At 68.4% G+C, this 114,544-nt stretch carries 104 protein-coding genes (1 of these 104 cut by a window edge); 64 read left to right on the forward strand and 40 right to left on the reverse strand.

What is annotated here, in order from left to right; translation table 11 throughout:
• Window positions 1-58 precede the first annotated feature (58 nt).
• Entirely contained in the window at window positions 59-547 is a 489-nt protein-coding gene (locus ACFOYW_RS06125) for a hypothetical protein (RefSeq protein ID WP_449267383.1), read from the forward strand.
• Window positions 442-1,365, forward strand: a complete 924-nt coding sequence (locus tag ACFOYW_RS06130) for a C-terminal binding protein (RefSeq protein WP_390228137.1) — start codon at window positions 442-444, stop codon at window positions 1,363-1,365. The genes ACFOYW_RS06125 and ACFOYW_RS06130 overlap by 106 nt, the downstream gene beginning before the upstream one ends.
• A 1,293-nt stretch (window positions 1,366-2,658) precedes the next feature.
• Here the strand turns inward: ACFOYW_RS06130 and ACFOYW_RS06135 are convergent.
• The 5 genes from ACFOYW_RS06135 to ACFOYW_RS06155 form a co-directional block, all read right to left on the reverse strand.
• Window positions 2,659-2,922: a DUF3892 domain-containing protein gene (locus ACFOYW_RS06135; protein WP_390227907.1), complete on the reverse strand. Its 264-nt coding sequence runs from the start codon at window positions 2,920-2,922 to the stop codon at window positions 2,659-2,661.
• Between the two features lie 52 nt (window positions 2,923-2,974).
• Window positions 2,975-3,514 carry a PASTA domain-containing protein gene (locus ACFOYW_RS06140; RefSeq protein WP_390227908.1) on the reverse strand — a complete coding sequence of 180 codons (540 nt, stop codon included), beginning with the start codon at window positions 3,512-3,514 and terminating at the stop codon, window positions 2,975-2,977.
• Complete coding sequence (locus ACFOYW_RS06145) at window positions 3,511-3,765, reverse strand: PASTA domain-containing protein (RefSeq protein ID WP_390227909.1); 255 nt, start codon at window positions 3,763-3,765, stop codon at window positions 3,511-3,513. The genes ACFOYW_RS06140 and ACFOYW_RS06145 overlap by 4 nt, the downstream gene beginning before the upstream one ends.
• Window positions 3,766-4,162: 397 nt before the next feature.
• Window positions 4,163-4,798: an NADPH-dependent F420 reductase gene (locus tag ACFOYW_RS06150; protein WP_390227910.1), complete on the reverse strand. Its 636-nt coding sequence runs from the start codon at window positions 4,796-4,798 to the stop codon at window positions 4,163-4,165.
• 49 nt (window positions 4,799-4,847) lie between these two features.
• Window positions 4,848-5,687: an inositol monophosphatase family protein gene (locus ACFOYW_RS06155; protein ID WP_390227911.1), complete on the reverse strand. Its 840-nt coding sequence runs from the start codon at window positions 5,685-5,687 to the stop codon at window positions 4,848-4,850.
• Between the two features lie 121 nt (window positions 5,688-5,808).
• On the opposite strand from ACFOYW_RS06155, the gene ACFOYW_RS06160 reads away from it, so the two are divergent.
• Entirely contained in the window at window positions 5,809-6,705 is an 897-nt protein-coding gene (locus ACFOYW_RS06160; RefSeq protein WP_390227913.1) for a LysR family transcriptional regulator, read from the forward strand.
• 476 nt (window positions 6,706-7,181) lie between these two features.
• Here the strand turns inward: ACFOYW_RS06160 and ACFOYW_RS06165 are convergent, their stop codons facing one another.
• From ACFOYW_RS06165 to ACFOYW_RS06190, 6 genes are all read right to left on the reverse strand, one after another.
• Window positions 7,182-7,808 (reverse strand): cation transporter, encoded by a 627-nt coding sequence (locus tag ACFOYW_RS06165; RefSeq protein ID WP_390227914.1) that lies wholly within the window; start codon window positions 7,806-7,808, stop codon window positions 7,182-7,184.
• A complete protein-coding gene (gene cmtR / locus ACFOYW_RS06170; RefSeq protein WP_390227915.1) occupies window positions 7,805-8,158 on the reverse strand; it encodes a Cd(II)/Pb(II)-sensing metalloregulatory transcriptional regulator CmtR in 354 nt (117 codons plus the stop codon). Before cmtR ends, ACFOYW_RS06165 begins: the two co-directional genes overlap by 4 nt.
• Window positions 8,159-8,209: 51 nt before the next feature.
• Complete coding sequence (gene istB, locus ACFOYW_RS06175; RefSeq protein WP_390228138.1) at window positions 8,210-8,938, reverse strand: IS21-like element helper ATPase IstB; 729 nt, start codon at window positions 8,936-8,938, stop codon at window positions 8,210-8,212.
• A gap of 81 nt (window positions 8,939-9,019) precedes the next feature.
• Window positions 9,020-9,262, reverse strand: coding sequence for a hypothetical protein (locus ACFOYW_RS06180; RefSeq protein WP_390228139.1), 243 nt, complete (start codon window positions 9,260-9,262; stop codon window positions 9,020-9,022).
• Entirely contained in the window at window positions 9,262-10,101 is an 840-nt protein-coding gene (locus ACFOYW_RS06185) for an IS21 family transposase (protein WP_390227916.1), read from the reverse strand. The genes ACFOYW_RS06180 and ACFOYW_RS06185 overlap by 1 nt, the downstream gene beginning before the upstream one ends.
• A gap of 386 nt (window positions 10,102-10,487) precedes the next feature.
• Window positions 10,488-11,519 (reverse strand): ROK family protein, encoded by a 1,032-nt coding sequence (locus ACFOYW_RS06190; protein ID WP_390227917.1) that lies wholly within the window; start codon window positions 11,517-11,519, stop codon window positions 10,488-10,490.
• 343 nt (window positions 11,520-11,862) lie between these two features.
• Here ACFOYW_RS06190 and ACFOYW_RS06195 point away from each other — a divergent pair, with 343 nt between their 5' ends.
• From ACFOYW_RS06195 to ACFOYW_RS06215, 5 genes are all read left to right on the forward strand, one after another.
• Window positions 11,863-14,082, forward strand: a complete 2,220-nt coding sequence (locus ACFOYW_RS06195; RefSeq protein WP_390228140.1) for an alpha-galactosidase — start codon at window positions 11,863-11,865, stop codon at window positions 14,080-14,082.
• A 14-nt stretch (window positions 14,083-14,096) separates the two neighbouring features.
• A complete protein-coding gene (locus ACFOYW_RS06200; protein WP_390227918.1) occupies window positions 14,097-15,056 on the forward strand; it encodes a carbohydrate ABC transporter permease in 960 nt (319 codons plus the stop codon).
• Between the two features lie 11 nt (window positions 15,057-15,067).
• On the forward strand, window positions 15,068-16,003 hold the full coding sequence (locus ACFOYW_RS06205; protein ID WP_390227919.1) for a carbohydrate ABC transporter permease: 936 nt from the start codon (window positions 15,068-15,070) through the stop codon (window positions 16,001-16,003).
• A 94-nt stretch (window positions 16,004-16,097) separates the two neighbouring features.
• A complete protein-coding gene (locus tag ACFOYW_RS06210) occupies window positions 16,098-17,450 on the forward strand; it encodes an extracellular solute-binding protein (RefSeq protein WP_390227920.1) in 1,353 nt (450 codons plus the stop codon).
• A gap of 85 nt (window positions 17,451-17,535) precedes the next feature.
• Window positions 17,536-18,525 (forward strand): aldo/keto reductase, encoded by a 990-nt coding sequence (locus ACFOYW_RS06215; RefSeq protein ID WP_390227921.1) that lies wholly within the window; start codon window positions 17,536-17,538, stop codon window positions 18,523-18,525.
• Between the two features lie 382 nt (window positions 18,526-18,907).
• Here the strand turns inward: ACFOYW_RS06215 and ACFOYW_RS06220 are convergent, their stop codons facing one another.
• Entirely contained in the window at window positions 18,908-19,375 is a 468-nt protein-coding gene (locus ACFOYW_RS06220; protein ID WP_390227923.1) for a hypothetical protein, read from the reverse strand.
• A gap of 694 nt (window positions 19,376-20,069) precedes the next feature.
• Here ACFOYW_RS06220 and ACFOYW_RS06225 point away from each other — a divergent pair.
• Both ACFOYW_RS06225 and ACFOYW_RS06230 read left to right on the forward strand, forming a co-directional pair.
• Window positions 20,070-21,422, forward strand: a complete 1,353-nt coding sequence (locus tag ACFOYW_RS06225; RefSeq protein ID WP_390227924.1) for an RNA-binding domain-containing protein — start codon at window positions 20,070-20,072, stop codon at window positions 21,420-21,422.
• A 35-nt stretch (window positions 21,423-21,457) separates the two neighbouring features.
• A complete protein-coding gene (locus ACFOYW_RS06230) occupies window positions 21,458-23,041 on the forward strand; it encodes an SIR2 family protein (protein WP_390227925.1) in 1,584 nt (527 codons plus the stop codon).
• Window positions 23,042-23,280: 239 nt separating this feature from the next.
• Here the strand turns inward: ACFOYW_RS06230 and ACFOYW_RS06235 are convergent, their stop codons facing one another.
• The 7 genes from ACFOYW_RS06235 to ACFOYW_RS06265 form a co-directional block, all read right to left on the reverse strand.
• On the reverse strand, window positions 23,281-23,691 hold the full coding sequence (locus ACFOYW_RS06235; protein ID WP_390227926.1) for a helix-turn-helix domain-containing protein: 411 nt from the start codon (window positions 23,689-23,691) through the stop codon (window positions 23,281-23,283).
• Window positions 23,692-24,192: 501 nt separating this feature from the next.
• Complete coding sequence (locus ACFOYW_RS06240) at window positions 24,193-24,750, reverse strand: hypothetical protein (RefSeq protein ID WP_390227927.1); 558 nt, start codon at window positions 24,748-24,750, stop codon at window positions 24,193-24,195.
• Between the two features lie 78 nt (window positions 24,751-24,828).
• On the reverse strand, window positions 24,829-25,329 hold the full coding sequence (locus ACFOYW_RS06245; RefSeq protein ID WP_390227928.1) for a hypothetical protein: 501 nt from the start codon (window positions 25,327-25,329) through the stop codon (window positions 24,829-24,831).
• A complete protein-coding gene (locus ACFOYW_RS06250) occupies window positions 25,322-25,570 on the reverse strand; it encodes a hypothetical protein (RefSeq protein ID WP_390227929.1) in 249 nt (82 codons plus the stop codon). Before ACFOYW_RS06250 ends, ACFOYW_RS06245 begins: the two co-directional genes overlap by 8 nt.
• 104 nt (window positions 25,571-25,674) lie before the next feature.
• Complete coding sequence (locus tag ACFOYW_RS06255; protein ID WP_390227931.1) at window positions 25,675-26,496, reverse strand: cyclase family protein; 822 nt, start codon at window positions 26,494-26,496, stop codon at window positions 25,675-25,677.
• 20 nt (window positions 26,497-26,516) lie between these two features.
• On the reverse strand, window positions 26,517-27,359 hold the full coding sequence (locus ACFOYW_RS06260; protein ID WP_390227932.1) for an NAD-dependent epimerase/dehydratase family protein: 843 nt from the start codon (window positions 27,357-27,359) through the stop codon (window positions 26,517-26,519).
• A gap of 95 nt (window positions 27,360-27,454) precedes the next feature.
• Window positions 27,455-28,123 (reverse strand): FadR/GntR family transcriptional regulator, encoded by a 669-nt coding sequence (locus ACFOYW_RS06265; RefSeq protein ID WP_390228142.1) that lies wholly within the window; start codon window positions 28,121-28,123, stop codon window positions 27,455-27,457.
• A gap of 183 nt (window positions 28,124-28,306) precedes the next feature.
• Between ACFOYW_RS06265 and ACFOYW_RS06270 the strand changes: the two genes are divergently transcribed.
• From ACFOYW_RS06270 to ACFOYW_RS06300, 7 genes are all read left to right on the forward strand, one after another.
• Window positions 28,307-29,794 (forward strand): 2-isopropylmalate synthase, encoded by a 1,488-nt coding sequence (locus ACFOYW_RS06270; RefSeq protein WP_390227933.1) that lies wholly within the window; start codon window positions 28,307-28,309, stop codon window positions 29,792-29,794.
• Entirely contained in the window at window positions 29,791-29,925 is a 135-nt protein-coding gene (locus ACFOYW_RS06275) for a hypothetical protein (RefSeq protein WP_390227935.1), read from the forward strand. Before ACFOYW_RS06270 ends, ACFOYW_RS06275 begins: the two co-directional genes overlap by 4 nt.
• Entirely contained in the window at window positions 29,922-30,293 is a 372-nt protein-coding gene (locus ACFOYW_RS06280; RefSeq protein WP_390227936.1) for a DsrE family protein, read from the forward strand. Before ACFOYW_RS06275 ends, ACFOYW_RS06280 begins: the two co-directional genes overlap by 4 nt.
• A 167-nt stretch (window positions 30,294-30,460) precedes the next feature.
• Window positions 30,461-31,342: a TolB family protein gene (locus ACFOYW_RS06285; RefSeq protein WP_390227937.1), complete on the forward strand. Its 882-nt coding sequence runs from the start codon at window positions 30,461-30,463 to the stop codon at window positions 31,340-31,342.
• Between the two features lie 104 nt (window positions 31,343-31,446).
• The gene (locus ACFOYW_RS06290) at window positions 31,447-32,226 is read left to right on the forward strand and encodes a GntR family transcriptional regulator (protein ID WP_390227938.1); all 780 of its coding nucleotides are present in this window, start codon (window positions 31,447-31,449) and stop codon (window positions 32,224-32,226) included.
• Window positions 32,227-32,443: 217 nt separating this feature from the next.
• Complete coding sequence (locus tag ACFOYW_RS06295; RefSeq protein ID WP_390227940.1) at window positions 32,444-34,639, forward strand: alkaline phosphatase family protein; 2,196 nt, start codon at window positions 32,444-32,446, stop codon at window positions 34,637-34,639.
• A 70-nt stretch (window positions 34,640-34,709) separates the two neighbouring features.
• Window positions 34,710-40,520, forward strand: coding sequence for an InlB B-repeat-containing protein (locus ACFOYW_RS06300; protein WP_390227941.1), 5,811 nt, complete (start codon window positions 34,710-34,712; stop codon window positions 40,518-40,520).
• A gap of 12 nt (window positions 40,521-40,532) precedes the next feature.
• Here the strand turns inward: ACFOYW_RS06300 and ACFOYW_RS06305 are convergent, their stop codons facing one another.
• The 3 genes from ACFOYW_RS06305 to ACFOYW_RS06315 form a co-directional block, all read right to left on the reverse strand.
• Window positions 40,533-41,153 carry a GDSL-type esterase/lipase family protein gene (locus ACFOYW_RS06305; RefSeq protein WP_390227942.1) on the reverse strand — a complete coding sequence of 207 codons (621 nt, stop codon included), beginning with the start codon at window positions 41,151-41,153 and terminating at the stop codon, window positions 40,533-40,535.
• Window positions 41,154-41,157: 4 nt separating this feature from the next.
• Complete coding sequence (locus ACFOYW_RS06310; RefSeq protein WP_390227943.1) at window positions 41,158-42,444, reverse strand: MFS transporter; 1,287 nt, start codon at window positions 42,442-42,444, stop codon at window positions 41,158-41,160.
• A gap of 119 nt (window positions 42,445-42,563) precedes the next feature.
• Window positions 42,564-43,991, reverse strand: a complete 1,428-nt coding sequence (locus ACFOYW_RS06315; protein WP_390227944.1) for a TetR family transcriptional regulator — start codon at window positions 43,989-43,991, stop codon at window positions 42,564-42,566.
• A gap of 174 nt (window positions 43,992-44,165) precedes the next feature.
• Here ACFOYW_RS06315 and ACFOYW_RS06320 point away from each other — a divergent pair, with 174 nt between their 5' ends.
• Genes ACFOYW_RS06320 through ACFOYW_RS06335 form a run of 4 tightly spaced genes read left to right on the forward strand, consistent with a single transcriptional unit; the run spans window position 44,166 to window position 49,523 of the window.
• Window positions 44,166-46,610, forward strand: coding sequence for a beta-glucosidase family protein (locus ACFOYW_RS06320; RefSeq protein ID WP_390227945.1), 2,445 nt, complete (start codon window positions 44,166-44,168; stop codon window positions 46,608-46,610).
• 16 nt (window positions 46,611-46,626) lie between these two features.
• Window positions 46,627-47,427 (forward strand): SGNH/GDSL hydrolase family protein, encoded by an 801-nt coding sequence (locus tag ACFOYW_RS06325; protein WP_390227946.1) that lies wholly within the window; start codon window positions 46,627-46,629, stop codon window positions 47,425-47,427.
• Window positions 47,424-48,557 carry a serine hydrolase domain-containing protein gene (locus ACFOYW_RS06330; RefSeq protein ID WP_390227947.1) on the forward strand — a complete coding sequence of 378 codons (1,134 nt, stop codon included), beginning with the start codon at window positions 47,424-47,426 and terminating at the stop codon, window positions 48,555-48,557. Before ACFOYW_RS06325 ends, ACFOYW_RS06330 begins: the two co-directional genes overlap by 4 nt.
• Window positions 48,558-48,596: 39 nt before the next feature.
• Entirely contained in the window at window positions 48,597-49,523 is a 927-nt protein-coding gene (locus ACFOYW_RS06335) for an alpha/beta hydrolase (protein WP_390227948.1), read from the forward strand.
• A gap of 36 nt (window positions 49,524-49,559) precedes the next feature.
• Here ACFOYW_RS06335 and ACFOYW_RS06340 read toward each other — a convergent pair whose 3' ends face one another.
• Window positions 49,560-51,128: a cell wall-binding repeat-containing protein gene (locus tag ACFOYW_RS06340; protein ID WP_390227949.1), complete on the reverse strand. Its 1,569-nt coding sequence runs from the start codon at window positions 51,126-51,128 to the stop codon at window positions 49,560-49,562.
• A 138-nt stretch (window positions 51,129-51,266) separates the two neighbouring features.
• On the reverse strand, window positions 51,267-52,868 hold the full coding sequence (locus ACFOYW_RS06345) for an MFS transporter (protein ID WP_390227950.1): 1,602 nt from the start codon (window positions 52,866-52,868) through the stop codon (window positions 51,267-51,269).
• Here ACFOYW_RS06345 and ACFOYW_RS06350 point away from each other — a divergent pair.
• Entirely contained in the window at window positions 52,867-53,070 is a 204-nt protein-coding gene (locus tag ACFOYW_RS06350) for an Ltp family lipoprotein (RefSeq protein ID WP_390227952.1), read from the forward strand. The two genes, ACFOYW_RS06345 and ACFOYW_RS06350, sit on opposite strands and share 2 nt — an antisense overlap.
• A 10-nt stretch (window positions 53,071-53,080) precedes the next feature.
• On the opposite strand, the gene ACFOYW_RS06355 is transcribed toward ACFOYW_RS06350, so the two are convergent.
• Complete coding sequence (locus tag ACFOYW_RS06355) at window positions 53,081-53,407, reverse strand: antibiotic biosynthesis monooxygenase family protein (RefSeq protein ID WP_390227953.1); 327 nt, start codon at window positions 53,405-53,407, stop codon at window positions 53,081-53,083.
• 89 nt (window positions 53,408-53,496) lie between these two features.
• Here ACFOYW_RS06355 and ACFOYW_RS06360 point away from each other — a divergent pair, with 89 nt between their 5' ends.
• Both ACFOYW_RS06360 and ACFOYW_RS06365 read left to right on the forward strand, forming a co-directional pair.
• Window positions 53,497-54,735, forward strand: a complete 1,239-nt coding sequence (locus ACFOYW_RS06360) for an MFS transporter (RefSeq protein ID WP_390227954.1) — start codon at window positions 53,497-53,499, stop codon at window positions 54,733-54,735.
• A gap of 76 nt (window positions 54,736-54,811) precedes the next feature.
• Window positions 54,812-55,045 carry a hypothetical protein gene (locus tag ACFOYW_RS06365; RefSeq protein WP_390227955.1) on the forward strand — a complete coding sequence of 78 codons (234 nt, stop codon included), beginning with the start codon at window positions 54,812-54,814 and terminating at the stop codon, window positions 55,043-55,045.
• Window positions 55,046-55,057: 12 nt separating this feature from the next.
• Here ACFOYW_RS06365 and ACFOYW_RS06370 read toward each other — a convergent pair whose 3' ends face one another.
• The gene (locus ACFOYW_RS06370; RefSeq protein ID WP_390227956.1) at window positions 55,058-56,611 is read right to left on the reverse strand and encodes an alpha-amylase family glycosyl hydrolase; all 1,554 of its coding nucleotides are present in this window, start codon (window positions 56,609-56,611) and stop codon (window positions 55,058-55,060) included.
• A gap of 18 nt (window positions 56,612-56,629) precedes the next feature.
• Entirely contained in the window at window positions 56,630-57,421 is a 792-nt protein-coding gene (locus ACFOYW_RS06375; RefSeq protein WP_390227957.1) for a sigma-70 family RNA polymerase sigma factor, read from the reverse strand.
• Window positions 57,422-57,499: 78 nt separating this feature from the next.
• Between ACFOYW_RS06375 and ACFOYW_RS06380 the strand changes: the two genes are divergently transcribed.
• Entirely contained in the window at window positions 57,500-58,396 is an 897-nt protein-coding gene (locus tag ACFOYW_RS06380) for an SDR family oxidoreductase (RefSeq protein WP_390227959.1), read from the forward strand.
• 96 nt (window positions 58,397-58,492) lie between these two features.
• On the opposite strand, the gene ACFOYW_RS06385 is transcribed toward ACFOYW_RS06380, so the two are convergent.
• Both ACFOYW_RS06385 and ACFOYW_RS06390 read right to left on the reverse strand, forming a co-directional pair.
• Window positions 58,493-58,879, reverse strand: coding sequence for a ChaB family protein (locus tag ACFOYW_RS06385; protein ID WP_390227960.1), 387 nt, complete (start codon window positions 58,877-58,879; stop codon window positions 58,493-58,495).
• A 36-nt stretch (window positions 58,880-58,915) separates the two neighbouring features.
• Entirely contained in the window at window positions 58,916-59,869 is a 954-nt protein-coding gene (locus ACFOYW_RS06390) for a DNA topoisomerase IB (RefSeq protein ID WP_390227961.1), read from the reverse strand.
• Window positions 59,870-59,955: 86 nt separating this feature from the next.
• On the opposite strand from ACFOYW_RS06390, the gene ACFOYW_RS06395 reads away from it, so the two are divergent.
• Genes ACFOYW_RS06395 through ACFOYW_RS06410 form a run of 4 tightly spaced genes read left to right on the forward strand, consistent with a single transcriptional unit; the run spans window position 59,956 to window position 66,878 of the window.
• Window positions 59,956-60,873, forward strand: a complete 918-nt coding sequence (locus tag ACFOYW_RS06395; protein WP_390227962.1) for a Rieske 2Fe-2S domain-containing protein — start codon at window positions 59,956-59,958, stop codon at window positions 60,871-60,873.
• 47 nt (window positions 60,874-60,920) lie between these two features.
• A complete protein-coding gene (locus ACFOYW_RS06400) occupies window positions 60,921-62,762 on the forward strand; it encodes a thiamine pyrophosphate-requiring protein (RefSeq protein ID WP_390227963.1) in 1,842 nt (613 codons plus the stop codon).
• Entirely contained in the window at window positions 62,759-65,779 is a 3,021-nt protein-coding gene (locus ACFOYW_RS06405; RefSeq protein WP_390227964.1) for an FAD-binding and (Fe-S)-binding domain-containing protein, read from the forward strand. The genes ACFOYW_RS06400 and ACFOYW_RS06405 overlap by 4 nt, the downstream gene beginning before the upstream one ends.
• Window positions 65,780-65,783: 4 nt before the next feature.
• Window positions 65,784-66,878, forward strand: coding sequence for an enolase C-terminal domain-like protein (locus tag ACFOYW_RS06410; protein ID WP_390227965.1), 1,095 nt, complete (start codon window positions 65,784-65,786; stop codon window positions 66,876-66,878).
• Window positions 66,879-67,013: 135 nt separating this feature from the next.
• Here ACFOYW_RS06410 and ACFOYW_RS06415 read toward each other — a convergent pair whose 3' ends face one another.
• Complete coding sequence (locus ACFOYW_RS06415; RefSeq protein WP_390227966.1) at window positions 67,014-67,709, reverse strand: response regulator; 696 nt, start codon at window positions 67,707-67,709, stop codon at window positions 67,014-67,016.
• A 2-nt stretch (window positions 67,710-67,711) separates the two neighbouring features.
• Window positions 67,712-69,148, reverse strand: coding sequence for a sensor histidine kinase (locus tag ACFOYW_RS06420; RefSeq protein ID WP_390227967.1), 1,437 nt, complete (start codon window positions 69,146-69,148; stop codon window positions 67,712-67,714).
• Window positions 69,149-69,224: 76 nt separating this feature from the next.
• On the opposite strand from ACFOYW_RS06420, the gene ACFOYW_RS06425 reads away from it, so the two are divergent.
• Window positions 69,225-69,893: a DedA family protein gene (locus ACFOYW_RS06425; protein WP_390227968.1), complete on the forward strand. Its 669-nt coding sequence runs from the start codon at window positions 69,225-69,227 to the stop codon at window positions 69,891-69,893.
• A 20-nt stretch (window positions 69,894-69,913) separates the two neighbouring features.
• On the opposite strand, the gene ACFOYW_RS06430 is transcribed toward ACFOYW_RS06425, so the two are convergent.
• On the reverse strand, window positions 69,914-70,567 hold the full coding sequence (locus tag ACFOYW_RS06430; protein ID WP_390227969.1) for a PadR family transcriptional regulator: 654 nt from the start codon (window positions 70,565-70,567) through the stop codon (window positions 69,914-69,916).
• Between the two features lie 95 nt (window positions 70,568-70,662).
• Here ACFOYW_RS06430 and ACFOYW_RS06435 point away from each other — a divergent pair, with 95 nt between their 5' ends.
• Both ACFOYW_RS06435 and ACFOYW_RS06440 read left to right on the forward strand, forming a co-directional pair.
• A complete protein-coding gene (locus ACFOYW_RS06435) occupies window positions 70,663-71,487 on the forward strand; it encodes an SDR family NAD(P)-dependent oxidoreductase (RefSeq protein WP_390227970.1) in 825 nt (274 codons plus the stop codon).
• 1 nt (window position 71,488) lies between these two features.
• Window positions 71,489-71,905, forward strand: a complete 417-nt coding sequence (locus ACFOYW_RS06440) for a TIGR03668 family PPOX class F420-dependent oxidoreductase (RefSeq protein WP_390227971.1) — start codon at window positions 71,489-71,491, stop codon at window positions 71,903-71,905.
• Here the strand turns inward: ACFOYW_RS06440 and ACFOYW_RS06445 are convergent.
• On the reverse strand, window positions 71,902-72,543 hold the full coding sequence (locus ACFOYW_RS06445) for a hypothetical protein (protein WP_390227973.1): 642 nt from the start codon (window positions 72,541-72,543) through the stop codon (window positions 71,902-71,904). The genes ACFOYW_RS06440 and ACFOYW_RS06445 overlap by 4 nt on opposite strands.
• Before the next feature lie 127 nt (window positions 72,544-72,670).
• Between ACFOYW_RS06445 and argS the strand changes: the two genes are divergently transcribed.
• From argS to prfA, 9 genes are all read left to right on the forward strand, one after another.
• Window positions 72,671-74,359 carry an arginine--tRNA ligase gene (argS, locus tag ACFOYW_RS06450; protein WP_390227974.1) on the forward strand — a complete coding sequence of 563 codons (1,689 nt, stop codon included), beginning with the start codon at window positions 72,671-72,673 and terminating at the stop codon, window positions 74,357-74,359.
• A 9-nt stretch (window positions 74,360-74,368) separates the two neighbouring features.
• Complete coding sequence (locus ACFOYW_RS06455; protein WP_390227976.1) at window positions 74,369-75,130, forward strand: LmeA family phospholipid-binding protein; 762 nt, start codon at window positions 74,369-74,371, stop codon at window positions 75,128-75,130.
• Window positions 75,127-75,396, forward strand: coding sequence for a hypothetical protein (locus ACFOYW_RS06460; RefSeq protein WP_390227977.1), 270 nt, complete (start codon window positions 75,127-75,129; stop codon window positions 75,394-75,396). Before ACFOYW_RS06455 ends, ACFOYW_RS06460 begins: the two co-directional genes overlap by 4 nt.
• Window positions 75,397-75,464: 68 nt before the next feature.
• A complete protein-coding gene (gene lysA / locus ACFOYW_RS06465) occupies window positions 75,465-76,880 on the forward strand; it encodes a diaminopimelate decarboxylase (RefSeq protein ID WP_390227978.1) in 1,416 nt (471 codons plus the stop codon).
• Window positions 76,877-78,331, forward strand: a complete 1,455-nt coding sequence (locus ACFOYW_RS06470; protein WP_390227979.1) for a homoserine dehydrogenase — start codon at window positions 76,877-76,879, stop codon at window positions 78,329-78,331. The genes lysA and ACFOYW_RS06470 overlap by 4 nt, the downstream gene beginning before the upstream one ends.
• Before the next feature lie 5 nt (window positions 78,332-78,336).
• Window positions 78,337-79,431 (forward strand): threonine synthase, encoded by a 1,095-nt coding sequence (thrC, locus tag ACFOYW_RS06475; RefSeq protein WP_390227980.1) that lies wholly within the window; start codon window positions 78,337-78,339, stop codon window positions 79,429-79,431.
• A gap of 71 nt (window positions 79,432-79,502) precedes the next feature.
• A complete protein-coding gene (gene thrB, locus ACFOYW_RS06480; RefSeq protein WP_390227981.1) occupies window positions 79,503-80,432 on the forward strand; it encodes a homoserine kinase in 930 nt (309 codons plus the stop codon).
• A gap of 256 nt (window positions 80,433-80,688) precedes the next feature.
• Window positions 80,689-82,842 (forward strand): transcription termination factor Rho, encoded by a 2,154-nt coding sequence (gene rho / locus ACFOYW_RS06485; RefSeq protein ID WP_390227982.1) that lies wholly within the window; start codon window positions 80,689-80,691, stop codon window positions 82,840-82,842.
• A complete protein-coding gene (prfA, locus tag ACFOYW_RS06490) occupies window positions 82,842-83,915 on the forward strand; it encodes a peptide chain release factor 1 (protein WP_390227983.1) in 1,074 nt (357 codons plus the stop codon). Before rho ends, prfA begins: the two co-directional genes overlap by 1 nt.
• 130 nt (window positions 83,916-84,045) lie before the next feature.
• On the opposite strand, the gene cysE is transcribed toward prfA, so the two are convergent.
• Together cysE and cysK are read right to left on the reverse strand one after the other, a co-directional pair.
• Window positions 84,046-84,585 carry a serine O-acetyltransferase gene (gene cysE, locus ACFOYW_RS06495; protein WP_390227984.1) on the reverse strand — a complete coding sequence of 180 codons (540 nt, stop codon included), beginning with the start codon at window positions 84,583-84,585 and terminating at the stop codon, window positions 84,046-84,048.
• 1 nt (window position 84,586) lies between these two features.
• A complete protein-coding gene (gene cysK / locus ACFOYW_RS06500; RefSeq protein ID WP_390227985.1) occupies window positions 84,587-85,531 on the reverse strand; it encodes a cysteine synthase A in 945 nt (314 codons plus the stop codon).
• Window positions 85,532-85,558: 27 nt separating this feature from the next.
• Here cysK and prmC point away from each other — a divergent pair, with 27 nt between their 5' ends.
• The 13 genes from prmC (at window position 85,559) to ACFOYW_RS06565 (ending at window position 96,888) form a co-directional block, all read left to right on the forward strand.
• Window positions 85,559-86,437 (forward strand): peptide chain release factor N(5)-glutamine methyltransferase, encoded by an 879-nt coding sequence (gene prmC / locus ACFOYW_RS06505; RefSeq protein WP_390227986.1) that lies wholly within the window; start codon window positions 85,559-85,561, stop codon window positions 86,435-86,437.
• A 69-nt stretch (window positions 86,438-86,506) separates the two neighbouring features.
• Window positions 86,507-87,331, forward strand: coding sequence for an L-threonylcarbamoyladenylate synthase (locus tag ACFOYW_RS06510; protein WP_390227987.1), 825 nt, complete (start codon window positions 86,507-86,509; stop codon window positions 87,329-87,331).
• A 6-nt stretch (window positions 87,332-87,337) separates the two neighbouring features.
• On the forward strand, window positions 87,338-88,552 hold the full coding sequence (locus ACFOYW_RS06515; RefSeq protein WP_390227988.1) for an MraY family glycosyltransferase: 1,215 nt from the start codon (window positions 87,338-87,340) through the stop codon (window positions 88,550-88,552).
• Window positions 88,552-89,010, forward strand: a complete 459-nt coding sequence (locus ACFOYW_RS06520) for a hypothetical protein (protein ID WP_390227989.1) — start codon at window positions 88,552-88,554, stop codon at window positions 89,008-89,010. Before ACFOYW_RS06515 ends, ACFOYW_RS06520 begins: the two co-directional genes overlap by 1 nt.
• A 202-nt stretch (window positions 89,011-89,212) precedes the next feature.
• Window positions 89,213-90,010, forward strand: a complete 798-nt coding sequence (gene atpB, locus ACFOYW_RS06525; protein WP_390227990.1) for a F0F1 ATP synthase subunit A — start codon at window positions 89,213-89,215, stop codon at window positions 90,008-90,010.
• A gap of 46 nt (window positions 90,011-90,056) precedes the next feature.
• Window positions 90,057-90,278, forward strand: a complete 222-nt coding sequence (gene atpE, locus ACFOYW_RS06530) for an ATP synthase F0 subunit C (protein ID WP_390227991.1) — start codon at window positions 90,057-90,059, stop codon at window positions 90,276-90,278.
• A gap of 31 nt (window positions 90,279-90,309) precedes the next feature.
• Window positions 90,310-90,861, forward strand: coding sequence for a F0F1 ATP synthase subunit B (locus ACFOYW_RS06535; RefSeq protein ID WP_390227993.1), 552 nt, complete (start codon window positions 90,310-90,312; stop codon window positions 90,859-90,861).
• A complete protein-coding gene (locus ACFOYW_RS06540) occupies window positions 90,861-91,655 on the forward strand; it encodes a F0F1 ATP synthase subunit delta (RefSeq protein WP_390227994.1) in 795 nt (264 codons plus the stop codon). Before ACFOYW_RS06535 ends, ACFOYW_RS06540 begins: the two co-directional genes overlap by 1 nt.
• Window positions 91,656-91,707: 52 nt before the next feature.
• The gene (atpA, locus tag ACFOYW_RS06545; protein WP_390227995.1) at window positions 91,708-93,342 is read left to right on the forward strand and encodes a F0F1 ATP synthase subunit alpha; all 1,635 of its coding nucleotides are present in this window, start codon (window positions 91,708-91,710) and stop codon (window positions 93,340-93,342) included.
• 2 nt (window positions 93,343-93,344) lie between these two features.
• Complete coding sequence (locus tag ACFOYW_RS06550) at window positions 93,345-94,247, forward strand: F0F1 ATP synthase subunit gamma (protein WP_390227996.1); 903 nt, start codon at window positions 93,345-93,347, stop codon at window positions 94,245-94,247.
• 34 nt (window positions 94,248-94,281) lie between these two features.
• The gene (gene atpD, locus ACFOYW_RS06555) at window positions 94,282-95,751 is read left to right on the forward strand and encodes a F0F1 ATP synthase subunit beta (RefSeq protein WP_390227997.1); all 1,470 of its coding nucleotides are present in this window, start codon (window positions 94,282-94,284) and stop codon (window positions 95,749-95,751) included.
• Between the two features lie 3 nt (window positions 95,752-95,754).
• Window positions 95,755-96,018 carry a F0F1 ATP synthase subunit epsilon gene (locus ACFOYW_RS06560; RefSeq protein WP_390227999.1) on the forward strand — a complete coding sequence of 88 codons (264 nt, stop codon included), beginning with the start codon at window positions 95,755-95,757 and terminating at the stop codon, window positions 96,016-96,018.
• Between the two features lie 108 nt (window positions 96,019-96,126).
• Window positions 96,127-96,888 (forward strand): YaaA family protein, encoded by a 762-nt coding sequence (locus tag ACFOYW_RS06565; protein WP_390228000.1) that lies wholly within the window; start codon window positions 96,127-96,129, stop codon window positions 96,886-96,888.
• A 212-nt stretch (window positions 96,889-97,100) separates the two neighbouring features.
• Here ACFOYW_RS06565 and ACFOYW_RS06570 read toward each other — a convergent pair whose 3' ends face one another.
• Entirely contained in the window at window positions 97,101-97,682 is a 582-nt protein-coding gene (locus ACFOYW_RS06570; RefSeq protein WP_390228001.1) for a DNA-3-methyladenine glycosylase I, read from the reverse strand.
• A 58-nt stretch (window positions 97,683-97,740) separates the two neighbouring features.
• Window positions 97,741-98,241 carry a methylated-DNA--[protein]-cysteine S-methyltransferase gene (locus ACFOYW_RS06575; protein WP_390228002.1) on the reverse strand — a complete coding sequence of 167 codons (501 nt, stop codon included), beginning with the start codon at window positions 98,239-98,241 and terminating at the stop codon, window positions 97,741-97,743.
• A gap of 131 nt (window positions 98,242-98,372) precedes the next feature.
• On the opposite strand from ACFOYW_RS06575, the gene ACFOYW_RS06580 reads away from it, so the two are divergent.
• The 9 genes from ACFOYW_RS06580 (at window position 98,373) to ACFOYW_RS06620 (ending at window position 110,818) form a co-directional block, all read left to right on the forward strand.
• On the forward strand, window positions 98,373-99,464 hold the full coding sequence (locus tag ACFOYW_RS06580) for a dipeptidase (protein WP_390228003.1): 1,092 nt from the start codon (window positions 98,373-98,375) through the stop codon (window positions 99,462-99,464).
• 10 nt (window positions 99,465-99,474) lie between these two features.
• A complete protein-coding gene (locus ACFOYW_RS06585; protein ID WP_390228004.1) occupies window positions 99,475-100,446 on the forward strand; it encodes an aldo/keto reductase in 972 nt (323 codons plus the stop codon).
• An 81-nt stretch (window positions 100,447-100,527) separates the two neighbouring features.
• Entirely contained in the window at window positions 100,528-102,258 is a 1,731-nt protein-coding gene (locus ACFOYW_RS06590) for an ABC transporter ATP-binding protein (RefSeq protein WP_390228005.1), read from the forward strand.
• Window positions 102,255-104,297, forward strand: a complete 2,043-nt coding sequence (locus ACFOYW_RS06595) for an ABC transporter ATP-binding protein (RefSeq protein ID WP_390228006.1) — start codon at window positions 102,255-102,257, stop codon at window positions 104,295-104,297. The genes ACFOYW_RS06590 and ACFOYW_RS06595 overlap by 4 nt, the downstream gene beginning before the upstream one ends.
• A 116-nt stretch (window positions 104,298-104,413) precedes the next feature.
• Complete coding sequence (locus ACFOYW_RS06600; protein WP_390228007.1) at window positions 104,414-105,505, forward strand: DUF4192 family protein; 1,092 nt, start codon at window positions 104,414-104,416, stop codon at window positions 105,503-105,505.
• A 61-nt stretch (window positions 105,506-105,566) separates the two neighbouring features.
• Window positions 105,567-106,331, forward strand: a complete 765-nt coding sequence (locus ACFOYW_RS06605) for an HAD-IIB family hydrolase (protein WP_390228009.1) — start codon at window positions 105,567-105,569, stop codon at window positions 106,329-106,331.
• Window positions 106,332-106,378: 47 nt separating this feature from the next.
• Complete coding sequence (locus tag ACFOYW_RS06610) at window positions 106,379-107,233, forward strand: PP2C family protein-serine/threonine phosphatase (protein ID WP_390228010.1); 855 nt, start codon at window positions 106,379-106,381, stop codon at window positions 107,231-107,233.
• Window positions 107,234-107,289: 56 nt separating this feature from the next.
• Entirely contained in the window at window positions 107,290-107,883 is a 594-nt protein-coding gene (locus ACFOYW_RS06615) for a hypothetical protein (RefSeq protein WP_390228012.1), read from the forward strand.
• 94 nt (window positions 107,884-107,977) lie between these two features.
• The gene (locus ACFOYW_RS06620; protein ID WP_390228014.1) at window positions 107,978-110,818 is read left to right on the forward strand and encodes an FtsK/SpoIIIE domain-containing protein; all 2,841 of its coding nucleotides are present in this window, start codon (window positions 107,978-107,980) and stop codon (window positions 110,816-110,818) included.
• A gap of 52 nt (window positions 110,819-110,870) precedes the next feature.
• Here the strand turns inward: ACFOYW_RS06620 and ACFOYW_RS06625 are convergent, their stop codons facing one another.
• From ACFOYW_RS06625 to ACFOYW_RS06635, 3 genes are all read right to left on the reverse strand, one after another.
• The gene (locus ACFOYW_RS06625) at window positions 110,871-111,935 is read right to left on the reverse strand and encodes an asparaginase (RefSeq protein ID WP_390228015.1); all 1,065 of its coding nucleotides are present in this window, start codon (window positions 111,933-111,935) and stop codon (window positions 110,871-110,873) included.
• Window positions 111,936-111,992: 57 nt separating this feature from the next.
• Window positions 111,993-112,814 carry a lysophospholipid acyltransferase family protein gene (locus ACFOYW_RS06630; protein ID WP_390228016.1) on the reverse strand — a complete coding sequence of 274 codons (822 nt, stop codon included), beginning with the start codon at window positions 112,812-112,814 and terminating at the stop codon, window positions 111,993-111,995.
• A gap of 93 nt (window positions 112,815-112,907) precedes the next feature.
• Window positions 112,908-113,825 (reverse strand): hypothetical protein, encoded by a 918-nt coding sequence (locus ACFOYW_RS06635; RefSeq protein ID WP_390228017.1) that lies wholly within the window; start codon window positions 113,823-113,825, stop codon window positions 112,908-112,910.
• A gap of 129 nt (window positions 113,826-113,954) precedes the next feature.
• Between ACFOYW_RS06635 and ACFOYW_RS06640 the strand changes: the two genes are divergently transcribed.
• On the forward strand, window positions 113,955-114,544 hold the 5' portion of the coding sequence (locus tag ACFOYW_RS06640) for an FKBP-type peptidyl-prolyl cis-trans isomerase (protein WP_390228018.1). 481 nt of this gene lie beyond the right edge of the window; only the first 590 of its 1,071 coding nucleotides appear in the window; the start codon lies at window positions 113,955-113,957; its stop codon lies beyond the right edge, outside the window.

The raw sequence follows: 114,544 nt of genomic DNA on the forward strand, positions 1-114,544 counted from the left end.
ATCGTGCGCGATCGGGCCGTTCCTGCGGCTGTTCGACGAGCGGTTCACGCTCGAGGCGCTGCGAGCGGTCGAGGTGGAGCTGACGATCACCGGCGACGACGGCTTCGAACTGCACGAGGTGAGCGCGGTCGCTCAGATGAGTCGCACTTTCGAGGAGTTGGTCGAGCACGCGATCGGCGCGCACCATCGGTACCCCGACGGGTTCGTGCTGTTCACCGGCACGATGTTCGCGCCGACGCAGGATCGGGACGAGCCGGGCGGCGGCTTCACGCATCATCGAGGGGACCGGGTGACCATTGCGACGCCGAAGCTCGGGTCGCTCGTCAACGAGGTCACCACCGCGGAGGACGCGGAGGACTGGGATTTCGGCATCCGTGCCCTGATGTCNGCTGGGAGAGGACGATGGCTGACATTGTCGTTACGGATCAGGCTTTCGGCGGCGTGGATCGAGAGCGTGACGTCGCCGCGAGGTACGGATGCGACTTCGCCGAGTTTGACGCGCGCAGCGAAGAGGACGCAGTACGCGCCGTTACGGGCGCGCGCGTAGCGTTCGTCAACTTCGCTCCGATGACACGACGCGTGCTCATGAGCATGGCGCCGGGCGGACTCGTGATTCGCTACGGCATCGGCGTGGACAACGTCGACCTTGCGGCGGCGCGAGAGCTCGGCGTCTCCGTGTGCAACGTTCCGGACTACGGCGCCGACACCGTCGCCGAGCACGCGGTTACGCTTCTGCTTTCTCTTCTGCGCCGCGTTTTCCTCTATACGGACCGAATCCGCTCGGAGGGATGGATCGCGCCCGCCGATGCGGGCACCATCCGAGGGTTCGCGACGACCACCGTCGGACTCATAGGAACCGGCCGCATCGGCCGAGCGGTTGCGGCTCGGCTCGTACCCTTCGGGTTCCGCATTGTCGCTTTCGATCCGTTTGTGGAAAGAGCGCAGCTTGAAGCAATCGGTATCGCTCCAGTTCGCCTGGACCAACTACTGAGCGAATCACACGCGGTGTCGCTGCATGCGCCGCTGACCGTGGCCAATCACCACCTATTGAATGCCGAGCGGCTCGCCATGATGAGTGCCGACGCAGTCGTGGTGAATACATCGCGCGGCGGGCTCATCGACGAGAGCGCGCTGGAGACGGCCCTGGTCGAGGGGCGCCTGGCGGGAGCGGCGCTCGACGTATTCGAACGCGAGCCCCTCCCTGAAACATCCGCGCTGCGTGCGCTCCCGAACGTGCTGCTGACGCCACACGCTGCCTTCTATTCCGAGAGCTCGCTTGCAAACCTGCAAAGGCTGGCGGCGGAAGAGGCCGACCGCTATCTCATGGGACAACCTCTTCGCTGCCCTGTCACCCGCCTTGAATAACGATCGACAGTCGACGACTGAATGCCGCTTCAGTGGACAGAGCACCAACGCGGGCTCGGGCCGCGCATCCAGGCGACTCGAGCTGGGCTCGGGCTCCTCAAGGGGCGCGTCCTCCGGGGGCGGGTGCGAGCCTGCGGAGAGGGATAGGTGGCCGGAGTCGGCGCACCCGGCGATGCGGCGGTCGACGCAGCGGTGCGGTGAGTGGCGTTCAGCAGGTCGCCGCTTCTGGTAGCTCTCGAGATAGCCCTCGCCAGCGCATCCGTAGAAGGTGCCCTCGCGGCGGGTGAGCTCGATGTGGAAACGGACGACACCGGCGGTCCAGATTGCGACCGGAAACTCCGGGAAGTCCTTACCCCAGCCTGATCCGCGCGGAGAGAGCGGACGACAGCCGCCTCATCGAATGGGAGACGCCGAGAGTACCGGCTGCGACGAGCTGGTTCGACTGCACCACCGGTCCGTACTTTGTGAGGTAGGTGCTCTGCGCGGAGGGCATAAGCCATTCATTGCTGGGGACGCCGGCGTCTTTGAGGACGCGGGCAAGGACCGGGAAGCCGCTGACTTTGGTTGGATCTGCATGGCGTGAGCCAAGGCGGCCTCCAGGCTTTCGGTTGCGGCGAGTAGGCGGCCTTGTCCTGGTGGCTCTAACACGGGCCGGAGATGTGTTCTCAGTCGTTGACTGGTCGCGAAGCGCCCATCCTGCTCTATTTCGGCGGCACGGGCCCGCTCTGCCCGGGCGCGAGCTTCACGAGGTCGGCGACGAGGTCGCTGTCGCCGACCCACGCGTTGGTCAGTGACCCGTTGTCCGCCCCCTCGCATCCTGACAGGCCGATCTGGACTTGGATTGCGACCTTGTGATCCCAGATGAACGCGTCGGCGTACTTCTCTTGATCGCCAGGGCAGCTGAGTGGGCGCCTGCGGCCACGGGTAAACAGCCGCGTTGGTCTCGCGGGCGAGAATGCTTGCCGGCGCCGCGTCCAGCCGCCGCGAGGCGAGCAGATCGCCTGGCTCGACGCTCGTCATCAGAGCCCCTGTCGGCACGAACGGCACCAGCTTCGAACGGTCGCCCGCAATAAATGTGGGGCTGGGAATCACCGGCACATGGGACGGACACGGCTGCGCAAAACCGGGTGTCACGTGCACGACCGCTCGTGCCGGCGAGTTGGTTTCCCCGGTCGTCGACGTCGCCGGGCTCCCGTTGCTGCAACCAGCAAGCAGGAGCGCGACCAACGTGGCACCCGAGGCCACGGGGCCGAGGCGGAAAGGGCGATGCGGACGTACTTGCATACTTGCCCGCTATAGGCCCTGCAGGTCGAGAAGGTTGTTGCGACTGGTGTTGTCACGGTCGGTGCGTAGGTATTTGCCGTTGGGGCCGTCGATGACGCGGATCTCGGTGCGGCCGTCGCGCCAGGGTACGTAGTAGGTGTGCGCGCCGGTCTCGATGTCGCGCACCGCGTCAGCCTTGGCGCGCGGTGACCACGCGTCTGTGAAGTTGCCGATTTCGGTGATGTCGCCGCCGCTATGGTTCTTGCCGGTGCGGGTAACGGGGCGATCGCTCATCTTGTGGTTCTCCTGCTCGGGTTCTTGGGTTGCTTTCGGTAACCGGGGCGCATCAGGGCGTCCTGTCTGGTGTCGGGATGTGTGTCGGGCTGGCCGACGCCTGCGCTGTCGGTGTGCTGGTGGGAGTGGCCGATGCGTTCGAGGCGGCGTTCGGCGCGGCGGGGCTGGCGTACTGCGCGGCGGTCACGGTGATCACGGTCGCGAGCTGTGTCCGCTGTCCGGGCAGTGGGCTGACGGAGAGGACGTACCCGGTGGCGTAGAGCGTGCTGGGTGCCGGGACGGTGTGTACCGTAAATCCACCGTTGTTGAGGGTCTTCACGACGGTGGCGGAATCCTCGCCGACGAGGCCGGCGGGAATCTTCTGCCAACCAGACGCGGCGGCCACGTCGACGTAGCTCCCGGCGATCACGGATGCTTCGGCTGCCGGCTTCTGGTTGATGATCGTGCCGGGCTGCTGCGGGCCGTCTTGCGTGGTGGGGGCGCCGAGCTTGAGGCCGGCTGCGGTGAGCCGCTGTCGTGCCTGGACGAGCGTGGCCCCGGCAAGCGGCGGCACGACGGCGTGCTCGGGCCCGGCGGAGACGAGCACCGTCACGGCGCGTCCCGCGCGGTTGCTGCCGGGGCTGTGCCGATCACCTTCCCGTCGGGCACCGCGGGCGATGGGCTCTGCGTGTCGGCGGCGACGTCGAGGCCGGCGCGAGCGCGGATGTCGGCAGCTGCAACAGGTGTCAGCCCGTGCGTGTCCGGGACCGCCACGAGCGCAGTCGCCGTCGCTGGCGTCGGGCGATGCACTGCGAAACTCAGCGGACCGCCTGCGGCGACGAGCGCGGCAGCCAGAAGGAGCACGGCCGTGCGCTGCCGGTGCCGAGCCCGGTGCCGCCTGAACAGCTGCAGCTCCGAACTTCGCGCACGAGTTACCACCCCGAGCCCGGCTGGGTTTGGCGCGCCACGGCGGCGGGCGCCGGCCGGTCGCAGCGCAATGCCGTGCGCGGTAGCCATCTGCTCCCAGGCTGGCATCGCGGCCACCATGCCTCGCGATGCCGACAAGGTGAGAACGGCGACGGCGTTGACGAATCCGCCCGGAAGCTCGGCCTCGCAGTCGGCCGATCAGGGCACAGGCATCCGGGGCTCGTGGCGGCGGTCAGACCTTTTCGCGTGAGGCATTCATCCGACAGCGTGGGTCGTCTCACGGCGTCCCCACCGCCGCGGAACTGAAGTTCTTCGATTTGGCCGATGTCTCTAGTCAGGCGGCGATCGTGATCGCAAAGGGGGCGAAGCCGCGGATCTTGAGCACGTCGGCGACGAAGAGGATCATCGCCTCGGGGCCGCGGGCGGTGCGGATGTCGCCGAGGTCGAGGATCGATTCGGTGGTCCAGCCGAGGTCGCCGAGCAGGCCGATGACGGTCTCTTTGGCGTCGGCGTGATTGCCGGAGACGAACACCGTCGCGGGCGTGCTCAGGCTGTCCGGGTTGGCCATGACGGTGAACAACATGGTGTTCAGGGTCTTGACGACCTTGGTGGCGGGTAGGGCCTCCTGGAGCGTTTCGGCCAGGCTCGAGTTCGGATAGCTCAGCGTGCCAGGTAGCCCGCTCTCGCCGCGCTCGACGGCGTTGGTGACGTCGATGAGGATCTTTCCGGACAGTTCAGGACGCAGCTCGGAGAGCCACTCGAGAGAGGTCTCTCCCGGGGTCGCGTTGATCACGATCTCGGCGGCAGCGGCGGCCGCGGGGATGGTGGTGTGCACGTTCGGCGCGGTGAGCCACTCGAGGATGGGCTCCTTCCTACGGGTGCCGACGGTGATCTGGTGGCCGGAGGCGGCGAGTTTGGTGGCGAGCTGGGAGGCGACGCGGCCGGCGCCGAGGATAGCGATATGGGACACGGTGGCTGCTTTCAAGGAGTCGCAGGATGGAATGAAGGGTGAATACGGTTCACGCGGTGGGGCTGAGGACTGAGACAGCCTCGTCGTGCAGAGCCGGTGCGGTGGCCAGGAAGTCGCTGCTCTCGAGGGTCCAGGGCTGTCCGTGGATGTCGGTGATGACGCCGCCGGCCTCGCCAACGAGCAACGCTCCAGAGACCAGACCGGAGCGGACGGCGCTGTGCTGCCAGAACAAATCCATCCGTCCAGCGGCGACCTGGACCAGCTGCAAGGTCGCGGGCACGGAGACTCGCAACACGAGCGCAGCGGTCAGCATCGCCTCGGTCGACCGACCGATCTTCACAAACGTCTCGGCGGTCTCTCGTGGTGAGGCCTGGCCCGTGCCTGCCAGTGCCGCGTCCAGGCGGGTCTTCGTCGACGGGGTGATCGGCTGCCCGTTCAGGAAGGCGCCGCCGCCGAGAACTGCGGTGTAGCTGTCTCCACTCAGCGGCAGGTGGACGGCGGTGAGGACCGGCACGTTGTCGCGCACGAGGGTCGCGGTCACGCCCCACTCGGGCATGCCGTGGATGTGGTTGATGTTGCCCTCGACTGGGTCGGTGACCCACCATTCGCCGGCGTCCAGGGTGCCGCTGTCGAGTTCGTCCTCGGCCCAGCCGGCCTTTGGGTGCAGCGCCTCCAAGGCCGGGCGCATGACCGACAGCGATGCGGTGTCGTTGTCCGAGATGGCGCGGAGGACGTCGCCGCGCTCGCGGAATTCCGGCTTCGTCTCGAACCGGGCGACGAGGACGTTGCCCGCCTCGATGAGCGCCGCGACGACGCCTGGAATCAGAGCCTGGTCGTGCGCGAGACGCGGGTTAGCACCGCTGAAAAAGGTAGCGGCGGGAGCGGTCATGATGTTTCCTTTTACCGGATTCTGGCGGCTGATGTCTGCCGGTAAGACCAGTGAACGGTCAACGCGCAATAACGTCAAATGAATGATTTGCAGTCATAGTATTACCCGTGTGCAATTAGACATGAATCTGCTCGCGGCCCTCGATGTGCTCCTCGAAGAAGGCAGCGTTGGGGGCGCCGCCGGCCGTCTGCATCTGTCGCAGCCCGCGATGAGCCGCGCGCTTTCGCGCATCAGAAAGGCGACGGGGGATGAGGTCCTTGTGCGGTCTGGGCGCACCATGGTCCCCACTCCATATGCGGTGGCCGTGCGCGATGAGGTGCATCAGCTCGCCGAACAAGTGCGTGCCGTGTTGTCTCCTGCGCGCGAGCTACGGCTGGCGGAGCTCGATGTCACCTTCACGCTGCAATGCCATGACGCCATCACCGCCGCGCTCTCTCCGCGGCTCCTGCGCCGTGTGCGCTCGGAGGCACCTGGAGTCCGACTGCGGTTCCTTGCCGAAGCCAGCATCGACGATAGCGGCTTGCGTACTGGGCGCACCGACCTTGAGATCGGTTCCGGCGCCACAACAACCGCTGACATCGAATCGCACATCATCAGCAGCGGCCGCTTGATCGTCGCCATGCGAGCTGATCACCGCCTGACGCGCGCCGCCTTGACCGCAAAGCGCTACGCCGGGGTTGAGCATGTCACGGTCTCCCGTCGCGGCCGCTTCTCGGACCCCATCGATGACGCCCTTGCAGAGCTCGGACTCACGAGAACGGTCGTGGCGACTGCGCCCACCAGCACTGCCGCTCTCCGTATCGTCCAAGGTGGTGATTGTGTCGCCGCCGTTCCGGAGGGGATTTGTCAGCCGGACATCGATGCCTTCGGCCTCGTCGCGACCCCGTTGCCGCTTGATATCCCCGGTGTGCCGATGGTCATGAGCTGGCACATCCGCAACGGGGGAGACACGGCTCACCGCTGGCTACGCCGAATTGTCCGCGACGAGCTTGGAATTAGCTCCGGAATCATTCGCTAGCCGCGGAGAGCTCGGGACCTTTTTCCATAGAGCGATACGGACGAGCGGGTAAGTCGGGTGCCCAGCCGGTGGCGATCGACTCTCGGAGGTCGTCGGTGGTGAGGTCTACGAGCCGCTTTGAGGCGCGTATTCGTTCAGCTGTTCCGCTGCCTGGGGGTTAGGAAAGCGCCTGCACGTGTGGGCGGCCGTCCCGTACGTCATCGGCGACCTGCACGGCGATCGCTATGCGGTAGGGGAGCGCGCCGGTCCTCACACGTCAGATGCCCAAATAGCACGACCAGACCGTTCAGCACGTCCGTTCCTGGAGCATTGTGGAACGGATCGGTGAGCTTAGGGCAAACCGCATCGTTGTTGGAAGCCGCTGCCCCGAGAGGTGGCGAGTAGCCGCGTTCGTTAGGACTGCACCTCGGAGACTCGATGAGGCGGGCGCGGTGTCAATGCCGAGTGAAAACTGACGCCGGTGTGGGCTGGGGATCTCAGTCCTCGTCCTCGACGAGTTCGCCTTGCCAGGCTTCGCGGCCTTCGCGGAGGGCGAAGGCGGCGATGACGAATCCGGCGATGGGGTCGACCCAGGCCAGGCCCCAGATGCTGAAGGCGATCAGGGCGATGAGGGTGGAGATCGACAGAAGTGTGCATACACGGGTCTCGGCGGCGTCGGCGAGGATCAGCCGGTTGCCGAGTCGGCGCCCGATGCGCATCTTCACGGCGGCCAGTGCTGGCATGACGATGATCGACAGGATCAGGACGATGATGGAGCCGGTCGAGGTTTCTGGCCGCTCGCCGACGCTCAGGTCATGGATGCCGACGATGACGGCATAGGCCGCCAGGGCGTAGAAGGTCAGGGCGACGATGCGCAAGGTGCGCTTCTCGGCTCGTTCGTTCGGCTGCCCGCCGCGCAGCCGGGCCGCCAGCCGCAGCCCGACGAGGATCGCGGCCGGAGACTCGATGCCGGAATCGAACCCGAACCCGATCACCGAGACAAGACCGGCGAGGACCCCGAAGAGGATCGAGGCGATGCCCTCGGCCATGTTGTACGCGACGGTGAACTGCGCCGGGCCGAGCGCCCGGCGGGTGGGAACCGTCTCCTCTTCCGCGATGGTCACGCGGCCGGCCCCTCGCAGCACACCGGGAGATCCAGCTCATCCTCGTGCCCCTCGCCGTCATCCACAGCCAGCTCCACGCCCAGCAGAGTGCGCAGCGCCGCGGCCAAGTCGGAGTCCGCAAGCTCGTACCGGGTGGAGCGGCCCTCGGGTACGGCCACCACGATGCCGCAGCCCCGCAGGCAGCCCAGGTGGTTGGACACGTTAGATCGCGTCAGGCCGAGATCCTCGGCCAGCTGCCTGGGATACCCGGGACCGTCAAGCAGCTCGAGCACGATGCGAGAGCGGGTGCGGTCGGCCATCGCGCGGCCGAGACGGTGCATGGTGTCAAGACGATCCGCAATGGTCAGCATGCACTGACCATACAGCGGGCTGCTGACGTAACGGAGGGGAGTGACGGCGCCCTACTCGGCGGCGCGGTTGTCCTTCGCGAGCAGTTCCCGGCGGGCGAGGGTTCGGTAAGAGTCTCCGGTGAGGGTGAGGACTCCGGCGTGGTGCACGAGCCGGTCGATCATCGCGGCGGCCAGGACGTCATCGGAGAACGTCTCGCCCCACCTGCCGAAGGGGAGGTTCGAGGTGACCATCATCGAGCCCTGTTCGTAGCGGCCGGCGACGAGCTGGAAGAACTGGTTCTCTGCGTCCTGATCGAAGGGGATATAGCCGACCTCGTCGATAATGATGAGCTCGTAGCGATGGATCTTCTTCAGTTCCGCGTCCAGCTGTCCGGCATGGTGGGCGGCGGTGAGGCGGCTGATCCAGTTGTTCGCGGTATCGAACAGCACGGAGTAGCCGGCTTGGGCGGCTTTCACGCCGAGGCCGTTCGCGAGGCACGTTTTGCCGATGCCGGGAGGGCGGAGGAGGAGCACATTCTTCGCCTTGGGCGCGAAGGTGCCGGTAGCCAGATGGGCGAGCACGTCGCGGCGCGGCGACGGGAGGTGCTCGAGGTTGAAGTCCTCGAGGGTCTTCAGGGCCGCGACGTGCGCGGTCCTGATCCGCGTGGTCGTGCCCGCGCTCTCGCGCTCTGCGAGCTGGCGCTGCAGGACGGCGGCAACGGTGCTACTCCTCGTGGGACCAGTTCTCGCCTCTGGCGTGCTCGGCGAGGTCTTTCCACACCCGCCCGATGGTGGGCATATGCAGCACCCGGGTCACGTAGGCTAGCTGGGAAGCGAGCCCATCAGCGGGTTTCGTCTTCGTCGCGGTGGCCGTGGTCCTGGTCAGGCTCCTTCTTGCTCGTGGGTGTGGAAGGTGACGCTGAACAGGGCGGCGTAGTCGTTCACGGCACGCAACTGTACCGGGTGCCCATCGGCGTGATGCCGGAATGAAGCGAGGTGCTTCTGCTGCTGGAAGAATCGGTGCAGCCCGCGCGCCGTCGCGACATGGAACGGGTCCGCGATCGTCTGAGGGGCCACCCACGACCGGGCGTGCTCGCCGATGACCTCCCCGTCGCAGCGCAGCATCACCTCGGTGGGCGAGGCGGTCGCACCGACGAAGCGGCCGATGAATCCGGGTCGGCCGAGTAGTTGTTCCCGTCGATGCGCAAGTAGTGGGCCCCGGCCAGACGGATGCGGTGCGTGATCCCGATCGGCGGTGCGATCGGCGGCAACCGGATCATCGCCTGGCGGTCCTGCTCGAACAGCTCGCGGGGCTTCGCGCCGAGGGACCGCACCCGGCGGCTGTTGGCCCGCGGCAGCCAAGCCGCAAGCTGGGCGTTGAAGTCCTCCGGCGAGGCGAACACACGCCCCGGGAGCAACGAGGTCTCGAGGTACTGGTTCGCGCGCTCGGCGACGCTGTTTAACTCCGGGTCCCGCGCCGGCTCGAGCTTCAAACTCGTGCCCAGCGCCCCGGTGCATGCAGCCGCCGCCGTCGTGGGTCTGCCCGTGCCGCTGGTCGCGGCCTCCCGATCCCCCACGAGCGTGCGCGAGACGCGCCCGTTCGCATCGATCAGCTGCCACATCCCGGAGGCAAGATCCCCGTCCTGCCGGGACGGCAACGTCACCGCGTTGATCACCCGGGAATACGCCAGCACCATCAGGAACACAGGCAGGGTGCGCCCTTGCCCGGCACAGACCGGGATCTTCACCGCCGGGAACCGCAGGTCGCACTGGATCGTCTGACCCGGCTGGAAGACGAGCCGGTCGGGCGGATCGACGCCCCGGTATCCCTGGCGCAACTCTGCGACCTCCGTGCGCAGAATCGAGCCCGAATGCGTCCATCCGATCCGCTCGGCGATCAGCCAGGCCGGCAGCCACGGGTATGCGGCAAGCAATGCCTGGAGCTGCGGCTCAGCTTCATCCACGAGCCTCGGCCGTGGTAGCCGCTCGAACTTCAGCGGTGCGGACGACCGCAACGCCACCCGCACCGTGTTCCTCGAGAGCCCGAGACAGCGAGCGATCTTCTTGATCGGAAGACGCTCAGAACCATGCAACCGACGGATCTACGCCCAGTCCCCGCCCGGATCACTCTCCAAGAAACACCAAAAGGGGGTCAGATTACCCTCGGCACCTGGGGGCCAGTTGTCGCGAAGCAGCGACACGCGTCATCCGCGGTCGCGCGTCGAGCTCCTATGCCTAGGCTTGAATGCATTAAACGGCGTGACCGGCTCGCCTGCCTCAGGCGGGATGGATCTGATGTCGATTTCGCGCCGGGGCGCCTGGCGAGGCACGAGGGATCTTTGCCCCAGAGTCATTGACTATGACCAGCCGAGAGTTGGGCTGTTCCTATCATCTTGGGGCCCGTCTCAGTGAGCATCGAGCGGATCGCTAGCGCTGCGGCTGACCGAGCCCACTCGTCGAAGTCGAACGGCTGTACTTCCAGATCGATGTAGGCCGGGTCGTCCTCATAGACGCGGGCGATCCCTTCTCGTACTTGACGCGTGGCGATGTTGTACAGGGGAAGCCCCTCACCGGTGACTAGGATCTTCTGGGGGTCGTTCATATTCGCGACGGTTCCGATGATCACGCCAAGTGCCGTGCCTGCGTCGGCAACGACGCGTACGGCGGCGGGCTCGCCGGCATGAGCGCGCTCGAGCGCCGTGCGGTATCCGTCGCGCGTATCGGGGAGGCCCAAGGCGCCGACGATGGATTCGTTGACGAGGTAGCTAGCGGCGCAGCCTCGGTGCCCGAGTCCGCATAACGGTCCGCCCGCGTCGACGGGCAGGTGGCTGACGCGGCCGGGAATGCCATGGGCCCCTTCGACGAGTCGCCCGTTGGATATGACGCCGCATCCGATTCCTGCTCCCACGGTGAGCAGGACCATGGAGTCGAGGCCTGGTCTGCTTCCGAAGAGGTGCTCGGCTGAGGTAAGGGCTTGAACGTCATTGTCGGCGAAAGAGGGAAGTCCGGTAGCTGCCGTCACGAGTTCGGTGAGTGGCACCGCATTCCACCCGAGAAAAGCCGACTCCATGACGGTCAGCGGGGCTGGCACCTTGCGAATCACGCCCGCCAGCGACAGGCCGATGGCGGTAAGGGCAGGCAGTTCGGCGGAGAACTCGGCGGCCACAGCGGCGATCTGCGACACGACGTCGTCGACATCGTGCGAGCGAAGAGGAACCTCTTTCGTTTTGACGACGTCTGCACGCAGATCAGTACCAGAGGCGTATAGCGCGTCTCCGGTGAGCTTGACGCCGAGGAAGTGATGGCCTCCGCTGGCGATGCGCAGCATTTCGGATGGGCGCCCCATGTTTGAGCGACGCTCTGTCGTGCCCTCGACCAGCATCCTGGCCTCCATGAGGGTCCGCGTGATCCGGGTGAGGCTCGGGCGCGAAAGGCCAAGCTCAGCCGCGATCTCAGCACGCGAGATCGCCCCACCGACGAGAACGGACAGAAGGACGTTCCGCTCAGCAGGTGACAGCTCAGGCCATTCCTCAGAGGCTGTGAAGGGGGCGCGCGCCGTTGTTGTCACGAGCAGGAGATTACACGAGCGAGTGGCCGCAAAAGTTGATTCACGAAACTATTACCACTCATCGGGCGGCCGATGGGCGGCTGAGCACAGCGACTTCATCGTGTTCATCTGCACTTGACAGCGGACTAGATTTCATGGCAAAACTATCAACGTGACGATGACGTTAAATCGCTTCTCCTCCGAATCTGCCGGAGAGGCCTCCCCGTCGTTCGCTTATCTGGATGCGAACGGAACAGCGCTGCTGTTGGATCTGCGCACGGACCGGATTCCGAGCGTGGTTCATTGGGGCCGGAGCCTGGGCGCGAACGTCGATCTTCGCTTGATGGAAGAGATCGCCACGGCCGCGCTCCCGCCGCTGGTCACCAACAGCCTTGACCACCCGGAGCCAGTGGGGATCGTTCCAGAGCACGCGCGTGGCTGGGCGGGGGAACCCGGCCTGGTTGGTCATCGCCACGGGGGGACTGGCTTTGCGCCGCTGTTCTCGGTATCCGACGTTGAGTGCGATATCGAGCCCGGCCGCGGCGGCGAGGTGCGGCTCGGTGCCGTCGACGCGGAAACTCAGCTGAGGATCGAGCTGGTCGTGCGGATGTCTCCGTCCGGCGTTGTTCGAGTCACTGCGTCGCTGCGCAATGAGGGAGATGCCGACTACACGCTCGACGCGCTGCGTTTGACGCTGCCGGTTCCGTCGACGGCGCTGGAGCTCCTCGACTTCAGCGGCCGTCACCTGCGCGAGCGCGCGCCGCAGCGCCACCCGTTCGTCATCGGCACCCACGCACGTGCCGGGCGGCGCGGTCGAACCGGTGCCGATGCCTCCCTGCTGCTTATTGCTGGACAGCCAAGATTTGGTTTCGAGACCGGTGAAGTGTGGGGCGTCCATACCGCCTGGAGCGGGAATCACCTGAGCTTCGCCGAACGCGACAGCGCCGGGATCAGCGTGCTCGGCGGTGGAGAGATCCTTGGCCCGGGAGAGATCACGCTGGCCCCCGGCGCGGCGTACACGGCGCCGCAACTGGTCGCTTCGTATGGGAACGGGCTGAACGAGCTCTCCGCGCGCATCCACGATGAGCTGCGCGCCAGGCCGAGCCACCCGCGCTCACCACGCCCTGTCGCCCTCAACACCTGGGAGGCGGTCTATTTTGATCACCGGCTGGACAAACTAATCGAGCTTGCCGACCGGGCGGCTGCCATCGGCATTGAGCGATACATCCTTGACGACGGCTGGTTCGAGGGCCGCCGCGACGACTCTGCTGGCCTCGGCGACTGGTACGTCGACGAGCGTGTCTGGCCCCGGGGTCTGCACCCGTTGGTCGACCACGTCCGTGACCTCAACATGCAGTTCGGGCTCTGGTTCGAGCCGGAGATGATCAGCATCAACTCCAAGCTGGCACGTTCCCATCCCGAATGGATCATGGCCGCCGGCAAGCGGCTCCCTCCCGAAGGGCGCCATCAGCAGGTCCTCGATCTGGGGAACCCGGACGCCTTCGCCTACATCTTCGAGCGTATGAGCTCGCTGATCGAGGAGTACCAGATCGACTACATCAAATGGGACCACAACCGCGATCTGGTCGATGCCGGCCACCGCACGCAGGGCACTCCTGCTGTCCACGATCAGACGCTCGCGGTGTATCGGCTGATCGACGAGCTCAAAGCCCATCATCCGGGCCTGGAGATCGAGTCATGTTCCTCCGGGGGCGCCCGCGCCGACCTAGGGATCCTCGAGCGCACCGAGCGGATCTGGGGCAGCGACTCGATCGACGCGCTCGAGCGGCAGAGCATCCAGCGTTGGACCGGGTTGCTGCTGCCGCCGGAGATGATCGGCTCCCACATCGGCGCACCGAGCGCGCACACCTCCGGCCGCCGCCACGATCTCTCCTTCCGCGCGGGCACGGCACTGTTCGGCCACTTGGGCGTCGAATGGGACATCACCACAGCGACTCCGCAGGATCTGGAGGAGCTAGGCGAGTGGGTGGCGTTCTACAAGGCGAACCGCAACCTGCTCCACACCGGCCGTGTCGTGCGCGGCGACCATCCGGATCCCTCCCATTGGCTGCACGGGGTGGTCGCGGCCGACGGCTCGCACGCGTTGTACGCCTTTGTCGCCTTGCGTACGGGCGACTTCGCGCCGCCGGGAGCAGTCCGCCTGCCGGGACTGGACCCGGAAGCCGCCTACCGGGTGACGCCCGTGAATCTGGGCGAAGCAGGTGCCCGCCACGGATTCACGGCGAATCCGGCCTGGTACCGCACCGGCATCACGATGACCGGCAATGCCCTCGCCGTCGTCGGCGTTCAAGCGGGTGAGTTGTCCCCGGAGCACCTGCAACTATTCACGGCCACTCAGGTCGAGGACCCCACCACCGCTCCTACGCAGGCGCAGTAACGGAAGGTACGTCGATGACGACGAACATTGCTCCACCCACGGCCGGTCTGGTCCGGACCGAAGACGCGAGCCTGAAATCCGCAGGCAACGCCTCTCGAGGAAAGCGCCCCCGCAGTGACTGGCGCTGGGCCCTGCTGTTCATCTTCCCCAGCGCCGTCGGTTTCATCGCCTTCTACGCGTGGCCCCTGATCCGCGGCATCTACCTGAGTTTCACGTCGTACAACATCCTTCAACCACCACAATGGATCGGCCTCCAGAACTACAAGGACCTCGCCAGCGACGGCACCTTCTGGAACTCGCTGCTGGTCACCATCGAGTACGTCGTGGTCAACATCGGCACGCAGACGATCCTCGCGCTCGTCATCGCCGTGATCATGGAGCGTCTGACGCGCTCCTTGTTCATCCGCATCGCGCTGGTGTTCCCGTGGCTCGTGCCGAACGTCGCGATCGGCATCCTCAGCCTGTTCATGCTCGACCGCACCGTCGGCATCGTCAACCACGCCCTCACCACCGTGCACTTGCCGCCGCAGGATTTCTACCAGGATCCCCACTGGGCGATTATCACCGTCGCGCTCGTGAACACCTGGCGCAATGTCGGCTACACCGCCCTGCTGCTCTTCGCCGGCATTCAGCTCATCCCTAGGGGCCTCTACGAGGCCGCATCCCTGGATGGGGCCTCTGAGTGGGCGCTGTTCCGGCGCATCACGATGCCGCTGCTGCGCCCGATCCTCGCGCTCGTTCTCACCGTCTCGATGATCGGGTCGTTCCAGATCTTCGACACCGTCTCGGTCGTCTATACCCAACAGCCAATCCCGGCCGCGTACGTCCTTTACTACTACGTCTATCAAGCAGCGTTCAGCGAGGGACGGATGGGCTACGCGTCAGCGATCGCCGTCGTCCTGCTGATAATCACCGCTGTTCTGACCTTCGTACAGCTACGGCTGCTGCGGGCGTCCGAATCCGATCTCGCCTAGGAGCCACCGCCATGAGTACCGCATTGCGCTCACCGCTGCCCGCCGCGGGCGCCAGTAAGAAGCCTCGGGCCCGCCCCGGCCGCATCGTCGCGTGGATCTTCCTCGGTGTCATTCTCTTCGTGTCCATCTTCCCGTTCTGGTGGATGGTGAAGGAGGCCCTCACCCACAACTCGGCGATCTTCACCGACTTCGGGCTATGGCCCAAACACCCGACGCTGATCAACTTCATCCGCATCCTGGGGCTCGCCACTCCGGCGCAGAACCATGCGGAAGCACCCGGCAGCCTGCAGACGCTGAATCTCGTGCCCGACTTCATCCACTCGGTGATCTTCACGGTGATCGTGGCCGTGTGCCAGGTGGTCTTCAACTCCATGTCGGCCTATGCCTTCTCCCGGCTGAAATGGCGCGGCCGCAACCTCGTCTTCGGTATCTTCCTGGCTGGCCTGCTAATGCCTCCGATCTTCGCGATCCTGCCGAACTTCGTCACGGTCAAGGAATTCGGCTGGATCAACACCTGGCCGGGGCTCCTGGCCCCGTACCTGCTGATGCAGCCGTTCGCGATCTTCTTCCTGCGACAGTTCTTCCTGAGCATCCCGACCGAGGTCGAGGAGGCCGCCGAGCTGGATGGCCTGTCCAAATGGGGGATCTACTGGCGCGTGACGGTGCCGCTCAGCATCGCCCCGATCAGCACGCTGCTGATCATCCAAGCCGTCGGCGCCTGGAACGAATACCTGTGGCCGCTGCTGGTGGGGACTAACGGGAACACGACAGTCCTCACCGCCGCCCTCGGCAACCTCGTGCAGAACTCCAGCAGCTCCGCCGCGGCCCCCGACTGGTCGGGATTCATGGCCGCTGCGACCCTCACGGTCATCCCGCTCGTGGTCTTCATGGCCCTGTTTGGCAAGCGCTTGGTGAACAACCTGTCGCTGTCCAGCGCCGGCAAGTGACCTTCACGCTTCCGGGCGCCTGTCGACCGGAATCCCTCGCCCGTCGCGGTGCGCCGGACGATCCCCACCCCAACGAAGAGGCGGAATCAATCCCATGAAACGAAACACAGCATTGCTGGTCGCGGCCACCGCCGTGACAGCAGCACTCGCCCTGACTGGATGCACCGGCGGCGGCTCGGGCACGAGCTCCAGCGGCGGCAGCAAGAACCTCACCGCGGTCCTGTGGGACCCGACCCAGCTGCCCGTCTACGAGAAATGCGCCGCTGAGTTCAAGGACAAGACCGGCATTTCGGTGAAGTACACCCAGGTGTCCTGGAACAACTACTGGCAGAAGCTCACCACCGAGCTTTCGGCCGGCACTGCGCCGGACATCTTCACCGACCATGTCAACTACTTCGCGCAGTACGAGCAGACCGGCCAGTTGGCCGACCTGACCCCGTACTTCAAGAAGGACGGCTACAAGGTCGATGACAGCGTGGCCTCCAATAAGCTGTGGAATGTCGATGGCAAGCAATACGCCGTTTCGCAGGACCAGGATGTCGAGGGCCTGCTCTACAACACCGCCGACATCCCGTCTGACACCTCAGCGGCGAGCCTGTCGCAGCTGACCTGGAACCCCACCGACGGCGGCACGTTCCAGAAGATGATCGAGCACCTCACCGTCGACGACAACGGCGTGCGTGGCGACCAGCCCGGCTTCGACAAGAACCACGTCAAGACCTACGGCTTCTCCGTCGAAGGCGCGGACGCCACCGGCCAGACCTCCTGGTCCCCGTTCATCCTCAGCACCGGCTGGTACTACACCAACAAGAATCCCTTCGGCACCAAGGCCAACTACGACGACCCGGTAGTGGCGCAGACCTGGGACTGGTTGCAGAAGATGTTCGCCGACGGCTACATTCTCCCTGTCTCCCGCGTCAGCTCGCTGGGCGAGCAGCCGGTCCTCGACCAGAACCTCGCGGCGATCATGATGCAGGGCTCGTGGGAGGCCGCCCAGCGCGTCCCCAGCTACGACAAGGCGCAGAAGTTCGCCTGGGCGCAGCTTCCCAGCGGCCCGGTCGGTCACCCGGTGAGCATCACGAACTCCATCGGCCCGTCGGTGACCGCCAGCAGCAAGAACAAGGCCAACGCCGCGAAGTACGTCGAGTTCGTCACCTCCTCGGACTGCGCGAACATCGTCGCGAAGTCCGGTGTGGAGATCCCCGTCGATCCGACCGCTGCGAAGACCGCGCTGGCAACCCTCCAGTCGCAGGGCGTGGACACGACCCACTGGCAGCAGATGTTCGACAACCCCAGCTGGCTGAAGCTCTTCCCCATCACGAAGAACGCCAGCCAGATCACCGCCATCGGCAACGCCACCTTCGCGAACACCCTCGCCACCGGTCAAGGCAACCCGAAGACCGTGCTGAAGCAGTTCAACGACAAAGTCAACGCACTGATCAAGTAGTAACGGATGCCGTTCTGGAGGCGGGGCTTGTGCCGCCCCGCCTCCAGCCACATCCCCGCAACGCAGACACCAACGGAGAGACCACATGACCTTTGAAGCGCGCGACGACCGGTACGACACCATGCACTACCGGCGAGCCGGGGCGAGCGGACTGCAACTCCCCGCGCTGTCGCTGGGGCTATGGCAGAACTTCGGAACGTCCCGCCCGTTCGACGTCCAGCGCGCGATTGTCCTACGCGCCTTCGACCTTGGCATCACCCATTTCGATCTCGCCAACAACTACGGGCCGCCTCCGGGGTCCGCCGAAGAGAGCTTCGGACGCATCCTCGCTACCGACCTGCGCTCTTACCGGGACGAGATCATCATCTCCACGAAGGCCGGCTACACCATGTGGCCCGGCCCCTACGGCGACTGGGGATCCCGCAAGTACCTCACTGCCTCGCTCGACCAGAGCCTGCGCCGGCTCGGCACCGACTACGTCGATGTCTTTTACCATCACCGCCCGGACCCCTCGTCTCCGATCGGGGAGACCGCCGGGGCCCTCGTCTCAGCCATAGCCCGCGGCAAATCGCTCTACACTGGCATCTCCAACTACGACCCCGAACAGACCCGCGCCGCGCACGCCGCCCTCGCGAGCCTCGGGGCACCTCCGGTGCTGCACCAGCCGTCCTACTCGATGCTCAACCGGACCATCGAGCACGGCCTGTCCGAGGTGCTGGAAGAGCTGCGGATCGGCGGCATCGTCTTCTCACCTCTCGCACAAGGCCTGCTCACCGACCGCTACCTGAGCGGCAGCGCCCCGCAGGGATCCCGCGCGACTTCCAGCCCCTTCCTGCACGAAACGGACATCGACGAGGACTACCTCCGCCGCGCACGCGCGCTCAACGACCTCGCCGCCGCCCGCGGCCAGACTCTCGCCCAGCTCGCGCTGGCCTGGGCACTGCGCCGGCCGGTCATCACCTCGGCGATCATCGGCGCCAGCTCCGTCTCCCAGCTCGAGCAGAACGTCGCCGCCCTGACCGCAGCGCCCCTCACCACGAACGAGCTGACGACAATCGACATCCTCCTCGAATAAGCCATGCCGACATGGCCGCCCGGATCGGCCTCATCGGGACCGGGTGGCGTGCGTCGGTATTCGCGTAGGTCACGGGTGCATTGCCGGAACGATTCGAGGTCATCGAAGGGCTGGGACCCCAGCTCAACAAAAGCATCCGGATTCCGGTTCGGCGTATGCGCCGACATCGATATAGCGCGCTCCCTCGCTGCAGGCCCGTTCGATTTCGTCGTTCTGTGCGTGTCCCACTGCCGCCACACCAGCATTGGTGGGAAAGTTCGTTCCCACACGATTCCCTCTCTTCATGAAGACTCCCTTGCCGCGGTCTTGGCTCTCTGGCCGCGCTCTTCACCGAGCTGCCAGCTGACGCACCGTCCAAAGATTGATCCACTGGCGCCAGCCGCTACCCGCCGAAAGGCAGGCGAAAACGCTCGCGACCGAGGGCGTCTTCGTCGCGGACAGCTCGCGACATTAGAGCCGAATGTCGCTGCCCTGAACTCACCAAATGCTGCTTCGGCGGCAGAGAAGCGAAGGTGCCGCGTGACCCGGCCGCCCTTCGTACCTGAGCACCTCGACGGTTCGGCGTCCAGACGCTGGACGCCGTATACGCCCACAGGCTATCGAGTGAATAATTCAGCGGGAGCGGGACATCGAGTTCCTTGGCGAAAAACACGGACGGGAACTTCAGGATCTCGTTCGCCCGACGCAGCTCGGCGTTCTCCTTCTTCAGCCGCTTGATCTCCTCGGCCGCGTCGGGCGTGACCCCGGCCCGCTGGCCGCCATCGATCTCTTCCTGCCGTTGCCACAGCGTTTCCGGATGAGTCCGGGTGCTCCGGCCGCGCCTCCGCGAGCATCCGCAACGCACGCTCACGCATCCCCGGCTAGTACTTTCTATTCATCGAATCCGTCCTTGCTTCAAGAACGGAACGAAACCCAGGCCGAATCAGTCGTGCGGCCCGACTGTTAGCGCCGGGTTCTTCTGTCAGACATGGACCGAGCACACGCTCGGCAGGCGTCACCAGGTACGAGAAGGCGCGGTTGAAGCTGTTTCGAACGAAACGGCTCGCCGGCGGGTCGAAATTCGGCACCCCCGGACGTTATCGCTGATGTCCGATGCGCGGGCGGCTGCCTCCGGGGGACAACCGTCGCCGTCCACGCAGGAGGCGAGTAGAGCCTTCGATCCAGCAATCACAGAGTCGGCAACTCGCTCTACACAAGTCGCTCTATACAAGGTCGAGAACGACGTAGTAGGCGCGCTCAACCCGCCCGTAGTCGACCAATCATCGGTGCGACCACACAGAGGCACGTCGGTTCTTCAATCGCCGTGGTCAACCTCGGCCGCGTTGTCGAAGATGTCGCCCTGCGCGACAGGCAACACCGCGGCCCGGGCTATTCGAGCGCCGGTCGAGCTTGGGCACAGCGTGAACGAACGTGATGGCTTGGGAGTGCGAAGTCCTGCCAGCACCGCTCGAGCCGAGCCCGTCAAATTCGCTCTGTGGGCTGCACAGTCCGCCGAACCGCGTCCGAACTTACCGATGTCGGACGCGGGTGGCACGATTCGTGGCGTGGCTCTTAACATCGACCCCGCTAAGGCGCTTCGTACCCCACGGCAGCGTGAGGAGTTGGTGCGTGCAGTGCTCGCAGCGAATCCGAAGGAGGAGTCTCGACACGTCGAGTGGAAGACGGATCTCGGGGAACTCACCACGACGCACGCCAGCTTCGTCGCGGCTCGCGCGATCCTGGGCATGGCAAACAGGTCACTCAGTGTCGCGCGCACGGCATTCGAAGGCGGCGGCTACTTGGTTCTCGGAGCGGAACCCGAGAACCTCACTGGTCAGGTCATGCCTGATCCAGCCAACTTGGTTCCCGCTATAGAGCGCTACGTCGGTCGGACCGTTGAGTGGGACCCGCACCGCGTCACGGTCGATGGCACGGACGTGGTCGTGATATCCGTCGAACCGCCGCGGGCGGGGGATCGCATCCGTACCTTACAGAGGGCGTATCAGGGTAGCGATGGCAAACAGGTCGAGGACGGCACGGTCTTCGTCCGATACCCGGGACGAACCGATCGAGCGCGCAAGGAAGACATTGAAGCCCTGCAAGACCGTCTGGTTCTGGGCACTGCCGCGCCCGAGATCGAGCTTGACGTTTCTTGGGCAAGCGGAGAGCCACGCGCATTCTGCGTGGATACCGGCCCTGAGGCGATCGAGCAGTGGACCGCCAGTACGGGGCACGAACTTAAAGCCAGTGTCCCGACGGTTTCCGCCTACAACTTCGGCAACACGGGCGTCACGAGAGGCGCCGTCGACAAATACAAGGCCAAGATCGCGGAGTACCTCGAAGACACGCCACAACACCTTCCCGCAATTGTTCGCCGGTGGCTCGTTCAGGGCGCGCTCGAAGGAGCGAGCTGGGCATGGGTGTTGTCGGCGCGCAATCCGACTGAAGCCTCGATTGCAGGGATCTCGATTCGGATCAAGTTGCCCGTGGGTCTCGAGGCATATTCGCTGCCGCCGCAAGCGCCCACGATCAAGAGGCCCGAATTCGAACCCGACTCACTGATCTCGAGCATGATGTTGGCTGGTGTGCCGTACCAGCTCCCACACGACAACAGCGTCGATGTTCTCGCGTCGCTAAACTCCGATGTCTCGGTCGAGCAACGCACGGATGGGTGGGAGATTCTGTATGAACGCGGCAGGCTCCACGCGGGGCGCCTGACGGAGTTCGAGCCGGTGGTGTTCGTCACTGCAGAGCCGGAAGGCACCGAATTTGAGCTCGAGATCGACGTTGCGGCTTCGAGCGCGACCGGCCACAAGCAAGAAAGGGTCACAGTGACGGCTGTAGGCGGTGCAATTTCGCCTCTCCTGGTCGTGCCCGCTCGCCAACGCACGGTGGGCGAGGGCCGCGTCGACCAGTGAGGACGGCAATCGCGCTTACAGACATGCGAGGAGGCATGCTGGGGCATGTGAATCCTCGTCGCGTTGCTGTCCTGCTGGGGGCTGGTGCATCCGCCGATGCCGGCATTCCTCTCACTAGTGAATTGGCGGAGAAGGTCGTCGGGGCTGCAAACGCGGAGGCGGGTGTCGCTCAGCCGTGGGTTCGCGCGCTCAACTTTGTCTACGGGGCGATGGTCGGGTATCAAGCGGAGGCTGGTGGAAACCCTCTCGGTGCCGTCAATATTGAGCGGCTGATCTCCGCTGTCCGATTGCTGCAGGCGCGGGACACCCATGAGGCCGCTCCCTTCGTTGCGGCATGGAAAGACGGGGCGTTCGCGTTCGGGTCCACCCCTTACGACGCACTAATCGATCGGCGGGTTACCGCGGCGATTAGCAACTCTCATCTGCGCGTCGGCAACCACGCATTGATTGAGGCCATCAGCGCAGTCGCACGGCGCGCCGTGCACCCGGACTCAGCGCCGATTTTTAGACAAGTCGAGCGGCACGTGTTGCAAGGAATCCGCACAGCACTATGCGCACCCAGCCGTGTGGATTACCTCGAACCCTTGCTTCAGCTCGCGCGCGAACAGGACGGCGGACTGGATGTCGTCACTCTCAACTACGACCTCCTCGTTGAGACGCTTGCGGCCGACGCCGACGACGTGTCGGTCGATACGGGGATCGCGCGCTGGCGTCCGGGACAGCGACTTACGTTCGACCCCGCTCCAGGCAAGGTCAATCTCCTGAAATTGCACGGCAGCCTCAGCTGGGCAAACGACCATTCCGAAAGTTCAGAATGGAGCGTCAACGCCCCGGTCATCCGCGAAGTACCTGATGGCGTGCAATCGGACGGGAGTGGCTCCTCATCGCGGGAACAGAAACTGCCGTGGATCGTGGTGGGCGACAGAGAGAAACTATCCACCGACGGCCCGACTCTCGCCCTTCTCCGCGCTGCAGAGGACGTACTGGATCGCGCAAGTCATCTGGTGATCGTGGGCTATTCATTCGGGGATAGGCACATCAATTCGATGATTCGTGACTGGATGCTTGCGTCTGAATCGCGCACGATGACCGTGCTGGATCTGTATTGGCCAGATCGCAAGGGCGTCCCCGATGCGCGATCAGAGTTTCTCGAGCAATACCTCGAGCGCGTCGGCGGACGCCAACAGAAGCGCACTCCGAGGATATTGCCCTTGCGGGGCACCGCTCGTGACCGCCTGGCCGCTGCCCTATCAGCGGTTCCTGAGCCAGACCCCGAGCCGTATGTCGATGTGCAGATGACGGGACGCTGGCCAGACATCATTCTCAAATTAACCAACCTTGGACCAGAACTCGAGATGGTGACAGTGAACGGCGCGTTGCCGGGGGCGAGGCGCAGCGGCAATCTCAGCATCTACACGAGCGCCGAGGAGCGCACGGCAGACACGCAGCCCAAAGCGCTGGCGTCGGGCGCACGCCTCAGTGGGCTCGTTCCCGGCGAGCCGCGATACGTATATCCGTGGTTTCCAAGGGGCGAGCGAGAAGTGATGTTCAACATTGGAGGTCACTCGCTCACGGGAGATCGGTTGTGGACCTTCAGCTTTCAGGTCGAAGGGGCCTGAGTCGGCTCGGCTTCCAGCTCCGCCTCGCCCGCTGCGCTGGCATATCGCAACCATCAGCCGCCCCGGCGTCTGTCTATTTTCTGTCCATGCGGCCCGCAGAGCCATGCGCTCCGACGCGTTGTCCGCACACTTGAGCACAGCCGCAACGCGTGCATCTGCGAAGCTCTCGGATCCGCGATGCTCGCAATGAGAGTGACCAGGTTCGGGCTTTTGAATCGGTGGCGTCCAGGCGGCTGGCCTTAGTCGACTTCTGCCGAGGACGAGGCAACCGCCCTTCTGATCGTTATCAAGCTGACGCCGTAGCGTGATGCGAGCTGGGCGACGGTAGCGCCGTCTGCCCGTCTTCGCGCGATCTCGGCCTTGTCGTCCGCCGTGAAGCGTGCCGTTCTACTCGGTCCGACGCTTACGCCATTTCGCCGCAGGATGTCACGAACCGTGTTTCGCCGCAGACGGTGTCTCCGCGCGAGTTCGTAGGTCGACACGCCGCCAGCGGCGTACTCGGAGACGATCTTCGCGATGAGCTCAGCGTTGATCGTGTGCCTGTTGAGGTGCAGGCGCTCACGCGCTGGTTCCGCCGCATTCGCGAGCAGTCTGTCGAGGAGGGCGATGAGTTCTGCCGTCTGTCTCGCCTTTTTGCAGTAGCTTCTCATCAGCCCGACCACTTTGAGTTCCTACGTCTTACCGCGGTCCTCTTCGTCGTGACGCGCCAGCCCGTTGCACGATGTCCTTGGCGGCACTGTGCGAGATGCCGAACGCCTGGGCCAGCTCAAGCGCGACTTCGCCGGCTTCGTATCGCCGGACAAGCTCTGCTCGCTCGCTCGCTGTGAGATGGACGCGCTGGCGAGAGGAGGGCTCGCTGGATCCTTGTCGTGAGGCGGCACCCCGCACCTTCGCGAGTACGTTCGTAAGCGTCCACTCACGGGTGGAACGTTTTGAATAAGCGCCCAGTAGGTGCACCAAACCTTCAGGTAACGGCGCGTATTCGCATCGCGTTTCTACGTGAGTGAGTGCCAGCCTGTTTTTGCTTCGGCTACCTGAAGCGACGTGCGCAGGTACAGCTAGCCCCGCCGCCCCGGTTCAGGGCGTTGGGCACTGTTCTTGAACCCAGCCTGTCCAGGCCGGCGTCTATGTTCCTGATGATTCCGCGATCCTCACACGTCGCGGGGCGTCGGGCTGCCCTGTCCCGCCCTAGTCGCCCTAGTAAGCGGGCGCTCGTCGGTGGAAAGTTGTGAATAGGCGTCCTGGCGGGCGTGCGATCTACGTGCGAAGCACCAAGCAGCCGCAACCGCCGGGACGACGAGAACGAACGCGACCGGAACGGAGCTCCAGATCGCGGCCGCAGGCATCAACCCGACGAGCCCGGCCAGCACGATTGCCCAGGTTCCCCGCCAAAGTGTCCACCGGATGGTGCTGCTCATAACGACGATGACGGCGGCCGCAGCGACCGCCGCGAACAGGATCAACGAAAGCCCAAGCGACCACCCGATCACCATGTGACCTGCGGGATAGTGCGGGGCGGTGGAGTTCTCTTCGGCGGGAAAGACGATCGCATCGTGGGCCGCGACCCATTTCGAGAAACCGAATCCCGCCAGCGTGGCCGCGCCGGCGAAGATGAGTGCCGCCGCAGCCGGCATGATCACGGAGACCCTGGCGGAGACTCCGTGTCGAGCAGCCGGTGCGGTCTGAGTCGGACTTTCTGCAGTAGTCATTGCTGCGCCTCCTGGGCGTCGATCTGAAAACGTCACGTCACCTCGCCGCCGCGGTCCGTAGCGCGCGATCCGTTGCGCCTATCGACGTCGTCGGTTCGCGCTGACGTGTCTGCGTACGAATTCGTGCGGCCCGAGAATGAGGCGCCCATTCCATGGGCTCAGCGGAGTCAGATCGGTGTCATCGCTGATGATCAGGAGCGCATCCACCGCTGCAGCGAGGTTGAGGATCTGGTTGTCCTCGAAGTCGCCGATGCCGCGGTCGCGATTCGTCGCAGGCTCGACGACTGCGCCGCCGGTTTCGGAGATCACCTCAAGCAGGTCATTGATGTGACCGTTGATGAGGTCTGCGGAGAGTCCCGCGTCCCGCAGGATGCGAGTTGCATTGTGAATGATGTGCGGGGAGGCGAAGAGTGCGTAATCGCGCGGCCCGTCGTAGAACATGATCGACACGCAGTCGGCCGATGCGTTGCGCGTCGAAGGTCGAAGTTCCTGAATCCGGGGCCAGGAACTCTCCGGGCCGACGAGGTTGTCGACGTAGATGTGGATGTCGAAGACAAGGTTGGTCTTCGGCTCAGGCATTCGCCAACGCACTCCTGACGAGGTCGCGGACTTCCTCTTCGCTCAAGGTGCGGCCGAGTTGGCGACGTGCTTCTGCGCGCCTCGCCTGCATCTTCTCCTCACGCATCCGCGCGCGGTACTCCGCTACAGCGATCCGTAGGAACTCCGAGCGATTCCCATGACCGTAGAAGTCGGCGACCTCCTGCAGATCATCGGCTTCATCGGGGAGAACGGAGAACCCAATGGTCCTGGCCTCACGCATCAGGATTCCTTTCGTTGCTTACCAGTATGCGACCACCCCGCCGCGCCAGCAACTCCGCTGGCAGAGTCGCACCGCCCCGTGTACGTGGGCCCGTGTTCCTCAACTCATGGCCCTGGCACCTTCGCGAACGCGCGGACGGGGACGGCTCCGAGCTGCGCGACCTTCACAGGAGCAGCGGTGAAGGTGGCGCCACTCGCCGGGAGGTTGCCGAGGCCGGTGAGGTTCACCACGATGTGGATGCTGGAAGCCAGGAAAGCCGTGCGCGCCGGGCGCTCACCGTCCGCACCGGCGGTGGTGTCATCGATGCCGATGGAGTCGATTCCGACCAGCCGGACGCCTTGCTCGACGAGGTAGGCCGCCCCGTCCACACGGAGGAACGGCGTGCCCTGCTGGGACGAGCTGGTCCCGAAGCGCCTGCCCCAGCCGGTGTGCAGCAGCACGGCCTTGCCGCGCACGTCCCGGTCGTAGAACACCGAGGCGGGGATACCTCTTTCGATCGCGTCGGCGACGTGAAAGACCTCGGTGGGGACGTCGACGACGCTCTCGAGATCGACGGAGGACTGGCCCGCGCCTCCCGCGTAGCGGTCGACGCCGTTGTCGAAGTGGGTGCCGGTGTTGCCCGGCGACGTGACGAGGCCCTCATGGACCGCGCGGCTGAGATCAACGAGGCGGTAGCCGGCAGCTGTTGGCGGTTGCACCGCCGCCGCGATGCCGCGACTGCCCTTGTGCGGTTCGGCGACGATCTCGAGCCGGTCAAACCGGACCTCACCGACCAGCGCGAGCCCGAGGTGCTGCACCAGCAGGCGGCCAACCTCTGCTTCGGAAGCATCCTGGCTTGGGAGGTCTAGTCGGAACCCTTCCGCGGTGAGACCGCCGCCGTTGACGAAGGAGATCTGGACGTCGAAGACGGCGCGGTACTCGGTCATACCGGACCGGAACTGTCCCCTCACAGTTGCCGGAACCCCTCGCGCCAGCTCGGCCGGGTCAACGCGAGCCCGCGGGCTTGCGCTCGGGCATTGCTCACGGGGCGGCCGATGTCGCCGCTCGGGCTGAAAGTCGGTGCGGGCGCGCCGACGGCCCCGGCGAACACCGGGCCCCATTCGGTTCCGGGGGCGGGCTCATCGTCGACGATGTTCCACGCTCCGGCGGCCCAGTCGAGCGCGAGGAGGATGGCGCGAGCCGCATCGTCGACGTGGATAAACGACGTGACCGTCTCGGTCGCTGGCAGCAGCCCGGCGCGTGCGGCCTTGGCGCGTTGGCCGTCTGCGGCGTACCAGGTCCCGGCGCCGTAGAGCTGACCGAATCTCAGCACCACGCCGCCCTCCATCTCGCGGACGGCGTCTTCCAAAGCGGCAACGCCGCGAACGGTCGTGAGCCGGGGCTCCTCGGCGTCGAGGTCGAGCGGCTCGTCCTCATCTGCCGCCGTGTCGCCGGGCGCGTACACCCAGGAGATGCTCTCCGCAATCATCCGGGTGACACCAGCTGCGCTCACTGCGTCGACGAGATTGCGCGTCCCGGCAGTGCGCAGCAGAGCATTACTGGCCGAGTCGCCGGCGGCCAGGTCGGTCAGAAGGTCCACGACCACATCCGGCCGCGCCTCGGCGACAGCGCCGGCGAGCTGGTCGCGGTTCAGCGCGTCGGCGACGACGGGCGTTGCGCCAAGCTCTCGAATGATCGCGGCACCGCGGGTCGAGCGCGTCATCCCGACCACCTCATGCCCGGCGGCCACGGCCAGCGGCACGAAGGCCCGCCCGAGCACACCGGATGCTCCCGCGACGGTGATCCTCATACGCACGTCCTCTTTCTGTCGTCCTGGTCCGGGCTCGGGAGTACCTGGCCCAGAGATAGGGGTCAACGGATGCTCGATACTGCGCCCGCCGTCGCTCAGAGCAGCTTGGTCATGAGCGCGAGCAGATGCTCGCGGGTCAGGGCGGCGGCGGTGGCGGCATCGTGCGCGCTGATCGCGTCGATGATGCGCACATGGGTGAGGTGGTCGGCCTCCGTGCCGTAGTTGCCTCCGATTCGGAGCAGTTCGATCATTGCCTGCCTGCTGCGCGGGGTGAACCCGTCGAAGAGCTCGATGAGTATGGGGTTGTGCGCTGCCGTCACGATGCTGCGATGCAGCGCCGTGTCCGTATCGACGTGCTCCTCGATCTCTGCTCGGTGCGCAGCACGGGTCTCGAGGGCGCGCCGCATCGTCCGCAACTCGGCCGGTGTGCGCCGCTCGGCGGCGAGAGCGGATGCCTCGACCTCGATCGCGATGCGTGCCTCGATGACCGCGGTGATGCCGGCGCGGCGCAGGACCTGGTCCCAGTCCTCGGCCTGTTCGAGTGCGGTGACGAAAACTCCGGCGCCCTGGCGGCTGGCGAGCACGCCGCGCCCGGCCAACTGCCGGATGGCTTCCCGGATCGTCGAACGCCCGACGCCGAGCTGGGGGGCCAGAGTCGTCTCGCCCGGCAGCTTCTGCCCGAGCCCCCACTCGCCGCCGCGGATCCGGTCGAGCAGCGCCTCGGCGGCCTGCTCGGCCAGGGGCTCTCGGCGCACCTGCATCATGAAATCATTTTCCCTCATCGCCAACAACTCTACTTGTCTGAGGAGTTGTGTTAGCGTGAACCTGTGCTTGACGGACTTCTTCTCCTTCGCTGCCACGGCGGGGCCTAGCCAGACCGGCTCCCCGACGTGGAGCCGCTGCACGCGCCGGTCGATCACTCCCACGATCGAAAGAGAAGTACGACCATGACCAATAGCGCCTTCCCGAGCCTCTCCACCCCCGCCGGGCCGATTCCCGCGGATGCGCCTCAATGGAACCGGCAGCGGCGCTCCCAGATGCCCTCCCACCGCTACCGCGACGTGTACTCGCGTGTAGACGTCCCGCTCACCAGTCGGGAGTGGCCGACCAAGCGCCTCACTGCGGCGCCGCTGTGGGTGCCCGTGGACCTCCGCGACGGCAACCAGGCCCTTGCAGAACCGATGGATCCGGCGCGCAAGCTCCGCTTCTTCGAGCTGCTGATCGCGATGGGCTACAAAGAGATCGAGATCGGCTACCCGTCGGCGTCGCAGACCGATTACGACTTCGTCCGCGTCATCGCAGAGGGGGAGATCGTCCCAGCGGACGTCGCCGTCGTCGTCTTCACCCCGGCACGTCGAGACCTGATCGAGCGCACCGTGGAATCCATCCGCGGCATCCGCAACGAGGTCGTAATACACATGTACACCGCCACCGCCCCGATCTGGCGCGAGATGGTGCTCGGCAAGGGGCGCGAGGAACTGCGCGAACTGGTCCTCGCGGGCGCACGCGACGTGCTCGAACTCGCAGGACACCTGCCGAACGTGCGGTTCGAGTTCAGTCCCGAGGTCTTCAACCTCACCGAGCCGGATTACGTCGTCGAGATCTGCGACGCCGTGACCGAACTGTGGGATGCCACACCACAGCGTCCCGTCATCCTCAACCTGCCCGCAACCGTCGAGATCGCTACGCCCAACGTCTACGCCGACCAGATCGAGTACATGCACACCCGTCTCGCCCGGCGGGACTCCGTGATCCTCTCGGTGCACCCGCACAACGATCGGGGCACCGGCATCGCTCGCGCCGAGCTCGCCGTGCTCGCAGGCGCGCAGCGGGTCGAGGGCTGCATCTTCGGCAACGGCGAGCGCACCGGCAACGTGGATATCGCGACCCTGGCGTTGAACCTGCATGCCCAGGGGGTTGACCCGATGATCGACTTCTCCGACATCGACGAGATCCGCCGCACCGTCGAATACTGCAACCGGATCGAGGTGCACCCGCGGCATCCGTATGTTGGCGACCTCGTTCACACCGCGTTCAGCGGCACCCACCAGGACGCCATCAAGAAGGGCTTCGCCGAGCACCGCGCCCGAGCCGCAGCCGAAGGCCGGCCGGAGCGGCACATCGAGTGGCGGGTGCCGTATCTGCCCATCGACCCGGCCGATCTCGGGCGCAGCTATGACGCCGTGATCCGTGTCAACTCGCAGTCCGGGAAGGGCGGGATCGCCTATCTGCTCGAGTCGGAGTACGGCATCGAGCTGCCTCGCCGGATGCAGATCGACTTCTCGCGGCGGGTCCAGGAGCATACCGACAGCACCGGCGTGGAGATCGACGCGGCCGGGCTGCTCGCCCTGTTCGAGCGCAGCTACCCGTCTTCGGGGCTCGGTGCCACCGAGGCGACCGACGATCCGTCCTTGCCCGAACGCAGCGCATCGTGATCGATGAGGCGCTGGCGGACTACGAGACGACCTGGGCCGCCGCAGGCACCCTGCGCACCGTTTTGCTGTTGAGCTTCGACCAGCTGAGGACGCTCACGAGTGGAACACCTGTCACGGTGGCCGCAGCATGAGCACGGACCGCATCACCAGGAAGACCATCGCGCATCTCTTCCACGACGACCCCGACTCGCTGTTGATCGGCAGTCGGCTGCCCGCCCGGATCAACGAGATCGCGGCCGATAACGGCATCGAGGTCGAGGTGTTCGTCTTCGGCCCTGCGCAGCGTCGCCTCACGCAAGCCGAGACCGAGGCCGACAAGGTGTTCAACACCCGGATCGACGAACTGGTCGCCTCCGGCATCCGGGTCGGCGCATGCATCAACACCGCCCGCGCCGACGGCTCTGAGCAGACGCTGACCCAGCGGGGCCTGAGACTCGCCGTCGCGCGCGACGAGTTCATCCGGTTCACACTCGAGAACGCCACTGTCATCACTTTCTAGAACCGGCACCGACCACCCCGGAGCCCTGGCCCCGATCGACATCTCAGCCGTCGCCGCGCTCTAGCAGAAGGCCGAGGAGCTGGTCGGCTGCGCGCCCGCCCATCACCGGCAGGATGAGAGTTGGCGAGTTGCCGGCGCGGACACTACGAGACAACGGAGATTCTGAAATGGCGCGATCCTTCCAGCACGCGGGGCAGCGGGCCCGGTTGCATGTCATCGATGTGAAGAGCGGCGAATCCCGCGTGGTGTTCGAGTCGAGCGAGGTGCTGTTCGAGGCGCCGAACTGGACGGCGGACGGGTGGCTCGTCGTCAACGGTGACGGTCGACTGTTCCGCATCCCCGCCGCGGGCGGTGCCGAGCTGGAGGAGATTCCGCTGGGCGACATCCCCGAGCTGAACAACGACCACGTGCTCGCGCCCAACGACACGTCCGTGTTCGTCTCCGCGCAGGACGGTCACATCTACGAGGCCGCGCTCGATGGTTCGGAGCAGCGGCGGGTCACAGAAGTCGAGCGGCCCCTCTACAAGCACTACCTGCACGGCGTCACGCCGGACGGGCAGACGCTCGTTTTCACCGGCATCACGCGGGTCGCCCAAGAGAACGGCGAGATGATCATCACGCTGATTCCCGCGGCCGGCGGCGAAGAGGTTCAACTCACGCCCGACGACCACGCGGACGACGGCCCCGAGTTCACGCGAGACGGGGCACGGATTCTGTTCAACTCGGAGCGCGGCTCGAGCGAGGCCGGGCACGCGCAGCTGTTCAGCATGAATACGGATGGCTCGGACATCCGTCAGCTCACGACGGATGAGCGGGTGAACTGGTTCCCGCACCAGTCGCCCGATGGCAGCGAGATCGCGTATGTGAGCTTCCCGTCGGGCACGCTCGGCCACCCGGCCGATGTGGATGATGTACAGATCCGGGTGCTTGCGGCAGACGGCTCGATTCGCGAGCTTGCGCGGCTGTTCGGCGGTCAGGGCACGATGAACGTCCCGAGCTGGTCGCCGGACGGCACCGAGATCGCGTACGTGGACTACCCGCTGTCCTGACGGGCGAGCGACGGAGCGCCCGTCCCCTTTACCGGCGATTCATCCGTCAGCTGTAGCGTTCCCGCCGTGTGGCGGCCTGACTCGACGAATCCTTCGGAACCGGGGTGACCGCGCCGTCGCCGGACGAGCCGTCGGGCAATGACGACACCGAGGCGCGCAGGGCGCCCGAGAGCTATCGCGACGTGGCGGCCGACCTCCGGCGCCGCATCGATCAGGGGGAGTTCCCGATCGGCAGCCGCCTGCCGAGCGAGGTCACGCTGGCGGCGGAGTACGGGGTGTCGCGTCGCCGGGTGCGTGACGCAATGGCAGGGCTCGCCCGGCAGGGCTATGCGATCCCGCGGCCGCGCGGAGGGTGGGTCGTGCAGGGCCGTCACCAGACCCAGGGCTTCGACCACATGCAGTCGTTCGCGCAGTGGGCCGAGGGCGGCGGCCGCGTTCCGGGCGGCCTGGTCACTGCGCGCGAGCGGCGCCCCGCGACTGCGCAGGAGGCCCGGGTGCTGGCCATCAGGCTGGGGGAGCCGCTGCTGCGATTCACGCGGGTGCGGACGCTCGAGGGTCGGGTCGTGATGATCGAGCGGTCGACGTGGGCGACGTGGGTGTCGCACGTGATCGACGAGATGCCCGACGACATCGTCTCGACGACGGCAGCGCTGGCGGATGCCGGGATCCGCGTCACCTCGGGCAACCACCGCATCGAGGCGGTCGCCGCGTCGAAGGAGGACGCCGAACTGCTGGGCGTGCGCCGGTCGAGCCCGCTGCTGCAGGTGAGCAGGCTGACGACGACCCGCGAGGGGCGCGTCGTCGAGCTGGGCGTCGACCGGTACCGGGCCGAGGCGATCGCGTTCGAGGTCATGGCCGGCGACGCGATCCGCACGCTCATCTGACTGCTCGGCGCGCTTGTTGCCGGCCCGGGGCGGCCGGGCATCGCCGCGTTGGGGATGCCTCGTGCGGCACCGGTTCCGGCCCAATGTGCACGTTCGGCCGTCCAACATCGGCGTTGGAACGACGTTCAGCCGTTTCGAGCCACCCAGTTCACTTTCCGTTTGCCCTCTGCCAGTGATCTGACTCTCGGCCCAGCAACACCAGACCGAAGGAGCCTCGATGTCAAGCGAGCCCACCGAGTTCACGCCCGATCCGTATGAGCGCAAGCAGACGGTCCCCGACGAGATCCTGCGGTCAGGCCTGTCGCGTCGCGGCATGCTCAAGGCGATGGGCCTCATCGGCGGCGCGGCTGTGGCGATCGGCGGCGGCGCCGCGGCATGGGCGGCCGGCTCCGGCTCGGCCCCCGCGCCCGTCGGCGCCAAGGACGCCAATTACGTGCTGCCCGAGGGATTCAAGGGCGACATCTCGGACCTCAAGCACGTCGTGGTCCTGGTGCAGGAGAACCGCGCCTTCGACCACTACTACGGCTCACTGCCCGGCGTGCGTGGCTTCAGCGACAAGCAGGCCCTGAAGTTCCCGAACGGCACCAACGTGTTCTCGCAGCCGAGCGGCAGCTCGACCTACACCCCGACCCGCGTGACGACGGTCGCGGGCACCACCACCGGTCTCGACCACTCCTATTCCGGCGGCCTTGCCGCGTGGAACTCGGGCAAGTACAACAACTGGGTCGCCGCCAAGGGGTCGGCCACGATGAACTACGTCACCGGCGAGGAACTGCCCTGGCAGTACTCCCTCGCGAGCGCGTACACGATCTGCGACAACTGGCACTGCTCGATCATGGGGCCGACGACCCCGAACCGCCTGTACCACTGGACGGGCACGTCGAACGGCGTGACCGACAACGGCGGCGAGTCCAACGGCAACCGCACCTGGCAGACCTATCCGGAGGCGCTGCAGGCGGCGGGCGTGTCGTGGCGCATCTACGTCGACAACTCGAACAACGGCAGCAGCTGGGTCGGCGACTACACCGACAACCCCATCCGCGGATTCTCGACCTTCACCACCTCGGGCACGTCGTCCGCTGACACGGCCAACCGCGCCGATCCGGTCAAGAACGCGCCGGGCACGGGCCTCGTCTGGCGGGCCGGCTCGGCGCCGTACGCGACGACCTACGAGCCCGGAACGACGACCGCGACGCCCAACAACGACAGCGACGACAACCTGACCTCAGTGCTGCAGGACTTCATCGCCGCGTGCCAGCCCGAGGCCGAATACCCGCTGCCGCAAGTCTCATGGATCGTCGCCCCCTACGGGTGGTGCGAGCACCCCTCGGCCAACCCCGAGCACGGCGCGCACTTCAGCAACAAGGTCATCGAGACGCTGCAGAGCAACGAGGACCTGTGGAAGAGCACCCTGCTCATCATGACCTTCGACGAGAATGACGGGTACTTCGACCACGTCCTGCCGCCGTACCCCGAGGCCGGGACGGCGGGCGAGTACTCCGGCAGCACTCCGATCGGGTATGGGGCGCGTGTGCCGGGCATCCTGGTGTCGCCGTGGACCCGCGGTGGCTGGGTCAACAGCGAGACGTTCGACCACACGTCCATCATCCGGTTCCTCGAGACGTGGACCGCCTCGCTCGGCACCCCCGCGACGAGCACGGTCATCACCGACTGGCGCCGCGCCATCAGCGGCGACCTGACCAGCGCGATCGACTTCGCGCACCCCGTGGTCGACACACCCTCCTTGCCCGACACCGAGGCCCTCGTGCAGATCGCCCGCGCGGGCGGCACGATCAGCACCCAGGTGCCTGCGGCCGACAAGTGGGACGGCGGCACCTTCAGCCACCGACCACTGTCGTTCCACCCGCACGGCACGTTCTCCGAAGACCGCGTCAACGGCAAGGTGACCGCCGCGCTCAGCCTGGTCGGCGGCCCGACGGGCAAGGCCGTGAGCCTCCAGGCGTTCCCGGACAAGTACCTGCCGTTCGCGAACTCCCCGCACACGGTCTCGGCCGCGAACCCCTACGACTACGTGTGGGACGCGACGCAGACCGACGGCCAGTACGCCTTCTCGGTCTACGGGCCCGACGGATTCGTGCGGTCCCACGCGGGCACGCTGTTGCCGGCGGGGCAGAACAACGCCGGAGTGCCGCGTGTCGATGTCGACCTCGTCGCGGGCAGCACGCCGACGGTCGAGATCGCCCTGCACAACGACGGCCTGCAGCAGGTCGAGTACACGCTCACCGCGAATGACTACGTCGGCGGCACTCAGACGATCTGGGTCGCCCCGGGTCAGACGAAGACCGTGACGTGGCCGACTTCCGAGGGCTATTACGACGTCGCGCTCGCCGCGGACACCGGCACGGGCTGGAAGCACCGCTACGCCGGCCGCGTCGCTCAGCTCACCGCCTGACGACCCGAGCCCTGACTCCCACCCCCACCCCCTTTTTCGCGCCTCTCGACCCCCTCACCTGGAGAAGCCCATGGCCGTGCAGCCCCCCTCGATCCGCCGCGCACGCCGCCTCAGCGGCCCCAGCCGTCCGCTTCGGCGCGGCGTGCTCGCCTTCGTCGTCTCCGCAGCCCTGCTGGCGACGGGTCTCGTCGTAGGGCTCGGTCAGCCGGCGTCCGCCGATCCGACGTTCGCGCAGCAGGATGCGATCACACCGGTCGTCTCGTACAACTTCGACAGCGACTCGGGGTCGTCCGTGACCGACTCGTCGGGGTCGGGCAACAACGGCACCTGGGCGGGCACGCCTTCGTATGTCGCGGGCGTCTCCGGCCGTGCGATCTCGGTGAGCGCCGGCGCGAACTACGTGAAGCTGCCGCTGGTGACGGGCCAGACGGATGCCTCGTCGAGCTTCTCGTACGAGTTCTGGCTCGACGAGCTCTCGAGCACGTCGGATTCGCCGGTCTTCTCCAACCAGAACTTCGTGCACTGCTATGACCCGGGCGCGACGCTGTACAACACGTCGAGCTCGGGCATCCTGCAGGGCTGCTTCGGCCAGAACGGCACATCGACGACGCAGCATTACCAGAAGGGCGTGAGCGCGAGCAGCGTCAAGAACACGTGGCACTACGTGTCAGCCGTGTACGACCGTACGGCCGGCACGGTCACCTTCTACCTCGACGGCGTGCAGACCTCGGCGAGCACCGCCGGCGAGCTCAGCTCGGCGTTCAACCTCGACAGCGGCTACGCCTTCAACCTCGGCGGCGAATCGGGCACGACGACCGACAGCGGCGACGGCTACGTCAATGCCTACGTCGACGACTTCAGCTTCTATGACGCGGCCATTCCCGCCTCGCAGGTCGCGGCGGACTATGCGGCGACCACCCCGGCGACCCACTTCGCGGTGACCACGACGACCAATGGCCACGGAACGGCGACCTCGACTCCGCTTGCACCCACCGCCGGTGCCACGGTGACGCTCACGTCGAAGCCTGCGGCCGGCTACTCGTTCAGCGGCTGGACCGTCGTCTCGCCCTCGACGCTGACCATCAACCCGGACGGCACCTTCACCGACCCGGGCGTGCCGGTCACCGTAGAGGCGAACTTCACGCTGAAGAACGACCTGACCTTCGATCCGACGGACCCGATATCACCGGTCGTCGCGTACAACTTCGACGGCGACTCGGGCACGACGGTCTCCGACGACTCGGGTTCGGGCAACGACGGCACCTGGTCGGGCACGCCCTCGTACGCCACAGGCGTGTCCGGAAAGGCCGCCTACGTGAACTCCCCGAGCGGCAGCACGAGCGGCGTCAACTTCTTCAAGCTGCCACTGGTGGCCGGGCAGACGGATGCCTCGTCGAGCTTCTCGTACGAGTTCTGGATGGACGAGCTCTCCTCGAGCTCCGACTCGCCGATCGTCTCGAACCAGAACTTCACCCACTGCTATGACCAGGGCACCACGCTCTACAACACGGCGGGCAGCCCGGGAACGCTGCGGGCCTGTTACGGCCAGAACGGCACGTCGACGTCGCAGAACTATCTCGCGAACGTCAGTACGAGCGATGTGAGGAACACGTGGCACCACGTGGCCGTCGTCGTCGACCGCACGGCCGGAACGATGACGACCTACCTCGACGGTGTGCAGACCGCGCAGAGCACCTCCCTCAGCAGCGCGTTCACGCTGAAGAGCGGATTCGCGTTCGCGGTCGGCGCCGACGGGTCCGGCAAGGACACGGCCAACGACGGCTTCGTCGACGCCTACATCGACGACTTCAACTTCTTCGACGCTGCGATTCCGGCCTCTCAGGTCGATGCGGACTTCGTGGCCACCAACCCCGATCCCGCCCACTACACGGTCGCCTTCAACGGGAACGGCGCCGACGGCGGCTCCACCGCGTCCGAGAGCTTCACCGCCGGCAAGGCGCAGGCGCTGACCACCAACGGCTACACCCGTGCCGGGTACGCATTCGAGGGCTGGTCGACGACGCCGACGGGCTCGGCGACGTACACCGACGGCCAGACCGTGAACGGGCTCTCGTCGACCGACGGTGCGACCGTCACCCTCTACGCCGTCTGGAACCGCTACCGGGCCAGCGGCGACACGGTCGCGCCACTGGTCTCGTACGACTTCGACAAGGACAAGAACGGGGTCGTCACGGACTCGTCGGGCAACTCCGACAACGGAACGTGGACGGGAACTCCGCAGTACGGCACCGGTCTCGGCGGCACCGGCAAGGCGATCCGTGTGAGCGACGGCGCCAACTTCGTGCAGCTTCCCCTGCTCAACGGCAAGACCGACGGCTCGGGCAGCTTCTCGTTCGTGTTCTGGCTCGGTCAGGAATCGAACACCGGCGACGCGTGGGTCTTCACGAACATCGACGGGGGCACCTGCAACCTCGCGGGGCTCGGCCTCTACAACATCAGTGCCGGTGTGCTGCAGGCCTGCTTCGGCCAGACCGTGGGCGGCACGAAGGAGTACCAAGCCCTCGGAGGGACGCAGATCGACAGCGCCTGGCATCAGGTGGCGGGCGTCGTGAACCGTTCGACCGAGACGGTGACCTGGTACCTCGACGGCACTGCGGTGGCCACGAGCGCGGCCGGTGCGCTGACGAGCTCGTCGAACCTCGTCTCGGGCGACCCGTTCACGATCGGCCAGAACGGTTCGGGCTCGTACACCTACAACGACGACGCGTGGGTCGACGACTTCGATTTCTACAACTCGGCGATCAGCGCGGCGCAGATCCAGAACGACTACAACGCCACCAAGCCGGCCAGCACGACCTTGCCGAGCGACAGCGACACGACGACGGGAACGAGCATCGGCACGACAGTGCCGAGCGGATTCATCACCGACACCCTGCACGCACCGCAGACGCGTGTGGGTGACACCGTGTCGCAGCCGGTCAGCGGTCTGTGGAACGGCTCGACGCCGACGTCCTACACGAAGGTCTCGGGTGACTCGTGGCTCAGCGTCGGCTCGAACGGCGTCGTCACCGGAACGGCCCCGGCGAGCGTGCCGCAGCACCCCGGTTCGATCACCGTGAAGGCGACCGACGGCTCGACCACCTCGAGTCTGACCGTCGAGGTGCCGGTCCTCGGCGCCGACGACGCGCCGCAGCTCGCCACGGCGACCTGGAACCTCTGGGGTGCGGGCGCCAACGTCGACGACTCCCTGCTCAAGGACCTCACCGTCATCGCGAACAACGGTCTCGACGTGATCGGCGTTCAGCAGGACGGGGGAACGGTCGCTCAGCAGCTGGCCCAGGGGCTCGGCTGGTACGACTATGAGGGCGCGCAGGGCGTCGGCATCGTCTCCGCCTATCCGCTGTCGAGTTCCGGAGTAGTGGATGCGACGAGCACAGCACCCGCCGTGGGCGTCACCGCGAACGTGCTGGGTGATGCGGTGCGGGTCTGGGACACCTCGCTCGACGGGTCCGGCTACGGTCCGGCGAACGCGTGCACCAATGGTGTGACGGATGCCTCGGCCCTGGTGTCTGCCGAGAAGTCGACCCAGCGTTATGCGCAGGCCCAGGCCGTCGCAGCCGAGGTCACGAGCGATGTGCAGACCGCGGATGCGACGCCGGTGATCCTGCTTGGCGACCTGCAGTCCCCGTCGGCGGCCGACTGGACGGCCGCGACGGCGTCGGAGAACTGCGGCGTGGGCGCGGTCGACTGGCCCGTGCCCGACCAGTTCACGGCGGCCGGTCTGACCGACACCTTCCGGGCGGCCAACCCGGACCCGACGACGGATGCCGGTGACACGTGGTCTCTCTTCGACACGAGCGTCCCGCAGGAACGGGTCGACTACGTGTACTCGGCGGGCAGTGAGCTCGCCGTGCTGGGGTCCAACACGCTGGTGGCCGGCTGGCCCGAGGCGAATGACACGGCGGGCAACGCGTGGACGAGCGACCATGCCGCCGTCGTGACGACGTTCCGCATCGGCGCGCCGACGGCGGCACAGCCGGCGCCGACCGTCACCGTGACGACGAACACGGTCGCCTACCAGGTCGGTACGAGCGCCCCGAGCGGGAGCGACCTGCTGGCCGCGGTCGGCGCGTCAGCGACCGATGGCGCGACCCTTGCGGTCGATGACAGCGACGTGGACTTCACGACGGCCGGCACGTACACCGCGCAGGTGACCGCGACGGACCCGTCGGACGGATACACCTCGGATCCGGTGAGCATCGCTGTCGAGGTCGTCCCGGTCATCACGATCGCGCTGGGCGAGACATCCGCTGCCTTCACGTTGAGCGCCGGCCAGTCCCTGGACCCGTCGGCCGTGCTCGACGCGCTGGAACCGTCGACCGGGGGAGTGGGCACCGTGTCGATCGACCTGTCGCAGGTGAACGACGCAGTGACCGGCACCTACCCCGTCGTTGTGACCGCCACGGACTCCTCCGGGTTCGACGCGAGCGCGAATGCGACGGTGTCGATCACGGTCCCGACCGCGATCTCGGTGACGGACGACGGGCACGGCACCGCGTCGGCGACGCCGACCACGGCTCTGCCCGGCGCGAGCGTCGAGCTCGATGAGACCCCGGCGACCGGCTACCACTTCGACACGTGGGCCCCCGTCTCCCCGGCCGGCCTCGACATCGAGCAGGAATCCGACGGGGTGTACTCGTTCGTGATGCCGGACTCAGGCGCCGTGAGCGCCGAGGCGACGTTCGCGCCGAACACCTATTCGGTCGCCTTCGATGCGAACGGTGGAAGCGGCGCGGCGGCGCCCGAGACGCTGATCTACGACGCGCCGGCGGCGCTCACCGACAACGGGTTCACTCTCGCCGGCTACGCGTTCCAGGGCTGGGCGACCAGCCCGAGCGGTCCGGTGGCGTACGCGGACGGCGCGACGGTCAAGAACCTCTCCTCCGATGCGGGCGCCACAGTGACCCTCTACGCGGTGTGGGCGCCGATCACGTACACGGTGCACTTCGACGCCAACGGGGGCTCGGGCGCGACGCCCGACCAGTCGTTCACCTACGGTACGGCGCAGCAGCTGACCGCCGACCGGTTCACCCGCACCGGCTACACCTTCGCCGGGTGGGCGACGACCGCCGGCGGCGGAGTGGTCTACAGCGACCAGCAGTCGGTGTCTGAGCTGACTCAGACCGGGGGAGCCACGGTCACGCTGTACGCGGTGTGGAACCTGGTGACCTATCAGCTGAGCTATGACCTCGGCGGAGGCACTCTGAGCGGCTCCAACCCGGCCACCTACACCGTCACGGACGAGCCGATCACGCTCACGAACCCCACGCGGTACGCCTACACCTTCGCCGGCTGGACGGGCACGGGGCTGACCGGCCCGACCACGACCGTGACGATCCCCGCGGGAGCGACCGGTGATCGCAGCTACGTCGCAACGTGGGTGCAGGCCGCGCCGACGTGGTCGGCGTCGATGGCTTACGCGACGGCGGGCACGAAGGTCTTCTATCAGGGCAAGCTCTACGTCTCGGCGTACTGGACGCAGAACCAGAAGCCCGGCGACCCGAACGGTCCGTGGGAGGAGGTCGGCGCGCCGACAGTGACCGCGCAGGGCACCGCGGCTGCCTGGACCGCGTCGTGGATCTACAACGGCGGAGAGACCGTCGCCTACGGCGGTGCGCTCTACAAGGCCTCCTACTACACCCGTGACCAGACCCCCGGCGACCCGAACGGTCCGTGGGAGCAGATCGGCGCCCCCGTCGTGACCAGCCAGGGCACGTTCGACAGCTGGACGGCCTCGTGGATCTACAACGGCGGAGAGACCGTGGCCTACAAGGGGCACCTCTACAAGGCGCAGTACTACACGCGCGATCAGGCACCCGGTGGCTCGAACGGACCGTGGAAGGACCTCGGCGCCTACTGACGACCGAAAGGTCTACTCCGCGGCCTCGATGTGCGGGCGCAGCCGCTCGAGCCAGGCGCGATAGCCGGCGCCGGTGAGGTGCAGGCGGTCGCCGCTGAACTCCGAGCGGATGGCTCCGTCTGGACCGGCAAGCGCAGGCCAGAGGTCGAGGAAGGTCACTCCCGAATCGGCGGCGACGCGACTCAGCACGGTGTTCAGCTCACGGACCGGCCGGCGGTACGAACGCGCCCGAGGCATGACGCTGTTGAGCACGACCCTGGTCTCATTGCCTGCCGTGATGCGTGCGATGATCGCCGCGACGTTCTCGGCGATCTTCTCGGGGGTGACGCCGATCGCGAGATCGTTCGTGCCGATGAGCAGCGACACCACGCGCTGCGTTCCCACCGCGGTGTGCATCCGTTGCAGCACGCCGCCCGAGGTGTCGCCGGCGATGCCACGGTTGACGACCGCGAGCCGGGGGAACCACTCGTTCCACAGGCCGTACTCGGTGATGCTGTCGCCGAGGAACACCACGTCGGCGGCAGGGCGGGGCAGTGCCTCGAACTGTGAGGCGCGCATGCGCTGCTGCGGCAGGATGGCCCGCCCGAGCATGCGGTTGCCGAAGGCGGTGAGGGAGGGCACGCGTGAGCTCATGCGCCTACCGCACCGAGCGGATGCGCAGCACGGCGATCGCGCCGGCCACCGCGAAGGCCGCCGAGACGATGAACCACACGGTGTAGCCGCCACCGGGGAACAGCAGGTTGCCCAGTGGAATGACGACGACACCGGCGAGGAAGGGCGAGAGAGTGCTCGGCAGCGTGTTTGCGAAGTTCAGCACGCCGAGGTCCTTGGCGATGTCGTCCTTGTTGGGGAGCGCGGCGATGCACAGGGCTTGGTCGACGGCGAAGAACAGTCCGGCCCCGATGCCGATGACGGCCTCGCCGCAGAGGATCAGGCCGAGGCCGCCGGCCCGGCCGACGAACGGCGCCAGCGCGACGATGACGACGCCGAGCGCGATCATCAGGCCGCCGATGAGCACGAACGCCTTCTTGCGGCCCAGCCGGTCGGAGACGAATCCGCCGATCACGCTCACGATCATCAGCGCACCGATCGCGATGATGTTCGCCGTCGCGTTGAAGGCGAGCTGCTGGGTCGTGTTCATGCCGAACGCGGTGCCGAGGTACAGCGTCAGATAGCCGGTGACGGCGCCGTAACCGATGAGCACGAACATCTTGCTGAGCCACGCCCAGCCGAAGTCGGGGTGGCGGCGCGGGTTGAACACGAACGAGAGCAGGATCTGGCGAGCGCTGAGCGACTCCTCGGGCCGGGCGCTGCGGACCTTGTCGCGGAGCACGAACGTGAAGATGAGCCCCAACACGAGGCCGATGAGCGCCGGGACACCGAACCGCAGCAGGTCGGTGGGCAGGATCGACAGCAGGATCGAGGCGACCAGGATGCCGAGGGGAGTGGCCGCACCGAGCAGACCGGAGGCACCGCCGCGCTTCTCCTCGGGAACCTGATCGGCGAGAGTCGCCGACTGCGCGGCGAAGGCGAGGTTGCTGAAGAAGCTCGCCAGCGACATCGACACGATGATGAGCGGGATGTTCGGGGCGATGCCTGCGCCGACGATGAACACCACCATGCCGAGGATCCCGACGAGCAGCCACGGCCGCCGCATGCCCCATCTGGACATCGTGCGGTCGGACAGGCGCCCGGCCAGCGGCTGGACGACGAGGGCGACGGCCGAGCTGACGCCTGACACGATGCCGAGTTCGAGCGGGGCGCGGTCGAGGCCGACAAGATGCTGAATGCGTACGGAGAGACCGCCGACCGTGGGGGCGAAGATCGCGAGATAGATGCCGAAGGCCGACAGGGTGACTGTCGGCAGATATCCGCGCGGGGTGCGCGGAGGTGCAGCCACGGGGGCGACTGCTGTGCTGGCCATGCGGGAACTCCTGAACTTCCTTGTCCTGGGGGCGACCGCGGGTGGGGGAGTGCGGCGCGCCGAACACCTACGTCAACGATGGTGTTCGGAGTTCAATATCTCCGTCGGCGTAGCTTTTGTCAAGACGAGGAGAGATCGCGCAGCTCGCGGCTGCGTTCGGCCGCCAGGAACGCCTCGACGCCGGCCGGCGTGAGCAGTTCCAGCACGTAGTCCCGCACGTGCGACGACACGTCGACGGGGTTGTCGAGCAGCCACTGCAGCTGCAGCCCGTCGATCAGGGCGTTGAGACGAACCGCCGCCCGCTCCGGATCGGTGTCTTCGCGCACGTACCGGGCCCGCGCGGCGAGCCGGAACACCTCGGCCATGCCGCCGTAGATCTCGCGGTAGCGCCCGAGGAAGTAGTCGTGCGCCGGGTGGGCGGGGTCCGTGGCCTCGACCGCGAGCCGGATCACCATCGCGGTGAGCCCGGGACTCGTGCGCTCGCGATCGGAGAGCTCCACGATCCCGTGCAGCGGGCCGATGCCGTCGGGCGCGCTCAGGTACGGCGCCGCGCGCCGCTCGTCCTCCGGGCCGCCCAGCGAGACGGCGAGAACGGCGGCGAGGATGCTCTCCTTGTCGGGGAAGTGGTGCAGGACGCCCGCCCGCGTGATGCCGCAGGCATCCGCTATGGCCTGGGTGGTGACGCCCTCGAAGCCGCGTTCCGCGAACAGCCGGGACGCCTCCTGCACGATCTGCTCGCGCCGCGCCCGGCCGGCTGCGTATGCGCCGCGAGCCCGTGTGCCCGGCGCGCCTCCACCGCTCTCGCCCAGCCGTTCCGGCCAGCGCAGCGTTGGCGCGGGCACGGGGATCGTGCGGCTGCCGCCGTGCGCGAGTTGCGCGGCGAGCCCGTCGGTGAAGATACGGATGCTGGCGTCGAAGCCCTCGTCGTCGAAGAAGTGGGTATCGCTCGACTCGAAGACCTTCTCGAGCAGCGGATGCCGGTGCGTGGTGCTCGCGGCGAGAGCGCGTCGCGTCTCAGGGATCTGCGGATGCTCGCCCGTGGCCGCGGCGAGCTGGCCCTGCGCGAGAGCGATGGCGAGACCGCTCAGGGCGTACAGCGCCTTGGCCGCCGACTCGAGGTCGAAACCGGCGGCGCGCATCTTGCCGAGCACGGCCTCGGCCGGCCCGAGCGTGTCGGCGCCGGCGGGCGACGAGAGCCGCAAGAAGGACGCGAACTGGCCGGTGGCGAGCACGCTGTCACGAGTGGCGCGGGCCAGGACCAGGCAGCCCTCGCGCCAGTCGGTTCCGGGGGCGATCCGGGTCGGGCTGAGGTAGGTCGCGAAGGTGTGCTCGGCGACGAGCTCGAGCAGGGCCGCCCGGTCGGGCACGTGGTAGTGCAGCGCGCTGCGGTCGACGCCGAGGCGCTGCGCCACGGCCTGCATCGTGAGCTCGCGAGGCGACAGCCCGTGGGCGGCGGCGGCGATGCGGGTGCGGTCGAGGCCGGCGCTCTGCCCGCGGCCGCGGCGCGGCGCTCGGCGTGACGGCCCAGTGGTCTCGGGCACAGGCATGGGCACCGCCTTCCGCGATCCGCTCTGATCACGAATGTAGTCGTTCTGATGAAGAATTGAATTCACGACCGTGAAAGAATACGCTTCGAAAGCACCGCCTTTTCTGCCTCGACCGGCAGCAGGTGCTGCGCGCCCCCGGCGCGAGATTCGCCACCACGAGCAATGGAGCCATCGATGTCCCCCACCCCCTCCCGGGCCGCCGCTCTCGAGTCCGCCGATGAGCTGCTTGCTCGCATGACGCTCGACGAGAAGATCCAGCAGATGGTCGGGGTGATGTCGACGAGCGTGCTCGGCGCCGCCGGGCCCGACGACGCGGCGATGAGTCGCAGCATCGCTGAGGGCATCGGCCACATCGCCGGGGTGCCGGCGCTCGGGCATCAGACGCCGCAGGTCATCGCGCAGAACGCGAACCGCATCCAGCGCTTCCTGCGCGACCACACGCGACTCGGGATCCCGGCCATCATCCACAACGAGGCGCTCAACGGCGCAGTGCTGCCGTACCACCCGATCTTCCCGACCGCCATCGGCCTCGCGGCCACGTGGAACCCGGACGCGGTCGGCGAGATGGCCGCGCTGGTGCGCGAACAGCTGCGCGCCATCGGCATCCGCCAGTCATTGTCGCCTGTCATGGACGTGGCGCGCGACGCTCGCTGGGGGCGCATGCACGAGACCTATGGCGAGGACCCGTATCTCGTCTCGGCGATGTCGGTGGCGTTCACCCGGGGCATGCAGGGCGACGACCTGCGGCACGGGGTGATCGCGACTGCGAAGCACTTCCTCGGCTACGGAGCGGGTGAGGCCGGGCAGAACACCGCGGTGACGCGCATCTCCGAGCGTGAGCTCTACGAGGTCTACGCGCGGCCGTTCGAGGCCGCGATCCGCGAGGCGGGCCTGGGGTCGGTCATGAACTCGTACTCCGAGTACGACGGCATTCCGATCGTCGCGTCGGCGCATGTGCTGCGCACGGTGCTGCGCGAGCAGCTGGGTTTCGACGGCACGGTCATCTCCGACTACGCCGCGGTGAAGAACCTCGTCGACATTCAGCTCGTCGCCCGCGACGCCGTTGAGGCGGGCATCCTCTCGCTCCGCGGCGGTCTCGACGTCGAGCTGCCGGTTCCGTACGGCTACGGGCCCGAGTTCCGCGCGGCGGCAGCGCGCGGCGAGGTCCCGCTCGAGCTGATCGACGAGGCGGTGCGCCGGGTGCTGGCCGACAAGTATCAGCTGGGGCTGTTCGACGACCCCTTCGTCGACGAAGGGGCTGTCGTGCTCGAGGCGACCGCCGCGCAGAGCGAGGAGCTCTCACTGAACCTTGCGGCGGAGTCGCTGACCCTGCTCACGAACGACGGAGTCCTTCCCCTCTCGCGCACGCTCGGCAAGATCGCCATCGTCGGGCCGCACGCGACGGACATCGACTTCGCCTTCCCCGCGTACACCTACCCCGCGAGCGTGAACATGATGCGCGCGATGATGCAGGGGCAGGGGGCGAACATGGCGGGCATCGAGGCGGCCAGCGAGATGATCGGGCCGGAGGCCGCGGCCGCGCTCATGGGCGAGCTCATGCCGCTGCTCACCACCGCACCCGACGACTTCGCGCGACGCGAATACGGGTCCATCTCGCTCGCCGAGGCGGTGCAGCAGCTCGCGCCCGACGCGCGAATCGCCGCCGTGTCGACCGGCGTGCTCGACTCCGAGCCGACGGACTTCGCGGCGGTCGCTGCGGCTGTTGAGGGCGCTGACGTCGTCATCCTCGCGCTCGGCGGCCGGCCGGGCTGGTTCGGCAACGCGCTCACCGAGGGCGAGGGAAGCGACACCGCCGACGTGAGTCTGCCGGGCAACCAGAACGCCCTCGTCGAGCTGGTCGCACAGTCCGGCGTGCCGGCCGTCGCGGTCGTGAGCACGGGGCGGCAATTCTCGATCACCGAGGTCGCGGAGAAGATCCCGGCCGTGCTCTGGGCCTACTACGGCGGCCAGCGGGCGAGCCAGGCCGTCGCCGCGGCGCTGTTCGGCGACGTGAACCCCGGCGGCAAGCTTCCGTACTCGATCCCGCGCCACTCGGGGCAGCTGCCGCTCTACGCAGGTCAGCACAACGGCAGCGGCTATCGCAAGAGTGAGACGAACACCAATCTGCACTACCTCGACGTCCCCGGCACGCCGCTGTTCCCGTTCGGGCATGGAATCGGGTACACGACCTTCGAGTACTCGAAGCTCGAGCTGCCCGACGCGCCGGTGAGCACCGGTGCGGAAAGCGTCGAGGTCGGGGTGACGGTGCGCAACACCGGCTCCGTCCTCGGCGACGAGGTGGTTCAGCTGTACTTCGCCGCCCGAGCCACCGGCATGACGAGGCCCGCACAGCAGCTCGTCGCGTTCCGTCGCGTTCGACTCGAGCCCGGCCAGAGCGCCACGATCCGCTTCACGGTGCCGCTCGCCCTTCTCGGCTACCTCGACGTCGATCGCCACTTCGTCGTGGAGGAGGGAGCCGTCGGCGTTCTCGTCGGCTCCTCGTCCGACGACATCCGTCTTCGTGGTGCGCTCGAGACCAGCGGCGGCACGCGGGAGATCGCGCCTCACGACCGCCACTTCGTCGCGGCGTCGACGGTCGACGAACTCGCCGCCCTCTGAGACCGGAGCACGAGCGATGCGAACGAAGGCCTACCTGCGCGCGCGGCGCCGACGGGAAGCGGCGACCGCCGGCCACGTCGTCGTGTGCCTCGGCGACAGCCTCACCGACGGCGTGATGAGCGCTCCGTATGTGCCGTACCTCGAGCGGGAATTCGGCCCTGACGGCTACGCGTTCGTCAACGCCGGGATCAGCGGCGACCTCGCCTACAACGTCCTCCAGCGACTCGATGACGTCATCGCCTGCCGCCCCGACGTCGTCGTCATCGCCTGCGGGGCGAACGACGCGGCCGCACACATCAGCGAAGAGTGGACCCAGTGGTACCTCAAGGCCAAGCACGCTCCGCAGCGCCCGACCATCGAGTGGTACGAGGCTACTCTGACGGAGATCGTGAAGCGCCTGCGCGCTGAGACCTCGGCACGGCTCGCCCTGCTCGAACTGCCGCCGTTCACGGAAGAGCTCGACGGCGTCGTGAACGAGCGAGTGCGGCGCTACAACGACATCGTCCGCACGGTGGGCGACGCGACGGGCACCCCGGTCATTCCCCTGTACGACGCGATGGCGGCGCAGATCCCCGCTGATTTCGCGCCGCCGGTCTTCGACGGCAGCCGCCGCCACATGGGTCGCGCTCTTCGCGACCACTACCTGTTCAGGCGCAGCTGGGACACGATCTCCCGCAGGAACGGATTCGTGCTGCACACCGACTTCGCCCACATGAACACGCGTGGAGCCCGCATCATCGCCGCGCAGATCGGGGCGTTCCTGCATTCGAACGCCGCAGCAAGCACGGCACAGCCACGAAATGGAAGAGAGCGATGACCCTCACCCAGGATTCAACGGCTCCCGGGTACGAGGCCGTCGCCGAACTCTTCGCCGCCACTGCTGACGCGGCCGGCGAGTACGACGCCCAGCTCGTCGTCTACGTACGCGGAGAGCGCGTGGTGGATCTCGCCTCGGGCATCGGGGCGGATGCGATGATGACGGTCTTCTCAGCGAGCAAGGGCCTCGCCGCGATCGCCCTCGCGCTGCTCGTCGACCAGGGCCGGCTCGATCTGGACGCGACGGTTGCGCACTACTGGCCCGAGTTCGGGGCGGCCGGCAAGCAGGCGGTGACCGTGCGGCAACTGCTGTCGCACCAGGCCGGACTTCCGGGGACCGACGAAGCGATTCCGACGGATGCCTGGCTCGACCACCATCGGGCGGCAGACCTGCTGGCTCGCCAGCGCCCGCTATGGCGCCCGGGGGCCGGGTTCGGCTACCACGCCATGACCCTCGGCTCGCTGATGAGCGAGTTGTGCTTCCGGGTCACCGGCATGCCGCTGCAGGAGTTCTACGAGCAGGAGGTGAGGCGCCCCGCATCCGCTGATGCTTTTCTCGGCCTTCCGGACGAACTCGAGGACCGCGTCGTGGAGCTCCTGCCGATGGCGGATCCCACCGCCGAGCAGCTCGCCGAGTTCGGCCCCCTGTTCACTGCGCCGCGTGGGCCGTACCTGGCCCAGGCGTTCGCCTTCGACCCGGCCGTCGCACCCTCGAAACAGGGCCGCGCCTTCGGCCAGCCCGCCTCGGGGGGAGTGGCCTCGGCGCGGGGGCTCGCCGCCGTCTACCAGTGGGCGGCAGGATTCGGTGATGCTGCATCTGGAATCACGTCCGAGACGCTGGCCGAGTTCGCGCAGCCGCAGGTGCTCGGCTACGACCTTGTCCTCGACCAGCCCTACCGCAGCCATGGCGTCGTGTTCCAGAAGCCGGTGCCTGCCGTGCCCTTCGGCTCGTATCGTGCCTTCGGTCATGACGGCGCGGGCGGCGCGATGGCGTTCGCCGACCCGGCCCGGCAGACCGTTCTCGCCTACACCGTGCGCCGAGCCCCATTCCCCGGCGGAATGGACCGACGGGTTCTGGAATTCGCCGCCGCCGTCGAACGCGCGGTGGACGGGGCCGGGCCGACGTCGTAGGAGCGCACCGCGCTCTGCGCTGCGGTTGAAGAGGTGAACATGGAACTCGAACGGGTCCACCCGGAACTACGCGAGCCGGTGCGGCGCGCGCCGACGGTCGATGCGCGCAATCGCGTCGTCCGCGGACTGATCCGCTTCGCGACACGGCACCTGCTGCGCCCGGCGCGCGTTCCGGGCGTCCGGATCTCCGACGTCGCAGCGGGAACGGCGCGCGTGCGGCTCTATACCCCGCAGCACGGCTCGGGCGCGGCGCTGGTCTGGGTGCACGGCGGCGGCATGGTCATCGGCGCACCGCGTCAGGACGATCGCCTGTGCGCACACCTCGCCGCCGAACTGGGCATCGTCGTCGCATCCGTCGATTATCGCCTCGCACCCGAGCACCCGTTCCCGGCACCGCAGGAGGACTGCCGGGCCGTGTGGGACTGGCTCGTGCACAACGCCGCCGCCTTGAGCGTCGATGCGACGCGGGTCGCCGTCGGCGGCGCGAGCGCGGGCGCCGGGCTGGCCGCGTGCCTGGTGAACGAGCTGCGCGATTCCGGCGGGGTGGGGCCCGTCGCGCAGTGGCTCCTGTACCCGATGCTCGATGACCGCACCGCGGCCCGCCAGGAACTCGATCAGATCGACCACTTCGTCTGGAACAACGCCGCGAATCGCTTCGGCTGGAGCGCTGTTTTGCGCGGGGTGGCCGTGCCAGGGGCGCCAGACGTTCCGCACGCGGCGGTCCCGGCCAGGCGCACCGACCTCGCCGGGCTGCCGCCGACGTGGATCGGAGTCGGTGATCTCGACCTCTTCTATGACGAGGACGCCGATTACGCTGCCCGCCTGCGAGAGTCCGGCGTGCCGGTCGTGCTGGAGGTGGTTCCCGGTGCCCCGCACGGCTTCGAGAGTCTCGCTCCGGAGGCGCCGGTCGTCATCGAGCTGATGGAGCGAGCACGCGAATGGTTGCGCGACGCCGTGTCCCGGTGAGACGGCTCGCGGCCGAGCCGCCTCACCGGGCTTCGCTCACTGGAACTGAACGGTGACGCCCTCCGGGTTAGCGGTGCTCCAGGTGCCGGAGAAACCGCTCACGGTGCCGCTGATGGTGATCGGGTTCGTCGTCTTGCCCACCGCAGTATTGGTCGTGAAGTGGTTCGGGTACACCGCGCTGGTCTGCGCCGAGTGCACCGACCCCTTCTCTTTCACGAGAGTGTTCGCGAACGACGCGTCGGCCCGGTCGCCGTCCTGCTTGCCGACCGCCTGAACACGGGCGTACACGGTCTTATTCGCCAGGTTCTTGTTGGTGAAGGTACCGACCTGCTTCCCGTTGACGTAGACGGTGCCCGAGCCGTTCGACTGCAGCGTCAGAAGCACCTGGTACGCCTTGCCGACCGAGGCCGCGCCGGTATGGCCGTAACTGTTACCCGACTCGCCGCTGGCGTTGGAGATGTTCTCAATGAGGAACGCCGGCTTCCCGGTATAAGGCGCCGCCGCCTTCGCGTCGTACTGGATGCCGAAGGTCACGGCGGCCGACGCGGTGACCAGCTCGATCTTGGCGTGGAAGCCCTGCCCCGAGCCGGTCAGGGTCATGCTCGACTGGATCGCGTAGGTTGAGCTGGTGTTCTGGATGGTGTGACCGGCGCTCCCCGACGAGCAGGTGCCGAGGGCCGCGACATTGGACGACAGGGCGTTCGGGCCGCCGACGAGCACGACGTGCGAGACGCCGAGTTGCGAGACCGCGCTGGCGGTCTCGGAGGGAACGCATCCGGGCTGCACCGTGAACAGCGGCGCATGATGCGGCCCGGCGACCGCGGAGGCCGATAGCGCGTCAGGGAACTGCGCGCCCGAGGCGAAGTATGCCGTCGATGCGGACTTGAACTGGCTCTTCCCGATCAGGGCCGAGGTCGCGTACCGATCGGCGCCGCCTTCTCGGACGACGTGGGACGCGCCGTATCTCGCGTAGAGCTGGGAGTAGATGCCCGAGGAGATCGCGTCCGAGCCGCCGGCGATCATGATGTTCGAGACCTTGAGCCGGCTGAGCGTGGCCAGCGTCGCGGAGTCCAGCGACTTCGCCGTTCCGTGCACGAGCACCACGGGGTCGCCTGCGGAACCGGCTGCCGCTGCGGCGGAGAGCGCGTCGGCGAATCCGGTGCCGGTGGCGAGGTAGGCCTTCGGCGCGGTCGTGAACGCCTTGGAGATCACCGCGCGAGCGGTCGCATACCGGTCGCTGCCCGACAGACGCGTTATCGTTGCGGCCGGTACCGCGCGCTTGGCCGCCGTCAGAACGGATGCCTTGACAGCATCCGGCCCGCCCGCGACGTACACCTTCGTCGGCTTGAGCGATTTGAGCTCGGTGGCGACGTTGGACGGCAAGCTGCCCGGCTGCGTCAACAGCAGCGGGCCGCCCAGCTTCGCCGCAGCGGGACCGGCCGACAGCGCATCCGGGAAGTTCGCACCCGAGGCGAGAAATACCACCGGCGCGCCGTGCGAGTACCCGGACTTCGCGATCGCGACCGCCGTCGCGTACCGGTCAGAGCCGTAGGTGCGCGATACCGATGGCTTCGTCGCAGCCGAGGCTGGAACGGTTATCGCCACCGATCCGGCGGCTACCAATGCGGCCGAGACGATGAGAACGGAAGTACGACGTGACAACACACCCCAAGAAGACACGAGCCAAGTCATACCTCAGACCCCGCCGGTAAACCACCCCCTAGCGGGGGACATCAACGCCGGCTACCGACTCGGCGAGGCGAAGAAGTGCTCCTCTGCCGGCGGGGTTGCGGCGAGCGCCACCGCGGCGTCCCAGCGTTCCCGGTCGTAGCCGGTCCACCGCTCCGTCGTCTGCCGTTGGAACTCGGACCACGACCTCACCGTGAACTCTTCTCGATACTCGCCGGCGTGCTCGCCGCTGCGGTACAGCCGCCAGCTCGTCGCGCCCGTGCGGCGCTGTGTCTGCTCGACCAGGCGCATCGCCGACGCGAACGCCCCGGCGTTCTCCGGCGGTACCGCGTAGGTGCGCACCACGAGCACGGGGCCGTCCTCGGGCTCGGGGTCGAAGACGAGGGCCGGCGTCGGCAGGCACATGGCGACGATCGAGCGATCGAGCGTTCCCACCTCGGCAGGCAGCGGCCAGAGCGGCACCGATGCCGCGGTCAGGGCCAGAAGTGCGGCCGCCGCGATCAGCGTCGGCCCGGTGCCGATCCATGCGGACACGGCACCCCACAGGAAGGATCCGATCGCCTGCGTGCCCATGAACACGAGCAGGTATGCGGCCATGCCGCGAGCTCGCACCCAAGCGGGGAGCGTCAGCTGCATGTTCGCGTTGAGGGTCGTCAAGGTGGCGATCCACGCGATTCCAGCAAGAAGCAGCAACGGAAGCACGGCCGCGAGCGGCCAGATCACGACCGAGAGCGACCCGAGCCCGAACACGAGCGCCGAGCCGGCGAGCGTCACCCCCGAGGGCAGCCTGCGACGGATCACCGGCATGAGCGCGACCCCGACGAGCGCACCGGCGCCGAGCACGGCGAGCAGCAGGCCGTAGCCGGAGGCGTTGAGACCGAGCGGGGCTTGCGCCGCCTCGGGGAGCAATGCCCACAGCGCGCTTCCCGGCAGCGCGAACAGCGCCGAGCGCAGCAGGATGCGTCGCACGATCGGCCCGTTCGCGACGTAGCGCAGCCCGGCGACGAGCGCCGGCCCGAGTCGCTCCCGACCGGTCCCAGCGGGTGACGTCTCGCGGCGCCACGCAAGCAGCGCGACGATGACGAGCACGAACGAGATCGCGTTGAGCAGGAAGACGAGCGACGGACCGGTCAATGCGACGAGAAAGCCTGCGATCGCCGGTCCGATCGCGCGGGCCGCGTTCACCGTGACGCTGCCGAGCGCGCTCGCCGAGGCCAGCTCGGAACGCGGCACGAGCTCGGGCTGGATCGCCTGCCACGCCGGCCCGGTCAGCGCGCTCGCGCAGCCGAGAAGGAAGGTGAACACGAGAAGGCCCCACGGCGAGAGCGCGCCCGCGTATCCGAGGATCGTGAGCACGCCGGCGATCACGGTCGCCGCGCCATTCGTGACGACGAGCAGGATGCGGCGGTCGTACTGGTCGGCGAAGACCCCGGCGAGCAGTGACAGCAGCAGCGTCGGCAGAAGGCTGGCCGTCTGCACCCACGCTACGAGCGCCGACGAGTGCGCCTGTTCGACGAGGAACCACTGCGCGCCGACGTTCTGCATCCACACGCCGACGTTGCTGCCGAGCTGCGCGAGCCACAGCGACCTGAAGGTGGGCCGCGCGAGCGGAGCCCACGCGGACGGCGCGGGCGGCGCGGCGGGCGAGCTCGTCATGCGCTCAGTCTGGGGTTCGGCGCTCGCGCCGGGCAATACGCCTCGATGGTTGCGCCGAGCTGTCGACGCGGCAAAGGGTTACATGGCCTCGGGAATGGGGTTCTCGCGCAGTAGCCTCATCCAGCAACTCACGTCTGCTTACGGCAACAAGTTCGCCGAAGCTCAGGCGGAGTACGCCGCCGATCAGGTCGGCCTCAAGTAGCGCCGCCAGGTCAGCGCGACCCCGTGGCGCCATAGGAGCGCGTCACGGTCGCGACGCGAACCTGATAGTCCGCGTACCAGACCGATCGCCCGCGCTCCTGCGCGATCACGTGCTCGCTCACCTGCTTCCAGGCGGCGGCGGCCTCGTCGCTCGACCAATACGAGACCGTGACACCGAGACTGTCGCGCGCCGATTCGATGCCGAGGAAGCCCGGCTGCTCGGCGGCGAGCCGATTCATCCGCTCCGACATCACGTCGTAGCCGTTGTCGCCGTCGGTGCGCAGCGACGTGAAGATGACTGCTGTGTAGGGCGGCTGCGGCGTGCGCGCGATGGACATGGTCACAGGCTAATTCGGTGCGCAGATCCGCACGACCGGAGCGGGGCGGGTGGCCGCGGCACCGACGCAGCCACCAGCGCGGTGATGTAATGAGCACGGTGGATGAGGCGGCGAACGTGGTGGGGAACGGTCCCCGCGCCGCGCTTGCCGATCGCACGTTCCGTGCCTGGTTCGCGGCGCAGATCTTCTCGGCGTCCGGCTCGTCGACGCAGGTGATCGGCATGTCGTGGCTGATCGTCCGCGAGACCGACAGCGGCGTGGCGCTCGGATTCCTCACCTTCGCGATCTTCGTGCCGGTACTGCTTCTCGGCCCCGTGGCGGGCGGCGTGATCGACCGCTTCTCGCGCCGTGGGCTGCTCATCGGAACGCAGATCGCGTTCCTCCTGATCGGCACGGCATTGACCGTGCTCGCCGCGCTCGGGAACGTGAATCTGCCGATGATCTATGGGCTGTCGCTGCTCACGGGCATCGTCAACGCCCTCGACGGACCGGCGCGGCAGGTCTACCTGATGGATCTCGTGGAACCGCGCCTCATCAACGCCGGCATCGGGCTGTACGAGGTCGTCATGAACGCGTCGCGAGTGCTCGGCCCCGCGGTCGCCGGTGTGCTGCTCGCGACCTGGGGGATCGTGCCCTGCTTCGTCTTCAACGCGGTCGCGTTCATTCCGGCGCTGATCGTGCTCCTCGCCACCCGTCCGGCTCACCATGTGCCGCTCCTCGACGGCCCGCGCGCCGGGTTCGCGAGCGCGCTTGCGTGGGTGCGCGGGCGCCGCGACGTCGCGGCGGTGCTGGTGCTCGCCGCGGTGGGTGGCATGCTGTTCAACCTCGCGGTGAGCGTGCCGCTGCTCACGACTCAGACGTTCCGGCTGGGGGGTGGAGCGTACGGCGTGCTCGTCGCAGTGTTCGGCGCGGGCGCGCTTGCCGGAGCCCTGCGCGCATCCGCTCAGCCCTCGCACCCCTCGTTCCGCGAATCGGCGCTGCTCGCCGCGATCTCAGGTGTCGCTGTGTTGTTGTGCGCGGCGGCGCCGGTCGCGTGGGTGTTCGCCGGCGGCCTGATCGTGATCGGATTCGTCAGCATCTGGTTCATCGCTCGCGCCAACGCGTTCGTGCAGCTCGCCTCGCCGCCTCAGCTGCGCGGCCGGGTGATGAGCCTGTGGAACATGGCGATCCCGGGCATGAACCCCTTCACGGGACTCGCGGCCGGCGCGGTCGCCGACGCGCTCGGCGCCAGGTACGGCTTCGCGCTTTCGGGCTCGTTGTTCGTCGTCATCGGCGGCGGATGCCTCATCGTGTGGTGGGTGCGGCACGCCCGAGTCCGCGAGCGGTAGCGCTGCGCGGAGACGATCGATCCCTTCGCGTCGACGGATGCTTGCGGCGGGGGCGCCGCGCGCGAACGATAGGGCGATGGACGTCGAGGACGAGTTCACGCATGCCGACCGGGTCATGATGATCGGGGTGCTGGCGTCGTTGAGTGCCCACTTCCTCGCGGGCACCCCCGACGGCGCCGCGGACCTGATGGCTCGGTATCGTCGCGACCTGAGCCGTGAACTCGGCCGCCTCGCCTCCGACGACGACTGCTTCGAATCTCTCGACGCTCAGATCGTGCGCCTGCGCCACTCGATCGGCGAACTCTGGTGACGAGAACTGCGCTCAGCTGCGGAACCAGGCGAACCCGAAGGGTCCGAGGCGGTGCCCGTTCCAGCGCTCGTAGAGCAGCGGCTTCGCGCCGTACGCCTCGAACACCTCGGCGGGTGCCTCGCCCAGGTTGTGGAGGGTCAGGCATCCGCCCAGATTGAGCGCGAGCACGCTAGGCGCATGCGGCAGGATCCGCGGACGCGCGGGTTTCGTCGCCGCGCCGGCTCGCGCGCGCAACGTCGCCACGCGTCTCGTGAGCACCAGCGTCGACGCGTCGTCGGTGCTCTCGTCTCGCACGTTCACGTGCGCGAAGTCGAACTCGCCGTCCCGCTGCGCAGGCAGCACGAGGTCGGATTCGCCGGTCGTGAACCCGCCGCTGCGCGCCGGCCGCCACTGCATGACCGGCCGGGCGGCGTCGCGCCCCGGCGCGGTCGGGTCGTCGCCGACCCCGAGCTCCTGCCCGTACATCAGCAGTGGCACGCCGGGCAGCGCGAACAGCAGGCTGAGCGACATGCGGAAGCGGCGTTCGTCGCCCATCAGCGGGCGCCACCCCCGTCGGAGGCCCCGGCCGTAGATGAAGTCGTCGGGCCCGTCGCCGAACGCGTCGAAGACCTCCTGACGCTCGGCGTCGGTGAGCTGCGCGAGGTCGAGCTCGTCGACGTTGCGGACGAAGTTGAGGCGGGCGGATGGCTGCACCGACCGGTCCAGCTGCCCGAGCGCCGTGTACAGGGGCGCCGCCTGGCCGCGCGCGAGTGCCAGGAAGAGCGCGTTGTTGAGCGAGAAGTCGACGACGGCGTCGACCTGTTCGTGCGCGGTGATGCTGTTCAGCTCGTGGGGCGGTGCGTCGGCCTCGGCCGCGAGGACGACGTCGGGGCGCGCGTCGCTCAGCCGGGCGCGCAGGCGACGATAGAACTGCGCGGCGTCGGCGGGGGTCTCGCCCGGGCCCGCCTTCATCGCGGGCAGGGCCGCGTCGATGCGGAAGCCGTCGACCCCGCGGTCGAGCCACAGCTTCGCGATGCGCACGAGCTCGTCGAACACGTCGTCGTTCGTGACGTTCAGGTCGGGCTGGAAGCCGTAGAAGCGGTGGTGGTACCACGCCTTCGCGTCGGGGTCGAAGGCCCAGACGCTGTCCTCCTCGCCGGCGAAGATCGGTTCGTCACCCGCCTCGTCGCGCGGCTTGTCGGCCCACACGTAGTAGTCGCCGGCGTCGGATGCCGGGTTCTGCCGCGCCTCGAGGAACCATCGGTGCCGCTCTGAGGTGTGATGGATGATCAGGTCGATCATCACCCGCAGTCCGCGCCGGTGACAGGCGTCGATCACCGACGCGAAGTCGTCGAGCGTGCCGAAGCGAGGGTCGACGGATTCGTGATCGTCGACGTCGTAGCCGTTGTCGCGCCTCAGACTCGGGAAGATCGGGAGCAGCCACACCCACTCGGCACCGAGGCCGGCGACGTGGTCGAGCCGGGTCTCGAGCCCCGGCAGGTCACCCGTGCCGTCGCCGTCGGAGTCCTGAAACCGGGCGACGTCGATGCCGTAGACGAATCCTTCTGGTGGCCACGCGCTGCTCATCCGTTCCGTTCCGCCGAATCAGGCCGCGTCCTGCAGTCCACGCGGGAAGGTCGCGGTCAACTCAGTGCGGAGCCGGTCCAGAATGCGCGCGAGCAGGCGCGAGACCTGCATCTGGCTGATGCCGAGCTCCCGGCCGATCTCGGCCTGGGTCTTCTCCTCGGCGAAGCGGCGGCTGACGATGAGCGCCTCGCGCGGGTTGAGCCGCTGCAGCGCGTGCGCGAGCATTGCTCGCTGCTCGGCCTGCTCGAACGACGGGTCGACGAACGGCGGGATGATCGACGGCGCCTCATCGCGCTCGGCGCCCGACGCGACGACGACGGGCGACTGCGCGTCAAGGCAGTTCTTCGCGTCGGCGATGTCGCGCACCGTGACGTTCAGTTCCGCGGCGAGCTCCTCGTCGGTCGCTTCGCGGCCGAGTGTCTGGGCGAGCCGCGGGCGGGCGCGCATCACGCCGCTGCAGAGCTCCTGCAGCTGCCGGCCGGGGCGCACGAACCACCCGTGGTCACGGATGTGCCGCTTGAGCTCGCCGTCGATGGTCGGCACCGCGTACGGCACGAACGGCGTGCCGCGCTCCGGGTCGTAGTGGCGCGCGGCCTTGACGAGGCCGAGCAGCGCGACCTGACGCAGGTCGCTGTCGTCCTCGTCACCGCGCCGATAGCGGCGGGCGATGGATTCGGCGAGCGCCATGTGTGCGACGACCACCTTGTTCTCGATGCGCGTGCGCTCGGCGGCCGAGCTCGTTCGGATCGTCGCGAATGCGGCACTCGTCTCTTCACTTCGGCGCTGGCGTGCTTTCGTGATGTCGTCCATGTTGATGAGTCTCAGCAGGACCACGAGCAACGCGAAACCCCCTTGCGGATGCCTCGCGGTTCTGCTTTTCGTGGGTGCATGAGCCCAACGCAGATCACCTTCGACAACCCCGTCACGCGCTACCCGAAGGTCGAGCCGGCCGAAGATCAGGTACCCGAGCCGGGGCGTGAGAGCGACCTCGAGCCCAAGGCCGATCACGGCGAGGACAGCTATGTCGGCAGCGGGCGCCTCGAGGGCCGCAAGGCGCTGATCACCGGCGGTGACTCGGGCATCGGGGCGGCCGTCGCGATCGCCTTCGCCCGTGAGGGGGCAGATGTGGCGCTCGTCTACCTGCCCGCGGAGCAGGAAGACGCGAATCACATCGCCGCCCAGATCGAGAAGGCCGGGCGCACCTGCGCGCTGATCCCCGGCGACCTCAAGGACCGCGCGTTCTGTCAGGTGGCCGTCGAGCACGCGATCGACACGCTGGGCGGCATCGACATCCTCGTCAACAACGCCGGCAAGCAGGTGTTCTGCGAGGACATCACGCTGCTTCCCGATGAGCAGTTCGACGACACCATGCGGACGAACATCTACGCCATGTTCTACCTGACGAAGGCCGTCGTCCCGCACCTTCCGGCGGGCTCGACGATCATCAACACCACGTCGGTTCAGGCGTATCTGCCCGGCTCGCAGCTCGTCGACTATGCGACCACCAAGGCCGCGATCAATGCGTTCTCGAAGGCTCTCGCCGGGCAGCTCGCGCCGAAGGGAATCCGGGTGAACGCGGTCGCACCCGGGCCGATCTGGACCCCGCTGCAGCCGAGTGAGGGCCAGCCGCCGGCGAAGCTGCCGAAATTCGGCGAGCAGACGCCCCTCGGCCGCGCGGGTCAGCCGGCCGAATTGGCTCCGGCGTACGTCTTCCTCGCGTCGCCCGAGTCGAGCTACGTCGTCGGCGAGACTCTCGCGGTCACGGGCGGCATGCCGACGCCGTGAACCCGGCGCCGCTCAGCTGAGTCAGACGGACTCGGGTGCGCCGGGCGTCGCTGCGCAGCGCGCACTCGAGTCCGTCCGGCGCACACGGGTGATGGGTCAGCCGCGGGCCTTGCGCGTGTCGCGGTCGTTGGCCTTCTGGATCGCCTCGACGAGTTCGGGCTTCGTCATGGACGAGCGTCCATGCACGTCGAGGCGCTTCGCGATCTCCATCAGGTGGGTCTTCGACGCGTTGGCGTCGACACCGCCCTTCGTCGGTTTGCCGCGCTCCTTCGCACCGGCATCCGATGGGCCGCGCCTGCCCTTCTGCTCCCAGTGGTCGCCGACCTTCTCGTACTCGTGCTTCAGTGCCGCATAGGCGGTCTGCTGGGCGCGCCGCCCGCGGCCGTACTCCTTGATCGCCGAGTCGTGCGCCTTCACCCAGATCGCTTGAGCGTGCTTGGGCGAGCGCTCGAGTGTGCTCGGCAGGTCGTCTGCTCCAGGCATCGTCGTTCCTTTCCTTCGCGGTTGCTTCCGGCGGCCTCAGCTGAGCAGCGCCACCAACGCTGCCTCGGGTGAGCGCCGCCGCTCGATGAGTTCCCCGGATCGGTATCTGTCGAACACCCGCGGATCGATATAGCTCGCGCGGGCGACGGCCGGCGTGTTGCCGAGTGCCGTCGCCGCGGCCTGCACGGCCACCCGTTCCGCTGCGCTGCGCGCCCTGGCCGTCGTCGCAAGGCCGGCGCGGGCCAGGGCGTCCGCCGCCACGATCGTGCCGCGCAGGGTGCGGAAATCCTTCGCGCTCGCTTCGACGCCCGTTCGCGCCCGGATGTCGTCGTTGACGTCCGGCGCGTGCAGCGGATGCCAGCGCCGATCGCGCCACGCGAGCAGCCGCGCACTGGCGCGCCGGCCCTCGGTCAGCAGCGCGAGGTATCCGGCGAGCTCGGAGTCGCGGAACGAGGAGTCCCAGCCCTGACCGGACTTCGCGGGGAAGCGCAGGCCGATGACGTCGCCGTCCAGTGCGACGTTGCGAACGAGCAGGGTGGTCAGGCCGCGACTGCCGTAGCTGCGAAGGTAGCGCTCGCCTCCGATGCGCAGTGCGGCGCGGTCCACCATGCGGAAGGCTGCGGCAAGGGCCCGGTCGCGGGTGAGCCCCTCGATGCGCAGGTCGCGGGTGACGGCGCGCCTGGCGCCGGGCAGTGCGCGGGCGAGGTCGAGCATCCGATCGAATTTCGCGGCGTCTCGTTTTCGCCGCCATTCCTCGTGGTACAGGTACTGACGACGGCCCGCCGCGTCGGTGCCGACCGCTTGGATATGGCCGTTCGGCCACGGCGAGATCCACACGTCGAGCCATGCGGGGGGAATCGCGAGCAGGCGGATGCGCTCGAGCTCGGTCGGGTCGGTGAGCGGCCGGCCGGTGGCGTCGACGTAACGCAGCTCGCCGTCGAGCACCCGCTGAATGCCGGGACCGGAGGGATTGCTGTGCCGCGTCCGCATAAGTGACCGGTTCCCGTTTCGCGCACCGGCATCACCGATCGTGTCAAGCGGTGGCGGGCGTGCCGGTCAGTCCCTAGGGTCGCCGCATGACCGACGTGACGCAGGTGACGAGAATGCTGACCATGGTCGGGCGAGCGACCGGGCGCGTGCTGGCCGCGATCGAGCACGACGATCGGCTCGACCCGCTGGCGCAGTCGCTGACGAAGACCGTGCAGAAGCTCGTGCCGGAAGGCCCGCTTCGCGATCTGCTGCACGGGGCTCCGCTCGGGCACCCGGCGCACCCGTTCCTGGTGCAGATCCCGCTCGGCACATGGACGTCGGCGGCGGTCCTCGACATGCTCCCGTTCGGCTGGTTCCCCGCCACGGCGCTGATCGGTGTCGGAACGGTCGCGGCCGTTCCCGCGGCGGTGACCGGGAGCGTCGACTGGTCGGCGGGCCACCCTGAGCAGCAGCGCGTCGGCCTCGTGCACTGGGCGGCGAATGCGACCGCGGTGGTGCTCTACAGCGCGTCGCTCGCGGCGCGGCTCACGGGCCACAAGCGAGTCGGGAAGCGCCTCGCGTTCGCGGGCTTCGCGGCCGTGTCGGTCGGAGGCTACATCGGCGGTCATCTCGCCTACCGGCAGGCGTCTGGCGCGAACCACACCGAAGACGTGCCGCACCTCGTGAAGGACGGCTGGCACGAGGTCGCGACCCTCGCGGAACTGCCCGAGCACGAACCGCAGCGCCGGCTGCTCGATGACGTGCCGCTCATGCTCTACCGCGAGGGCGACCGGGTGCGGGCGCTCGCGAACGCCTGCTCGCACCTCTCGGGCCCGTTGCACGAGGGCGAGATCGAGGACGACCCGGAGCTCGGGGCGTGCGTGACGTGCCCGTGGCACGGCAGCACCTTCGCGCTCGCTGACGGCGCCGTGGTGCACGGCCCCGCCACGTCGCCGCAGCCGAGTTTCACGACCCGGGTTCGCGATGGCCGCGTCGAGGTCTCGTTGCCGGGCGCGAGCGGGTAGCGCCGCGGCGCCCCGGGTATCGGTCGATCGAATGAGAGGAGCGTGCAGTGGCGAAGAAGACGGTCAGTGAATTCGTGATCGAGCGGGTGAAGGAGTGGGGTGTCAGCCGCGTCTTCGGCTTCCCGGGCGACGGCATCGGTGAGCTCGACGGAGTGCTCGGCGTGCTCGACGGGAAGGGCGACGGGCTCGAGTACATCCGCCCGACGCACGAGGAGATCTGTGCATTCCTCGCGACCGCGCACGCGAAGTTCACCGGCGAGGTCGGCGTCTGCATCGCCACGTCGAGCCCGGGCGCGTTCCACCTGATCAATGGCCTGTACGACGCGCAGATGGACAACGTTCCCGTCGTCGCGATCGTCGGCCAGCAGGGCCTGGATGCTCTCGGCACCTTCACCCAGCAGGAGAGCAACCTCGAGCTCGTCTTCGCCGACGTCGCCGCGTACGTCAAGACCATCGTGTCGCCGCAGCAGGCCCAGGCCGTCATCGACACCGCGTTCCGAACGGCGCGCACGCGACTGCAGCCGACCGTCATCATCCTTCCTCACGACGTTCAGGCCATGGAGGCGGCCGAGCCGTCGGCCGCGCACTGGGTGTCCCGGTCGAGCAGCGTGCCCGCCTCGACGCGCATCGCGCCGGTGCGCGAGGAGCTCGAGAAGGCGGCAGCCGTCATCAATGCGGGCTCGAAGGTGACGCTGCTCGTCGGGGCCGGCGCCCGGGGCGCCACCGATCAGGTGCTCGAGCTCGCGCACAAGACCGGCGCGGGAATCATCACGGCGTTGCGCGGCAAGGACGTCGTGCCCTCGGACATTCCCTTCCACACTCAGCAGGTGGGGTTGCTCGGGTCACTGCCGAGTCTCAAGCAGATGCAGGGCTGCGACACCCTCATCATGCTCGGCACGAACTACCCGTATGGCGAGTTCATGCCGGCGACGGGCCAGGCGCGAGCGGTCCAGGTCGACCTCAAGCCCGAACAGCTCGGCGTGCGCTATCCGACCGAGGTGAACCTGTGGGGCGACGTCGGTGCGACGCTCGACGGGCTGCTGCCACTGCTGACGCAGCAGTCGGACCTGTCGTGGCAGCAGCGGATCGCCGATCAGTTCACCGACTGGGAGCGCGAGATGCGTGCCGACGCGATGGTCGGCTTTCCCGACGGCGCGAACCCCAGGCGCGTGTTCTTCGAGCTCAACGAGCGCCTGCCGGAGAACGCGATCGTGACGGCGGATGCCGGGACCACCGCCGACTGGTACGGCCACCACATCCGCCTCCGGCGCGGCATGCGCGGTGACCTGTCGGGCCGGCTCGCGAGCATGCTCGCCGCGATGCCGTACGCGGTCGCGGCGAAGTTCGCGTACCCCGAGCGACCGGTCGTGTGCACGATCGGTGACGGCGCGTTCCAGATGCTCGGCATGAACGAGCTCATCACCGTGAAGAAGTACCAGCACAAGTGGCCGAATCGGCAGTTCATCGTCGTCGTGATGCACAACGACGACCTCGCGCAGGTGTCGTGGGAGATGCGCACGGAAGACGGCAACCCGGTGTGGACCGGCTCGCAGGATGTCGAGTCGGTGGACTATGCCGGCTACACCGAGCTGCTGGGCTTCAAAGGCATCCGATTGAAGAGCGACGACGACGCGGGCGAGGCGTGGGATGCCGCGTTCCGGCACCAGGGCGTCACCCTGATCGATGCGTATGTGACGCGCAATGCGCCGCCATTGCCCGCCAAGATCACGAAGGAATACCGCAACAACACGCTCAAGGCTCTGGTCAAGGGCGATCCGCTGCGCGTCGGCGCGATCGTGGACTCGGCCGAGGCTCTCGGAGCCGAAGCGTTGCAGCGGGCGAAGAACGTGCTGCATCTGGGCGGCGCCGACGAAGGGCAGCGCGAATGATCACCTCGGCGGGCATCGACGTCATGAGCCTCAGCGACGCGCTCGAAGCGGCCGTCGACGGCGAGGTGCGGTTCGACGCGGGCACGAGGGCGACCTACGCGACGGATTCCTCGAACTACCGGCAGGTGCCGATCGCCGTCGTCGTTCCGTACTCGGTCGAGGCCGGGGCTCGTGCGCTCGAGGTGTGCCGCCGGCTCGACGTGCCCGTGCTCTCGCGCGGCGGCGGCACGAGCCTGGCTGGGGAGTGCTGCAACGAGGCGGTCGTGATCGACTGGTCGAAGTACTGCAACCGGCTTGTCTCTCTCGACATCGCCGGCCGCAGCTGCATCGTCGAGCCCGGGATCAACCTCGACACGCTGAACGCCCTCCTCGCCGAGCACGATCTGCAGTTCGGCCCGAAGCCCGCCACGCACTCGCACTGCACACTCGGCGGCATGATCGGCAACGACTCATGCGGCTCGACCGCCCAGGCCTACGGCAAGACGAGCGACAATGTGCGGCGTCTCGAGATCATGACCTACGACGGTCTGCGCTGCTGGGTCGGGCCCACCGCCGACGATGACTACGACGAGATCGTCGCGGAGGGCGGCGACCGCGCGCGGCTGTATCAGCGCATGCGCGCGCTCGTCGACGACTACGGCGACGAGATCAGGGAGCGTTTTCCCGACATCCCGCGCCTTGTCTCCGGCTACCACCTCGAGGCGCTGCTGCCCGAGAACGGCTTCGACGTCGCGAAGGCGCTGACCGGTTCCGAGTCGACGCTCGTCACGGTGCTGCGGGCCGAGCTGCAGCTCGTCCCGGTGCCCAAGGCCAAGACGGTCGTCGTGCTCGGGTTCCCGACGATCGAGGATGCGGCGGCGGCGTCGCCCATCGTCGCGAAGCACGACCCGCTGTCGATCGAGGGTCTCGACAGCATCCTGATCGGCAACGAGCAGCGCAAGCGCGAGAACCCCGAGGCACTCGAGCTGCTGCCGGACGGGGACGGCTGGCTGATGGTCGAGCTGCCGGGCGACACGAAGGACGAATCGGATGCTCGCGCTCGCCGGCTGGTCGAGGAACTGAAGTCGTTCGAGCCCGCTCCGAACAGCAAGATCTATGACGACCCGGTGCAGGAGCAGGAGCTGCGCGACGTGCGCGAGGCGGGCCTCGGCTCGACCGCGTGGGTGCCCGGCCAGCGCGACACGTGGGAGGGCTGGGAGGACGCGGCCGTACCGCCCGAGCGCCTCGCCGAGTACCTGCGCGACTTCGGCGACCTGCTCACCGAGTTCGACTACCAGCCGGCCTCGCGCTACGGCCACTTCGGGCAGGGGTGCGTGCACTGCCGCATCCCCTTCGATCTGGAATCCGAACAGGGCATCGCGCACTTCCACGCGTTCCTCGATCGCGCGGCGCACCTCGTCGCGAACTACGGCGGCTCGCTCTCGGGCGAGCACGGCGACGGCCAGTCGCGCGGTGCCCTGCTGCCGATCATGTTCGGCGACCGGGTGGTCACGGCATTCCGCGAGTTCAAGGCGATCTTCGACCCGGGCGACCGGATGAACCCGCAGAAGGTGGTCGTCGCTGCCGGCGGCCGCTTCGATGCGCCGCTCGGTCCGACCGACAACCTGCGGCTGGGCGCGGACTACCGTCCGAAGGTCGACGTGGAACTGCACTTCAGCTACCCGGACGACGAGGGCCGTTTCGATCGCGCCGCACTGCGCTGCGTCGGCGTCGGCAACTGCCGCAGCCACACGGGCGGCGTGATGTGCCCGTCGTACCGGGCGACCGGCGAGGAGGAGCAGTCGACGCGAGGCCGCTCGCGGCTGCTGTTCGAGATGGTCAACGGCGAGGCGAAGGACGGCCCGATTCAGAACGGCTGGCGCTCGACCGAGGTGCTCGACGCGCTCGATCTGTGCCTGTCGTGCAAGGGCTGCAAGTCGGACTGCCCCGTCGACGTCGACATGGCGACGTACAAGGCCGAGTTCCTCTCGCACCACTACGAGGGCCGGATCCGGCCGGCGGCGCACTACACGATGGGGTGGCTGCCGCTGTGGGCTCGCCTCACCCATCTCGCGCCCGGGCTGCCGAAGCTCGTCAACGCGCTGGGCCGCACGAAAGCCGCGCGGCTCGGCAAGCGCCTGGGCGGCGTCGAGCCGGAACGGCCGCTCCCGCAGTTCCAGGAGGAGCGATTCACCGACTGGTTCGCGACGCACCCGGCGCCCGCCGTGGCGCCGAACGGCGACGTCGTGCTCTGGCCCGACACCTTCACCGACAACTTCCACCCCCAGGTCGCGCGAGCGGCCGTCACGGTGCTCGAAGCCGCCGGCTATCGCGTGGTCGTGCCGCAGGAGGCCCTGTGCTGCGGGCTCACGATGGTCTCGACCGGTCAGCTGGCGAGTGCAAAACGGATTCTCGCCCGCACGGTGCGCACGCTCGCGCCGTACCTCGCGTCGGGCACACCGCTCATCGCCCTCGAGCCGAGCTGTCTTGCGGTGTTCCGCTCCGACGGCCCCGAGCTGCTGCCCGCCGACCCCGACATGGCGCTCGTCGCGACCCGGTCGAAGACCCTCGCCGAGCTGCTGCTCGAGACCGAGGGCTGGGAGCCGCCGAACGTCGCCCGCCACGCTGTCGTCCAGCCGCACTGCCACCAGCATGCGGTGCTCGGCTTCGACGCGGACGCCGAGCTGATGAAGAAGGCCGACATCACCGCGGACACCGTGAGCGGATGCTGCGGGCTCGCCGGCAACTTCGGCTTCGAGGCGGGCCACCTCGACGTGTCGATCTCCGTGGCCGAGCACGACCTGCTGCCCGCTGTTCGCGACGCCGCTCCGGACACCCTGTTGATGGCCGACGGCTTCAGCTGCCGTACTCAGCTCGAGCAGCTGGGTGACGGGAAGCGAGGCATGCATCTGGCCGAGGTGCTCGCCGCCGCGCTCGAGGGTCGTGTGGCCGAACCCGAGCGCATGACGAGGCGTCCGCGCATTCCGCAGCGCACCGTCGACCGTGCGCTGGCCGCGTTCCCGCCCCGGAAGCCGTAGCGCCGTGATCCCGGCATCCGACCCGATCGACCGCGTCACGGCCGAGGTCTACCGGGTGCCGACCGATCAGCCGGAGGCCGACGGAACCGCCGAGTGGGACGCGACGACCGTCGTCGTCGTGCGGGTCGCGGCGGGTGAGATCGAGGGGCTGGGCTACAGCTACGCGGATGCCTCCGCCGCGCTCGTCGTGACGAAGGTGCTCGCGCCGCTGGTCCGCGGCGCCTGCGCCTCAGACCTGCCGTACCTGCGCGACGCCATGGACCGTGCCGTCCGTAACCTGGGGCGCGCCGGTGTCGTCGCCTGCGCGATCTCGGCCGTCGACGTGGCGCTCTGGGACCTGCGGGCGCGGCTCGTCCGCATGCCGCTGCTCGAACTGCTCGGCCGGGCCCGCGCCGCCGCACCCGTGTACGGCAGCGGGGGCTTCACGACGTACGACGACGACACGACGGCCGCCCAGCTGCGGGAATGGCTCGAGCTCGGCGTCGGCGCGGCGAAGATCAAGATCGGCGAATCGGCGGGCGCCGCGGAGGCGCGCGACCTCCAACGCGTCGCTCTCGCCCGCGAGGTGCTCGGTGATGTCGAGCTGTTCGTCGACGCGAACGGCGGCTATACCCCCTCGCAGGCGCGCCGAGTCGAGCGCGACCTGCGCGACTTCGACGTGCGCTGGTTCGAGGAACCGGTGTCGTCGGACTATCCTGCCGAGCTGGCGGCGGTGCGTGCCGGTGCCGCGATGGACATCGCCGCGGGGGAGTACTGCTGGGGCATCCAGGACGCGGCGCGTCTCCTCGCGGCCGGCGCGGTCGACTGCCTGCAGCTCGACGTCACGCGCTGCGGCGGCTTCACCGGGTGGCTCGAGGGGGCGGCGCTCGCCGAGGCATCCGGCATCTCGATTTCCGCGCACTGCGCGCCGCAACTGTCCGCGCACGCGGTGTGTGCGGTGCGGCGCGCCCGCCACCTCGAGTACTTCCACGATCACGCCCGCATCGAACCGCTGCTGTTCGACGGCGCGCTCGAGGTGCGCGAGGGCAGCATCGAGCCGGCCGGCACCCCGGGCCTCGGCCTGACGCTCGGACCCCGTGCCGAGCAGTTCCGCGTATAGCCCCCGAGCCGCCCAGCCTTCCCGCCCATGCGGCTCCAGTTGCGCTACAGCTGCGGCACGCCGCGCCACCCGTAGCTGGCGCGCGAGCCCGTAACTGTAGCGCGCCGTTCCGCCACGGGCGTCCCGAGGCGCCCGCTACGAGGGTGTGCCCGCGCCCGGCGTCACGAGGCCTCGCTCGTAGGCGAGGATCACCGCCTGGGCGCGGTCGCGCAGGCCGAGCTTCGTGAACACCCGGCTGACATGGGTCTTCACGGTCTGCTCGGCAAGAAAGAGCGACCTGGCGATCTCACCGTTCGACAGCCCCTGCGCGACAAGGACGAGAATCTCGTTCTCGCGCTGCGTGAGCTCGTCGAGCTCGCGTCGGCCGGCCGGCGCGGCGGCAGCGACGGATGACTGACCGGGGGCACCCCGGGCGAACCGCTCGATCACGAGCCGGGTGAGCCGCGGAGAGAGCAGCCCCTCGCCGCCGGCGACCACGCGCACCGCGTCAACGAGGTCGGCGGGCAGCGCGTCCTTGAGCAGGAACCCGCTCGCGCCGGCCTGCAGCGCCTGGTACACGTAGTCGTCGATGTCGAAGGTCGTCAGCATGAGGACGCGCGTCTCGATGTCGGCGCGCGCGATGTCGGCCGTCGCGTCGATGCCGTTCTTGACGGGCATCCGCACGTCCATCAGCACGACGTCGGGCGCGAGCTGAAGCGCGAGCGCGACCGCCTCGGCGCCGTCGGCCGCCTGCCCGACGACTGAGACGTCCGGCTGTGCATCGAGCAGCGCGGCGAAGCCGGCGCGCACCATCGCCTGGTCATCGGCGATCACGACTCTGATGTTCGTCATTCTCATGAGCCCCCTTCGGGATGCGCCGGCAGCACCGCGTCGACGCGCCAGCCACCGCCGTCGATCGGGCCGTACTCGACCGAGCCGCCGACCGCGCCGGCGCGTTCGCGCATGCCGCGCAGCCCGTAGCCCGACGCCGTCGCCGCACTGGCGGCGGCAGACCCGGCGGTCTCGCCCGTAGCCCCGGACCGGCCGCGCACGCCGCGCAGCAGCGATCCCGCGCTGGCAAGGGGCCCGCTCTCGCGGCGCGCCGGCTGCGGCGCCCGGGGTGCCGGAGCGTTCTCGATGGCCAGCTCGAGCATTCGTGAGTCGCGCGTGACCGTGATCGTGATCGCCGCGCCGGGCGCGTGGCGCAGCGCGTTGCTGAGAGCCTCCTGCACAATGCGGTACGCGGAGAGCCCGACCACATCGTCGACCGGCCGGCCTGTCGCCTCACCGGGTTCGAACTCGATCGAGGCGCCCGCGCGCCGCGCCTTCTCGATCAGTGCCGGCAGCTGTGCGAGCCCCGGCTGGGGTTCGAGCACTGCGGTCGGATTCGTGCCGTGCGGGTCGTCGCCCAACAGAAGCACATCGGTCTCCGCGGCGTCGGCGCCGGTGGCATCGGCCTCGCCGAGGCTCGGTGCCGCTCCCGCGGTGGCCGTCTCTGGCGTGTCCGACCGCAGCACGCCGAGCAGACGGCGCATCTCGCCGAGGGTCGTGCGCGTCTGCGCCGCGATCTGCTCGAACTCCGTGACGACCTCGGCGGGAAGGCCGGGGTGCCGGTACGGCGCGCTGGTCGCCTGCACGTTCAGGATCGACATGCCGTGCGCCACGACGTCGTGAAGTTCCCGCGCGATCCGGGCGCGCTCGTCGGCCATCATGCGCCGCGAGCGCTCGCTCTCACTCGTCTCGCGCTCGTCGGCGAGCTGGGCGCGGGTGCGCTGCAGCTGCCGCACGACGATGGCGGCGGCGATTGTGAAGACGCCGATGTTCGCGAACACCACGATGTCGGTCAGGCTCGCCGCGAACGGCATGCGGGTGATCAGGATCAGCGCGGCGAGCAGCGACGCCGCACCGCTCACGAGCCAGGCGGCGGCGGCCCACCACCACGTGTCCTTCCAGGCGACGATCGCGAGGGCGAGCACCTGCGTGATCAGCGGCGCGACGGCCCATGGCCACGGCGCGGCCGGCGACCCCGTCGTCGAGATCAGCGCGAGCACGAAGGCGGCGACGATGGCGACAACGGATGCCTCCCGCGGCCGCCACACCGCGAGCGGAATCGCGCCGACGTGCGCCGCGACGACCACGAAGACGACCTCGATCGGCACCGCGTAGACCGACACCGCCACCGGCACTTCGACGGCATAGAGCGCGGCCGCGACGAGTCCGACGACCAGCCAGAACAGCCAGCGTCGCGTGCGCACCCGCGGTGCCGTCGCGCTCCGGCTCTTCCGCGTCATGACGTCTACCGTGCCACACGCGGCTGACGCCGCCGTGGATCCGATACCGGGGTAGGGGGTATGGGCCAACTCCAGCGTGACGACCCCGGCACGAGGCATCCGTACCTTCGAAGACATGGACACGATCGGGCACCTCGTCGGAATTGCGGCCGCGTCGCCGTGGGCACTCGCACTGATGGCGGCGGCCCTGATCGTCGACGGGTTCTTCCCGTTCATCCCGGGCGAGATGCTCGTCGTCGCGGTGGCATCGGCGGCGACTGCGGCCGGACACAACCCGCTCGTCGTGCTCGCGGTCGCGATTCCGGCAGCGCTCGCCGGCGACCTGATCGCGTACCAGCTGGGACGCCGGCTCGGCATCGAGCGCTGGGCGGGCAGCCGGCACCCGAAGCTCGCGCGGGCGTTCGCCTACTCGCGCAGCCGCCTCGAATCGCGCCCGGCGTCGACCCTTCTCACTGCCAAGTTCCTGCCGTTCGTGCGCGTCGCCGCGACGATGACGGCAGGGGCGGCGCGGATGCCTGTGCGCCGCTACGTGCCGGTCGCGCTCACTTCCGTCACGCTCTACACGGGCTTCAACCTCGCGGTGGGGGCGCTCGTCGGCTCCGCCTCGTTCGGCCTGCTCGCCAATCCGCTCGTATCGCTCGGCGTATCGCTCGTGATCGGCCTCGCAGTGGGCATCGGCGTCGACGGGCTGATGCGCCTCTTCACGCGGCGTGGTGCCCGCGCGGCAGGCGCGGCCCTCGTCTGAGCGCCGCGCCCGCCTGCGGCTCAGCCCTCGGCGAGGATCGCGTAGAGCGACTTGCGCAGCTCGTCGATCTTGGCGGCGGCCTGCTGCCGCTGGGCCTCGGAGGCGACGAAGCGCAGCTGGTGGATCGCGCCCATGAGCTTGCCGATCGCAGTGAACAGCTCGGCGTCGGCGCCTGAGCGTGCCGGGGCGGCGTTCCACGCGGCGGCCAGCTCGTCGGCGTGCTCGTCGACGTAGGCGCGGCCCGCGTCGGTGAGCGAGTACTCGGTCTTGCGGCCCTCGCCGGCGGGGGCGATGAGCTCCTCGTCGACGAGCTGCTGCAGCGTCGGGTACACCGAGCCGGGGCTCGGCACCCAGAGACCGTCGGTCTTCTCGCCGATCCGCTTGATCAGCGCGTAGCCGCTGGACGGCGCCTCGGCGATGAGAGAGAGCAGGGCCGCACGGATGTCTCCGCGCGACGCGCGACGGCGGCCGCGGCCGCCCCGGGCGAAGTCGGCAGGGTCGAAGCTGGGCCCGAACGCGCCGGGCCCGAAGCCGACGCCGCCGAAGCCGCGGCCGAAACCGCGCGGCTCGTGGTGGAAGCGGGCGCCGTCGAAGTGAGCGTCGCCGTCTGTGCCGGGCCGGCGGCCGTGGCCGCGACCGGCGTGGAAGTCGTGATGTGAGGTGTTGTCGTACATCGGTCGACCTTTCTGATAACAGGTCTTTGACCTTCAAAGACACGTTAACGATATATCGTTCGCGCCTAATGTCAAGCGCGGGTTATCGTGAACGGATGCCCCACCCGCGCGCCATCGGAACCCGAGCGCTCATCACCGGAGCGTCGAGCGGCATCGGCGCTGAATTCGCCCGACAGCTCGCCGCCGACGGCCTCGACCTGGTGCTCGTCGCCCGCAACGGGGAGCGGCTCGATGCCCTCGCCGCCCAGCTGCGCGACGAGCACGACATTAACGTCGAGGTGCTCGTCGCCGACCTGCTGACGACGGCCGGCGCGAAGGCCGCCGAGGCCCGCGTCGGGGCCTCCGTGAACCGCATCGACGTGCTGGTCAACAACGCGGGATTCGGCGTCAAGCGCGACTTCGATGAGAGCTCCGTCGACGACGAGCTGAACATGCTGTCGATCCTCGTCGCGGTCCCGCTGCGGCTCAGCCATGCGGCGCTCGCCCACATGCTGCCCGAGGGGCGCGGCACCATCATCAACATCGCCTCGGTCGCGGGCTTCACGCCGCGCGGCACGTACAGCGCGGCGAAGGCGTGGCTGCTCAGCTTCAGCCGCTGGGCGAACGTCGCGTACAAGCATCGCGGCGTGCGCGTGACGGCCGTCGCGCCGGGATTCGTGCGCACCGAATTCCACGCGCGCCTCTCGACGGAGGCCCACGTCGGTGCACCGGACGGCGCGCCGGCGCCGGTCGCCGAACTCGAACGCCGAGTGCCCGATGTGCTGTGGCTGCGCGCGCCGGACGTGGTGCGGGCCGCCCTGATCGACACCGGCCGCGGCCGCGCCGTCTCGATTCCGAGCCTGCGCTACAAGGTCATCGTCGCCGGAGCGCGCCTCGTTCCCGACGCGCTGGCCGAGCGCGTCGCCCGCATGGGGCGGTAGCGTGCGGCTCGGCGAAGACGAGGCGCGGTCGCGGTTCGCTGCCGCGCGTGTCGCTCGCCTCGCGACGGTCACGGGGGAGGGCGCGCCGCGCCTCGTGCCGATCACCTTCGCGGTCGAGGGCGATCTGATCTACACGGCGGTCGACCACAAGCCGAAGACGACCAGGCGGCTCAGCCGACTGGGCAACATCGCGCAGAATCCGCGCGTGGCGCTGCTCACCGACGAGTACGCCGAGGACTGGTCCCGCCTGTGGTGGGTGCGTGTCGACGGCGTCGCGAACGTGGTGACGGATGCCGGCGGCCTCACGCATCCGATCGATGCGCTCGTCGCCCGCTACGAGCAGTACGCGCAGCACCGCCCGCAGGGTCCGCTGATCGTGATCCGCGCCACCGGCTGGACGGGCTGGGCCGCCGCCTAGTGCAGGTTGCCCATCACGGCGCTCGCGACCTGATAGCTGTCGCCCGGCTCGAGGAACGTCTTCGAGTCGATGACGACCCAGTAGCCGTTGTTGGTGAAGATCTGCAGCGTGCCCACGCCGTTCTTGACGTCGAAGTAGCTGACCGTGCCCGAGGGGGCACCGTCGATCGGAACCTGCTGCGACGTCGCAGCGACGCTGCCGTCGAACTGGGCGACGTTCGCCGAGTTGGGGTGCGCGACCGCGACCTCGATGATGTCGTTGCTCGTCTCGTTGAGCCAGCCGAAGCTGACGCCCTTGAGCTGGACGAGCTGATCGGCGGCCGATCCGCCCTGGACCTTGTAGTCGGGGTCGACCGTGAAGTTCGGGTTGTACGAGTAGACCTGCTGCGCGGTCCACACCTGGTCCTGCGTGAGCGTGACCGGAGTGGGGCTCGGCGTCGGGGTCGGGCTGAACGTCGGCGTCGGACGCCCCGCGTCGGTGGCGCCCGCCGAGGGCGCGCTTGAGGCATCCGTCGAATTCGGCGAGGCCTGACCCGTCGATCCACCCGACGTTCCGGCGCACGCGGCCAGCAGGCAGATCGTGGCGGCGCCTGCGATGAGGGCCGCCGAGAGGCGGAGGGCGGGTCGTGCGAGAGGCATGGCTGAGGCGCTTTCCGTCGGGGACTCGAGCCGCGGACGGCCGCCGCGGCGCGTGGTTGGCGCGAGCCTATCAAGCGGCTGGGCCCTCTCAGGGTCGGCGGCAGGGGCTCCCATAGAATCGTTACCCGTGACCCCCGCTGAGCTTTCCGCCGCCCTCTATGCCCTCGTTGCGCCCATCATTGTGCGGCGCAGCGGCGAGGCGAGCGAGGGCAGCGCCCAGCAGAAGGCACCGCAGTTCGAGGAATCCGACCTCGTTCTCGAGCGTCCGAAGAACCGCGAGCACGGCGATTGGGCGAGCAACGTCGCGATGAAGCTCGCCAAGCCGCTCGGCATGAACCCTCGTGAGCTCGCGACCGAGATCGCGGCGGCCGCGTCATCGATTCCCGGCATCGCTGCGGCGGAGGTCGCGGGTCCCGGTTTCATCAACTTCCGCGTCGACGCGGCCGCCGCCGGCCAGCTGGCGAAGGCGATCGTCGACGCGGGCGAGGCCTACGGCCACGGGCATCTTTACGACGGCATCACGATCAACCTCGAGTTCGTGAGCGCGAACCCGACCGGGCCTATTCACATGGGCGGCGTGCGGTGGGCGGCCGTCGGAGACAGCCTCGCGCGCATCCTCGCGGCCGAGGGCGGCCTCGTCACGCGCGAGTACTACTTCAACGACCACGGTTCGCAGATCGACCGCTTCGCGCGCAGCCTGCTCGCCGCCTATCTCGGCGAGCCGACCCCGGAAGACGGCTACGGCGGCGCGTACATCGCCGACATCGCCGCTCAGGTCGTCGCCGTGTACGACGGCGACCTCACCTCGCTCGGCCGCGACGAGCAGCAGGAGGTGTTCCGCTCGATCGGCGTGAACCTCATGTTCGATGAGATCAAGCAGAAGCTGCACGGCTTCGGCGTCGACTTCGACGTGTACTTCCACGAGGACTCCCTGCACACCTCGGGCGCGGTCGACAAGGCCATCGCGCAGTTGCGCGACAAGGGCCACGTGTTCGAGCAAGACGGTGCGACCTGGTTGCGCACGACCGACTTCGGCGATGATCGCGACCGCGTGATCATCCGTTCCAACGGCGAACCGGCCTATATGGCGGGCGACATCGGGTATTACCAGAACAAGCGCGAGCGTGGCTTCGAGCAGAACATCATCATGCTCGGCGCCGACCACCACGGTTACGTCGGCCGCATGATGGCGATGACCGCCGCCTTCGGAGACACGCCGAACGTGAACCTCCAGATCCTCATCGGCCAGATGGTGAACCTCTTGAAAGACGGCCAGCCGGTCCGCATGAGCAAGCGGAACGGCAACATCGTCACCCTCGACGACCTGGTCGACGCGGTGGGCGTCGACGCCGGGCGGTATGCGCTCGTGCGTTCCTCGAGCGACACCTCGCTTGACCTCGACCTCGACCTGCTGGCGAAGCGCAGCAACGACAATCCCGTCTACTACGTGCAGTACGCGCACGCGCGCACGGCGTCGGTCGCACGCAACGCGGCGGCGGCGGGCGTCGACCGCAGCGAGTTCGCACCGGAGCTGCTCACCCACGAGACCGAGGCGGCGCTGCTCGGCGCTCTGCAGGAGTATCCGCGCATCATCGCGCAGGCTGCCGAGCTGCGGCAGCCGCACCGCGTCGCCCGCTTCATCGAAGAGATCGCCGGCCTCTACCACCGCTGGTACGACAACTGCCGCGTGATCCCGCAGGGCGAGGCGCCCGTCGAGACGCTGCACCGTACGCGCCTGTGGCTCAACGACGCGACCGGTCAGACGATCCGCAACGGCCTTGGGTTGCTCGGCGTATCCGCTCCGGAGCGGATGTAACTCCGCTCGATGGCTGTCAGCACGCCGCGCCGACTCGCCTGGACCGGCCTCATCATCGTTGCGGTGGTGGCCCTCGCCTTCGGCGCTGACGCAGCACTGCGAACATATGCCGAGAAGCGCATGGAGTCGGAGATCCGGCAGGCGCTTCCGGCCGGCGTGACCGCGCCGGGCCTCACCGTGAACGTGCGCGGATTCTCCTTCCTCGCGCAATACCTCGCCGGGCGCTTCGAGGAGGTCGACGTCGACGCGCCGAACATCACGACGGCGCGCGGCTCGGTGCAGGCCTCCCTCGTCGCGGGCGATGTGCACATCGACCGCTCGTTCCGCGTGCCGCCGGTGCTCGGCACTGTGCAGGGCACGCTGCACGTCTCCGAGGAATCCGTGAACAGTCTCGTGTCGCTGCCCGACCCGACCGCCGCGATTCAGCTGAGCGACAAGACCGTCTCGTATTCGGCGACGACGCAGGTGCTCGGGCTGCCGATCACCTATTCGGCTGCGGTGCGCCCGGTCGCGGACGGGGCGCTGATCCGCCTCTACCCGCAATCGGTCAATGTCACGTCGGGGCCGGTGCACTTCGATGTGAAGTCGCTGCTCGGTGACATCTTCAACGGCAAACCGATCAACGTCTGCATCGCGCCGTACATCCCGCAGGGGCTCAAGGTCGACGACATCGCGGTGGCCAAGAGCAAAGCGACGATCGACTTCCACGCCAACGACTTCTCCCTCGACCCGAAGACGTTCCAGACTCACAGCGCCTGCCCCTCCTCGTGATCGTCGCCGATCGGCGAGCTCCACCCGCGGCGCGACTCCAGATCGAGAGGGCGCTCGCGACCCTGCGTGTCGAGGTGGTCCCGTTCACCATCGACCAGGCGCGCGTCGCGCGCGAGGCGTATCGGGTCTTCGGCAAGGGCAGCGGAAGCGGGGCGCGTCTCAACCTCGGTGGCACCTACAGCTGCGCCCTCGCCGCAGTGACCGGCGAGTCGCTGCTCTTCGTCGGTGACGGCTTCGCGCACACCGATATTCGGGCGGCGCTCTGACCGTGGCGTTCGGCGGGCGTGCCTCCCGCTAAACTCGTCGCAATCCCTTTCCGACCCCGAGGACTTCTGTGGCCGAGAACCCCCTGGCGCCGAGCTGGCTCGCCGTTCCGGCCGACGCGAACGAGCTGCCCGCCGCGATCTGGCCGTCGAGCGCGCAGCGCCAGGCCGACGGGGTGGTCAGCGTCGGGGGAGTGAGTCTCGCTGCGCTGCAGGCCGAGTTCGGCACGCCGCTGTACGTGATCGATGAAGCGGATGCCCGGGCCCGGGCATCCCGCACGCTCGCCGCCTTCGCCTCGGCAGCGGAATCCGCCGGCACGACCGCGACCGTGTACTACGCGGGCAAGGCGTTCCTCTCCATCGAGGTGGCGCGCTGGGTGGCGGCTGCCGGGCTCAACGTCGACACCTGCTCCGCGGGCGAGCTCGCCGTGGCGCTCGCCGCCGGCGTCGACCCGGCGCGGCTCGGTCTGCACGGCAACAACAAGTCCCTCGCCGAGATAGACCGGGCCGTCTCGGTCGGCCTCGGCACCATCGTCATCGACTCCGAGCAGGAGATCGCGCGGGTGGCGGAGGCCGCTCGGCGGCACGGGCGACGGCAGCGCGTGCGGCTGCGCGTCAACTCGGGCGTCCATGCGCACACGCACGAGTTCCTCGCGACCGCCCACGAGGACCAGAAGTTCGGTCTGTCGCTCGCCGACGTCAAGCGCGTCGTCGCAGACATCCGCTCGCGCTCCGAGCTCGAGTTCGTCGGTCTGCACTGCCACATCGGGTCCCAGATCTTCGGCGCAGACGGCTTCGCGGAGTCGGCTCGCCGCCTGCTCGACGTGCACGAGCGTCTGCTCGCAGGCGGCCCGGTGCCCGAGCTGAATCTCGGCGGCGGCTTCGGCATCGCCTACACCACGGCGGACGACCCGACCCCGATCGAGGAGCTTGCGACGCACATCGTCGGCACGGTCGCCGAGCAGTGCGCCGCGCGCGGCATTCCCGTGCCGCATCTCGCCTTCGAGCCGGGCCGCAGCATCATCGGCGGCCCCGGCATCACGTTGTACGAGCTCGGCACGACCAAGCCGGTCGAGGTCGCGACGGGCAGCGACGGCGCGACGGCGACCCGGCTCTACGCGAGCGTCGACGGCGGGATGAGCGACAACGCGCGCACAGCGCTCTACCAGGCCGACTACTCGGTCCGGCTGGTGAGCCGTGCGTCGACGGCCGACCCCGTGCTCGTCCGCATCGCGGGCAAGCACTGCGAGTCGGGGGACATCGTGGTGCAGGCGGATTATCTGCCCGGCGACATCGCGCCGGGCGACCTGCTCGCGGTCCCGGCGACGGGTGCGTATTGCTGGTCCCTGTCGAGCCGTTACAACTACCTTCCCCGCCCGGCCGTCGTCGCCGTTCGCGACGGCGAAGCGCGCGTGATCGTGCGCGGCGAGACCGAGGAGGACCTTCTGAGCCACGACGTAGGAGCAGTTTTGGGAGCACGCGGTTGATCGAGTACAGAACGTTGAGGATCGCGCTGCTCGGCGGCGGCACCGTCGGTGCGCAGGTGGCGCGGCTGCTGCTCGACAACGGCGAGGAGCTCGGCAGCCGCATCGGTGCGAGCATCGAGCTCGCCGGCATCGCGGTGCGCGATCTCGACAAGCCGCGCGACGTCGCGCTGCCGCGCGAGCTCTTCACGACGCGCGCCGAGGAGCTCATCCTCGGCGCCGACATCGTGGTCGAGCTGATGGGTGGCATCGACCCGGCCCGCGAGCTGATCCTGAAGGCGCTCAACTCCGGTGCCGATGTCGTGACCGGCAACAAGCTGCTGCTCGCGACCCACGGCGCCGAGCTGTTCGACGCTGCGGAACAGGTCGGCGCGCAGCTGTACTACGAGGCGGCGGTCGGCGGCGCGATCCCGATCATCCGCCCGCTGCGCGACAGCCTCGCGGGCGACTCCGTCACCCGCATCCTCGGCATCGTCAACGGCACGACGAACTTCATCCTCGATCGCATGGACTCCGCGGGCGAGGACCTCGCCGACGCGCTCGCCACTGCCACGGAACTCGGCTACGCCGAGGCCGACCCGACCGCCGACATCGGGGGCTACGACGCGGCCGCGAAGGCGGCACTGCTCGCGAGCCTCGCGTTCCATACGAACGTGCCGCTTGAGGCGGTCTATCGCGAGGGCATCGAAGACATCACCAAGGAGCAGGTCGACCGAGCCCAGGCGATGGGGTACGTCGTGAAGCTGCTCGCGATCTGCGAGCGGATCGCCGATCCGGTGACGGGCGAGGCGGGCGTCTCGGCTCGGGTCTACCCGGCGCTGGTGCCGCGCAGGCATCCGCTCGCCGCTGTTCACGGGGTGCACAACGCCGTGTTCGTGCAGGCCCAGGCGGCGGGCGACCTCATGTTCTACGGCGCGGGTGCGGGCGGGCTGCAGACCGCGTCCGCGGTTCTCGGCGACGTCGTCTCGGCGGCGCGCCGGCACGTCGCGGGCGGTCCGGGCGTCGCGGAATCCACTCACGCGAACCTCCCGGCGCTGCCCGTCTCCGCCGCTCTGACCCGCTACCACGTGATGCTCCACGTCACCGATCAGCCGGGCGTGCTCGCCGAGATCGCGCAGATCTTCGCGGAGAACGGCGCGTCGATCGAGAACATCGTGCAGTCGAGCGGAACCCGCTCGAGTGGCGCCGGAGGCGGCACTCAGGTGAGCACAGTGCAGTCGAGCGGAACTCGCTCGAGTGGCGCCGGAGGCGGCACTCAGGTGAGCACAGTGCAGTCGGGCGGAACCCGCTCGACTGGCACCGGCGACAGTGCTGAGGATGATTCGCCGACGGCTACCCTTGTCATCGGAACCCATGCAGCCCTCGAGGCGTCGCTGGCCGCCACGGTCGAGGCGCTGCGCGCCAGTGCCGCGGTCACCTCGATCGCCCATGTGCTGCGAATCGAAGGAGCGTAAAGCAAGTGGCTCACCAGTGGCAGGGAGTCCTGCGCGAGTACCGTGACCGCCTCGATGTGACGGATGCCACCCCCATCGTCACGCTGGGCGAGGGCGGCACGCCGCTCATCGAAGCACCCGCGCTGTCTCAGCGCACCGGCGCGCGCGTGTTCGTGAAGTACGAGGGCATGAACCCGACCGGCTCGTTCAAGGACCGCGGCATGACGATGGCGATCTCGAAGGCCGTCGAGGCCGGCGCGAAGGCGGTCATCTGCGCATCGACGGGCAACACCTCCGCGTCGGCGGCGGCGTACGCGGCGCACGCCGGCATCAAGGCGGTCGTGCTGATCCCCGAGGGGAAGATCGCGCTGGGCAAGCTCAGCCAGGCCATCATCCACGACGCGGACATCGTGCAGCTCAAGGGCAACTTCGACGACTGCCTCGACATCGCCCGTGCCCTCGCGGCCGAGTACCCCGTGCACCTCGTCAACTCGGTCAACAACGACCGCATCGAGGGCCAGAAGACGGCGGCGTTCGAGATCGTCGAGGTGCTCGGCGACGCCCCTGACTTCCACTTCATCCCGGTCGGCAACGCCGGGAACTACACGGCCTACACGCGCGGCTTCGTGGAGGAGTTCGAGCGCGGCGCCGCGACCAGGCTGCCGCGCATGTTCGGGTTCCAGGCCGCGGGTGCGGCCCCGATCGTGCTGGGGCACCCCGTGAAGGAGCCCGACACGATCGCGACGGCGATCCGTATCGGTAATCCTGCTTCGTGGGAGCTGGCGCTCGCGGCGCGCGAGAGGACCGACGGCTACTTCGGGGCGATCGAAGACGAGACGATCCTCGCCGCGCAGAAGATCCTCGCCGCCGAGGTGGGCGTGTTCGTGGAGCCGGCCAGCGCGGCCGGTGTCGCGGGGCTGCTCGAGCGGGCGGCCGCGGGCGAGATCCCGGCGGGCTCGGTCGTGACGGTGACCGTGACCGGCCACGGACTCAAGGATCCGCAGTGGGCTCTGCGGCGCGCCGACGGCTCCGAGGTGACTCCGACGGTGGTCGAGGTCGACGCGGCCGCCGTCGCCGGGGCGATCGGCCTCGAGAAGGCGCCGGCCGGGGCTCTCGCGTGAATCACGCTCCGGCGGCCTCCGCCGGGGAGCCCCCTTCACCGGCCGTCTTCGCGAACTCGCACCCTGACCCGATGCCGCCGGTCGGCCGCAGTGTCCATGTGCGCGTCCCGGCGACGAGCGCCAACCTCGGCCCCGGTTTCGACACGCTCGGCCTCGCGCTCTCGCTCTACGACGAGCTCGATGTCACGGTCTCATCGACGCCCGGCGTGCGCGTCGAGGTGCACGGCGTCGGGGAAGACGGGTCGGTGGCGACGGACGGCTCGAACCTGGTCGCTGCGGTGATCCTCGACGTTCTCGCGCGGAAGGGAGCGCAAGTGCCGGGTCTCGACCTGGTCGCGAACAACTCGATCCCGCACGGTCGGGGGCTCGGCTCGTCGGGCGCCGCGATCGTCGCGGGCATCATGGCCGCGCGCGGCCTGCTCGACGGGCTGGTCGAACTGCCGTCCTCCGAGTTGCTGGCGATCGCGACCGACTTCGAGGGTCATCCCGACAACGTGGCACCGGCGCTCTTCGGCGGCCTGACGATCGCGTGGCTCGAGCCGACGGGGCCGCAGTACAAGAAGCTCAACGTGCACCGGGGCGTGTCGCCCGTGGTGTTCGTGCCCGCGCACACCGTGCCGACGAAGCTCGCGCGGTCGCTGCAGCCGGCGAACGTGCCCCACGAGGACGCCGTGTTCAACGTGTCCCGCTCGGCGCTGCTGATCGCGGCGCTGATCCAGAGCCCGGAGCTGCTGCTGGCCGCAACCGAAGACAAACTGCATCAGAACTATCGCGCGGCCGCGATGCCCGACACCGACGCTCTCGTGCATCTGCTGCGTCGAGCAGGGTTCCCCGCCGTCGTCTCCGGCGCGGGGCCGAGCGTGCTCGTGCTGTGTGAGCGCCCCGCCGACCGCCTGCGTGCGGCCGAGCTCGTGGCCGCCGAGCCTGGGGCCGAGTGGCGCGCTCTCATGCTCGCGGTGGACTTCAAGGGCGCGACGGTCGTGACACGTGATCTGGGGTAGTGGCGGAACGAACGGTCAGGGCGCGGGTGGTAACATGAGCGCATCACCCACCTTTGGCCCGGCTCGCCGTGTGCCAAGGATCTGCGGGTGAATCAGAACCACGTACGACGTCGCATCGCGTTATACCTACCCGAGTCGGGTCTACGGGCCCGATTGCAGTTATCGCGGCGGAATGGTCCGCTGTGCACCGAAGATGATGCGACGTGCTTCCCGATGTGGCCTTCATGCGCCCTTCGGAGATAGGAATCCCTGAGAAGTGACTGATCTGATCAGCGACACTGCCGCTGACCTCAACTCCCTGCGCGTTCCCCAACTGCAGGCGCTTGCGTCCGAGCTCGGCATCACGGGCGGCGCGAAGCTTCGCAAGGGCGAGCTCATCGCCGCGATTCAGAACGTCCGGGCGGCGGCGACCACCGCCGAGCCGGCCCCGTCTGAGCCCGCTGCGGAGCCCGCTGCTGCTGAGACAGCCGAGCCTGAGGCCGCCGCGCCCGTTCCCACCGAGGTCGCCGCCGAGCCGGCCGTCACGGCGCAGGCCGAGCAGGCCATCGAGCAGGCGACGGAACTCCCGATCGAACTGCCCGCGGCCGACTCGACCGCGGCACCTGTCGAGCCCGCGAGCGACGCATCCGTCGCCCCCGTCGAGCGCCCCGCCCGTCGGTCCCGCCGGGCGTCGACCGGTGGCACCGTCACGGCCGCGGCCGGCCACGTCAACGCGGGTCAGACCGGCGTCGAGTCGCTCATGTCCGCGCTCGACGCTGTCGCTGAGCAGCGCCAGGCCGAGCGCAAGGGCCAGCCCGAGCGCCAGGCGCAGCCGGCCGAGGGCCAGCGCGCCGAAGGCCAGGCTGAACCGGCCGAGCAGGGTGCAGAGGCAGAGGCATCCGCCGACACCGACGATGCTGCGCAGCAGCAGGCCGAGGGCGAGGGCGGCCGCAGCCGCCGCAATCGCCGCAACCGGAACCGCAACCGCGGTGACCGCGAGAACGGCCAGGCCCAGAACGGCGGCGGCGAGAAGGCCGCGGAGCAGCCCGACGAGAAGTCGGACAAGCCCGAGCAGGGCGGCCGCGGCGACCAGGGTCAGAACGGTCAGGGTCAGAACGGCCAGGGCCAGAACAACCGCGCCAGCCAGGAGGCGGAGCAGGCCGAGAGCGGTCGCCGTAGTCGCTACCGCGACCGCAAACGCCGTGGCACCGGTGCCGCCGGTGACGACGCCGAGATCGAGCTCACCGAAGACGACGTGCTGATCCCGGTCGCCGGCATCCTCGACGTGCTCGACAACTATGCCTTCGTGCGCACCACGGGCTACCTCCCGGGTGCCAACGACGTCTACGTCTCGCTCGGCCAGGTCAAGAAGTACGGCCTGCGCAAGGGCGACGCCGTCGTCGGCGCCATCCGCCAGCCCCGCGACGGTGAGAACAACTCGCGTCAGAAGTACAACGCCCTGGTCAAGGTCGATTCGATCAACGGCCAGAGCATCGACGAGGCCACCAACCGCGTCGAGTTCGGCAAGCTGACGCCGCTCTACCCGCAGGAGCGCCTGCGCCTCGAGACGGTGCCCGAGAAGCTGACCCAGCGCATCATCGACCTCGTCGCCCCGATCGGGAAGGGCCAGCGCGGCCTCATCGTCGCGCCGCCCAAGGCCGGCAAGACGATCGTGCTGCAGCAGATCGCGAACGCGATCACGACCAACAACCCCGAGGTCCACCTCATGGTCGTGCTCGTCGACGAGCGTCCCGAAGAGGTCACTGACATGCAGCGCACGGTGAAGGGCGAGGTCATCGCCTCGACCTTCGACCGCCCTGCGGAGGACCACACGACGGTCGCCGAGCTCGCCATCGAGCGCGCCAAGCGTCTCGTCGAGCTGGGCCACGACGTCGTCGTGCTGCTCGACTCGATCACGCGTCTCGGCCGGGCCTACAACGTGAGTGCGCCGGCTTCCGGTCGCATCCTCTCGGGCGGCGTCGACGCATCCGCTCTCTACCCGCCGAAGCGCTTCTTCGGAGCGGCTCGCAACATCGAGCACGGCGGCTCGCTCACGATCCTCGCGACGGCCCTCGTCGAGACCGGATCCAAGATGGACGAGGTCATCTTCGAGGAGTTCAAGGGCACCGGCAACAGCGAGCTGCGCCTGTCGCGGCAGCTCGCCGACAAGCGCATCTTCCCGGCGGTCGACGTCAACGCGTCGTCCACCCGCCGCGAAGAGATGCTGCTGTCGTCCGATGAGGTGAAGATCACCTGGAAGCTGCGCCGTGCCCTTGCGGGCCTCGACGCGCAGCAGGCGCTCGAGGTGGTGCTGGGCAAGCTGAAGGAGACCTCGTCGAACGTCGAGTTCCTCGTGCAGATGCAGAAGTCGATCCCGACTTCCGGCAGCAGCAACGGGCACTCGCACGGTCACGAGAACGACCGCCGCTGATGTTCGAATCCGTCACCGGGCTCCTCGACGAATTCACCGACCTCGAACAGCAGCTCGCCGACCCCGCGCTGCACGCCGACCCCGCGCGGGCGAAGAAGGTCAACCGGCGCTACGCCGAGCTCTCGCAGATCAAGAAGGCCTACGAGGACTGGCAGCAGGCGGGCGACGACCTCGACGCGGCGCGCGAGCTCGCCCGCGAGGACGATGCCTTCGCCGAGGAAGTTCCCGGGCTCGACGAGAAGCTCACCGCCGCGCAGGAGAAGCTGCGGCGGCTGCTGATCCCGCGCGATCCTGATGACGGCCGCGACGTGATCCTCGAGATCAAGGGCGGCGCCGGCGGCGAGGAGGCCGCGTTGTTCGCGGCTGACCTGCTGCGCATGTATGCGCACTACGCGGACTCGAAGGGCTGGAAGTCCGAGATCCTCGAGTCAGACCCCACCGATCTGGGCGGCTACACGAACGTGCAGCTCGCCATCAAGTCGAACGCGACCGATCCGGCTGAGGGTGTGTGGGCGCACCTCAAGTACGAGGGCGGTGTGCACCGCGTGCAGCGGGTGCCGGCGACCGAGTCGCAGGGGCGCATTCAGACGTCGACGGCCGGCGTGCTCGTCTTCCCCGAGGTCGACGAGCCCGAGGAGATCGAGATCGCGGCGAACGACATCCGCATCGACGTGTTCCGTTCGTCGGGGCCCGGCGGCCAGTCGGTGAACACGACCGACTCGGCAGTGCGCATCACGCACTTGCCGACCGGCATCGTCGTGTCGATGCAGAACGAGAAGTCGCAGATCCAGAACCGCGAGGCCGCCATGCGCGTGCTTCGTGCGCGGCTGCTCGCGAAGCAGCAGGAAGAGCTGGATGCGGCCGCATCGGATGCCCGCAGATCACAGGTCCGGTCGATGGACCGCTCGGAGCGCATCCGTACCTACAACTTCCCCGAGAACCGCATCGCCGATCACCGCACGGGTTTCAAGGCCTACAACCTCGATCAGGTGCTGAACGGCGCGCTCGAACCGGTGATCGAGTCGGCGATCCAGGCCGACGAAGAGGCGAGGCTGGCGGCTCTGGCCGAGTAGCGCGTCGCGACGGGCACACTATGAGCTGAGGGGCACACGAAACTCGTCGTTTCGGGTGCCCCTCAGTCATGCGGGTGCCGCTCGCCGGGCGGCTCAGCCACTCAGCCACTCAGCCTGCAAGTCAGGCGGGTCAGCCTGGCTCGGCTCGGTTGCGCGCGGGCACGCCGGTCAGCACCGAGTGCGCCGGGAAGTCCCTCGTGACCACGGCGTTCGCGCCGATCTGACTGTGCGACCCGATCGTGATGTCGCCGATGAGCTTCGCGCCCGCGCCGATGACGACGTCGTCGCCGACGGTGGGGTGCCGCTTGCCGTGCCGGCCGTGCCGTTCGTTGCCGCCGAGCGTCACGCCGTGGTAGATCAGCACGTCGTCGCCGACGACCGCCGTCTCGCCGATCACGGTGCCCATGCCGTGGTCGATGACGAGCCGACGGCCGATCACCGCCGCCGGATGGATCTCGACGCCGGTGACCGACCGCACCACCTGTGAGAGCAGGCGGGCGCTGAGCTTCATGCCGGGTGCTCGCCACCATCGGTGCGCAACGCGATACGCCCACACGGCGTGCATGCCCGAGTAGCCGAGGACGATCTCGGCTGCGCTACGAGCAGCGGGATCGCGGAACCGGACCGCGGCGATGTCCTCGCGCAGGGCGCGGAGCGGGTGTGCCGGCACCTCAGGCGTCGGCGTCGGCGAGATGCTTGTACAGAGCTGTCGAGAAGTAGCGCTCGCCGGTGTCGGGGATCACGGCGACGATCGTCTTGCCGGCGTACTCGGGGCGCTTGGCCAGCTCGACGGCGGCGAAGACGGCCGCTCCGGCCGAGATGCCGGCGAAGATGCCCTCTTCCGCGGCGAGACGCCGTGCGGTGACGAGCGCGTCCTCGCTCGGCACGGGGAACACCTCGTCGTAGATGTCGGTGTCGAGCACCTCGGGCACGAAGCCGGCGCCGATGCCCTGGATCTTGTGCGAGCCGTGAGCGCCGCCCCGCAGCACCTCGGTCTCAGCCGGCTCGATCGCGACGATGTGCACGGCGGGGTTCTGCTCCTTGAGGTAGCGCCCGGCGCCGGTGATGGTGCCCCCGGTGCCGATGCCCGCGACGAACACGTCGACGTCGCCGCCGGCCGCCTGCCAGATCTCGGGGCCGGTGGTCGTGTAGTGGATGGTGGGGTTGGCCTGGTTCTCGAACTGCCGCGCCCAGATCGCACCCGGCGTGTCGGCGACGATCTCCTGCACCTTCGCGATCGAGGCTTTGATGCCCTCGGCGCCCGGGGTGAGCACGACCTCGGCACCGAACGCGCGTAGGATCATGCGCCGCTCGACGCTCATCGTGTCGGGCATGACGAGGATCGTCTTGTAGCCGCGCGCCGCCCCCACCATGGCGAGCCCGATGCCCGTGTTGCCGCTGGTCGCCTCGACGATGGTGCCCCCTGAGGCGAGCGCCCCGTCGGCCTCGGCGGCGTCGACGATCGCGACCGCGATGCGGTCCTTGACGCTCGACGCGGGGTTGAAGAACTCGAGCTTCGCGAGCACCGTGGCCCCCACGCCGTCGGTGACTCGGTTGAGCTTGACGAGGGGCGTGCCGCCCACTGCCTTGGTGATGTCGGGAAGGATGTCGGCCATAATGCTCAGCCTATTGTTGACTGCAAGATGAGTGCGCCCCTCCAGACGATTCGAGAGCTGCTCGCCGAGACCACGCGCACGTTGAGCGAGGCGGGCGTGCCCACCCCGGGCGTGGACGCTGCGCTCCTGATCGGTTTCGTGGTCGACGCGTCACGTGGGCGCGTGCAGGCGATGGCGTTGACGGATGCCTCGGCCGAGGCGTCCGTCGTGGACCGCGTGCGCGCCCTCGCCGCCCGCCGGGCCGCGCGCGAGCCGCTGCAGCACATCACCGGCACGGCCGCGTTCCGCTCGCTCGAGCTCGCGGTGGGTCCCGGCGTCTTCGTGCCCCGCCCCGAGACCGAGCAGGTCGTGCAGTTCGCGATCGATGCGCTGCGGGCCGCCGCGGTGCCGGAGCCGATCGCGGTCGATCTGGGCTCGGGAAGCGGCGCGATCGCGCTCGCGATGGCGGTGGAGGTGCCGCACGCCCGCGTGATCGGCGTCGAGAAGTCGCCCGACGCGCTGCCGTGGACCCGGCGCAACTTCGAGGTTTCGGGGGCGGCGAACGCGCAGCTGGTCGCAGGCGATCTGGGCGACTCGCGGCTGCTCGCGGAGCTCGATGGAACGGTCGACGTCGTCATCTCCAATCCGCCGTATGTGCCGGACGACGCCATCCCGCGCGACCCCGAGGTGCGCCTGTTCGACCCGGCACTGGCGCTCTACGGCGGCCCGGACGGACTCGATCTGGTGCGGGCGGTGTCCCGCACGGCACTGCGCCTCGCGCACCCGGGCGCCCTGCTCGTCCTCGAGCACGGGGAGCTGCAGGGCGAGGCGATCCGAGCGCTGCTCACCGGCGATGGCTGGCGTGCGGCTGCGACCCACCCCGACCTGACCGGCCGGGACCGCGCGACGACGGCGTTGCGGCCCTAGCGGGACTTATCCGATACGCGCCTGCCGCGCAGCCTCCTACCCGGAGCGGCGATTAGACTGCAGGGCGACATGCCGACGATCTACGACTGCTCAGATCCCGACGAGCTCCTCACCGGAACGCGACTCGCCCGCCAGGCCCTGGGGCGCGGCGAGCTCGCCGTGATCCCCACCGACACGGTCTACGGCGTGGCCGCCAACGCGTTCGACGCCGCGGCTGTCCAGAAGCTTCTCGACGCGAAGGGGCGCGGTCGCCAGTCGCCGCCGCCGGTTCTGATCGGCACGCTCGTGACCCTCGACGCGCTCGCCGCGTCCGTTCCCGACGAGGCGCGCAAGCTCGCCGACGCGTTCTGGCCCGGCGGCCTCACGATCGTCCTGCAGGCTCAGCCTTCGCTCGCGTGGGACCTCGGTGAGACCCACGGCACCGTCGCCCTGCGCATGCCCGACCACAAGCTCACGCTCGAGCTTCTCGGCGAGACCGGTCCGCTCGCGGTCTCGAGCGCCAACAAGACCGGGCTGCCCGCTGCGCGGACCGCGGTCGAGGCGGCGCAGATGCTCGGCGAGGCGATCGCCGTGTATCTCGACGCGGGGCGCGCGGGCGCCTCGTACGACGGCGCCGCGGCGAGCGGCGCGAGCGAGTCGTCGACGATCGTCGACCTGACCGGGCTCAGCGATGGCCGCGGCGCACGGATTCTCCGCCAGGGGGTCATCTCGGCTGACGAGCTCCGCGTCGTGCTGGGCGACAAGCTCGACACCGCCGAGCAGCTCGCCGCAGCGGCGTCTGCGGCGGCCGACTCCTCCGACGAGCACGCTGCGCAGCTCGCCCCGGCCGCGCAGGCGGTCGCCGACGAGAACACCGGCGAGGAAGCCTCGGCGAGTTCCGACGCGGGGGACTGACACCCCATGACCCTTCTCGCGCTGCTCGGACTCTTCACGGCGCTCGTGACCTTCGGGCTGTCGTGGCTGGTCTACCGGCTGGCGCTGCGATTCAAGCTGTATCCGGCGATTCGTGAGCGCGACGTGCACACGAAGCCCACCCCACGGCTCGGCGGCGTGGCCATGTTCCTCGGGGTGCTCATCGCGTTCGGCGCCGCGTGGCAGTTCGCCGGCCATTTCCAGCTGCTGCAGGTGATCTTCGACGATCCGAAGCCCGTGCTGGGCATCCTCGGCGGCAGCCTGCTGATCGTGGTGATCGGCGTGGTCGACGACCTCATCGATCTGGATTGGATGACGAAGCTCGCCGGCCAGTTCGTGGCCGCGGGGCTCGTGGCGTGGTCGGGTGTGCAGATCCTGTCGCTGCCGATCGGCGGACTCACCGTCTGGTCGCCGCTCACGAGCGTGATCCTGACGGTCATCGTCATGGTGCTGACCATGAACGCGATCAACTTCATCGACGGTCTCGACGGCCTCGTCGTGGGCGTCGCGTTGATCGCCAACTGCGTGTTCCTGATCTACACGTACTCGATCACGGTGCGCACGAGCCCGCTCAACTACTTCAGCCTGGCGTCGGTGCTCACCGCCATTCTCATCGGGGCCTGTGTCGGATTCCTGCCGCTCAACTGGCATCCGGCGAAGATGTTCATGGGCGATGCGGGCGCGCTGCTCATCGGGCTGCTCATGTCGGCGAGTGCCGTGGCGGTCACGGGCCAGTTCGACGAGAGCACCCTGCAGAACGTCGTGGGCCGCACGCACCTCGTCTCGGCGTTCTTGCCGATCGTGCTGCCGCTCGCGGTGCTGATCGTGCCGTTTCTCGACTTCGGACTGGCGGTCGTGCGCCGCATGAACGCCGGCCGCTCCCCGTTCGCCGCTGACCGCAAGCATCTGCACCACCGCCTGCTCGACATGGGCCACTCGCACTTCCACGCCGTGCTCATCTTCTACGCGTGGACCGCGGTGATCTCGGTCGGCATGCTGCTGTTCTCGTTCTCGCCGTATGTGCCCGTCTGGGTCGCTCTGGCGTTCGTGGTCGTCGGCCTCGCAGTCTGCACGATCGTCACGCTCGCACCGCTCGGCAGACGCCGAGCGACTCTCGCGGCCGAGGCGGCGGGGCCGCGACCGGTGCTGAGGCCCGTTCCGCGCTCCGATCAGAAGAACACCGCGCACAAGGAGGCGTCCTGATGACCGAGCGACCTGAACTCGCGTCGAGCGCGGTGATGCGCGCCGCGATCAAGTGGGACGCGCTGATCGTCCTCGGCATCGCCGTCGTGGCGGTCGTGCTCGGTGCGGTCTTCGCCGGGGGAGTGGGTGTCGTGAGCGCGCTGATCGGCGCCGCGATGGGTCTCGCGTTTCTCGCCATCACGGCCGCGAGTGTCCTCTACGCGAACCGCTTCGCCGGGGGCGAGCTCTTCGCGGGGATCTTCTTCGCGATCGTGCTGGGCGGCTGGATCATCAAGTTCATCGTCTTCATCGTGATCGCGACGCTGTTGCGCCACCAGCCATGGGTGAACGACTACGTCCTGTTCCTGTCGGTGATCGCCGCGATCATCGGGTCGCTGGTGGTCGACGTCGTCGTCGTGGCCCGCAGCAGAATCCCGCTCGCGGTCGACCTGAGCACGGGCCAAAAGAAAAGAGAATAGAACTGCTCCGGCGCCGAAGCCAGAAATCCGCGCCGATTGCCAGTGGATTGATTCGAAGGCGCCGCAAATCTCTTGTAGAGTAAATGCGATCCCCCTGTCTGCTCCGCGGCTAGCCGCGCAGGGCTCGACAGCATAATTCCATCGTCGTCCGTCGCCGGGCGTTCGGTGCCTGAATCAGGAGATAGCGCTGTTCAGTAACGCTGTGAACCTGTTGGTTTTGTCCTCGACCAACGACGGTCAGTTCCAGGGCCCCTCGATCGACGAGTTCTTCCCGAAGGCGGTCCTGTTCCAGGGCACGCCATTCGAGATGAACCGCGTCATGATCATCCGGGTCATCGCGACCATCGCGCTCCTGGTGCTGATGTGGGCCGGTACCCGCGCCATGAAGGTGGTGCCGGGTCGCTTCCAGTCGGTCGTCGAGATGGGGCTCGACTTCGTCCGCGTGGATCTCGTCGAAGACCTGCTCGGCAAGAAAGACGGCCGGCGCTTCCTGCCGCTGATCGCCTCGATCTTCTTCTTCGTGCTGTTCATGAACATCACGGGCATAGTCCCGCTGATGAACATCGCCGGGTCCTCTGTGATCGGCGTTCCGCTCGTGCTCGCCGCCGTCGCCTACATCGCGTTCATCTACGCGGGTGTTCGCAAGAGCCCCGGCGGCTTCTTCCGCAACGCGCTGTTCCCGGCCGGTGTGCCGTGGCCGCTGTACATCATCGTCACGCCGATCGAGTTCATCTCGACCTTCATCATCCGCCCGGTCACGCTGACGCTTCGACTGATGATGAACATGATCGTCGGCCACCTGCTGCTGGTGCTCTTCTTCACCGCGACGACCTTCTTCTTCCTCGAGGCGCCGATCGCCTTCAAGGTATTCGGTCTCGGTACCCTCGCCTTCGGCTTCGCGTTCCAGCTCTTCGAGGTGCTGGTCGCCCTGCTGCAGGCCTACGTCTTCGCGATCCTCACCACTGTCTACATCCAGTTGGCAGTGGCGGACGAGCACTAACCGGGCCGGCATCCGCCGTCCCGATCACGGAAGGAAAACACACACAGTGGACATCGCTGCTATCTCCGGCAACATCGCCACCGTCGGTTACGGCCTCGCGGCCATCGGCCCGGCCATCGGCGTGGGCTTCGTGGTCGGCAAGACGATCGAGGGCGTCGCACGTCAGCCCGAGCTCGCCTCGCGTCTGCAGACCCTCATGTGGATCGGTATCGCGTTCACCGAGGCGCTGGCGTTCATCGGTATCGCGACGTACTACATCTTCCAGTAGCCCCATCCGCACCAAGCAATAAGGAGGCGTGATGGTTCACGCAGTCGTAGCTGCGGCGGACAGCCATAACCCGTTGCTGCCCGCCGGGTCCGACTTGGTCTGGGCGACGCTGTGCTTCCTTGTCGTGCTGGCGTTCTTCGTGTGGAAGTTCATTCCGAGCTTCCTCAAGCTCCTCGATGACCGCTCTGCGGCGATCGAGGGCAACATCGCGAAGGCAGACGAGGCGCAGAACAAGGCCGAGGCACTGCTCGACCAGTACACGGCGCAGCTGGCGGATGCTCGAAGCGAGGCCGCCGCGATCAGAGAGCAGGCTCGTGAAGAGGGCAAGCGCATCGTCGCCGAGCACAAGGAGCAGGCGACGGCCGAGGCAGCTCGCGTCACCGCTCAGGCACAGGCGCAGATCGAGTCCGAGCGCAAGCAGGCCGCCACGCAGCTGCGCGGCGAGGTCGGCTCGCTCGCGATCGACCTCGCGTCGGGTGTCATCGGTGAGTCGCTGAAAGACGACGCGAAGGCGGCGGGCATTGTCGACCGCTTCCTCGCCGAGCTCGAGGCGGCCGAGGGCAAGGCGGGGGCGCAGGCCTGATGGGCAGTGCCACGAGGGAAGCGCTGACCGCGGTGCGTGACACGCTCGCGCAGCAGGCCGGCGCGGTCGACCTGACCGTTGGCGAGGAGCTGTTCTCGCTGGCGCGCCTGCTCGGCTCGTCGACGCAGCTGCGTGGTGCCGTCGCCGATCCCACGGCCGACGCATCCGCGAAGGAAGCCCTCGTCGACCGAGCGTTCACCGGCAAGGTGTCCGGTGCGGCCCTCGCGACGCTGCGCACCGCCGCAGTGCAGCGCTGGTCCGAGCCGGGCGACATCGTCGCCGGGCTCGAAGAGGCCGGCGTGCGAGCGATCGCTCAGAGCGCGCCCGCATCCTTGTCGGTCAGCGACGAGCTGTTCGAGGTGGGGCGCGCCGTCTCAAGCGACGCGCAGCTCGAACTCGCCCTGCGCAGCAAGCTCGCGGCGGCCGATGCCAAGGTCGGCGTGGTCGAGCGCCTGCTCAGGGGCAAGGCATCCGATCAGACGACCGCGATCGTCCGTCAGCTCGTCCATGACCCGCGCGGCCGCAGCATCCGCGAATCGCTGCGCTGGGCGCAGCAGGTGGTCGCCGACCAGAAGCAGGCCGTGCTCGCAACGGTCACGAGCGCCCAGCGTCTGGGTTCGGCTCAGCTCGACCGGCTGCGTACCGTGCTCACGGCGCGCTACGGCAAGGCGGTCTCATTCAACACCGTCATCGATCCGACGCTGATCGGCGGCCTGCGCGTGCGGGTCGGCGACGACGTCATCGACGCGAGCGTCGCCACTCGTCTTGCCGACGTGCGGCTTCAGCTCATCTAATCCCGGTCTTCATAACTGAGGCCAGCGCCTCGAAATCATCCAAAGGAACAAAATGGCAGACATCTCCATCAGCCCCGATGAGATCCGGGACGCGCTGAAGGACTTCGTCACGTCGTACGAGCCCAGCCAGGCGACCGCCACCGAGGTCGGCCACGTGCTCGACGCCGCTGACGGCATTGCGCACGTCGAGGGTCTTCCCGGCGTCATGGCCAACGAGCTCGTCCGCTTCGCTGACGGCACCCTCGGCCTCGCGCTGAACCTCGACGAGAACGAGATCGGCGTCGTGGTGCTCGGTGAGTTCTCCGGCATCGAAGAGGGTCAGGAAGTCACGCGCACCGGCGAGGTGCTGTCGGTCGCCGTCGGCGACGGCTACCTCGGCCGCGTGGTCGACCCGCTCGGCAACCCGATCGACGGCCTCGGCGACATCGCCACGGAAGAGCGCCGCGCTCTCGAGCTTCAGGCGCCGGGCGTCATGCAGCGCAAGTCGGTGCACGAGCCGATGCAGACCGGCATCAAGGCCATCGATGCGATGATCCCGATCGGCCGCGGCCAGCGTCAGCTCATCATCGGTGACCGCCAGACCGGCAAGACGGCGATCGCGATCGACACGATCATCAACCAGAAGGCCAACTGGGAGTCGGGCGACCCCGACAAGCAGGTGCGCTGCATCTACGTCGCGATCGGCCAGAAGGGCTCGACGATCGCGAGCGTCAAGGGTGCGCTCGAAGACGCAGGCGCGATGGAGTACACGACCATCGTCGCCGCCCCGGCTTCCGACCCCGCCGGCTTCAAGTACCTCGCGCCGTACACCGGCTCGGCCATCGGCCAGCACTGGATGTACGACGGCAAGCACGTCCTGATCATCTTCGATGACCTGACGAAGCAGGCCGAGGCCTACCGCGCCGTGTCGCTCCTGCTGCGCCGCCCGCCGGGCCGCGAGGCCTACCCCGGTGACGTGTTCTACCTGCACTCGCGTCTTCTCGAGCGCTGCGCGAAGCTGTCGGACGATCTCGGCCACGGCTCGATGACCGGCCTGCCGATCATCGAGACGAAGGCCAACGACGTCTCGGCGTACATTCCGACCAACGTGATCTCGATCACCGACGGCCAGATCTTCCTGCAGTCCGACCTGTTCAACGCCAACCAGCGCCCTGCGGTCGACGTCGGCATCTCGGTCTCCCGTGTCGGCGGCGACGCGCAGCTGAAGCACATCAAGAAGGTCTCCGGCACGCTGAAGCTCGAGCTCGCCCAGTACCGCTCGCTCGAGGCGTTCGCGATGTTCGCATCCGACCTCGACGCCGCGTCGCGCCGCCAGCTCGCGCGAGGCGCGCGCCTCACCGAGCTGCTGCGTCAGCCGCAGTACTCGCCGTACCCGGTCGAGGAGCAGGTCGTCTCGATCTGGGCCGGCACGAACGGGAAGCTCGATGACGTCGAGGTGGAAGACATCCTCCGCTTCGAGGGCGAGTTCCTCGATCACCTGCGTCGCAACACCACGGTGCTCGACACGCTGCGCGACTCGGGCCAGCTGGCCGACGAGACCGTGGCGCAGATCGCGAGCGAGATCGACAAGTTCAAGCTCGAGTTCCAGACCGGCAAGGGCCAGCCGCTCGCACAGCCCGGCTCTGAGCAGTACGACGCCCTCGAGGCCGACGCTGTCGAGCAGGAGAAGATCGCCAGGAAGAGGTAGCCATGGCCGCTCAACTCCGCATCTACCGGCAGAAGATCCGCTCTGCCCAGACGACGAAGAAGATCACCCGCGCGATGGAGCTCATCAGTGCGAGCCGCATCGCGAAGGCGCTCGGTCGTGTGAACGAGGCGGGCCCGTACACGCAGGAGCTGTCGCGTGCAGTGGGCCTCGTCGCCCATCGGTCGAACGTCGAGCACGTGCTGACCACCGAGCCGGCGAAGATCACTCGCGCCGCGATCGTGCTGTTCACGTCCGACCGCGGGCTCGCGGGTGCGTTCAACTCGCAGGTGATCCGTGCGGCGCTGCAGCTCGAGACTCTCCTGATCGACCAGGGCAGGGAGGTCGAGTTCTTCCTCGTCGGCCGCAAGTCGGTCGGTTTCTTCGCCTTCCGTCGTCGTTCGTACCTCAACAGCTGGGTCGGCGAGACCGACCAGCCCGAGTTCGACCTCGCGAAGCAGATCAGCGACGAGCTGATCGAGATCTTCCGGAAGGACGAGTCGGAGGGCGGCGTCAACGAGATCCACCTCGTGTTCAACCAGTTCATGAGCTCGATGACGCAGACTCCGTCGGTGCGCCGCCTGTTGCCGCTCGAGATCGAAGGCAAGCTCGAAGACGACACGCTGCCCGACCCCGACGGCGTCACGGCGCTGTACGAGTTCGAACCGGACGCAGAGACGGTGCTCGACCGGCTGCTGCCGGCGTACGTCGAAAGCCGCGTGTTCTATGCGCTGCTCCAGTCCGCAGCGTCGAAGCACGCCGCGACGCAGAAGGCGATGAAGTCGGCGTCAGACAATGCCGACAAGTTGATCACCAACTACACGCGCCTCGCCAACAACGCACGTCAGGCTGAGATCACCCAGCAGATCTCCGAGATCGTCGGCGGCGCCGACGCTCTGGCGTCCTGACACCAGGCTGTTCGAGAGACAGAGAGAGACAACAATGACCATCACCGCCGAGACCCCCGGCACGCCAGCGGAGAAGACTCCCGGCGTCGGCCGCGTCGCGCGTGTCACCGGTCCCGTCGTGGACATCGAGTTCCCGCACGACGCGATCCCCGAGGTGTACAACGCCCTCAAGACGACCATCAGCTTCAGCGGCGACGAGGAGGAGTCGCACGAGATCACCCTCGAGGTCGCTCAGCACCTCGGCGACGACCTCGTGCGCGCCATCTCGCTGAAGCCGACAGACGGCGTCGTGCGCGGCCAGGAGGTCCGTGACACGGGCGCCGCGATCTCCGTGCCCGTCGGCGACGTCACCAAGGGCCACGTGTTCAACGTGACCGGTGACCCGCTCGACGTGCCGGTCGACCAGCTCGACATCACTGAGCGCTGGCCGATTCACCGCACGGCCCCGAACTTCGACCAGCTCGAGTCGAAGACCACGATGTTCGAGACCGGCATCAAGGTCATCGACCTGCTCACGCCGTACGTCGAGGGCGGCAAGATCGGCCTCTTCGGCGGCGCGGGCGTCGGCAAGACGGTCCTCATCCAGGAGATGATCTACCGCGTCGCCGCCGACCACGGTGGTGTCTCGGTGTTCGCCGGCGTCGGCGAGCGCACGCGTGAGGGCAACGACCTGATCCACGAGATGGAAGAGGCGGGCGTCTTCGACAAGACTGCGCTCGTGTTCGGCCAGATGGACGAGCCGCCCGGCACGCGTCTTCGCGTCGCGCTGTCGGCCCTCACCATGGCCGAGTACTTCCGCGACGTGCAGAAGCAGGACGTGCTGCTGTTCATCGACAACATCTTCCGCTTCACTCAGGCGGGCTCGGAGGTCTCGACGCTGCTCGGCCGCATGCCGTCCGCGGTGGGTTACCAGCCGAACCTGGCCGACGAGATGGGTGTCCTGCAGGAGCGCATCACCTCGACGCGCGGCCACTCGATCACGTCGCTGCAGGCGATCTACGTGCCGGCCGATGACTACACCGACCCGGCTCCCGCCACGACGTTCGCGCACCTCGACGCGACGACCGAGCTCTCGCGTGAGATCGCTTCGCAGGGCCTCTACCCGGCGGTCGACCCGCTGGCCTCCACGAGCCGCATTCTCGACCCGCGCTACATCGGCGCGGACCACTACCGTGTGGCCACGACCGTGAAGCAGATCCTGCAGAAGAACAAGGAACTGCAGGAGATCATCGCGATCCTCGGTGTCGACGAGCTCTCCGAAGAGGACAAGATCACGGTCGAGCGTGCTCGCCGCATTCAGCAGTTCCTGTCGCAGAACACCTACATGGCGAAGAAGTTCACCGGTGTCGACGGCTCGACGGTCCCGATCAAGGAGACGATCGAGTCATTCGACGCGATCGCCCGCGGCGAGTTCGACCACGTCGCAACGCAGGCCTTCTTCAACGTCGGTGCCATCTCGGATGTCGAAGAGAAGTGGGCGCAGATCCAGAAGGAGAACGCGTAGGCCATGGCGAAGCTGCTGAACGTCAGCGTCGTCGCCGCGGACCACAAGGTCTGGTCGGGCGAGGCCGCGATGGTCGTCGCCAAGACCACCGACGGTGAGATCGGCGTGCTGCCCGGCCGTGAGCCGGTGCTCGCGCTGCTCGCCCACGGCCAGGTGCGCATGACGCTGCCGGGCGGTGAGCGCATCACGGCCAACGCTGAGGGCGGTTACTTCTCCGTCGCAGCCGACATCGTCACGATCGTCGCTTCCAAGGCTGAGCTGGTCTGATCTGCCGACGCGCCGGTCGTCTCCCGGCGCGGGCCTTCTTCGCCCTGTCTCTCTCGCGAAGTCCCGCCTCCGATTCGGGGGCGGGACTTCCGCGTTCTCGAGGTTCACGTGCTCCTACTACTTCCACCGTCCGAGACGAAGCGACCGGGCGGCGAGCCCGGGTCGCGACTCGATCTCGCGCGGCTGCGGTTCCCCGAGCTGACGGATGCCCGGCGCACTGTCCTTTCGGCGGTGCACGCACTCGCGCGGGATCACGACTCGTCTGTGGCCGCGCTCAAGCTCGGGCCGACGCAGCACCACGAGGTCGCGAAGAACCGCGTGCTCGAAGCATCCGCGCTGCTGCCCGCCGCCGACAGATACACGGGCGTGCTGTATGACGCCCTCGACGCCGCCTCGTTGCCCGCGACGGCGCGGGCGCATCTGGGGCGCCACGCCGCCGTCCACTCGGCGATCCTCGGGCCGGTCGGTGCGCTTGACGGCATTCCCGACTACCGCCTGTCGCATGACTCGCGGCTGCCCGGTGTTCGACTGCGGGCAGTGTGGGCGCCTGCCGTCGCTGCGGCGCTTGCCGCCGAGACCGGTCTGGTGCTCGACGCTCGTTCGCAGGGGTACGTAGCACTCGGTCCCGCGCCGCATGGAGTGTGGCTCGAGGTCGTCGCGGAAGACGCCGGCGGGCGTCGTCGCGCGCTGAACCACTTCAACAAGCACGCCAAGGGGCAGCTGGCCCGCGCGGTCGCGCTCAGCGGCGAGGCGCCCGCGACCGTCGCGGAACTGGTTGAATGGGGGCACGCTCACGGCTTCCGGCTCGAGTCGCAGCCGCCGGCCGAATCCGGCGCGGCGCGCGTTGCGCTCGTCACGTCGCCCCACTGAGCCGCCCCCGAATTGGTGTGGTGTCGTGCGTTGCGACCCCTAAATGATGAGATATGCTCATTCTTATCGGGTCGGGAAGCACACGCTGATCCGGATGCTCCTTCGCGTCCCCGCGCCGGCGGGGTGCGGTCGGGCACCTTGCACGGCGCGCGAAGTGGATGCACCGGGCTGCGTCTTCGGAGTGCTTCCCGGTCCCGACATCGCGCGGCGCATCAGCCTGCGCGCCAGCACCCCTCGACGTGGTCGTCGACGAGCCCGGCCGATTGCATCAGCGCGTACATGGTCGTGGGCCCGACGAAGCGGAAGCCGCGTCGTCGAAGCTCTTTGCTCAGGGCCGTGCTCTCAGGGGTGACGGCGGGCACGTCGACGAACGAGGCAGGCCGCTTTCGCGTTCCCGCCTGCGGCGCGAAGGACCAGACGAGTCCGACGAGGGGCGTGTCGAGCGCCAGTAGCGCCCGGGCGTTGCCGATCGTGGCCTCGATCTTGCCTCGATGCCGGATGATGCGTTCGTCGGCGAGCAGCCGCGCGATGTCGGCCTCGCCGTACTCAGCGATCTTCGAGGCGTCGAAGTCGTCGAAGGCGCCCCGAAAGCCTTCGCGACGCCGCAGGATCGTGATCCACGACAGGCCGGCCTGAAATCCCTCGAGGCAGATCTTCTCGAAGAGCCGACGTTCATCGGTGAGCGGGAAGCCCCACTCGTCGTCGTGGTACGCGATGTATTCCGGACTGGTCACAGACCAGGCGCACCGTCGTCTTCCATCGGCACCGAGCACCGCGTCTTCGAACCGGGCCATCAGCGCGCCAGCCGCGCGCGTTCGGCGCCGGTGCTGTCACAGTGCAGAGTGAACGCGGTCATGCGGCGAGCGTGATGCCCTCGTGGGCGAGCAGCCAGAGTTTGGTCGGTATGCCCTCGCCGCCGCTGTAGCCGGTGACCCGGCCAGACGACGAGAGCACGCGGTGGCAGCCGATGAGAAGCGGAACCGGGTTCGCGCCGACGGCGCCGCCGACGGCGCGACCGCCGGTGGAGCGCCCGAGCCGCACGCCGATCTCGCCGTACGAGGTGAACTCGCCGAATGGCAGGTCTGCGAGCACCGCCCACACGGCCTTCTGGAACTCGGTGCCGGACAGATGCAGAGGAAGGTCGAACGAGTGGCGTGTGCCGGCGAAGTACTCGTCGAGCTGCCGAACCGCCTCACGCAAGACGGCGTTCGGGTTCTCGGGCAGCGCCTCGAGCGGCAGGTGGCCGTCGCACGCGATCGACAGCGACGTGATCGCCTCGCCGTCGCTGGTCAGCTCAAGGCGGCCGATGGGTGAGTCGGATCGCGCCAGGAAGAGAGTGATCGGGTGGGTCATGACTCGACAGTAACTCGCACCACCGACAGGCTCTGGCGAGAATCGGACATCGGTTCACAAAGCGACGTGGTCGGCGCCTGTGCTGAGGAAGATCCCCTGAACCCCACCCGTGACTGCGCCAGGATGGGGGCATGGCCGACCTAGCCGTGACCGCAGACGAGATAGCAGCCGACACCGCCAGAGCCGCCCTCGCGAAGCATCCGATCATCGACGGCCACAACGACTGGGCGCTCGAGGTGCGTGCTCAGCGGGACTACTCGGTCGACGGGCTCGACGCCGACCTCGGCCCGAGCTTCGACACCGACGTCCCGCGACTGCGCCGCGGGGGAGTGGGCGGTCAGTTCTGGTCGGTCTACGTCGAAGATCGCCGCGCCGGCGCCGAGCATGTGCGCGAGACGCTCGAGCAGATCGACTTCGTGCATCGCCTCGCAGCGCGCTACCCGCAGCACTTCACCATCGCGCGCACCGCGGCCGATTTCGAACGCGCCCGCGACCGCGGCACCATCGCGAGCTGGCTCGGAGCGGAGGGCAGCCACCAGCTCGACGGCTCCCTCGCAGTCCTGCGCGAATACGCACGACTGGGCGTGCGCTACCTCACGCTGACGCACTGGCTGACGACCGAGTTCGCCGACTCCGCCACCGACGACCCGCAGCACGACGGGCTCTCCGACCGTGGGCGGGCGCTGATCCGTGAGCTCAACCGGCTCGGCATGCTGGTCGATCTGTCACATGTCGCGCCGGCCACGATGCGCGACGCGCTGGACGAGACATCCGCCCCGCTGATCTTCAGCCACAGCTCCTGCCGCGCCGTGACGGATCACGTGCGCAATGTGCCCGATGACGTGCTTCGCCGCCTCGCCGACAACGACGGCGTCATCATGCTCACGTTCGTGCCGCAGTTCGTCTCTTCCTCCTACCTGCGCTGGCTCGAAGCCGGACGCGAGGGTGCGAAGCCGCGCGTGACCGTCATCGACGTCGCCGATCACGTCGAGCACGCGCGCCGCGTGGCTGGCATCGACCATATCGGCCTCGGCGGTGACTTCGACGGCTCCCCCGAGTTCCCCGAGGGTCTTGAGGACACTGGCGACTACCCGAAGCTTCTCGCCGAGCTGGCGCGCCGCGGCTGGACGGCCGACGAGCTCGCGCGGCTCGCCGGCGCCAACGTTATGAGGGTGCTGCGCGCGACCGACGACGCCTTCCTTGCGGCATCGGAGCGCCCATAGGCTGTCGAACATGGCAGAAATCGAATACCGCGCCCTCGGCCGCTCAGGTCTCGTCGTCTCAACCGTCGGCCTCGGCTGCAACAACTTCGGCAGGCCCGGCACCGTGACGGAGACGCAGGAGGGCACGGATGCTGTCATCAACGCGGCGATCGACGCGGGTGTGACGCTGTTCGACACGGCAGACGTCTACGGCGGCGAGCGCGGCCTGTCCGAGACGCTCATGGGCAAGAGCCTCGAGGGCAGGCGCGACGGCGTCGTGCTCGCCACCAAGTTCGGAATGGACATGGCGGGCACCAATGGGCCCGACTGGGGTGCGCGCGGCTCCCGCCGCTACGTGCGCCGTGCGGTCGAGGCGTCGCTGCGGCGCCTGCGCACCGACTGGATCGACCTCTACCAGTTGCACCGCCCCGACGGCGTGACGCCGATCGAGGAGACGCTCGATGTGCTCGACGACCTCATCGCTGAGGGGAAGGTGCGCTACATCGGCCATTCGAACTTCACCGGCTGGCAGATCGCGGATGCCGAGTACCAGGCGATCCTGCACGGCCACCCGAAGTTCGTGAGCGCGCAGAACCACTACAACCTGCTGGTCCGCGGCGCCGAACTTGAGGTGCTGCCGGCGGTGAACGAGTACGGTCTCGGCTTCCTGCCGTTCTTCCCGTTGCAGAACGGACTGTTCACGGGCAAGTTCAGCCGTGAGGGCGGCCCCGCGGACAGCCGCATCATGCAGGGGCGGAAGAACATCATCGATGACGCGCCGTGGGACCTGCTCGACGAATTCCAGGCGTTCGCCGACGCTCGCGGCATCTCGATGCTCGACGCGACCTTCGGCTGGCTGCTCGCCCAGCCGGGTCTCACCTCGGTGATCGCCGGTGCCACCAAGCCCGAGCAGGTCGAGGCGAACGCCCGGGCCGCCGTCGCCTGGCATCCGGCCGCCGAGGATGTCGCCGAGATCTCGCGCATTTTCGCGGACTACGTGTAGCGGTTACGCGTTCGCCCACGGCCGAATGCCGGCGCCTCGGGCGCTCACTAGAGTGGGCCGGGTGACGACGGACGTCCGGACATGCTGATCGCTCTTCTGCGCCGCTATCTCGGCCCGCGCTGGAGGCTGCTCGTCGGGGTGCTGGTGTTCCAGCTCGCCCAGTCGCTCGCAGCGCTGTATCTGCCCACCCTCAACGCCGACATCATCAACAACGGTGTCGCGAAGGGCGACACGGGCTACATCGTGCGCATCGGTGGGTGGATGCTGCTCGTCACGCTCGCGCAGGTCGCGTGCTCGATCACCGCGGTGTATTTCGGCGCTCGCGCGGCGATGGGCCTCGGGCGCGATGTGCGGCTCGCGGTCTTCACGAAGGTCGGTGAGTTCAGCGAGCGCGAGGTGCAGCTGTTCGGCGCGCCCAGCCTGATCACGCGCTCGACGAACGACGTGCAGCAGGTGCAGATGCTCGTGCTGATGAGCTGCACGATGATGGTGTCCGCGCCGATCACGGCGGTGGGCGGTGTGATCCTCGCGATCCAGCAGGACGGCCGGCTGTCGTGGATCATCGCGGTCGCCGTGCCGGTGCTGCTCATCTGCGTGAGTGCGGTGGTGAGCCGCATGGTGCCCTGGTTCCGGAAGATGCAGGGTCGCATCGATGCGGTCAACCGGGTGCTGCGCGAGCAGCTCACCGGCATCCGCGTCGTGCGCGCCTTCGTTCGTGAGGACATCGAGACCGACCGGTTCGAGAAGGTCAACGCCGATGTCATGGAGGCCGGACTCAATGCCGGCCGGTGGATGACGACGATGTTCCCGATCGTCATGCTGATCCTCAACCTCGCCAGTGTCGCGGTGATCTGGTTCGGCGCGTTCCGCGTGCAGGACGGCATGCCGATCGGCGCGCTCACCGCCTTCCTGTCGTATCTCGTGCAGATTCTGATGGCGGTCATGATGGCCACCTTCATGGCGGTCATGGTGCCGCGCGCCGCTGTCAGCGCGACCCGTATCAGCGAGGTGCTCGACACCGATCCGAGCATCTCGACGCCGAGGGCGCCGGTCGAGCACCTCGAGGAAAGCGGCACGATCGAGCTCGCCGGTGTCGGCTTCCATTACCCGGGAGCGGAGCAGCCCGTATTGACGGATGTCTCGTTTCGCGTCGGGCGCGGTGAGACGGTGGCGATCATCGGGTCGACCGGTGCGGGGAAGACGACGCTCGTGAACCTGCTGCCGCGGCTCTTCGATGCGACCGCAGGCGCGGTCTATGTGGACGGCGTCGACGTGGCGACGCTCGACCCGGAGCTGCTCTGGAGCCGCATCGGCCTGGTGCCGCAGAAGCCCTACCTCTTCTCGGGCACGGTCGCGACGAACCTTCGGTACGGCAAGCCCGATGCGACCGAGGAGGAGCTCTGGCGCGCCCTCGAGATCGCGCAGGCCGCCGACTTCGTCCGAGAGATGGACGGGGGCCTCGACGCCGTGATCGCGCAGGGAGGCACCAGCGTGTCGGGCGGCCAGCGGCAGCGGCTCGCGATCGCACGGGCACTGGTGAAGCGGCCCGAGATCTATGTGTTCGACGATTCGTTCTCGGCGCTCGACCTGGCGACGGATGCTCGGCTCCGCGCTGCGTTGCGGCGGGAGGAGGGAACCGCGAGCTTCGTCATCGTGGCGCAGCGTGTGTCGACCATCGTCGACGCCGACCGCATCGTGGTTCTTGAAGACGGGCGCGTGGTCGGCATCGGCACCCACGAGGAGCTGCGGGAAGGCAACGCGACCTACGCCGAGATCGTGGAGTCGCAGCTGGCCGTGCAGGAGGCGAGATGAGCGAGCAGAGCCCGTCACCGCGCGCCGGCGCGGAGGGCGCCTCAGCAGGGGCAGGAGCCGCGCCGCAGGCGCAGGCAGCCGGCCCCATGCGGCCGCCCGCGCGCCGCGGCCCGATGGGCGGCGGCCCGATGGGCATGGGGGCGCCGGCCGAGAAGGCGTCGAACTTCGGTCCGAGCGCCCGACGGCTGCTCGGCCGCCTGCGTGGCGAGCGCATCGCGATCGTGCTCGTGACTGCTCTCGGCGCAGCATCCGTTCTGCTCACCGTCATCGGCCCGAAGCTGCTCGGCGACGCGACCAACATCGTGTTCGCGGGCTTCATCGGGCGGCAGTTCGCCCACGTGCCTGCGGGCACGACGCGGGCCGAGGTGATCGCCGGCCTCCGCCATCAGGGCCAGGGTCAGCTCGCCGACGTGCTTCGCACGGCCCGCTTCACTCCCGGTCAGGGGATCGACTTCACCGCGCTCGCGCACCTGTTGATGTGGGTGCTGCTGCTGTACGTGGCCGCGGCGGTCTTCGGCTGGGTGCAGGGCTGGGTGATGAACGGCGTGGTGGCGCGGACGACGTTCGCGTTGCGGCGGGACGTCGAGGAGAAGATCCATCGGTTGCCGCTGGCGTATTTCGATCGGATGCCGCGCGGTGAGCTGCTCTCGCGCGTCACGAATGACATCGACAACGTGCAGCAGAGCCTGCAGCAGACGATGAGTCAGCTGCTGCAGTCACTGCTCACCGTCGTCGGCGTCCTCGTGATGATGTTCTGGACTTCCTGGCTGCTCGCGCTCAGCGCTCTCGTGACGATCCCGCTCACGCTCGTCGTGACGCAGCAGATCGCGAAACGGTCTCAGGCGCGCTTCGTCGCGCAGTGGCGGCACACGGGCCAGCTCAATGCGCAGATCGAGGAGGCGTTCACGGGCCACTCGCTGGTGAAGGTGTTCGGCCGCCACCGCGAGGTCGAGGCGCGCTTCACGGCGAAGAACGACGAGCTGTACGACGCGAGCTTCGGCGCGCAGTTCATCAGCGGCATCATCATGCCCGCGATGATGTTCGTCGGGAACCTCATCTATGCGGTGATCGCCGTCGTCGGCGGCCTGATGATCACCACCGGCTCGCTGTCGCTCGGCAGCGTACAGGCATTCATCCAGTACTCGCGCCAGTTCACGCAGCCGCTCACCCAGCTCGGCTCGATGGCGAACCTCCTCCAGTCGGGCGTCGCGAGCGCCGAGCGGGTGTTCGAGCTGCTCGACGCTGACGAGCAGGAGCCCGACGACGTGGACGCTGTGTCGCTGCCCGGTGTCACGGGCCGGATCGCCTTCGAGGACGTCGCGTTCGCGTACACGCCCGATCGACCGCTCATCAGGGCGCTCAACCTCGTGGCCGAGCCTGGTCAGACGGTGGCGATCGTCGGACCGACCGGTGCGGGGAAGACGACGCTCGTGAACCTCATGATGCGGTTCTACGACCCGGACTCGGGGCGCATCACGCTCGACGGCATCGACACGCGGCGCCTGAGGCGGCAGGAGCTGCGCGATGTGATGGGCATGGTCCTGCAAGACACGTGGCTGTTCGCGGGCACGATTCGCGACAACATCGCGTACGGGCGGCCGGATGCCTCACCCGACGACATTCTCGGCGCCGCTCGCGCCGCGTACGTCGACAGGTTCGTGCACTCGCTGCCGGACGGCTACGACACGGTGCTCGAAGACGAGGGCGCCAATGTGTCGGCGGGGGAGAAGCAGCTTCTCACCATCGCACGCGCGTTCCTCTCGCGCCCGTCGGTGCTGATCCTCGACGAGGCGACGAGCTCGGTCGACACACGCACGGAGGTACTCGTGCAGCAGGCCATGAACGCTCTGCGCGCCGGGCGCACCTCGTTCGTGATCGCGCATCGTCTCTCAACGATCCGCGACGCGGACCTGATCCTCGTGATGGAGCACGGCGACATCGTCGAGCAGGGCACGCACGACTCTCTGCTCGAGGCCGGTGGCGCCTACCACCGCCTGTATCAGTCGCAGTTCGCGGGCGCGGCGGTCGACGAGGTGTGACGCCGGGCACGGGCTGGGCCGGTCTCGCCCAGCACAGTCCGCGATTGCGACCAGTTGTGCACCATCCGGGCCGGTACGCGGACCGGGCGGGGGATGCGTCCCCCAGGCTCGTTCGCATGACTTCACTCGCACCCTCAGACGACACGCTCATCCGCCTCCGTACGCCACGAGACGTGCTCTCGATGGTCCCGCGCCTGCTGGGCTACCGGCCGCGAGGCAGCCTCGTGCTGGTCAACGTGCATGAGGACAGCGCCGTGTCGACGATGCGGGTCGATCTGCCGCAGACGGGGTGCCGTGCAGATGAGCAGCGCTTCGTCGCGTCCCTCACCACCATGCTGCGCAAGGTGCCGAGCGTGCGCAGCATGGTGCTGGCGATCTACGTCGACGAGGGGTTCGAGAGCGGCGATGACGTTCCACGTGCCGAGCTGGTACGGCCCCTCGTCGCGCGGCTTGTCGCCGCGGGATTCAATGTGTACGACGCGCTCTGCGTCGCAGGCGACGCCTGGGGCGCGTACGACGGTGCCGACGCGGGCGTGGCGCACCGCCTCGACGAGCTCGAGGAGACGGTTCCGGGCGCGGAGGCGTGTGGGCCGGTGGCGGCGAGTGTCGGCGAGCTCGCCGCGCTGCCGATGGCAGGTGCTCTCGCCCGACGCGCATTCGAGGAGGCGCTCGATCGGATGCTGCGTCAGGGGCCGAGCACGGCCCCGGTCGCCGCGGCCGAGGCCGCGCTCGCCGCCGACCCCGAGACGGCCGGCAGTGACGAGCTGGCTGCCGTGATGCATGCGCTTCTCGACTTCGGAGCCCGCGACGTCGTGCTTTTCACTTGGGCCTGGGGTGCGGCCCGAGGTGACGAGCTGGTCGATGAGATCGTGCGCATCGACGCGGGCGAGGTCGGCCCCGGCGACGACACCATCGCGTTGGATCTCATGGGCCTGGGCGGCGCGCAGCCGCCCGATCGCGAGCGCATCGCCCGCGCCATCGGCCTGATGTCCCGGCTCGCAGCCCTCGTGCCGGAAGACATCGCGCACATCGCCCTGACGGTGCTCGCGTGGCTGCACTGGTCGCAGGGCCGCAGTTCGCTCGCATCGCGCGTCGTCACCCGCGCTCGCGAACTCGATCCCGGCTACGGCCTCGCCGAGCTGATCGAGCTGGCATTGGGGCGCGGGATGCTTCCCAACTGGGCGTTCCTGCGTCCGAACGGCAGATGACGGCTCGACCTCGTCGGTTTCAGTAGCATCGACTCGACCCGCTCAGCCCAGGAGGACCCGCATGGCCATCGGCGCGCAGTTGATCGCGTTCGACCTCGACGACACGCTGGCTCCGTCGAAGGCACCGCTTCCCGACCCGGTCGCCGCGGTGCTCGCACGTCTGCTCGAGCGCGTCGCGGTCGCTGTCGTCTCGGGCGGCCAGATCGGGCAGTTCCGTACGCAGGTGATCGGGCGGCTCACGGCGGCCACTCCGGAGGGGCTGTCGCGCCTGCACCTCATGCCGGTGACCGGGACCCAGTACTGGCGTTTCGACGACGGCGACTGGGTGCTGCGGTACGAAGACGGCCTCAGTGAAGATGAGAAATCGGCGGCGCTCGCCGCCCTTGAGCACACCGCTCGCGAATTCGGTTACTGGGAAGCGGAGACCTGGGGGCCGATCCTCGAGGACCGGGGCTCGCAGATCACCTTCTCCGCTCTCGGCCAGCAGGCTCCGGTCGCGGCGAAGAAGGCGTGGGACCCGACTGGTGAGAAGAAGAACCGGTTGGCGGCCGCGGTGCAGCTGCTCCTGCCCGGCCTGTCGGTGCGCTCGGGCGGCTCGACGTCGATCGACATCACGCGCGCGGGCGTCGACAAGGGCTATGCGCTCGAGAGGCTCGCGGGCGTGAGCGGCATTTCCATCGCCGACATGATCTTCGTGGGTGATCGGCTCGACCCGGCAGGCAACGACTATCCCGTCGTGCGCACCGGCGTGCGCACTCAGGCGGTGACGGGGTGGCCGGAAACCGTCGAGTATCTGGAGGGTCTCCTCGCAGATGACATTGACTGACTAGGCTGTCTCCGACCACCGAACGACTCCATCCCCGGGAGATCTCTGTGACTCAGATCGGTCGCAGTAGCCGACGGCACGACATCGCTGTGCCCGAGCGCGATGGCGCGCGCGTGACGCTGTCGTGGTGCGCGGCGAGCGATCGGGGTCATCGCCGTGCCGTCAACGAGGACAGCCTGCTGGCTCGGGCGCCGATCTTCGCGGTCGCCGACGGCATGGGCGGTCATGAGGCGGGGGACTTCGCCAGCACCGCGGTCATCACCCGGCTCGCCGAGCAGCTCGGCCCGCAATTCGTCGATCCGGGCGAGATCAGCGACGCGCTCAGAGCGGCCGTCGACGACATCGCACGCGGGGTCGGCGTCACCGAGCTCGGCACCGGCACCACGGTGACCGGCGTCGCCTTGACATTGCGAGACGGCGACCCGTACTGGCTCGTGTTCAACATCGGCGACTCACGGGTGTACGAGCTGCAGGGCGAGCGGCTCGAGCAACTCACGGTCGACCACAGCGTGGTTCAGCAGCTGCTCGACCGTGGACTGATCACCCCGGCCGAGGCCGAGACGCACCCCCATGCGAACGTGATCACCCGCGCGGTCGGCTTCAACGAGGACCCGGTGCCCGACTACTGGCTCGTGCCCATCGTCGCGGGGTCACGGTTGCTGGTGTGCTCAGACGGTCTCACCAAGGAACTGACGGAGCACGGCATCCGTCACTTCCTCACGATCAGCAGCTCAGCCGCAGACGCGGCGACTCGCCTGATGGACGCGGCGCTGGGCAACGGCGGCCGCGACAACATCAGCGTGATCGTCCTCGACGTGCTCGGAACGCCCGAGCTGGCCGCGGGGAGACCCCGAAGTGGGGGTGCGGGTCGCCGGGCACGCACCGGCCCCGTCACGGCGTGACCTGAGCCTTGCTCGGCCCCGCGCGGGTTATCGTGAGGGCCAGGAGGGGACGAGCGATGAAGTGCCGGGTGTGCGGGAACGAGCTGTTCGACGGGGCCATCTTCTGCGGCGAGTGCGGCAGCGCCGTCGAGGCGACGCCCTACCTCAGGCAGCCGATCGACGACCGGCGCCCGACGGACACGAGGGTCGTCACCGGCTCCGTCCTGCGGACGCTGAGCGAGACGGCCGCACGCCAGAAGCTCGCCGTGCGCCAGACGCCGCCGCCTGCGCCGCCGCTCATTGACCAGTCGGCCCTGCCCGACCAGGGTGATCTGTCGGAGCCCGTCCCGACGTGGGTGTTCGCCGCGTCGACCGGCGAGCGCGTAGTCGTCGCAGGCAGCGGGCTCGTCGGGCGCAAGCCGGTGGCCGCGGCGGGTGAGAGCTTCGACCAGCTCGTGCCGATCTCGGACCCGACGCGTTCTGTGTCGAAGACACACCTCGAGTTCGGAGTAGAGGGCGGCGAGCTCTGGGTGCTCGACCGCTTCTCGTCCAACGGAAGCGCCATCGTCGCCCCCGATGGTCAGCGTCGCGAGTGCGAGCCGGGGCGCCGCTATCGGCTCGCGCGAGGCTCGCGTGTCGAGATCGGCGACCAGCACCTCCTCATCGGGTAGCTCTTCCCCAGCACAATCGCGCGAGGCCGCGAGTTGTGCACATCCTGCGGTCGCAGCGCCATGACGGATTCCTCGACCGGGCGATCCTGTTCGAGTGAGTCCACTCAGCCTGCCGCCGCGGCCGCCGATTCCACGCGCTCCGCGCGTCTCATGGGCCGCATTCGCGATGCCGGTCGTGATGGCGGGCGTGCTGTGGCTGATGACGCGCTCCCCGTACGCGCTGGTGTTCGCCGCACTCGGCCCGGTCGGCGCCGCCGTCTCGATGTTCGAAGGGCACCGCGGCGGCCGTCGTGAGCGGCGTGAGCGGCTTGCTGAGCGAGCCGCCCAGATCGAGCGCATCGAGGAAGAGATCGCTCGTGCCCACGAGGTCGAGCGCCGCGCGCTGCTGCACCGCGCTCCGGGTGCCGCCGCGGCGCTCGCACTGGCCGACGGCTCCGGGCTGTGGAAGGGCGACGAACTGGTCGTGAGCCTCGGTCTCGGAACCGTCGTGAGCGCCGTCACGGTCGGCGGCGAGGCGATCGACCCCGCGGAGGCCGCGGTGCAGCGCAGCGCTGGGCGCCTTGCAGGTGCACCGGTGCTGGCCGACGCGGGTAGCGGGGTCGCGGTGTGCGGGCAGCCACTTCTCGCGCGGGCCTATGCGCGTGGGGTCATCGTCCAGGTCTGCGCCGCGCTGCCGCCCGCCCGGCTCGAATCGCCTGAGGTCGTCGACGCCCAGGGCCGGGCGGGCGGCGAGTGGGACTGGCTCGATCGCCTGCCGCATGCCACCGGAAGTCCTGGGGCGGCGCGCGTGCGCGTGGCGGTGTTCTCGGACCCGCGCGCAGTACCGCCCGGCTACGACGCGGTGGTCACGGTCGCGTCCCCGACGGCCGCGGTCGCCGAGCTCTACGGCAGGCGCGGGCGCGCCGACGTCGGGAGCGTCGCGCGGCCTAGCCCGCCGGAGCTGCTCGACGGCGGCGTGCTCCCTGAGCTCGTCTCCCGGGCCGATGCCGAGTCGTTCGCTGCATCCCTCGCCACGCGTGCGACCACCCTCGGACTCGGCGCGGGCGCCGGTTCGCCACCCGCCGAGGTGGCCTTCTGCGACCTGCCACCGGGCGGCGGTACGGGGTTGAACGCCTCCCTCGGTCGCACCTCCCGCGGAATCGCCCAGGTCGACCTCGTCGCAGACGGCCCGCACGCGATCGTCGCGGGAATGACCGGCAGTGGGAAGAGCGAGCTGCTCGTCACGTGGGTCGCGAGCATGGTCTCGTGCCGGTCGAGTGAGCGCGTCGTCGTGCTCCTCGTCGATTTCAAGGGCGGCACCGCGTTTCAGCCGCTCGCCGTGCTGCCGCACGTCGTGGGCGTCATCACCGACCTTCACCACGGCGAGGCGGCACGCGCGTTGAGCAGCCTGTCGGCCGAGCTGCGCAGGCGCGAGGCCGAGCTCGCCCGCCGTGGCGTGCGCGACATCGCCGACCTCGAGTCGGGGCTTCCGCGCCTCGTCATCGTGGTCGACGAGTTCGCCGCCATGCTCGAGGCCTTTCCCGACTTCGGCGGGCTGTTCACCGACATCGCGGCCCGCGGGCGCGCGCTCGGCGTCCACCTGATCCTCGCGACACAGCGCCCGGCGGGGGTCATGCGCGACGCTCTGGTCGCGAACTGCCCGCTGCGGCTCAGCCTGCGGGTGCAGTCGGAAGCCGATAGCCGCTGGGTCGTCGAGACCGACGCGGCCGCCCGGCTGTCAGCAGCGACTCCCGGGCGATGCATCCTCGCTGCGAACGGCGTCGCGTCAGAGCTTCACGTCGCCCGCACGACCGGTGCCGATCTCACTGAGTTGGCCGCACGCACGCCACCCGCGCCATCGCCCCGCCGACCCTGGCTGGACCCGCTGCCCCCTGTGCTGACCCGCGCCGAGCTGCCGGCGTCCGCCGGGCCCGAGGTCGTCGGCGTGGCCGACCTCCCTGACGAGCAGCGCCGTGCCCTGGTGCGGTTCACGACTGAGGAGGCTCCGCTCGTGGTACTCGGCGTCGCCCGCAGCGGTAAGACGAGCGCGCTCCATACACTCGCGGCGGCCTCCAGCGCGGAGGTGATCTTCGTGAGCGCAGACCGTGAACTCGCGTGGGACGCCGTGGAGGCAGCGCTTGAGCGCTGCGAGGAGCCCGCGAGCGGGCCACCGAGCCTGCTGCTCGCGATCGACGATGCGGATGCCCTCTGCGCACGGCTCGGCGACGACTACGCCGTCGCATGGTGTGAGCGGCTCGCGAGGGTGCTGCGCGACGGACCGGCGGTCGGCGTGCACACCGTCGTCGCCGCGCAGCGGGCAACGGGTCCGCTGCGCGACGTGTTCGGGCTCGCGCACGAGACGGTGCTGCTACGGCAGGCGACTCGACAGGAGCACGTTCTGGCGGGCGCCCCTCCCGAGCTGTGGGACGACGGGCTTCCCGCAGGGGCCGGCGTGTGGCGTCATCGCAGGGTGCAGTTCCTCGCTCCGGCCCCGCGCCTCGAGACGGTGGACGGGCGCCCGGTACGCACGGCCGGCGAGCCTGTCACGGCCGTACGATCCGTGCCGTCCCGTGGCGAGATCGGTGTCCTCGTGAGCCGCGCCCCTGCCCGGGTCATCGCGCGGGCGCAAGCCGCCGGGCTGCCACGCGAGGCCATCATCGAACTCGGATCCGCGACCGCCTTCGCGCCTACGGCCATCGACGCCCTTCTCGCTGATACACGGCGGCAGACCGGGCTGCTCGTCGTCGGTGATCCCGACGCGTGGCTCGCGCACTGGGCACTGTTCGTCACGCTCAAGGCACGCCATCCGGTCGTGTTCATCGGCTGCGACGCGGCCGATGTCCGCGCGCTCACCCGCTCGCGCACGCTGCCGCCGCCGCTTGCTCCCGGTGGGGGAACCGGTTGGGTGGTGCTGGCCGACGGCCGCACGCGACGCTGCCGGCTCGAGGCCGCGTGAGCGTCCCGAGCGTCCCGAGCGCACTGCGCGAGCGCGTGGCCGCGTCGTGAAGTCAGACGACCGGCCTGATTTCGCCGACGACGCGGCCCCCACCCGTGACCGGCGCGACGACCTCGGGGAGCACTGCCGCGACGGCGGCGGCGCTCAACGCGGACGCCTTGACGAGCAGGGTGAGAGCGACGACCGTCGCGGGCCGGTGGGCGCCGTCGAGCACTTTCAGCGCGACTGTGGTGCCGTCGGGTGCGGCGACGACCATCAAGCCCTCGGCACCGCGCTTGGCGAAGACCCCGAGCCGATCGGTGAGAATGCTGTCGCTGCGCCCCTGCCCGTGAATGGCCCAGGGGAAGTCACGCACGGCCTGCGTGATCGAGGCCGCCTTCTTGTAGAGCGGGAACGGCGAGGTGGCCTGCGCCGTGGCGATGCGCTGGATGCCGCGCGCGAGGCCGGTGAGCGAGACCGCGAAGGTCGGCGCCCCGCATCCGTCCACCGCCGCGGCGGCGACCTTCTCGCCGGTGAGACGCTCCACGGTGTCGACGACGGCCTTCTGCACGGGGTGCTCGGGGCTCAGATAGTCGTCGACGTCCCAGCCGTTGACTGCGCAGGCGAGCGCCATCGCGGCGTGCTTCCCCGAGCATTCGTGGTAGATCGGAGCGGCGCCGCCGCCCGAGCTGCGCACCCCCGCCCGAGCCTCTCCGTCGGCGGGAAGCGTGGCTGGGCACTGCAGCACCGATTCAGGAAGGGCGCCGCGGGCGAGGATCTGCCGCACGGCTGCGACGTGAGCGGGGGTGCCGGAGTGACTCGCCGTTGCGACGGCGAGCTCCGGGCCGTCCAGCTCGACACCGACAGAGAGCATTGCGAGCGCCTGCAGCGGCTTGAGCGACGACCGTGCGAACACCGGCGCATCGGGCGCACCGACGCTGCGCAGCACCACGGCGTCCTGGCCGAGCACCACGGCGCTGCCCGCGTGGCGGGACTCGATGAAATCGCCCCGCACGACCACGGCCAGCTCGGCAGAGTCGGCGAGGCGAGCGGTGCCGGAAGCGCGGCTCGCAGCCTGTGTCAGGCCGGAAAGGCCGTGGGCGGGGGTTCGCGTCTGCTCGCTCGCCGTGTCGCTCATTCCGGCAGTGTATCGGGGCTGTGGCACTCGTTCGGGTGCCACCGACCGAGCGGGCCGCTACCGGCGCTCAGCGTGCAGCATTCGACGGACCCGCTCGACCGTGTTCGCCGGGGGCGCCTCGTTGTAGCTGCCGGCGAACTCCTGACCGGACAGGGCCTGGATGGCCCTCATGATCTCGTCCGTGGCGAGCCGGCGCGCCTTTCCCGACTCCGCGGCGCCGAGGTGCGAGAGATCGATCGGCTCGCCGAACTCGACCGTGATGCGCAGAAACCGGGGCCGCTTGGCCCCGACGGGCAGGAACTCGTCGGTGCGCTTGAGACCGACCGGCACGACGGGCGCGCCGGTCGCGAGAGCCAGCCATGCGGCGCCGGTTCGACCCTTGTACAGTCGCCCGTCGAGCGACCGCGTTCCCTCCGGGTAGATCGCGAACGCATTGCCCGCCTCGATGATCCGTTTGGATTGGTCGAGGGCGATCTGCGCCGCGGAACCCGCGCCGCGCACGACCGGGATCGCTCCGACGGCGGTGAAGAAGACCCGCTGCAGCCATCCGCGAAAACCCGTGCCCTCGAAGTACACGGACTTGGCGAGGAAACGCACTCGCCGCGGTGCGCACATGGGAATCGCCACCGAGTCGATGAACGAGAGGTGATTGCTGGCGATGATCACGGGCCCGGTCTTCGGTACGTTCTTGCGACCGATCACTCGGGGCCGGTAAATAAGGCGTGCAAGCGGTGCGACGGTGTATCGAGCGATGTTGTAGAGCGTGTGGCTGCCCCTGGCCACGTAATCGTCAACAGCTGCCTCGTCGTCGGGGCCGTCGCCGCCCTGCGCGGTCTCGCGATCGTCCGCGGGTGCCGCCGGGTCGGCTTGCGCTGCCATCCCGCCCAGGGTAATCGCACAAGTATTCCCCGCCGGGCATGGCCGTGGAGGGTCTCGCCGCGTGGGGGAGAGCCGATCAGTGCCTGGAGCCGGTCAATTCCGCTTGGTGCATGCGAGGCCGCCGACGTAGTCGAGACACGGCCCCCACCACTCCGGGAAGGACTGTGCACGCGAGTCGCCGAACCAGGCGTTGTAGAGCCGGAAGAAGTTGAGATTCCCGTACGCCGAGCACTTCCCAGCCGGGCCGGACGGGTGGGCGCGCGTGTACGCGTCCGGTTGGTACGGCGTGTACAGGTACAGGTCGGCGGTCGCTTGATTCGCGATTCGAATGACGGATGCTCCACAGGAGGCATCGGGCGAGTACTGCACTTTCGCGACCCCCAGCTTGATGTGCCAGTTATCCCCGGCCTTCGGGTATTCGCGGAACTGCCAGGCCGCCGAGTACAGCTGATTGAAGAATCCGAAGTATTTGGCATTGCACTCCGCGGTGTCCGGGCATGCATACCCGGTAGCGCGTTGGTAGCCGTATGCGCTTGGGCGTGTGACGAGCGACTGTTCTTTCTGGACGAGCACGAGCAGCACCCGTGGGCTGATTCCGCAGGCCCTGGCTACCTTGTAGACGATGGCGGCGGCGGTCTCGTCCGCGGCCCCGCGATACGCGAGGCAGTTGCCGTTGGCTGGGCGTGTCACCGTCTTCTGATGGAAGAAGGCGAGGCACGGCGAGAGGTCCGTCGGCGCGCACGGCATTGCGAGCAGCCACGACTGGATTCCGGACTCGGTCATCGCGTTCGGGTCGAAGAAGGCATCGTCGCTGATGATCTCGCCCGCGTCGAAGGCGGGCAGCTGTGTGTGCGCGTTCGGCGTGGTGGCTGGGGCCGCGGCATCCGTCTTCGTCGCGCTCACGGTGCCGACCGTGAGGGTCGCGAGCACCGCGACGATGACGAGGACGACCAGTCCGGCGGCGCCGCGGGCCGCCCACAGCAGTCGCTGGTCTCGGCGAGTGGCAGACACGCGCCCCACCCTATGTGGCGAGTGCCGCCGGAGCGCCCCGACCGCCGCGTAGGGCCGGCATCCTGAGTAACTAGAAAGAAACGTCAGGCACACTGGTGGGAAGCCCACCGACCGATCGGAAGTTCTCCCGTGCGCCGTACTGCCTCCGCCGTCCTCCTCGCGGCTGCTACCGCGCTGCTCCTGTCCGCCTGCGCGGGCGGCGGCAGCTCGAAGGCCAGCAGCAGCAGCCCCACGCCGAAGGCCAGCTCGTCTGCGGCAGCAGCGGCCATCGACCTCGGCTGCTCGATCACGTCGGGCACCGCCTCGAACGGCGTGAAGATCTCCGGCGCTGAGGGGGCGGTGCCCACTGTCACCGTGCCCAAGGGGCTCGCCGCGAAGGGCGAGCAGCGCACCGTCATCACCAAGGGCGCGGGCAGCGCGCCGAAGTCGGGCTCGATGATCGTGATCGGTTTCACGGCGTACGACGCCACGACGGGCAAGTCGATCTCCGCGCCGTACGGCTGGGGTTCGCAGAAGGGCGAGCTGCAGATCCAGCTCGGCGACGCGACCAAGGTCCCCGGCCTCACCCACGCGTTCGGCTGCGAGCCGGTCGGCAGCCGCGTCGTCTACGCGGCTCCTGCGTCCGTCGCGTTCGGCAGCGCATTGAACGTCAGCCAGAACTTCACCGACGGCAGCGTGAAGGCGGCCGACACCGTCGTCTTCGCCGGTGACATCCTCGA

Origin of the sequence: Gryllotalpicola reticulitermitis (genome assembly GCF_042651345.1) — a bacterium.
GTDB classification, from domain to species: domain Bacteria; phylum Actinomycetota; class Actinomycetes; order Actinomycetales; family Microbacteriaceae; genus Gryllotalpicola; species Gryllotalpicola reticulitermitis.

Excerpts from the sequence above, each read along its gene's own strand:
- ACFOYW_RS06380 (WP_390227959.1), top strand. The coding sequence starts at position 57,500 with ATGAGCCCAACGCAGATCACCTTCGACAACCCCGTCACGCGCTACCCG.
- ACFOYW_RS06195 (WP_390228140.1), top strand. The coding sequence starts at position 11,863 with ATGACGTTAAATCGCTTCTCCTCCGAATCTGCCGGAGAGGCCTCCCCG.
- ACFOYW_RS06420 (WP_390227967.1), bottom strand. The coding sequence starts at position 69,148 with ATGACGCGGAAGAGCCGGAGCGCGACGGCACCGCGGGTGCGCACGCGA.
- ACFOYW_RS06325 (WP_390227946.1), top strand. The coding sequence starts at position 46,627 with ATGCGAACGAAGGCCTACCTGCGCGCGCGGCGCCGACGGGAAGCGGCG.
- ACFOYW_RS06385 (WP_390227960.1), bottom strand. The coding sequence starts at position 58,879 with ATGCCTGGAGCAGACGACCTGCCGAGCACACTCGAGCGCTCGCCCAAG.
- ACFOYW_RS06210 (WP_390227920.1), top strand. The coding sequence starts at position 16,098 with ATGAAACGAAACACAGCATTGCTGGTCGCGGCCACCGCCGTGACAGCA.
- ACFOYW_RS06250 (WP_390227929.1), bottom strand. The coding sequence starts at position 25,570 with ATGCGTGAGGCCAGGACCATTGGGTTCTCCGTTCTCCCCGATGAAGCC.
- ACFOYW_RS06585 (WP_390228004.1), top strand. The coding sequence starts at position 99,475 with ATGGCAGAAATCGAATACCGCGCCCTCGGCCGCTCAGGTCTCGTCGTC.
- ACFOYW_RS06625 (WP_390228015.1), bottom strand. The coding sequence starts at position 111,935 with ATGAGCGACACGGCGAGCGAGCAGACGCGAACCCCCGCCCACGGCCTT.
- ACFOYW_RS06155 (WP_390227911.1), bottom strand. The coding sequence starts at position 5,687 with ATGACCGCTCCCGCCGCTACCTTTTTCAGCGGTGCTAACCCGCGTCTC.
- ACFOYW_RS06285 (WP_390227937.1), top strand. The coding sequence starts at position 30,461 with ATGGCGCGATCCTTCCAGCACGCGGGGCAGCGGGCCCGGTTGCATGTC.
- ACFOYW_RS06605 (WP_390228009.1), top strand. The coding sequence starts at position 105,567 with ATGGCCATCGGCGCGCAGTTGATCGCGTTCGACCTCGACGACACGCTG.
- ACFOYW_RS06575 (WP_390228002.1), bottom strand. The coding sequence starts at position 98,241 with ATGACCCACCCGATCACTCTCTTCCTGGCGCGATCCGACTCACCCATC.
- ACFOYW_RS06300 (WP_390227941.1), top strand. The coding sequence starts at position 34,710 with ATGGCCGTGCAGCCCCCCTCGATCCGCCGCGCACGCCGCCTCAGCGGC.
- ACFOYW_RS06550 (WP_390227996.1), top strand. The coding sequence starts at position 93,345 with ATGGCCGCTCAACTCCGCATCTACCGGCAGAAGATCCGCTCTGCCCAG.
- ACFOYW_RS06375 (WP_390227957.1), bottom strand. The coding sequence starts at position 57,421 with ATGGACGACATCACGAAAGCACGCCAGCGCCGAAGTGAAGAGACGAGT.
- prfA (WP_390227983.1), top strand. The coding sequence starts at position 82,842 with ATGTTCGAATCCGTCACCGGGCTCCTCGACGAATTCACCGACCTCGAA.
- ACFOYW_RS06520 (WP_390227989.1), top strand. The coding sequence starts at position 88,552 with ATGACCGAGCGACCTGAACTCGCGTCGAGCGCGGTGATGCGCGCCGCG.
- ACFOYW_RS06535 (WP_390227993.1), top strand. The coding sequence starts at position 90,310 with ATGGTTCACGCAGTCGTAGCTGCGGCGGACAGCCATAACCCGTTGCTG.
- ACFOYW_RS06305 (WP_390227942.1), bottom strand. The coding sequence starts at position 41,153 with ATGAGCTCACGCGTGCCCTCCCTCACCGCCTTCGGCAACCGCATGCTC.
- ACFOYW_RS06235 (WP_390227926.1), bottom strand. The coding sequence starts at position 23,691 with ATGAGAAGCTACTGCAAAAAGGCGAGACAGACGGCAGAACTCATCGCC.
- ACFOYW_RS06345 (WP_390227950.1), bottom strand. The coding sequence starts at position 52,868 with ATGACGAGCTCGCCCGCCGCGCCGCCCGCGCCGTCCGCGTGGGCTCCG.
- ACFOYW_RS06270 (WP_390227933.1), top strand. The coding sequence starts at position 28,307 with ATGACCAATAGCGCCTTCCCGAGCCTCTCCACCCCCGCCGGGCCGATT.
- ACFOYW_RS06570 (WP_390228001.1), bottom strand. The coding sequence starts at position 97,682 with ATGGCCCGGTTCGAAGACGCGGTGCTCGGTGCCGATGGAAGACGACGG.
- ACFOYW_RS06200 (WP_390227918.1), top strand. The coding sequence starts at position 14,097 with ATGACGACGAACATTGCTCCACCCACGGCCGGTCTGGTCCGGACCGAA.
- ACFOYW_RS06350 (WP_390227952.1), top strand. The coding sequence starts at position 52,867 with ATGCGCTCAGTCTGGGGTTCGGCGCTCGCGCCGGGCAATACGCCTCGA.
- thrB (WP_390227981.1), top strand. The coding sequence starts at position 79,503 with ATGCCGCCGGTCGGCCGCAGTGTCCATGTGCGCGTCCCGGCGACGAGC.
- ACFOYW_RS06245 (WP_390227928.1), bottom strand. The coding sequence starts at position 25,329 with ATGCCTGAGCCGAAGACCAACCTTGTCTTCGACATCCACATCTACGTC.
- ACFOYW_RS06590 (WP_390228005.1), top strand. The coding sequence starts at position 100,528 with ATGCTGATCGCTCTTCTGCGCCGCTATCTCGGCCCGCGCTGGAGGCTG.
- ACFOYW_RS06240 (WP_390227927.1), bottom strand. The coding sequence starts at position 24,750 with ATGACTACTGCAGAAAGTCCGACTCAGACCGCACCGGCTGCTCGACAC.
- ACFOYW_RS06515 (WP_390227988.1), top strand. The coding sequence starts at position 87,338 with ATGACCCTTCTCGCGCTGCTCGGACTCTTCACGGCGCTCGTGACCTTC.
- ACFOYW_RS06335 (WP_390227948.1), top strand. The coding sequence starts at position 48,597 with ATGGAACTCGAACGGGTCCACCCGGAACTACGCGAGCCGGTGCGGCGC.
- ACFOYW_RS06135 (WP_390227907.1), bottom strand. The coding sequence starts at position 2,922 with ATGAGCGATCGCCCCGTTACCCGCACCGGCAAGAACCATAGCGGCGGC.
- ACFOYW_RS06260 (WP_390227932.1), bottom strand. The coding sequence starts at position 27,359 with ATGAGGATCACCGTCGCGGGAGCATCCGGTGTGCTCGGGCGGGCCTTC.
- ACFOYW_RS06600 (WP_390228007.1), top strand. The coding sequence starts at position 104,414 with ATGACTTCACTCGCACCCTCAGACGACACGCTCATCCGCCTCCGTACG.
- atpA (WP_390227995.1), top strand. The coding sequence starts at position 91,708 with ATGGCAGACATCTCCATCAGCCCCGATGAGATCCGGGACGCGCTGAAG.
- ACFOYW_RS06315 (WP_390227944.1), bottom strand. The coding sequence starts at position 43,991 with ATGCCTGTGCCCGAGACCACTGGGCCGTCACGCCGAGCGCCGCGCCGC.
- ACFOYW_RS06630 (WP_390228016.1), bottom strand. The coding sequence starts at position 112,814 with ATGGCAGCGCAAGCCGACCCGGCGGCACCCGCGGACGATCGCGAGACC.
- ACFOYW_RS06560 (WP_390227999.1), top strand. The coding sequence starts at position 95,755 with ATGGCGAAGCTGCTGAACGTCAGCGTCGTCGCCGCGGACCACAAGGTC.
- ACFOYW_RS06205 (WP_390227919.1), top strand. The coding sequence starts at position 15,068 with ATGAGTACCGCATTGCGCTCACCGCTGCCCGCCGCGGGCGCCAGTAAG.
- ACFOYW_RS06320 (WP_390227945.1), top strand. The coding sequence starts at position 44,166 with ATGTCCCCCACCCCCTCCCGGGCCGCCGCTCTCGAGTCCGCCGATGAG.
- ACFOYW_RS06435 (WP_390227970.1), top strand. The coding sequence starts at position 70,663 with ATGCCCCACCCGCGCGCCATCGGAACCCGAGCGCTCATCACCGGAGCG.
- ACFOYW_RS06360 (WP_390227954.1), top strand. The coding sequence starts at position 53,497 with ATGAGCACGGTGGATGAGGCGGCGAACGTGGTGGGGAACGGTCCCCGC.
- ACFOYW_RS06255 (WP_390227931.1), bottom strand. The coding sequence starts at position 26,496 with ATGACCGAGTACCGCGCCGTCTTCGACGTCCAGATCTCCTTCGTCAAC.
- cmtR (WP_390227915.1), bottom strand. The coding sequence starts at position 8,158 with ATGCTGACCATTGCGGATCGTCTTGACACCATGCACCGTCTCGGCCGC.
- ACFOYW_RS06190 (WP_390227917.1), bottom strand. The coding sequence starts at position 11,519 with ATGCTGGTCGAGGGCACGACAGAGCGTCGCTCAAACATGGGGCGCCCA.
- ACFOYW_RS06405 (WP_390227964.1), top strand. The coding sequence starts at position 62,759 with ATGATCACCTCGGCGGGCATCGACGTCATGAGCCTCAGCGACGCGCTC.
- ACFOYW_RS06370 (WP_390227956.1), bottom strand. The coding sequence starts at position 56,611 with ATGAGCAGCGCGTGGCCACCAGAAGGATTCGTCTACGGCATCGACGTC.
- ACFOYW_RS06365 (WP_390227955.1), top strand. The coding sequence starts at position 54,812 with ATGGACGTCGAGGACGAGTTCACGCATGCCGACCGGGTCATGATGATC.
- ACFOYW_RS06455 (WP_390227976.1), top strand. The coding sequence starts at position 74,369 with ATGGCTGTCAGCACGCCGCGCCGACTCGCCTGGACCGGCCTCATCATC.
- ACFOYW_RS06280 (WP_390227936.1), top strand. The coding sequence starts at position 29,922 with ATGAGCACGGACCGCATCACCAGGAAGACCATCGCGCATCTCTTCCAC.
- ACFOYW_RS06330 (WP_390227947.1), top strand. The coding sequence starts at position 47,424 with ATGACCCTCACCCAGGATTCAACGGCTCCCGGGTACGAGGCCGTCGCC.
- ACFOYW_RS06160 (WP_390227913.1), top strand. The coding sequence starts at position 5,809 with ATGAATCTGCTCGCGGCCCTCGATGTGCTCCTCGAAGAAGGCAGCGTT.
- prmC (WP_390227986.1), top strand. The coding sequence starts at position 85,559 with ATGAGTGCGCCCCTCCAGACGATTCGAGAGCTGCTCGCCGAGACCACG.
- ACFOYW_RS06595 (WP_390228006.1), top strand. The coding sequence starts at position 102,255 with ATGAGCGAGCAGAGCCCGTCACCGCGCGCCGGCGCGGAGGGCGCCTCA.
- ACFOYW_RS06230 (WP_390227925.1), top strand. The coding sequence starts at position 21,458 with ATGCTGGGGCATGTGAATCCTCGTCGCGTTGCTGTCCTGCTGGGGGCT.
- ACFOYW_RS06615 (WP_390228012.1), top strand. The coding sequence starts at position 107,290 with ATGAAGTGCCGGGTGTGCGGGAACGAGCTGTTCGACGGGGCCATCTTC.
- ACFOYW_RS06415 (WP_390227966.1), bottom strand. The coding sequence starts at position 67,709 with ATGACGAACATCAGAGTCGTGATCGCCGATGACCAGGCGATGGTGCGC.
- atpD (WP_390227997.1), top strand. The coding sequence starts at position 94,282 with ATGACCATCACCGCCGAGACCCCCGGCACGCCAGCGGAGAAGACTCCC.
- ACFOYW_RS06180 (WP_390228139.1), bottom strand. The coding sequence starts at position 9,262 with ATGCTGCGCTGCGACGGGGAGGTCATCGGCGAGCACGCCCGGTCGTGG.
- ACFOYW_RS06430 (WP_390227969.1), bottom strand. The coding sequence starts at position 70,567 with ATGTACGACAACACCTCACATCACGACTTCCACGCCGGTCGCGGCCAC.
- cysK (WP_390227985.1), bottom strand. The coding sequence starts at position 85,531 with ATGGCCGACATCCTTCCCGACATCACCAAGGCAGTGGGCGGCACGCCC.
- ACFOYW_RS06310 (WP_390227943.1), bottom strand. The coding sequence starts at position 42,444 with ATGGCCAGCACAGCAGTCGCCCCCGTGGCTGCACCTCCGCGCACCCCG.
- ACFOYW_RS06445 (WP_390227973.1), bottom strand. The coding sequence starts at position 72,543 with ATGCCTCTCGCACGACCCGCCCTCCGCCTCTCGGCGGCCCTCATCGCA.
- ACFOYW_RS06580 (WP_390228003.1), top strand. The coding sequence starts at position 98,373 with ATGGCCGACCTAGCCGTGACCGCAGACGAGATAGCAGCCGACACCGCC.
- ACFOYW_RS06390 (WP_390227961.1), bottom strand. The coding sequence starts at position 59,869 with ATGCGGACGCGGCACAGCAATCCCTCCGGTCCCGGCATTCAGCGGGTG.
- ACFOYW_RS06510 (WP_390227987.1), top strand. The coding sequence starts at position 86,507 with ATGCCGACGATCTACGACTGCTCAGATCCCGACGAGCTCCTCACCGGA.
- ACFOYW_RS06395 (WP_390227962.1), top strand. The coding sequence starts at position 59,956 with ATGACCGACGTGACGCAGGTGACGAGAATGCTGACCATGGTCGGGCGA.
- ACFOYW_RS06355 (WP_390227953.1), bottom strand. The coding sequence starts at position 53,407 with ATGTCCATCGCGCGCACGCCGCAGCCGCCCTACACAGCAGTCATCTTC.
- ACFOYW_RS06215 (WP_390227921.1), top strand. The coding sequence starts at position 17,536 with ATGACCTTTGAAGCGCGCGACGACCGGTACGACACCATGCACTACCGG.
- ACFOYW_RS06265 (WP_390228142.1), bottom strand. The coding sequence starts at position 28,123 with ATGATGCAGGTGCGCCGAGAGCCCCTGGCCGAGCAGGCCGCCGAGGCG.
- ACFOYW_RS06540 (WP_390227994.1), top strand. The coding sequence starts at position 90,861 with ATGGGCAGTGCCACGAGGGAAGCGCTGACCGCGGTGCGTGACACGCTC.
- ACFOYW_RS06295 (WP_390227940.1), top strand. The coding sequence starts at position 32,444 with ATGTCAAGCGAGCCCACCGAGTTCACGCCCGATCCGTATGAGCGCAAG.